The organism is Pseudomonas alkylphenolica (assembly GCF_000746525.1).
GTDB lineage: Bacteria > Pseudomonadota > Gammaproteobacteria > Pseudomonadales > Pseudomonadaceae > Aquipseudomonas > Aquipseudomonas alkylphenolica.
The window spans coordinates 4189040-4301199 of the sequence record NZ_CP009048.1 but is presented as its reverse complement, the minus strand read 5'-3'; the positions used below and the strand labels follow the sequence as shown (position 1 = coordinate 4301199).

General features: G+C 61.2%; 104 protein-coding genes and 4 pseudogenes (2 of these 108 running past the window's edge). 61 read left to right on the top strand and 47 right to left on the bottom strand.

Features of this window, described 5'->3' with window-relative positions:
- The 5 genes from PSAKL28_RS19700 to PSAKL28_RS19680 form a co-directional block, all read right to left on the bottom strand.
- Nucleotides 1–587 carry the 5' portion of an SDR family oxidoreductase gene (locus PSAKL28_RS19700; RefSeq protein ID WP_038616883.1) on the bottom strand. It extends 178 nt beyond the left edge of the window, so the window shows 587 of its 765 coding nt (coding positions 1–587); the start codon lies at nucleotides 585–587; the stop codon falls past the left edge of the window.
- Nucleotides 587–1363, bottom strand: coding sequence for an ABC transporter permease (locus PSAKL28_RS19695; protein WP_038613646.1), 777 nt, complete (start codon nucleotides 1361–1363; stop codon nucleotides 587–589). Before PSAKL28_RS19695 ends, PSAKL28_RS19700 begins: the two co-directional genes overlap by 1 nt.
- Before the next feature lie 29 nt (nucleotides 1364–1392).
- Nucleotides 1393–2391 (bottom strand): ABC transporter substrate-binding protein, encoded by a 999-nt coding sequence (locus PSAKL28_RS19690; protein ID WP_038613644.1) that lies wholly within the window; start codon nucleotides 2389–2391, stop codon nucleotides 1393–1395.
- A 39-nt stretch (nucleotides 2392–2430) separates the two neighbouring features.
- Nucleotides 2431–3267 (bottom strand): ABC transporter ATP-binding protein, encoded by an 837-nt coding sequence (locus PSAKL28_RS19685; RefSeq protein WP_051939648.1) that lies wholly within the window; start codon nucleotides 3265–3267, stop codon nucleotides 2431–2433.
- Nucleotides 3268–3715: 448 nt separating this feature from the next.
- Entirely contained in the window at nucleotides 3716–4600 is an 885-nt protein-coding gene (locus tag PSAKL28_RS19680; RefSeq protein WP_038613640.1) for a DMT family transporter, read from the bottom strand.
- A 186-nt stretch (nucleotides 4601–4786) separates the two neighbouring features.
- Between PSAKL28_RS19680 and aceK the strand changes: the two genes are divergently transcribed.
- A complete protein-coding gene (gene aceK, locus PSAKL28_RS19675) occupies nucleotides 4787–6508 on the top strand; it encodes a bifunctional isocitrate dehydrogenase kinase/phosphatase (RefSeq protein ID WP_038613639.1) in 1722 nt (573 codons plus the stop codon).
- Between the two features lie 106 nt (nucleotides 6509–6614).
- Here the strand turns inward: aceK and PSAKL28_RS19670 are convergent, their stop codons facing one another.
- A complete protein-coding gene (locus tag PSAKL28_RS19670) occupies nucleotides 6615–7484 on the bottom strand; it encodes a DUF6279 family lipoprotein (protein WP_038613637.1) in 870 nt (289 codons plus the stop codon).
- A gap of 110 nt (nucleotides 7485–7594) precedes the next feature.
- Here PSAKL28_RS19670 and PSAKL28_RS19665 point away from each other — a divergent pair, with 110 nt between their 5' ends.
- The gene (locus tag PSAKL28_RS19665) at nucleotides 7595–8431 is read left to right on the top strand and encodes a CvfB family protein (RefSeq protein ID WP_038613636.1); all 837 of its coding nucleotides are present in this window, start codon (nucleotides 7595–7597) and stop codon (nucleotides 8429–8431) included.
- Here the strand turns inward: PSAKL28_RS19665 and PSAKL28_RS19660 are convergent, their stop codons facing one another.
- Nucleotides 8432–8815, bottom strand: a complete 384-nt coding sequence (locus PSAKL28_RS19660; protein WP_038613634.1) for a hypothetical protein — start codon at nucleotides 8813–8815, stop codon at nucleotides 8432–8434.
- Between the two features lie 178 nt (nucleotides 8816–8993).
- On the opposite strand from PSAKL28_RS19660, the gene PSAKL28_RS19655 reads away from it, so the two are divergent.
- The 3 genes from PSAKL28_RS19655 to def all read left to right on the top strand — a co-directional run bounded on the left by PSAKL28_RS19655 (nucleotide 8994) and on the right by def (nucleotide 10844).
- Nucleotides 8994–9173: a CsbD family protein gene (locus PSAKL28_RS19655; protein ID WP_038613633.1), complete on the top strand. Its 180-nt coding sequence runs from the start codon at nucleotides 8994–8996 to the stop codon at nucleotides 9171–9173.
- Nucleotides 9174–9328: 155 nt separating this feature from the next.
- The gene (locus PSAKL28_RS19650; RefSeq protein WP_038613632.1) at nucleotides 9329–10315 is read left to right on the top strand and encodes a YihY/virulence factor BrkB family protein; all 987 of its coding nucleotides are present in this window, start codon (nucleotides 9329–9331) and stop codon (nucleotides 10313–10315) included.
- On the top strand, nucleotides 10305–10844 hold the full coding sequence (gene def, locus PSAKL28_RS19645; protein WP_038613630.1) for a peptide deformylase: 540 nt from the start codon (nucleotides 10305–10307) through the stop codon (nucleotides 10842–10844). Before PSAKL28_RS19650 ends, def begins: the two co-directional genes overlap by 11 nt.
- Here the strand turns inward: def and PSAKL28_RS19640 are convergent.
- A complete protein-coding gene (locus PSAKL28_RS19640) occupies nucleotides 10796–11248 on the bottom strand; it encodes a GNAT family N-acetyltransferase (RefSeq protein WP_038613629.1) in 453 nt (150 codons plus the stop codon). The two genes, def and PSAKL28_RS19640, sit on opposite strands and share 49 nt — an antisense overlap.
- A gap of 285 nt (nucleotides 11249–11533) precedes the next feature.
- Between PSAKL28_RS19640 and PSAKL28_RS19635 the strand changes: the two genes are divergently transcribed.
- The gene (locus tag PSAKL28_RS19635; protein WP_038613628.1) at nucleotides 11534–11791 is read left to right on the top strand and encodes a DUF2790 domain-containing protein; all 258 of its coding nucleotides are present in this window, start codon (nucleotides 11534–11536) and stop codon (nucleotides 11789–11791) included.
- A 7-nt stretch (nucleotides 11792–11798) separates the two neighbouring features.
- Here the strand turns inward: PSAKL28_RS19635 and ada are convergent, their stop codons facing one another.
- From ada to PSAKL28_RS19620, 3 genes are all read right to left on the bottom strand, one after another.
- Nucleotides 11799–12860 (bottom strand): bifunctional DNA-binding transcriptional regulator/O6-methylguanine-DNA methyltransferase Ada, encoded by a 1062-nt coding sequence (gene ada / locus PSAKL28_RS19630; protein ID WP_038613626.1) that lies wholly within the window; start codon nucleotides 12858–12860, stop codon nucleotides 11799–11801.
- Between the two features lie 76 nt (nucleotides 12861–12936).
- Nucleotides 12937–13560, bottom strand: coding sequence for a DNA-3-methyladenine glycosylase family protein (locus PSAKL28_RS19625; protein ID WP_038613625.1), 624 nt, complete (start codon nucleotides 13558–13560; stop codon nucleotides 12937–12939).
- A complete protein-coding gene (locus tag PSAKL28_RS19620; protein WP_038613623.1) occupies nucleotides 13557–14903 on the bottom strand; it encodes an aminotransferase-like domain-containing protein in 1347 nt (448 codons plus the stop codon). The genes PSAKL28_RS19625 and PSAKL28_RS19620 overlap by 4 nt, the downstream gene beginning before the upstream one ends.
- An 87-nt stretch (nucleotides 14904–14990) precedes the next feature.
- Between PSAKL28_RS19620 and PSAKL28_RS19615 the strand changes: the two genes are divergently transcribed.
- From PSAKL28_RS19615 to PSAKL28_RS19580, 8 genes are all read left to right on the top strand, one after another.
- Nucleotides 14991–15944 (top strand): threonine dehydratase, encoded by a 954-nt coding sequence (locus PSAKL28_RS19615; RefSeq protein ID WP_038613622.1) that lies wholly within the window; start codon nucleotides 14991–14993, stop codon nucleotides 15942–15944.
- Between the two features lie 85 nt (nucleotides 15945–16029).
- Nucleotides 16030–16362, top strand: coding sequence for a type II toxin-antitoxin system HicB family antitoxin (locus tag PSAKL28_RS19610; protein ID WP_038613621.1), 333 nt, complete (start codon nucleotides 16030–16032; stop codon nucleotides 16360–16362).
- A gap of 97 nt (nucleotides 16363–16459) precedes the next feature.
- Nucleotides 16460–17116: a LysE family translocator gene (locus PSAKL28_RS19605; RefSeq protein WP_038613619.1), complete on the top strand. Its 657-nt coding sequence runs from the start codon at nucleotides 16460–16462 to the stop codon at nucleotides 17114–17116.
- Between the two features lie 215 nt (nucleotides 17117–17331).
- On the top strand, nucleotides 17332–17823 hold the full coding sequence (locus PSAKL28_RS19600; protein WP_038613618.1) for a GyrI-like domain-containing protein: 492 nt from the start codon (nucleotides 17332–17334) through the stop codon (nucleotides 17821–17823).
- Between the two features lie 100 nt (nucleotides 17824–17923).
- Nucleotides 17924–18358 (top strand): YybH family protein, encoded by a 435-nt coding sequence (locus PSAKL28_RS19595; protein WP_038613616.1) that lies wholly within the window; start codon nucleotides 17924–17926, stop codon nucleotides 18356–18358.
- Nucleotides 18359–18415: 57 nt separating this feature from the next.
- A complete protein-coding gene (locus tag PSAKL28_RS19590; protein WP_038613614.1) occupies nucleotides 18416–18760 on the top strand; it encodes a YciI family protein in 345 nt (114 codons plus the stop codon).
- Nucleotides 18761–18779: 19 nt separating this feature from the next.
- Nucleotides 18780–19265, top strand: coding sequence for an SRPBCC family protein (locus PSAKL28_RS19585; protein ID WP_038613612.1), 486 nt, complete (start codon nucleotides 18780–18782; stop codon nucleotides 19263–19265).
- A complete protein-coding gene (locus PSAKL28_RS19580; RefSeq protein ID WP_038613611.1) occupies nucleotides 19265–20500 on the top strand; it encodes an RNA polymerase sigma factor in 1236 nt (411 codons plus the stop codon). Before PSAKL28_RS19585 ends, PSAKL28_RS19580 begins: the two co-directional genes overlap by 1 nt.
- A 3-nt stretch (nucleotides 20501–20503) precedes the next feature.
- Here the strand turns inward: PSAKL28_RS19580 and PSAKL28_RS19575 are convergent, their stop codons facing one another.
- Nucleotides 20504–20974, bottom strand: a complete 471-nt coding sequence (locus PSAKL28_RS19575) for a MaoC family dehydratase (protein ID WP_010223082.1) — start codon at nucleotides 20972–20974, stop codon at nucleotides 20504–20506.
- Between the two features lie 35 nt (nucleotides 20975–21009).
- The gene (locus PSAKL28_RS19570; protein WP_038613609.1) at nucleotides 21010–21954 is read right to left on the bottom strand and encodes an alpha/beta hydrolase; all 945 of its coding nucleotides are present in this window, start codon (nucleotides 21952–21954) and stop codon (nucleotides 21010–21012) included.
- A 209-nt stretch (nucleotides 21955–22163) separates the two neighbouring features.
- Between PSAKL28_RS19570 and fadD2 the strand changes: the two genes are divergently transcribed.
- Nucleotides 22164–23852 carry a long-chain-fatty-acid--CoA ligase FadD2 gene (fadD2, locus tag PSAKL28_RS19565; RefSeq protein ID WP_038613606.1) on the top strand — a complete coding sequence of 563 codons (1689 nt, stop codon included), beginning with the start codon at nucleotides 22164–22166 and terminating at the stop codon, nucleotides 23850–23852.
- 325 nt (nucleotides 23853–24177) lie between these two features.
- Nucleotides 24178–25875, top strand: coding sequence for a long-chain-fatty-acid--CoA ligase FadD1 (gene fadD1 / locus PSAKL28_RS19560; protein WP_038613604.1), 1698 nt, complete (start codon nucleotides 24178–24180; stop codon nucleotides 25873–25875).
- 99 nt (nucleotides 25876–25974) lie between these two features.
- Here the strand turns inward: fadD1 and PSAKL28_RS19555 are convergent, their stop codons facing one another.
- The 3 genes from PSAKL28_RS19555 to PSAKL28_RS27910 form a co-directional block, all read right to left on the bottom strand.
- The gene (locus PSAKL28_RS19555; RefSeq protein ID WP_038613602.1) at nucleotides 25975–27282 is read right to left on the bottom strand and encodes an NAD(P)/FAD-dependent oxidoreductase; all 1308 of its coding nucleotides are present in this window, start codon (nucleotides 27280–27282) and stop codon (nucleotides 25975–25977) included.
- A 30-nt stretch (nucleotides 27283–27312) separates the two neighbouring features.
- Nucleotides 27313–28677: a glutamine synthetase family protein gene (locus PSAKL28_RS19550; protein ID WP_038613601.1), complete on the bottom strand. Its 1365-nt coding sequence runs from the start codon at nucleotides 28675–28677 to the stop codon at nucleotides 27313–27315.
- A 90-nt stretch (nucleotides 28678–28767) separates the two neighbouring features.
- Nucleotides 28768–28932 (bottom strand): hypothetical protein, encoded by a 165-nt coding sequence (locus PSAKL28_RS27910; protein WP_167335126.1) that lies wholly within the window; start codon nucleotides 28930–28932, stop codon nucleotides 28768–28770.
- Between the two features lie 186 nt (nucleotides 28933–29118).
- On the opposite strand from PSAKL28_RS27910, the gene hrpA reads away from it, so the two are divergent.
- The 6 genes from hrpA to PSAKL28_RS19520 all read left to right on the top strand — a co-directional run bounded on the left by hrpA (nucleotide 29119) and on the right by PSAKL28_RS19520 (nucleotide 38127).
- Nucleotides 29119–33024 (top strand): ATP-dependent RNA helicase HrpA, encoded by a 3906-nt coding sequence (gene hrpA / locus PSAKL28_RS19545; protein ID WP_038613600.1) that lies wholly within the window; start codon nucleotides 29119–29121, stop codon nucleotides 33022–33024.
- 202 nt (nucleotides 33025–33226) lie between these two features.
- Nucleotides 33227–34348 (top strand): beta-ketoacyl-ACP synthase III, encoded by a 1122-nt coding sequence (locus PSAKL28_RS19540; protein ID WP_038613598.1) that lies wholly within the window; start codon nucleotides 33227–33229, stop codon nucleotides 34346–34348.
- A gap of 150 nt (nucleotides 34349–34498) precedes the next feature.
- Nucleotides 34499–35107: an RNA polymerase sigma factor gene (locus PSAKL28_RS19535; protein WP_038613597.1), complete on the top strand. Its 609-nt coding sequence runs from the start codon at nucleotides 34499–34501 to the stop codon at nucleotides 35105–35107.
- Nucleotides 35101–35340: an anti-sigma factor family protein gene (locus PSAKL28_RS19530; RefSeq protein WP_038613595.1), complete on the top strand. Its 240-nt coding sequence runs from the start codon at nucleotides 35101–35103 to the stop codon at nucleotides 35338–35340. Before PSAKL28_RS19535 ends, PSAKL28_RS19530 begins: the two co-directional genes overlap by 7 nt.
- 198 nt (nucleotides 35341–35538) lie before the next feature.
- A complete protein-coding gene (locus PSAKL28_RS19525) occupies nucleotides 35539–36852 on the top strand; it encodes an OprO/OprP family phosphate-selective porin (protein ID WP_038613593.1) in 1314 nt (437 codons plus the stop codon).
- Between the two features lie 150 nt (nucleotides 36853–37002).
- Complete coding sequence (locus PSAKL28_RS19520) at nucleotides 37003–38127, top strand: GNAT family N-acetyltransferase (RefSeq protein ID WP_038613591.1); 1125 nt, start codon at nucleotides 37003–37005, stop codon at nucleotides 38125–38127.
- 74 nt (nucleotides 38128–38201) lie between these two features.
- On the opposite strand, the gene PSAKL28_RS19515 is transcribed toward PSAKL28_RS19520, so the two are convergent.
- From PSAKL28_RS19515 to PSAKL28_RS19500, 4 genes are all read right to left on the bottom strand, one after another.
- Nucleotides 38202–40034 (bottom strand): ABC transporter ATP-binding protein, encoded by a 1833-nt coding sequence (locus PSAKL28_RS19515; protein ID WP_038613589.1) that lies wholly within the window; start codon nucleotides 40032–40034, stop codon nucleotides 38202–38204.
- 64 nt (nucleotides 40035–40098) lie between these two features.
- Entirely contained in the window at nucleotides 40099–40656 is a 558-nt protein-coding gene (locus PSAKL28_RS19510) for a peptidylprolyl isomerase (protein WP_038613587.1), read from the bottom strand.
- Nucleotides 40650–41462 (bottom strand): alpha/beta fold hydrolase, encoded by an 813-nt coding sequence (locus PSAKL28_RS19505; RefSeq protein WP_038613585.1) that lies wholly within the window; start codon nucleotides 41460–41462, stop codon nucleotides 40650–40652. Before PSAKL28_RS19505 ends, PSAKL28_RS19510 begins: the two co-directional genes overlap by 7 nt.
- Before the next feature lie 14 nt (nucleotides 41463–41476).
- On the bottom strand, nucleotides 41477–42400 hold the full coding sequence (locus PSAKL28_RS19500; protein ID WP_038613582.1) for a PA3225 family LysR-type transcriptional regulator: 924 nt from the start codon (nucleotides 42398–42400) through the stop codon (nucleotides 41477–41479).
- A gap of 49 nt (nucleotides 42401–42449) precedes the next feature.
- Here PSAKL28_RS19500 and PSAKL28_RS19495 point away from each other — a divergent pair, with 49 nt between their 5' ends.
- The 3 genes from PSAKL28_RS19495 (at nucleotide 42450) to PSAKL28_RS19485 (ending at nucleotide 44564) form a co-directional block, all read left to right on the top strand.
- On the top strand, nucleotides 42450–42764 hold the full coding sequence (locus tag PSAKL28_RS19495; protein ID WP_038613580.1) for a hypothetical protein: 315 nt from the start codon (nucleotides 42450–42452) through the stop codon (nucleotides 42762–42764).
- Between the two features lie 133 nt (nucleotides 42765–42897).
- On the top strand, nucleotides 42898–43497 hold the full coding sequence (locus tag PSAKL28_RS19490; protein ID WP_038613578.1) for an FMN-dependent NADH-azoreductase: 600 nt from the start codon (nucleotides 42898–42900) through the stop codon (nucleotides 43495–43497).
- Between the two features lie 188 nt (nucleotides 43498–43685).
- Nucleotides 43686–44564, top strand: a complete 879-nt coding sequence (locus PSAKL28_RS19485) for a carboxylate/amino acid/amine transporter (protein ID WP_038613576.1) — start codon at nucleotides 43686–43688, stop codon at nucleotides 44562–44564.
- Here the strand turns inward: PSAKL28_RS19485 and PSAKL28_RS19480 are convergent.
- Nucleotides 44505–45806 (bottom strand): mechanosensitive ion channel family protein, encoded by a 1302-nt coding sequence (locus PSAKL28_RS19480; protein ID WP_038613574.1) that lies wholly within the window; start codon nucleotides 45804–45806, stop codon nucleotides 44505–44507. The genes PSAKL28_RS19485 and PSAKL28_RS19480 overlap by 60 nt on opposite strands.
- A 141-nt stretch (nucleotides 45807–45947) precedes the next feature.
- Here PSAKL28_RS19480 and PSAKL28_RS19475 point away from each other — a divergent pair, with 141 nt between their 5' ends.
- Entirely contained in the window at nucleotides 45948–47273 is a 1326-nt protein-coding gene (locus tag PSAKL28_RS19475) for a DEAD/DEAH box helicase (protein WP_038613572.1), read from the top strand.
- A 77-nt stretch (nucleotides 47274–47350) separates the two neighbouring features.
- Here the strand turns inward: PSAKL28_RS19475 and PSAKL28_RS19470 are convergent, their stop codons facing one another.
- Entirely contained in the window at nucleotides 47351–47620 is a 270-nt protein-coding gene (locus PSAKL28_RS19470; protein WP_038613570.1) for a hypothetical protein, read from the bottom strand.
- Between the two features lie 170 nt (nucleotides 47621–47790).
- Here PSAKL28_RS19470 and PSAKL28_RS19465 point away from each other — a divergent pair, with 170 nt between their 5' ends.
- On the top strand, nucleotides 47791–48717 hold the full coding sequence (locus tag PSAKL28_RS19465; RefSeq protein ID WP_038613568.1) for a DMT family transporter: 927 nt from the start codon (nucleotides 47791–47793) through the stop codon (nucleotides 48715–48717).
- Nucleotide 48718: 1 nt separating this feature from the next.
- Here the strand turns inward: PSAKL28_RS19465 and PSAKL28_RS19460 are convergent.
- A pseudogene (locus PSAKL28_RS19460) lies at nucleotides 48719–49378 on the bottom strand (YbfB/YjiJ family MFS transporter); the annotation flags it as partial.
- On the opposite strand from PSAKL28_RS19460, the pseudogene PSAKL28_RS19455 reads away from it, so the two are divergent.
- Nucleotides 49335–49953 (top strand): annotated as a pseudogene (locus PSAKL28_RS19455) (LysR family transcriptional regulator). The pseudogenes PSAKL28_RS19460 and PSAKL28_RS19455 overlap by 44 nt on opposite strands.
- A gap of 123 nt (nucleotides 49954–50076) precedes the next feature.
- Nucleotides 50077–50202, top strand: a complete 126-nt coding sequence (locus tag PSAKL28_RS28315) for a PA1414 family protein (protein WP_256205393.1) — start codon at nucleotides 50077–50079, stop codon at nucleotides 50200–50202.
- Between the two features lie 54 nt (nucleotides 50203–50256).
- On the opposite strand, the gene PSAKL28_RS19450 is transcribed toward PSAKL28_RS28315, so the two are convergent.
- On the bottom strand, nucleotides 50257–51636 hold the full coding sequence (locus PSAKL28_RS19450; protein WP_038613566.1) for a sodium:solute symporter family protein: 1380 nt from the start codon (nucleotides 51634–51636) through the stop codon (nucleotides 50257–50259).
- 144 nt (nucleotides 51637–51780) lie between these two features.
- Nucleotides 51781–52731: an agmatinase gene (speB, locus tag PSAKL28_RS19445; RefSeq protein ID WP_038613564.1), complete on the bottom strand. Its 951-nt coding sequence runs from the start codon at nucleotides 52729–52731 to the stop codon at nucleotides 51781–51783.
- A gap of 224 nt (nucleotides 52732–52955) precedes the next feature.
- Here speB and PSAKL28_RS19440 point away from each other — a divergent pair, with 224 nt between their 5' ends.
- From PSAKL28_RS19440 to PSAKL28_RS19430, 4 genes and pseudogenes are all read left to right on the top strand, one after another.
- Nucleotides 52956–53849, top strand: coding sequence for a LysR family transcriptional regulator (locus tag PSAKL28_RS19440; RefSeq protein WP_038613562.1), 894 nt, complete (start codon nucleotides 52956–52958; stop codon nucleotides 53847–53849).
- Between the two features lie 96 nt (nucleotides 53850–53945).
- Nucleotides 53946–54296, top strand: a pseudogene (locus PSAKL28_RS28600) (PAS domain-containing protein); the annotation flags it as partial.
- Between the two features lie 225 nt (nucleotides 54297–54521).
- Nucleotides 54522–55550, top strand: coding sequence for a methyl-accepting chemotaxis protein (locus tag PSAKL28_RS19435; RefSeq protein ID WP_371262007.1), 1029 nt, complete (start codon nucleotides 54522–54524; stop codon nucleotides 55548–55550).
- A gap of 78 nt (nucleotides 55551–55628) precedes the next feature.
- Nucleotides 55629–56228: a tRNA-uridine aminocarboxypropyltransferase gene (locus PSAKL28_RS19430; protein WP_038613557.1), complete on the top strand. Its 600-nt coding sequence runs from the start codon at nucleotides 55629–55631 to the stop codon at nucleotides 56226–56228.
- A 66-nt stretch (nucleotides 56229–56294) separates the two neighbouring features.
- Here the strand turns inward: PSAKL28_RS19430 and PSAKL28_RS19425 are convergent, their stop codons facing one another.
- The 3 genes from PSAKL28_RS19425 to PSAKL28_RS19415 are packed head-to-tail and all read right to left on the bottom strand — an operon-like array spanning nucleotide 56295 to nucleotide 61221.
- On the bottom strand, nucleotides 56295–57650 hold the full coding sequence (locus tag PSAKL28_RS19425; protein ID WP_038613555.1) for an HlyD family type I secretion periplasmic adaptor subunit: 1356 nt from the start codon (nucleotides 57648–57650) through the stop codon (nucleotides 56295–56297).
- An 11-nt stretch (nucleotides 57651–57661) separates the two neighbouring features.
- Nucleotides 57662–59809 (bottom strand): type I secretion system permease/ATPase, encoded by a 2148-nt coding sequence (locus tag PSAKL28_RS19420; RefSeq protein WP_371262006.1) that lies wholly within the window; start codon nucleotides 59807–59809, stop codon nucleotides 57662–57664.
- A 38-nt stretch (nucleotides 59810–59847) separates the two neighbouring features.
- Nucleotides 59848–61221, bottom strand: a complete 1374-nt coding sequence (locus tag PSAKL28_RS19415) for a TolC family outer membrane protein (protein ID WP_038613551.1) — start codon at nucleotides 61219–61221, stop codon at nucleotides 59848–59850.
- A 517-nt stretch (nucleotides 61222–61738) separates the two neighbouring features.
- Between PSAKL28_RS19415 and PSAKL28_RS19410 the strand changes: the two genes are divergently transcribed.
- Nucleotides 61739–68104, top strand: a complete 6366-nt coding sequence (locus PSAKL28_RS19410; protein ID WP_038613549.1) for a retention module-containing protein — start codon at nucleotides 61739–61741, stop codon at nucleotides 68102–68104.
- A 108-nt stretch (nucleotides 68105–68212) separates the two neighbouring features.
- Here PSAKL28_RS19410 and PSAKL28_RS19405 read toward each other — a convergent pair whose 3' ends face one another.
- Both PSAKL28_RS19405 and PSAKL28_RS19400 read right to left on the bottom strand, forming a co-directional pair.
- Nucleotides 68213–68578 carry a YbaN family protein gene (locus PSAKL28_RS19405; protein ID WP_038613547.1) on the bottom strand — a complete coding sequence of 122 codons (366 nt, stop codon included), beginning with the start codon at nucleotides 68576–68578 and terminating at the stop codon, nucleotides 68213–68215.
- Between the two features lie 10 nt (nucleotides 68579–68588).
- A complete protein-coding gene (locus PSAKL28_RS19400; protein ID WP_038613545.1) occupies nucleotides 68589–69182 on the bottom strand; it encodes a UPF0149 family protein in 594 nt (197 codons plus the stop codon).
- A 245-nt stretch (nucleotides 69183–69427) separates the two neighbouring features.
- On the opposite strand from PSAKL28_RS19400, the gene recQ reads away from it, so the two are divergent.
- Both recQ and PSAKL28_RS19390 read left to right on the top strand, forming a co-directional pair.
- Nucleotides 69428–71563, top strand: a complete 2136-nt coding sequence (gene recQ / locus PSAKL28_RS19395) for a DNA helicase RecQ (RefSeq protein ID WP_038613542.1) — start codon at nucleotides 69428–69430, stop codon at nucleotides 71561–71563.
- A 117-nt stretch (nucleotides 71564–71680) separates the two neighbouring features.
- Nucleotides 71681–72115, top strand: a complete 435-nt coding sequence (locus PSAKL28_RS19390) for a MarR family transcriptional regulator (protein WP_038613540.1) — start codon at nucleotides 71681–71683, stop codon at nucleotides 72113–72115.
- A 6-nt stretch (nucleotides 72116–72121) separates the two neighbouring features.
- Here PSAKL28_RS19390 and PSAKL28_RS19385 read toward each other — a convergent pair whose 3' ends face one another.
- Nucleotides 72122–74311 carry a patatin-like phospholipase family protein gene (locus PSAKL28_RS19385; RefSeq protein WP_038613538.1) on the bottom strand — a complete coding sequence of 730 codons (2190 nt, stop codon included), beginning with the start codon at nucleotides 74309–74311 and terminating at the stop codon, nucleotides 72122–72124.
- Nucleotides 74312–74380: 69 nt separating this feature from the next.
- Between PSAKL28_RS19385 and PSAKL28_RS19380 the strand changes: the two genes are divergently transcribed.
- The gene (locus PSAKL28_RS19380; RefSeq protein ID WP_038613536.1) at nucleotides 74381–74665 is read left to right on the top strand and encodes an Rdx family protein; all 285 of its coding nucleotides are present in this window, start codon (nucleotides 74381–74383) and stop codon (nucleotides 74663–74665) included.
- A 6-nt stretch (nucleotides 74666–74671) separates the two neighbouring features.
- On the opposite strand, the gene PSAKL28_RS19375 is transcribed toward PSAKL28_RS19380, so the two are convergent.
- Nucleotides 74672–75556: a DMT family transporter gene (locus PSAKL28_RS19375; RefSeq protein WP_038613534.1), complete on the bottom strand. Its 885-nt coding sequence runs from the start codon at nucleotides 75554–75556 to the stop codon at nucleotides 74672–74674.
- Nucleotides 75557–75690: 134 nt separating this feature from the next.
- Complete coding sequence (locus tag PSAKL28_RS19370; RefSeq protein ID WP_038613531.1) at nucleotides 75691–76455, bottom strand: helix-turn-helix transcriptional regulator; 765 nt, start codon at nucleotides 76453–76455, stop codon at nucleotides 75691–75693.
- 136 nt (nucleotides 76456–76591) lie between these two features.
- Between PSAKL28_RS19370 and PSAKL28_RS19365 the strand changes: the two genes are divergently transcribed.
- A complete protein-coding gene (locus tag PSAKL28_RS19365; protein ID WP_038613530.1) occupies nucleotides 76592–77410 on the top strand; it encodes a UDP-2,3-diacylglucosamine diphosphatase in 819 nt (272 codons plus the stop codon).
- 1 nt (nucleotide 77411) lies between these two features.
- Here the strand turns inward: PSAKL28_RS19365 and PSAKL28_RS19360 are convergent, their stop codons facing one another.
- On the bottom strand, nucleotides 77412–78005 hold the full coding sequence (locus PSAKL28_RS19360; protein ID WP_038613528.1) for an HD domain-containing protein: 594 nt from the start codon (nucleotides 78003–78005) through the stop codon (nucleotides 77412–77414).
- Nucleotides 78006–78103: 98 nt separating this feature from the next.
- Nucleotides 78104–78415, bottom strand: coding sequence for an Mpo1-like protein (locus PSAKL28_RS19355; protein WP_038613526.1), 312 nt, complete (start codon nucleotides 78413–78415; stop codon nucleotides 78104–78106).
- A gap of 160 nt (nucleotides 78416–78575) precedes the next feature.
- Between PSAKL28_RS19355 and PSAKL28_RS19350 the strand changes: the two genes are divergently transcribed.
- A complete protein-coding gene (locus PSAKL28_RS19350) occupies nucleotides 78576–79667 on the top strand; it encodes an AraC family transcriptional regulator (protein ID WP_038613524.1) in 1092 nt (363 codons plus the stop codon).
- On the opposite strand, the gene PSAKL28_RS19345 is transcribed toward PSAKL28_RS19350, so the two are convergent.
- The gene (locus PSAKL28_RS19345; protein ID WP_038613522.1) at nucleotides 79624–81078 is read right to left on the bottom strand and encodes a TrkH family potassium uptake protein; all 1455 of its coding nucleotides are present in this window, start codon (nucleotides 81076–81078) and stop codon (nucleotides 79624–79626) included. The two genes, PSAKL28_RS19350 and PSAKL28_RS19345, sit on opposite strands and share 44 nt — an antisense overlap.
- A 100-nt stretch (nucleotides 81079–81178) precedes the next feature.
- Between PSAKL28_RS19345 and PSAKL28_RS19340 the strand changes: the two genes are divergently transcribed.
- Nucleotides 81179–81733, top strand: coding sequence for a nitroreductase family protein (locus PSAKL28_RS19340; RefSeq protein WP_038613520.1), 555 nt, complete (start codon nucleotides 81179–81181; stop codon nucleotides 81731–81733).
- An 84-nt stretch (nucleotides 81734–81817) separates the two neighbouring features.
- Here PSAKL28_RS19340 and PSAKL28_RS19335 read toward each other — a convergent pair whose 3' ends face one another.
- From PSAKL28_RS19335 to PSAKL28_RS19310, 6 genes are all read right to left on the bottom strand, one after another.
- Nucleotides 81818–83137, bottom strand: coding sequence for a sensor histidine kinase (locus tag PSAKL28_RS19335; protein ID WP_038613518.1), 1320 nt, complete (start codon nucleotides 83135–83137; stop codon nucleotides 81818–81820).
- Nucleotides 83138–83203: 66 nt separating this feature from the next.
- Nucleotides 83204–83617 (bottom strand): Spy/CpxP family protein refolding chaperone, encoded by a 414-nt coding sequence (locus PSAKL28_RS19330; protein WP_038613516.1) that lies wholly within the window; start codon nucleotides 83615–83617, stop codon nucleotides 83204–83206.
- Nucleotides 83618–83736: 119 nt separating this feature from the next.
- Entirely contained in the window at nucleotides 83737–84414 is a 678-nt protein-coding gene (locus tag PSAKL28_RS19325; protein ID WP_038613514.1) for a response regulator transcription factor, read from the bottom strand.
- A 7-nt stretch (nucleotides 84415–84421) separates the two neighbouring features.
- Complete coding sequence (locus tag PSAKL28_RS19320; RefSeq protein ID WP_038613512.1) at nucleotides 84422–84826, bottom strand: SH3 domain-containing protein; 405 nt, start codon at nucleotides 84824–84826, stop codon at nucleotides 84422–84424.
- Nucleotides 84827–84945: 119 nt separating this feature from the next.
- Nucleotides 84946–85245 carry a YciI family protein gene (locus PSAKL28_RS19315; RefSeq protein ID WP_038613510.1) on the bottom strand — a complete coding sequence of 100 codons (300 nt, stop codon included), beginning with the start codon at nucleotides 85243–85245 and terminating at the stop codon, nucleotides 84946–84948.
- 1 nt (nucleotide 85246) lies between these two features.
- On the bottom strand, nucleotides 85247–85843 hold the full coding sequence (locus PSAKL28_RS19310; protein ID WP_038613508.1) for a septation protein A: 597 nt from the start codon (nucleotides 85841–85843) through the stop codon (nucleotides 85247–85249).
- A 66-nt stretch (nucleotides 85844–85909) separates the two neighbouring features.
- Between PSAKL28_RS19310 and PSAKL28_RS19305 the strand changes: the two genes are divergently transcribed.
- The 7 genes and pseudogenes from PSAKL28_RS19305 to arfB all read left to right on the top strand — a co-directional run bounded on the left by PSAKL28_RS19305 (nucleotide 85910) and on the right by arfB (nucleotide 92953).
- The gene (locus PSAKL28_RS19305; protein ID WP_038613506.1) at nucleotides 85910–86773 is read left to right on the top strand and encodes a PHP domain-containing protein; all 864 of its coding nucleotides are present in this window, start codon (nucleotides 85910–85912) and stop codon (nucleotides 86771–86773) included.
- 13 nt (nucleotides 86774–86786) lie between these two features.
- On the top strand, nucleotides 86787–87416 hold the full coding sequence (locus tag PSAKL28_RS19300) for an L-threonylcarbamoyladenylate synthase (protein WP_038613504.1): 630 nt from the start codon (nucleotides 86787–86789) through the stop codon (nucleotides 87414–87416).
- Nucleotides 87413–88243 (top strand): segregation and condensation protein A, encoded by an 831-nt coding sequence (locus PSAKL28_RS19295; protein WP_038613502.1) that lies wholly within the window; start codon nucleotides 87413–87415, stop codon nucleotides 88241–88243. Before PSAKL28_RS19300 ends, PSAKL28_RS19295 begins: the two co-directional genes overlap by 4 nt.
- 14 nt (nucleotides 88244–88257) lie before the next feature.
- Nucleotides 88258–89016: pseudogene (scpB, locus tag PSAKL28_RS19290) on the top strand (SMC-Scp complex subunit ScpB); the annotation flags it as partial.
- Nucleotides 89017–89181: 165 nt separating this feature from the next.
- Nucleotides 89182–90285: a 23S rRNA pseudouridine(2605) synthase RluB gene (rluB, locus tag PSAKL28_RS19285; RefSeq protein WP_038613498.1), complete on the top strand. Its 1104-nt coding sequence runs from the start codon at nucleotides 89182–89184 to the stop codon at nucleotides 90283–90285.
- Nucleotides 90286–90981: 696 nt separating this feature from the next.
- Nucleotides 90982–92397, top strand: a complete 1416-nt coding sequence (locus PSAKL28_RS19280; RefSeq protein ID WP_038616879.1) for an amino acid permease — start codon at nucleotides 90982–90984, stop codon at nucleotides 92395–92397.
- A 142-nt stretch (nucleotides 92398–92539) separates the two neighbouring features.
- Complete coding sequence (gene arfB / locus PSAKL28_RS19275; RefSeq protein ID WP_038613496.1) at nucleotides 92540–92953, top strand: alternative ribosome rescue aminoacyl-tRNA hydrolase ArfB; 414 nt, start codon at nucleotides 92540–92542, stop codon at nucleotides 92951–92953.
- Nucleotides 92954–93053: 100 nt separating this feature from the next.
- Here the strand turns inward: arfB and PSAKL28_RS28310 are convergent, their stop codons facing one another.
- The 4 genes from PSAKL28_RS28310 to phhA all read right to left on the bottom strand — a co-directional run bounded on the left by PSAKL28_RS28310 (nucleotide 93054) and on the right by phhA (nucleotide 95749).
- Nucleotides 93054–93182 (bottom strand): hypothetical protein, encoded by a 129-nt coding sequence (locus PSAKL28_RS28310; protein WP_257011818.1) that lies wholly within the window; start codon nucleotides 93180–93182, stop codon nucleotides 93054–93056.
- A 186-nt stretch (nucleotides 93183–93368) separates the two neighbouring features.
- The gene (locus PSAKL28_RS19270) at nucleotides 93369–94562 is read right to left on the bottom strand and encodes an amino acid aminotransferase (RefSeq protein ID WP_038613494.1); all 1194 of its coding nucleotides are present in this window, start codon (nucleotides 94560–94562) and stop codon (nucleotides 93369–93371) included.
- Nucleotides 94562–94918 carry a 4a-hydroxytetrahydrobiopterin dehydratase gene (locus tag PSAKL28_RS19265; RefSeq protein WP_038613492.1) on the bottom strand — a complete coding sequence of 119 codons (357 nt, stop codon included), beginning with the start codon at nucleotides 94916–94918 and terminating at the stop codon, nucleotides 94562–94564. Before PSAKL28_RS19265 ends, PSAKL28_RS19270 begins: the two co-directional genes overlap by 1 nt.
- Before the next feature lie 42 nt (nucleotides 94919–94960).
- Nucleotides 94961–95749 (bottom strand): phenylalanine 4-monooxygenase, encoded by a 789-nt coding sequence (gene phhA, locus PSAKL28_RS19260; RefSeq protein WP_038613490.1) that lies wholly within the window; start codon nucleotides 95747–95749, stop codon nucleotides 94961–94963.
- Nucleotides 95750–96041: 292 nt separating this feature from the next.
- Here phhA and PSAKL28_RS19255 point away from each other — a divergent pair, with 292 nt between their 5' ends.
- Nucleotides 96042–97601: a sigma-54-dependent phenylalanine hydroxylase transcriptional regulator PhhR gene (locus PSAKL28_RS19255; protein ID WP_038613489.1), complete on the top strand. Its 1560-nt coding sequence runs from the start codon at nucleotides 96042–96044 to the stop codon at nucleotides 97599–97601.
- A 122-nt stretch (nucleotides 97602–97723) separates the two neighbouring features.
- Here the strand turns inward: PSAKL28_RS19255 and PSAKL28_RS19250 are convergent, their stop codons facing one another.
- Nucleotides 97724–97984, bottom strand: coding sequence for a DUF2790 domain-containing protein (locus PSAKL28_RS19250; protein WP_038613487.1), 261 nt, complete (start codon nucleotides 97982–97984; stop codon nucleotides 97724–97726).
- A 405-nt stretch (nucleotides 97985–98389) separates the two neighbouring features.
- On the opposite strand from PSAKL28_RS19250, the gene acs reads away from it, so the two are divergent.
- The 13 genes from acs to astE all read left to right on the top strand — a co-directional run.
- Nucleotides 98390–100351, top strand: coding sequence for an acetate--CoA ligase (gene acs / locus PSAKL28_RS19245; RefSeq protein ID WP_038613485.1), 1962 nt, complete (start codon nucleotides 98390–98392; stop codon nucleotides 100349–100351).
- Nucleotides 100352–100903: 552 nt separating this feature from the next.
- Complete coding sequence (aotJ, locus tag PSAKL28_RS19240; protein ID WP_038613483.1) at nucleotides 100904–101689, top strand: L-arginine-binding protein AotJ; 786 nt, start codon at nucleotides 100904–100906, stop codon at nucleotides 101687–101689.
- Between the two features lie 90 nt (nucleotides 101690–101779).
- A complete protein-coding gene (locus PSAKL28_RS19235) occupies nucleotides 101780–102469 on the top strand; it encodes an ABC transporter permease (RefSeq protein ID WP_038613481.1) in 690 nt (229 codons plus the stop codon).
- Nucleotides 102466–103164: an ABC transporter permease gene (locus PSAKL28_RS19230; RefSeq protein ID WP_038613479.1), complete on the top strand. Its 699-nt coding sequence runs from the start codon at nucleotides 102466–102468 to the stop codon at nucleotides 103162–103164. The genes PSAKL28_RS19235 and PSAKL28_RS19230 overlap by 4 nt, the downstream gene beginning before the upstream one ends.
- 66 nt (nucleotides 103165–103230) lie before the next feature.
- Nucleotides 103231–103995 carry an ABC transporter ATP-binding protein gene (locus PSAKL28_RS19225; RefSeq protein WP_038613477.1) on the top strand — a complete coding sequence of 255 codons (765 nt, stop codon included), beginning with the start codon at nucleotides 103231–103233 and terminating at the stop codon, nucleotides 103993–103995.
- 98 nt (nucleotides 103996–104093) lie between these two features.
- Nucleotides 104094–105074 (top strand): transcriptional regulator ArgR, encoded by a 981-nt coding sequence (gene argR / locus PSAKL28_RS19220; protein ID WP_038613475.1) that lies wholly within the window; start codon nucleotides 104094–104096, stop codon nucleotides 105072–105074.
- Between the two features lie 280 nt (nucleotides 105075–105354).
- Complete coding sequence (locus PSAKL28_RS19215) at nucleotides 105355–106575, top strand: aspartate aminotransferase family protein (RefSeq protein WP_038613473.1); 1221 nt, start codon at nucleotides 105355–105357, stop codon at nucleotides 106573–106575.
- 133 nt (nucleotides 106576–106708) lie between these two features.
- A complete protein-coding gene (aruF, locus tag PSAKL28_RS19210) occupies nucleotides 106709–107728 on the top strand; it encodes an arginine/ornithine succinyltransferase subunit alpha (RefSeq protein ID WP_038613471.1) in 1020 nt (339 codons plus the stop codon).
- A 74-nt stretch (nucleotides 107729–107802) separates the two neighbouring features.
- Nucleotides 107803–108828, top strand: a complete 1026-nt coding sequence (gene astA / locus PSAKL28_RS19205; protein WP_038613469.1) for an arginine N-succinyltransferase — start codon at nucleotides 107803–107805, stop codon at nucleotides 108826–108828.
- The gene (astD, locus tag PSAKL28_RS19200; RefSeq protein WP_167335150.1) at nucleotides 108825–110291 is read left to right on the top strand and encodes a succinylglutamate-semialdehyde dehydrogenase; all 1467 of its coding nucleotides are present in this window, start codon (nucleotides 108825–108827) and stop codon (nucleotides 110289–110291) included. The genes astA and astD overlap by 4 nt, the downstream gene beginning before the upstream one ends.
- Before the next feature lie 24 nt (nucleotides 110292–110315).
- A complete protein-coding gene (gene astB / locus PSAKL28_RS19195) occupies nucleotides 110316–111665 on the top strand; it encodes an N-succinylarginine dihydrolase (protein ID WP_038613465.1) in 1350 nt (449 codons plus the stop codon).
- Between the two features lie 14 nt (nucleotides 111666–111679).
- Nucleotides 111680–111970, top strand: a complete 291-nt coding sequence (locus PSAKL28_RS19190) for a hypothetical protein (protein ID WP_038613463.1) — start codon at nucleotides 111680–111682, stop codon at nucleotides 111968–111970.
- A gap of 10 nt (nucleotides 111971–111980) precedes the next feature.
- Nucleotides 111981–112160 carry the beginning of a succinylglutamate desuccinylase gene (astE, locus tag PSAKL28_RS19185; RefSeq protein WP_038613460.1) on the top strand. The gene runs 828 nt beyond the window's last position, so only the first 180 of its 1008 coding nucleotides appear in the window; its start codon is at nucleotides 111981–111983; its stop codon lies off the right edge, out of view.

Below are 112160 nucleotides of genomic sequence, written 5' to 3'. Positions count from 1 at the left end.
ACCAGCACCAGGCCGGGGGCGATGGCGTTGACGGTGATGTTGTCGCTGCCCAGCTCGCGGGCCAGGCTGCGGGTCATGGCGATGATCGCGCCCTTGCTGGCGACATAGGCGAGCAGGTTCGGCGCGCCCCACAGCGGGGTGTCGGAGGCCAGGTTGATCACCGCCCCCTTGCCGCTGGCACGCAGGGCCGGCAGGCAGGCACGGGTCATCAGCCAGGTGCCACGCACGTTGACCTGCATGACCTGGTCCCAGGTGTCGATGTCCAGTTGCTCGCAGGTCTTGCCGCCGGAGTTGGTGATCGAGGCGTTGTTGACCAGGCCATCCAGACCACCGAGTGCCGCGCTCGCTTCGGCGACGCAGGCGTCGATGGATTCGGGGTTGCCCAGGTCGAGGGTCACGCCGGTTACCTGCAAGCCTTGCTCGCGCAGTTCACAGGCAGCCTGTTGCACGCGCTCGGCGAGGATGTCGGCAATCACCACCCGTGCGCCGGCCTGGCCGATGGCCTGGGCGAAGGCATAGCCCAGGCCGCGGGCGCCACCGGTGACCAGCACGCGGCGGCCTTCAAGCATGGTTTTGAATGGGCTCATCATTGGGTACTCAGCATGGCTTTGGGCAGGTAGTGCAACACGCGTTTTTCCGCCCAGACCACCGCGCCGTAAGCCAGTACGCCGATCAGGGTGAGCATGACGATGGCGACGAAAACCCCGGCGGTATTGCCCTGGCCCTCAGCGTCAACGAGCAGGAAGCCCAGGCCCTGGTTGCCGCCGACCAGCTCGCCGACGGTGACGCCGATCACTGCCAGGGTCGAGGCGATGCGCAGCCCGGAGAACAGCGCGGCCATGGCCGAAGGGAACTCCACCAGGCGGAAGATCTGCCAGCGGCTGGCGTTCATGGTGCGCACCAGGTTGATCATGTCTGGATCGACGGTGCGGATCGCCGAGAGCACGTTGATCATCACCGGGAAGAACACGATGAGAATGGCGATGAGGATCTTCGGGTAGATGGTGTAGCCCAGCCACATCACGAACAGCGGTGCGAAGGCGACCTTCGGAGCGATCTGCAGGGCCAGGATGTACGGCGAGAGCATGGCCTCGGCCGATGGCGACAGCCCCAGCGAGACACCAATGGCGACCCCGAGCAGGGCGCCCAGGCCGAAGCCGACGATGATCTCGAAGGCGGTGATCAGGGTGTGCTGCAGCAGGCCGCTGGACTGCCACATCACCACGCTTTCCTGGGCCACGCGGCTCAGTTGCGGCATGACGAACTCGGGCATGCCGAGCAGGCCGGGGCCCCACTGCCAGAGCAGCAGGAACAGGATCAGCAGGGCAATACTGCCGAGCACGGAGGTGTTGAGGTTTCTCATCGGGCTAATACCTTGTTATGCATCCAGGCTTATTGCGCGGCCGTGGTGGTTTCGATGAACTGGTTGCTGTAGAGCTCGTCGAGCTTGGGTTCCTTGGCGACGATGCCTTCGCTGACGTAGAACTTGCGTACCGCGTCGAGGCGCGCCGGGTCGATCTGTCCGAGCACGGTCTGGTTGGCGTAGACATGCTCGACGTACAGGCGGAAGGTTTTCTCCAGCGCCGCTTCCTTGCCGGCATAGGCCGGTACCGCTTTGGCGAAGGTGGCGGCTGCGGCTTTCGGGTCCTGGATGATGTCGCGCATGCCTTGCAGGGTGGCCTGGACCACGCCGCCGACGATCTGCGGCTGGTGCTTGATGGCGTCGTCGGAGGCGAGAATGGCCTGGGCCATGCTTTCGAAAATCTGTGCCTGAGGAATCAGGTTGATCTTCAGCCCGGCCTCTTCGGCGTTGACCACCCAGTCCGGCACCCCGGCCATGGCCTGGGCCTTGTTGGCCGAGAACAGTTGCCAGACGCCCGATGGGCCGGCGGCCTGGATGTCGACATCGGTCTTGCTCAAGCCGGCTTTGCGCAGCGAGGCGAGCAGGGCGTAGTAGGTGGTGTCGGAATAGGACATCACGGTCAGGGTCTTGCCCTTGAGGTCCTTGATCGACTGGATGTTCTCGCCGGCATTGGTAGCGATCATGGTCACGCCACCGGCGCCGAGCACCGCCACGGCGCGCACCGGAATGCCGTTGGCGCGGACCACGATCGGGGTGTCACCGATGGCACCACCGAGCATGGCGTTGCCGGCGCCGATCTGTTTGGCGACATCCACACCACCCTTGGCGGCGATGAAGGTCAGGTCCAGGTCCCTGGCACTGTAGTAACCCTTTTCCTTGGCAATGATCCACGGCGCAAAGGCCGGCGAGTTGGGCGGCGCAGGCAGCAGGTAGGTGACCTTGGTTGGCTCTGCCTGGGCAGTGAGCGCCAGGCCAAGACCGAGGGCGATGACCGAAGTCTGCGCCAGGCGTTGCAGGGACTTGAACATGCGTACTCCTGAATCGGTTGATAGGCCGTTGGCCGTTGATCAATGCAGTTCGGTGTCTTCGCCGACTTTCAGCAGCTCCATCAGGCGCCCGGCCAGCGGGCCGATTTCCGGCAGCTTGCGGCGCTCCAGCGGGTTGTCACGAAACGGCAGGTCGACGTGGATTTCTTCGATGATGGTGCCGGGGCGGGCGCTCATGACCAGCAGGCGGTCGGACATGGCAATCGCCTCGACCAGGTCGTGGGTGATGAACAGCGCGGTTTTCTTTTCTTCGAACAGCATCCGTGCCAGATCCTGTTGCAGGATCATCTTGGTCTGCGCATCGAGGGCCGAGAACGGCTCGTCGAGGAACAGCACCTGCGGGTCGATCGCCAGGGTCCGGGCCAGGGCCGCACGCTGGCGCATGCCACCCGACAGCTGGAACGGGTAGTGGTCGGCAAAGCCTTGCAGGTGGCAGCGATTGAGCAGATCTTCGGCAATCGGCTGGCGCTTGGCGGCGGCCATGCCCTGGATTTCCAGGCCCAGTTCGACATTGCGGCGGATGCTGCGCCAGGGCATCAGCAGGTCCTTCTGCAACATGAAAGCGACCTTGCTCACCGGCCCGGTTACCGCTTCGCCGCCGACGAAGACTTCGCCTTCGCTGGGCCGGTAAAGGCCCGAGCCCATGTTGAGGATGGTGCTCTTGCCGCAGCCGGACGGACCGATGATCGATACCACTTCGCCGCGACGAATCTTGAAGTTCACCTCGCGAATGGCAAAGGGCGCCTCGGACTTGCCCTTGGCCGGGAAACATTTGCCGACGTTACGAAACTCGATTTCGGTCGGTTCCAGGTCTTCCCTGGAGTGCGGTGTATTCCATTGGGGGGTGATTGCGTACATCTCTTTCACAGCCATTGGGGAAGCTCTCTGGTCTGTTTTATAGGTGATACGCCGTTTAGTGCATGAACAATGCCAGTTGTGATTGCTCCTACGCTTAAAGGTAAAAGTTCTTATTTTTTAATGGCTTACTGGGATTTGAAGAAAACTTGGTTGTTTTATATATGAAACAAGGTTTTCTATATGGCACGAAATTGCACAACAACTGCGCGAGGCAATTGTTGCTGCAAGGAAAGAGGGCTTTTTTCGGTAACGGAAGTGAAAGACTGGTTTCATTGGTGAAACCAGAAGCAGGGTGGGTCAAGCCAATTGATGGCCTGCATCGGACTTGTGGGAGCTGGCGAAGCCGGCGATCGACCGCACAGCGGTCGCAAACTCCGGCTGCGGTTTGTTGTGGTCTGTACCGGACCCTCGCCGGCTCCGCCAGCTCCCGCAGGTCAAGTGCGGAAGCTCAGGCGCGTGCAGGCTTGAGCACCAACCACAACGCCACAGCAATCAACACCCCGCCATACAGATGCGCCATCGACAGTGGCTCATCCAGCAGCCAGGCACCCCAGAGCACACCGAAGGCCGGGATCATGAAGGTCACGGTGCTGGCCTTGACCGGGCCGATCTCGCTGAGCAGGCGAAAGTACAGAATGTAGGCAAACGCGGTACACACCAGGCCCAGGCCCAGCAGTGACAGCCACACCTCCCAGCCGCCCCAGCTCGCCAGTGGCTGGGTGATCACGCTGTAAGCAAACAACGGCAACAGCAGCAAGGTCGCCCCCATCATGCTGCCCAGGGCCGACAGCCGGCTGTCGAGGCCGCCCTGATGATCGAGCCAGCGTCGCGCAAGAAAGCCGGCAAAGCCGTAGCAGGTGGTCGCCGCCAGGCATGAAATGGCCCCTTGCAGCAGCTTGTGGTCAAACGCCACCGGGCCCGCACCGCTGAGAATGCCGACCCCGAACAATCCAAGGAAAATGCCGCTGAGCTTGGCAAGGGTCATCGGTTCACGGAAGAACAACGCACCAATCAGCACGCCCATCAGCGGCGTGGTGGCATTGAAGATTGCCGAGTAACCGGCCGGCAGCACCTGGGCCGCCACTGAGTAAAGCGTGGCCGGAATCCCCGAGTTGATCATGCCCAGCACCAGGCAGGCCTTGAGCTTGCCGTTGAAATCCCAGCGCACCCGCAGCAGGGCGAGAATCACCAGCAGGCCAAGGCAGGCGATCGACACCCGGAAGAATGCGGTGGGCAGGGTGCCGAGCACCGGCGCGATGATGCGCATGAACAGAAAGCTGGCCCCCCAGACAGCGGCAAGAATCAACAGGCGGGTAATGGCGATGGGGCTCATGGGGCTCTCCGGGTCCTTTGGGGCGGGGCGCGAGTTTACGTTACAACGCAGGGTGCGCTCTCTCCCTTTCTTGCGTTGAAATTCGCCAGTCGGTGAGATTGGCCGATACAGCCGTGTCGACAGGCTTTCCCTGCCCACGGCGACTGGCTAAGCTCAGGCTTCGACATTCCCGCAGAGGTCTGATGTATGCCCCAGCACTGGCCGGCCGCCGATATCGCCCGGATGATCCTCGATGGCTTCGACGATTACCGTGAGCATTTTCGCCAGATCACCATCGGTGCCCGCGCCCGCTTCGAGCAGGCTCAGTGGCAACAGACCCAGAGCGCCTCGGCGGCGCGGATCAACCTCTACGAGGAAAAGGTCAGCGAAGTCAGTGCCTGGTTGCATCAGGCGTTCGACGCCGAGGTGTTGCTGGAGGTGGCGCAGTGGCCGCTGGTCAAAAGCGCGTACATCGGCCTGATCGACCCGCGTCTGGACGATGAGCTGTCCGAGACCTGGTACAACTCGATCTTCTGCAGCCTGTTCAGCCATGACCTGATCAGCGATGGCTGCATGTTCATCCATACCACCCGGCCTTCGTTGCGCAGCCACGAGCGCGCGGCCCAGACGCGGACCTACCGGCCACAGGGCGGCCTGGCCAGTGTGCTGGCGCAAGTCTTCGACGATTATTGCTTCGACGTGGCCTATGGCGACCTTGCCGGTGACCTGGTCCGGCTCGAAGGGCAACTGCGTGAAAACCTGCCGGACTGGGTGTGCAAAGATCCGGCGCTGGCGGTTGAGTTGTTTACACCGGTGTTGTACCGCAACAAAGGTGCCTACCTGGTCGGGCGCCTGTATACCCAGGATGAACAGTGGCCGTTGGTGATCCCCTTGCTGCACCGCGAAGGGCACGGCATCGAGATCGACGCGCTGATCACCGATGAGGCCGAGGTGTCGATCATCTTTTCCTTCACTCGTTCCTATTTCATGGTCGATGTGCCGGTGCCTGCCGACTTTGTCAGCTTCCTCAAGCGTATCCTGCCGGGCAAGCACATCGCCGAGCTATACACCTCGATCGGCTTCTACAAGCACGGCAAGTCGGAGTTCTACCGCGCCCTGATCAATCACCTGGCCAGCACCGACGACCGCTTCATCATGGCGCCCGGTGTACGCGGCATGGTCATGAGCGTATTCACCCTGCCGGGCTTCAACACCGTGTTCAAGATCATCAAGGACCGTTTCTCGCCGTCCAAGAGCGTCGACCGGGCTACGGTGATCGAGAAGTACCGTCTGGTGAAAAGCGTCGATCGGGTCGGGCGCATGGCCGATACCCAGGAGTTTTCCGACTTCCGCTTCCCTTTGAGCAAATTTGAACCCGAGTGCCTGGCCGAGCTGCTGGAGGTGGCGCCTTCGACGGTGCAGGTGGAAGGCGACACCGTGCTGGTGCGCCACTGCTGGACCGAACGGAGGATGACTCCGCTCAACCTCTACCTGGAAAACGCCAACGACGCCCAGGTGCGTGAAGCGCTGGAAGACTACGGTCTGGCCATCAAGCAGTTAGCGGCGGCGAATATCTTTCCCGGCGACATGTTGTTGAAGAACTTCGGCGTTACCCGGCATGGTCGTGTGGTGTTTTACGACTATGACGAAATCTGTTTTCTCACCGAGGTCAATTTTCGCTACATCCCGCCACCGCGTTATCCCGAGGACGAAATGTCCGGCGAGCCGTGGTATTCGATTGGTCCGCTCGACGTGTTTCCCGAAGAGTTTCCGCCGTTCCTGTTTGCCGACAGCGGACAGCGCCGGCTGTTCAGCCAGTTGCATGGTGAGTTGTACGACGCTGACTACTGGAAGAGCCTGCAGGAAGCGATTCGGGGCGGTAAGGTTATTGATGTGTTTCCGTATAGGCGCAAGGCGCGGGAGTGCTGAAAAAGCATCGCGGGGCAAGCCCGCTCCCACCGAGTGAACTGCACGCCTTTGGGGGCCGTTCAGAGATCACCTAACCAGTGGGAGCGGGCTTGCCCCGCGATAAGATCTACCCCTTCATACACTTGAGCTCACTGAAATCTTTACGCACCTGGCTCAGCTTCTGCTGCAGGTGCTGGCGCTGCTGTTCGCTGCTCTGGGCCATGATGTCGACCAGCAGACGCCGGGCTTCTTGTTCAGCGCGCTGATTAACCTGGCGGTACTCCGGGGTCCACAGGCTTTCGCGGTTTTTCAGCAATTGTTCAAGGCGTGGCTCGAAACCGGCGCTTTGGCGTTGTTCCATGGCCTCGCTGAATTGCGCCTGCCAGTTCGCCCGGTTGGCGATCGATTGACGGTTCTGTTCACCCAGACCTTGCGACCAGGTCATGATGCGCACCTGTTGCTGCGGGCTTAACTCGCCCAGCCAGGGGGTCAAACGCTTTTCCATGCGCTCGGCACGCGCCTGGATCTGCCGGGCCAGGGGTGTTTTGACGAACTTGGCCTGGCGCTCGCGAATGTCTTCAGTAAAGGCCTGGCGCATCTCGCGCACCTGCTCATCGTCCATGGCCCTGAGCAACTGCGCCGCGGAAGGGGTGATCTGATCCGCGACCTTGGCGATGGCCTGTTTGGCTTGCTGTGTGCGGACCTGCAGTTGCTGCTCGGTGACCTGGCCGCTGGCGACCATCTGTCGGACTTCATCGATCCAGGTCAGGTACCCTGGCAGTTGCGTACGGCAATGCCAGGCCAGGTGCTGTTTCAGGCGCTGGTTGAGCCAGGTCTTTTGCTGGCGGTTCATGTTCAGGTAGTCGTTGAGCGTCCAGGGCACCAGTACATCAAGGTTGCGGTAGGCCAGGTCGATGCGACTGCAGGCCACGGCCAGCAGGGCAGGCACGAGCAGGAACAGGCAGGGGCGCAGGTACTTGCACAGGCAGGCGTACATGAGCGAATCCTTGCAGTGGCTTGCTTGTCTTTATAGATCAGCATGGCTCATTGCGGTTCCTTTTGCCGGTTGGGTGTAGAATGCCGACCTCGCAAAGAGGATTTCCGGAAATGGCTTTAGTTGGGCGTTACAACAGTTTGCAAATCGTGAAACACACGGACTTCGGCCTGTACCTGGACGGCGGCGCGGATGGCGAAATCCTCCTGCCTAACCGCTACATTCCCAAGGACACGCCCACCGAGGTCGAAGACTGGCTGAACGTCTTCGTCTACCTGGACAGCGAAGACAAGCTGATCGCAACCACCGAAAAGACCAAACTGCAGGTCGGTGAGTTCGCCAGCCTCAAGGTCAAGGAAATCAACAGCATCGGCATCTTCCTCGACTGGGGGCTGCCGAAGGACCTGTTGATGCCGTACTCCGAAGAAAAGCGCCAGATGAAAGCCGGCGAATACTGCGTGGTGCATGCCTACCTGGACAAGCGCACCCGCCGCATCACCGCTACCGCGCGCCTGGATCGCTACCTCGACAAGGTGCCGGCGACCTACAAGGTAGGCCAGGAGGTTGATCTGCTGGTGGCCGAAGAAACCCCGATGGGCTTCAAGGCAATCATCAACAACAAGCACTGGGGCCTGATTCACAAGAATGAGGTGTTCAAGTTCCTGCGTTCGGGCAAGCAGGAGAAGGGCTACATCAAGGAAATGCGCAGCGACGGCAAGATTGCCTTGAGCTTGCAGCCAATTGGCCAGGACCTGGCCAACAGCCTCAACGACAAGATCGTCGCCAAGCTCAAGGATGCCAATGGCGTGCTGCCGGTCAGCGACAAGAGCGACCCGCAGTTGATCAGCGATCTGTTCGGGGTCAGCAAGGGCAACTTCAAGAAAGCCATCGGTGCCTTGTACAAGGATGGCCGCATCGTCATCCACGCTGACCGCATCGAACTGGTCTGATCAGACCTGCTTGAAACCTGCAAAGCTCAGGCTTTCACCGCCTGGGCGCAGGTCCTGGAGCATCGAGTCGCGGTCAGCGCTCAGCGCCAGGCTGATGGTCGAGCGCCGCTTGCCGGGGTGGCGCACTTCCATCTTCTCCAGATGGGCCTTGAGGAAGTTCACCGGCACCTTCAAGTGCTGCAACTCGTCGGTCTCGGGCGTGTGCAGCAGCAGGTTGACCCAGTCGGCTGCCCCTTTGCGCAGTACCAGCTTCACCGGCACATCGAACCACCACAGGCTGCGCTTGCTGTCGAGCACGGCGAACAGGGTGTTGTCGCTGGAGAGCACCGGTTTTCCCAGCTCCAGGTTACGACGGGCGATGGCGGCGGGTTTGTCGAGTTTCATGCAGGTTCCTACGGGTGACGCTTGAAAGGTCGGCTATTGTGCTGGCAATGCGGCGAAACATAAAGCGGCGCGGCGATCGATCCCGCATACAGCAAATAATTGAAACTCCTGAATACGACCACGGGTCCACAGACTGTCAATGCTGACAGCCCCGTTTTTCCCTTTCAGGAGAACTCCCATGAGTGGCACCAAAGATAAAGTCAAAGGTTTGGCCAACGAAGCGGTTGGTAACATCAAACAAGGTATCGGCAAGGTTACCGACAACGACCGGCTACGCGCCGAAGGCAAGGCTCAGGAGATCAAAGGCGAAGCCCAGCAAGTGGCCGGCAAGGTCAAGGATGCAGTGAAAAAGCCTTGAACGATGTAAGGATAGTTAGCCAACGGCCACCAAGGGTGGCCGTTGTGCTATCTGCCGCAAACAATAGCAACTTGGCGGCGATCGTCGTTTAGACTTCAGTGCAGACCTTAGTGAGGAGCCAAGCTCATGTCCCTCGAGCGGCGAAAGGAGACGCTATGATTTTCCCCGACCTGCGCGGCTTGCCGTTGCATCGCGTGCTGGTGCGCACCGTCAAGGAGTTTCTCGATGACGAGATGTCTACCTATGCCTCGGCATTGGCCTACCAGATGCTGTTCTCGCTGTTTCCCTTCCTGTTATTCCTGATTGCGCTGATCGGCTTCCTGCACCTGCCGGACTTTTTCTCCTGGCTGCGCCTGCAGTCGGAGCTGGTGTTGCCGCCGCAGGCGCTGGAACAGGTCAATCCGGTGATCGACCAGTTGCAGCAGTCCAAGGGCGGCCTGCTTTCGGTCGGTATCGTTATCGCCTTGTGGACGGCGTCGGCGGGCGTGCGGCTGATGATGAGCGCGATGAACGCGGCCTACGATGTGGTCGAAGGCCGCCCGGTGTGGAAGCGCATTCCCTTGTCGGTGATCTATACCGTGGGCATCGCCGGCATGCTGCTGGCCACGGCCGCTTTGATGGTGCTCGGGCCGCAGGTCATGGAATGGATTGCCTCGCAGATCGGCATGCAGGAGTTCATTGTCACGGTGTGGACGATACTGCGCTGGCCGGCGATCATTATTCTGATGATGATGGCGGTGGCGTTGATCTATTACGTAATGCCGGATGTTAAACAGGAGTTTCGCTTTATTACCCCGGGCTCGGTGCTGGCCGTGGTGGTATGGATCATCGCTTCGTTGGCGTTCGGTTATTACGTAAAGACCTTCGCCGACTATAATGCGATGTATGGCAGCATTGGTGCGATCATTGTCCTGCTACTGTATTTCTATATTTCTGCTGCCGTTTTGTTATTGGGAGCGGAAATGAATGCGGTGATTGAGCATATGTCTGCCGAGGGTAAGAATCCGGGTGAGAAACAAGCCGGTGACGCCCCCCACGAACATGATAAAAAGCATGTTTCCGGGTTGGGACGCGATCATTCGCTCGATCACCCGGCCACGCCGGAAGGTGAACCCGTGAGTCGTACATCCCATGATTCGTGACATTCTGAAAATGGGCGATGAGCGCTTGCTGCGCATCGCCCCGCCGGTACCGCAACAACTGATCGGCAGTGCCGAGCTTGAGCAGTTGATTGCCGACATGTTCGAGACCATGCATCACGTCGGCGGCGTTGGCCTGGCCGCGCCGCAGATTGGGGTCGACCTGCAACTGGTGATTTTCGGATTCGAGCGCAGTGAGCGTTATCCGGATGCCGAGCCGGTGCCGCAGACCATACTGCTCAATCCGCTGATCACCCCCATAGGCACCGAAGTTGAAGATGGCTGGGAAGGGTGTCTGTCGGTACCGGGCCTGCGCGGTGTGGTCCCGCGTTTCCGGCGTATCCGCTATGAGGGTGTCGACCCGCAAGGGCAGGTGATCGACCGCTTGGCAGAGGGCTTTCATGCGCGTGTGGTGCAGCATGAATGCGATCACCTGATAGGGCGCTTGTACCCTTCGCGTATCCACGACTTCAACAAGTTCGGCTACACCGAGGTGTTGTTCCCCGGGCTGGATCCTGCCAGCGACGACTGAGGCCGGGCCATTGCCAGCAGTGGCTTGCTGCGCTGGTAACGCGCCAGGCGTTCGGCCAGCGCGGCGGGCAGGTCGGTGCAGGGGCTGAAGCCCAAGCGCTGGTAGAAGGAGGCGAGGTCGGGATGGCAGAACAGCCAGGTCGTACCCTCGCTGCTGTGCATGGCTGTCTCGATCAAGTGCCGGGCAATCTCCCGGCCCCTCCAGTTTTGCGCCACCCATAACCCGGTCAGCCAGCTGCCACCGTGTACCGGGGTCAGGCACAGCGCTGCGACGATTTCCTCCGCTCGAGCGACCCAGAGCTGCCCCTGCGCGGCTGCGCGCATGGGCGAACCCTGGGTTTTGTAGAATTTATTCAGCAATGGCCGCTCGGGGCCGGTCAGCAGGCAGTAGCGTAAGGTGGTCACGGCGTTCGTCCGGCAAGGCTCTGGCCCGGGCTTTTACACCTACAGTTGCAAGCTGTCGAGGGTGAAAACCCTGTTCTATTGTTGCAGATCCGGTAACAGTGAATGTTCGGTTCAGGGATTTAACCCTGTCGGGCAACTTGTAAACTATGTTTGTCCCCACAAAAAAGTAACAGGGGGACCGGTACTTCGTGTTATGTCCTTAGTGTCTGATGTAACAACTTCTCCGCGCCGCTATTGGCCAATGAAGTCAATCGATTAGTTTGATTGCTTTGCAGGCTTATTGTTATGAAAAGTTTACTTGTTCTTGCCCTTGTCGGTGTGTCTTCCTTTGCCCTGGCTGATGAAATTAACACTGCCAGTGCTCAGCCGGTCGTTCAACAGTATGATTATTCGACCAACCTGGATATTGCCAAGGTTATCAGTCTGTCGACTATTCCGAATGTCTGTGAAGTCGTGCCGGCGACCATGGTCTACGAAGATCATCAAGGTCAGCGTCATACCCTTGAGTACCGCGCCATGGGTAACGGTTGCACCAACGGTTGATTCCGCCTTATCGGCGCTCGCGCTCCAATAGCTGACGCTTGCGCTCAACGCCCCAACGGTAGCCCGAGAGGTTGCCGTCGCTGCGCACCACCCGGTGACAGGGGATGGCCACGGCCAGGGCGTTGGCCGCACAGGCCTGGGCCACGGCGCGCACCGCTTTGGGTGAGCCGATCCGTTGCGCGATCTCGGCATAGCTGGCCGTCGTTCCCGCCGGGATTGTCCGCAAGGCCTGCCAGACCCGCTCCTGAAAGGCCGTGCCGCGCAAGTCCAGCGGCAAGTCCAGGCCAATCCCCGGTACCTCGATCAATCCCACCACTCGGGCCACCAGGGTTTCGAAGGCGGCATCGCCACCGAGCAAGTCGGCCTTGGGAAACTTGTCCTGCAAGTCGTGCAGCAATGCCTGCGGATCATCGCCGAGGAGGATTGCGCAGATACCGCGTTCGCTTTGTGCCACCAGGATCGCACCCAATGAACATTGACCGATGGCAAAGCGGATAGCCGTGTTGGCGCCGCCATCCCGATAGGCCCCCGGGGTCATGCCCAGGCGGGCATTGCTGGACTCGTAAAAGCGGCTGTTGGAATTGAAACCGGCCTCATACAGGGCATCCGTGATGGTGCTGGCGTGCTGCAATTGATTGCGCACCTTACTTGCCCGATGGGCTGAGGCATACGCTTTGGGCGTTACCCCGGTAATGGTCTTGAACACCCGATGAAAGTGGAACGGGCTCATGTTCAATTGCTCGGCCAATTGATTGAGGCTGGGCACTGACTCGGCACTTTCAATCAATTGGCAGGCGCGGGTGACTTGCGCCCGATGCTGTTCGGCCATCAGCGTCTGGTCTGCCGCGCGCCGTTTGCTCGGGCGATAGCCGGCGGCTTCGGCTTGTGCCGGGGTATCAAAGAACTCGACATTGTCGATACGCGGCAGACGCGAGGTACTGCTGGGCCGGCAGTACACACCGGTGGTGCGTACGGCGTAGACAAATTCCCGGTCGGCTGCCGGGTCGCGGGCCAGGATCGCTTGCCAGCGTGGGTCGTTTTCGCTGATGCGGGGTGTGTCTTGGCGCATGCCGGGAATCTCTTGTTGAGTAATGATGGACTCAGGTTAAGGCGAGCATCAGCGAAGAAAACTCCGGGTCTTGCGTTCAAACTCGTGGATTCGGTACCCGCCACAGGTACCAGGCGGCAATGGTGCGGTAAGGGCTCCAGGTCTGACCGAATTCAATCATCTGGCGGCGAGTGGGCTGGGTGTCCAGGCCTTGCAGTCGACGGTAGCCCTCACGTACGCCAAAGTCATCGGCGGGCAGGATGTCCATACGCTCCAGGGTGTAGATCAGCAGCATCTCCACGGTCCAGCGGCCGACGCCACGCAAGCTCACCAGACGTTCGATCAGTTGCTCATCATCCAGTGCCAGCGCCTGTTCGTGGTCTGGCACCACACCGTCCTGACGCGCCTTGGCGATACCCTGGATGGTGGCCAGCTTGTTGCCGGAGAAGCCGCAGGCGCGCAGCTGTTCGGGCGAAGTGGCCAATACCTGCTCTGGGCTCGGAAAGGCACAGCCCGGATACAGCGCAAGGAAGCGCCCGAGGATCGCATCGCCGGCTTTCACATGCAGTTGCTGGTAGGCAATGGCTCGCACCAGCGCCTGATACGGGTCACGCTCGGGGCGCGGTTGATGCAGGCAGGGGCCGATGGCCTGAACATGTGCGGCCCATTTGGGATCAAGCGCGGCGAGAAACTGCTCGGCCTGGTTGAACAAACTACTCATGCTCTCTCCATGGCGTGGGCCACGCGCTCCAGCGCCTGCTTCAGTTGCGCACGGCTGCTGGCGGCGGACAGGCTGATACGAACCGCCGCCAGGTCGCCCTGTTTTACGGCAAATACTTCGGCCGGGACCACCTCTACCGCGTTGGCCCGACAGCGTTGCACCAGCGTTTGTGCCGGCATCGCACAGCTTACCCAGATGTGCGGCGAGGGATGCAGGCCGAAGAGCCGCTCACTGCCGAGTATCTTGCGTGCCAGGCGCCAGCGCTGTTCGACCTCTGCACGTTGCCAGGCCAGTCGCCGGTTGGCCGTACCCTCACTGATCCAGCGGCAGGCGATCTGCAGGTTCAGTGGCGATACCTGCCAATGGGTCGCCTGTGCGTGCGGGTCGATTTTAGCCAACAGCAGCGGGTCCGCGACGATCCAGCCCAGGCGCAGTCCGGCAGCAACGGTCTTCGACAGACTGCTGATCAGTATCCCCTGCTGGCCCAGCAACGGCCACAAGGGCGGCTGGTCGGCCAGCGCGCCGTAGACATCGTCTTCGATCAGCAGCAGACCGTGGCGATGCACCACCTCGGCAACGGCCTGCTGGCGTTCGCGGCCCATGCAGGCACCGGTGGGGTTTTGCAGGCTGGGCGTGAGCACCACCACCCGCGCGCCGGTCGCGCGGGCGACGCGGTCGAGGTCATCGGGAACGATCCCCTGGCGGTCCAGGGCAATGCCGTGCAGGGGCAGGCGTAGCTGGCGGCAGGCGGCCTTGATGCCGGGGGCCGTCAGGCTTTCGACCAGTACCGGATCGCCTGCCTGGCACAGCGACAGCAACAGGCTGAACAGACCTTGCTGGGCACCGCCGCATAACAGCACCTGGCTGGCGCTCACCTGCAACCCCCGGTTGGCCAGCCAGGCAGCCCCTTGTACGCGGGCCAGGAGCAGTGCGTCGGCACTCAGGTAATGCTCCAGGCTGCGCACTTCGCCGTCCTGCAGCAGGGCCTGCAGGGTGCGTTCGATGTCATGGTTGTCGGGATCGATCACTGGCACGTTGGTCGACAAATCGATCAGGCTGGGCTGCGCGGTCTTTTGTTTCAGATGAAACAGCGTGGCTTCTTTGCTGCCAGCCAGCACATAGGTGCCACGTCCGACCTCGCCGCTGACCAGATGCCGGGTGGCAGCCTCGCGGTAGGCCTGCTGGGTGGTGCTGGGGTTGAGCCCCAGCGCCCAGGCCAGACGCCGTTGCGGCGGCAGGCGTGCGCCGACCGGCAGTTCGCCACACTCGATGGCTTCGGCAATGGCATCGACTAGCGCCAGGTAACGGGGTTGCCCGGTGTCAGGCAGGGTAGGGGTCCACATTTATTGTTGGCCATGCAATATAAGCTTTTACCCATACAATGAACCGAGGCTAGGATCAGGTCAAACCCACTGCTGCCGAGGTGTTCCATGTTCGACCTGACTGCCCTGCGTGAAGCTGCCCGTCTGGTGCATGCCAGTGTGCCCGCCACTGCTCAATATGCCTGGCCACGGCTGGCCGAGCGGTTGGGTTGCGAAGTCTGGGTCAAGCATGAGAACCATGCGCCGACCGGTGCGTTCAAGGTGCGCGGCGGTTTGCTTTACGTGCAATGGCTGCTGGGGCAAAAAACGCAGGTGCGTGGTCTGGTCACCGCCACCCGTGGCAACCACGGGCAGAGCATGGCCCTGGCGGCGCGTAACGCCGGGCTGCCGATCATCATCGTGGTGCCGCAAGGTAACTCGCGGGAGAAGAACGCGGCGATGCGCGCCCAGGGCGCGGAATTGATCGAATACGGCGCGGATTTCGACCAGGCCCGTGAAGAGGCTGCACGTCAGGCGCAACTGCATGACTATGAGATGGTGCCGTCCTTCCACCCGCAACTGGTTCGCGGTGTGGCCACTTATGCCCTGGAGTTGTTCGAAGCGGTTGCAGACCTTGATTGCGTGTATGTGCCCATCGGTATGGGCTCGGGGATCTGTGGGCTGATCCAGGCCCGTAACCTGCTGGGCCTGCGTACCGAGATCGTTGGCGTGGTGTCGAGCGCCGCCGATGCCTTTGCCTTGAGCGTTGAACAAGGTCGCATCGTCACCACCGCCACGGCCAATACCTTTGCCGATGGCATGGCCTGCCGCATGCCGGTGCCGGAAGCCTTCGAGATCATCCGCCAGCACGCGGCGCGGATCGTCAGGGTCAGTGACGAGGAGGTGGCCCAGGCGATTCGCATCTACCACGAGGACACCCACAACACCGCCGAAGGTGCCGGCGCGGCGGGGCTGGCGGCGCTGGTTCAGGAGCGCGAACGCCAGCGCGGGCGCAAGGTGGCCGTGGTGCTCAGTGGCGCCAATATCGATCGGGAGCGGTATGCGCAGGTGTTGGCGGGGTGATGGAAAAATCCTGAATTGATCGCTTGGAAAAAGTGCTATCAGGATTTGATAGCATTTTTTGACCATCCAAAGAACTTTACTTCCAATGAATGCAATCAGTTACAAGGGCTATAACGCTCGAATCGAATACGACCCGCGCGATGATATTTTTGTCGGCCGTGTATTGGGGGTGCGAGACATCATCAGTTTCCACGTCAGTTCTGTCAGCCAGTTGCATGAAGCATTTCACCTGGCTTTGGACGATTACCTGGCCGATTGTGCCGAGCGAGGCGTGACGCCCGAGCGGCCTGCCTCCGGCAAAGTTATGCTGCGCATTCGGCCCGAAGTCCATGCCGCTGCAACCATTGCCGCACAGTCGGCGGGCAAGAGTCTGAACCAGTGGGCGGATGAAGTGTTCGAGCGCGCGGCTCAGGCATAACGGGCTTGCCTTCGGGCCAGGGCAATTTCTTCCAATACAGCCGCGCTGAATCCCGCTTTAATAGCGCCTGCCTTCAACGCTGTCTATGGAATGCCCTATGCCTTTTTCCAACGGATTTCTCCTCAGCCTCTCCCTGTGCCTGGATATCGGTATCGCCAATATCGCCATGATCACCCTGGCCATGCAGCGCGGGTTTCTTCAGGGTTTCTGGCTGGGCCTGGGGACGTGTGTCGGTGATCTGTTGTATGCGGTGGCGGCCCTGGCCGGCATGACCGTGTTGCTGCAGTTCGAGACCGTGCGCTGGGTGCTGTGGCTGGGCGGTTCGGTGTTGCTGGTGTGGTTCGCGGTGAAAATGCTGCTGGCGGCGTGGCGCGGCGAAGGTCATGTGCAAGCCGGTGACGTGGTGGTGGAGTCATCCTGGCGCGAGTTTTTGCGTGGGATCTTTCTGGCCATGTCTTCACCCAGTGCGATCCTCTGGTTCGCGGCGGTAGGCGGTGTGCTGATTTCGCGCTCCGGTGGCGGCAGCCTGATGGAGGCGGGCCTGTTCCTGTCAGGATTTCTTGCAGCAGGGCTGCTCTGGTGCCTGTCACTTTGCCTGATCGCCAGTCATGGCGGGCGGCTGCTCGGTGACCGGCTGCTGACCTGGTCTTATCTGCTTTCGGCAGGCATCTTCTGTTACTTCGCGGTCTATGTAATTGCCTCCGGATACCGCGAGTTCATCCTTGCCGTGCCAGCGGCCACAGCGGGTCTATAATCAGTCGGGGTACCCGTGTGCAGGTGCCATCAGGCCGGAGGATCTTCGAGATGAAAGGTCTTGATGCGAAAAAAATGGCCAAGAAAAAACCCCTGAAAACCGCAGATGAAAAACGCGCCGCCAAACGCGCCAAACGTTCGGCAGCCAGTGGTTTTCTCCCATGACAACGACCCGGAGCCCCGCAAGGGGCTCCTTGTTCATATAAGGCAAAGGATATGTCTACCCCGATTCAAGTTGCAGTCCAGCCCGTGCGCTTCGAGCAGGGCGATGGCTTCACCATCGCCGGTATCGGTGGTCGCTTCTCGCAGTCCAGCATCAGTCAGATTCCTCAACTGTGGCAGCGCTTCGAACCGCACATCGGCAAGGTCCCGGGGCAAGTCGGCGAGCATACCTACGGCGTTTGCTGCAACGCCGACGGCAACGGCAATTTTGACTACATCGCTGGTGTGCAGGTGGCGGGGGTAGAGCTGCTGCCAGCCGGCTTCCAGCATGTCGAACTCAAGCCCCAGCGCTATGCCGTGTTCGAGCACCACGGCAGTGTCGATAACCTCAAGGCTACGTTCCAGGCCATCTGGCACGACTGGTTACCGCAATCGGGCGAACAGGTTGCCCAGGCACCGGAGTTCGAACGCTATGGCAAGGATTTCGATCCTTTTGCCAGCCACAGTGTGATGGAAATCTGGCTGCCGCTGGACCGCAAAAAATAATCCGCTGCGGCTGTCGAATCCCGGCGTCCTCATTCGACCATCTGTGAACGCGCCGATTCGCTCGGCGCCTGACCGTTGTCGAATCGCAGAGGGCACGACCATGAGCAGCGTCGCCGAAAACGAAGTCCGTCAACTTATCGAACGCTGGATTCCAGCCGTTCGCGCCCGGGATATTCCGGCCATCACCGCCCCTTACGCCGATGACATCGTCGCCTTCGATGCCGTCAAGGCATTGCAATTCAAAGGTAAAGCGGCCTACCAGGCGCACTGGCAAGCCTGCATGGAGCACTGCCCCGGCGACATGATCTTCGAGATGGAGCAGTTGCAGATTCATGCCACGCCAGAGCTGGCGCTGGCCCACTGGCTCAATCGCTGTGGCCCGGCCAGCGACGAGGGCGGCGAAGATAAAAGCTGCTACATGCGCGTAACCGCGGGCTACAAGCGAATCGACGGGCAATGGAAAGTGATTCATGAACACTGGTCGGCGCCATTCGACATGGAAACCGGTGCCGCCCTGTTCTCGCTCAAGCCTTGAGCTGAGAGCGTCGAGGATTATGCCGAATTGCACTTTGCATCCGCTGTGGAGATGACGATGAAATACCTTTGCCTGGTCTATTGTGAAGAGAGTCTGTTGCACAGCTTGCCCGACAGCCCAGCGGATGCCGAGTGCATGGCCTATGCCGAGTCGATCCAGGGCAGCGGCCGGATGCTCGCCGCCGAGGCACTCAAGCCGGTGCAGACCGCCACCACCGTGCGTGTTCGCGGTGGCCACATGAGCCTGACTGATGGGCCTTTCGCCGAGACCAAGGAACAACTGGCCGGCTTCTATCTGGTTGATGCCCGCGACCTGAATGAAGCGCTGAACATTGCCAAGGGAATACCTGCCGCCAGGGTCGGCAGCATCGAGGTGAGGCCGATCCGCGAGCTCCAACCCTGAGACGCAGGAGAACAATAATATGAGCCTCTACCCCCCTGGCAATGCGCAGTACGAACTGTCCTTGACCCGCGTGATCGATGCACCGCGCAGCAAGGTGTTCCGGGCCTGGACCGAACCCGATCTGCTTGCGCAATGGTGGGGCCCCAACGGCATGACCACGCCCTTGTGCGAAATGCAGTTGTGGGTGGGAGGGTTGTTTCGCACGGTAATGCAGGCCCCGGATGGTACCGAATACCCGAACCAGGGGGTGTTCCTGGACATCGTCCCCCCTGAACGGATTGTCTTCACCGATGCCTTCGGGCCGGGCTGGGTTCCGTCGAACAAGGCGTTCATGGCCGTGGTGGTGACCTTTGAGGAGCATCAGGGCAAGACCAAGTACACCGCACGCGCGTTGCACTGGAATGCCGCCGATTGCCTGGCACATGAAGAAATGGGCTTTCATCGCGGCTGGGGTGAAAGCCTGGATCGCCTGGTCGCACTGGTGACCACCCAGATGCCGGGCTGATGACGACGCTGGTTCAGGTGCGGGCTGAAGTCGAGTCGGTCTACAGGCGCGAGTCGCGCCGGATTCTGGCGACCCTGATTCGCTTGCTGGGTGATTTCGACCTGGCCGAAGAGGCCATGCACGAAGCGTTTTTCGTTGCGGTTGAGCGTTGGCAGCGCGATGGCATTCCTGCCAACCCACGGGCCTGGCTGGTGTCCGCCGGACGCTTCAAAGCCATTGACGGGTTGCGGCGAAGAGCCCGTTTCGACCGCTCGCAGACGCAGTTGATGATGGCGCTGGAGGCGCGGCAGGAGGATGAGGTGACAGACCAGGAGCTGGAAGATGATCGCCTGCGCCTGATTTTCACGTGCTGTCATCCGGCGCTGGCTGCCGATGCTCAGGTACCGCTGACCCTGCGCGAAGTCTGTGACCTGACCACTGAGGAAATCGCCCGGGCTTTTTTGCAAAGCCCGGCGACCATTGCCCAGCGAATCGTGCGGGCCAAGGCCAAGATCCGCGATGCGCGGATTCCCTATCAGGTCCCGTCACTGGCGGAGCTGCCCGAGCGTCTGGACAGCGTCCTGCGGGTCATTTATCTGGTGTTCAACGAGGGCTATTCGGCGTCATCGGGTGACAACCTGATGCGCAATGACCTCAGTGATGAAGCGATCCGCCTGGGGCGACTGTTGCAGCAGTTGCTGCCTGACCCAGAAGCGCTCGGCCTGCTGGCGTTGATGCTGTTGCAGGCGTCGCGACAGGCGGCTCGCAGCGATGAGAATGGCGATTTGATCCTGCTGGATCAGCAGGACCGCAGCTTATGGAATCGCGCATTGATTGCCGAAGGTAGCCAGTTGGTGCAGCAGGCACTGCGCAGCCAGCAGCTCGGGGTGTACAGCTTGCAGGCAGCGATTGCTGCAGTGCATGCCGAAGCGGCCAGTGCCGAGCAGACGGACTGGGAAGAAATCGTCGGTTTGTACGATGTGCTGCTGCGCGGATGGCCTTCGCCAGTGGTCGAGCTCAATCGCGCTGCGGCCCTGGCGCGTCGTGACGGACCGCAGGCAGGCCTGCTGGCGGTGGAGGCGATTCTGGCGCGGGGGCAGTTGCAGGATTATCACCTGGCCCACAGCGCCCGCGCCGAACTGTGTCGGCAACTGGGGCGCCTGGATCAGGCCCGTGATGCCTACCACACCGCTCTGGGCCTGACCTCGCAAGGTGCCGAGCGGCGCTTTATCAAGCGCCGCCTGAGCGAGTTGTGAACTTCAGCCGATGGTGATCGGCGGCGGGCTCACCAGGTCGACAGTCTGCTGTTTGCGCGGGGCGAGGATTTCAGCCTCGCCATCGACCACCAGCTCATCATTCTGGTTGAACACGCGGGTGGCGATGCGCACCTTGAATTTCGGCAGCTTCTCGAGGATTTCCAGGCGCACGGTCAGGGTGTCGCCGAACTTCACCGGCTTCTGGAAGCTCATGGTCTGACCCAGGTAGATGGTGCCCGGGCCAGGCAGCTCGCAGGCCACCGCGGCGCTGATCAGGGCACCGCTGAACATACCGTGGGCGATACGCTCCTTGAACATGCTCTTGGCGGCGAACTCGGCATCCAGGTGCACGGGGTTGTGGTCACCGGACATGGCAGCGAACAGCTGGATGTCACGTTCTTCGACGGTCTTGCTGAAACTGGCGGTCTGGCCGACTTCAAGGGCTTCGTAAGGCGTGTTGGTGACCTGGGTCATCGATTCGGTTCCTGCTAGGGGCACGGGGGCGGCCGTCATTCGCTGCGGGCAGGGCGGCCAATGGCCAGGGCCTGTTCCAGCCAGTCGATGATCGCGGCCGTGACCTCGTCACGGTTGGTTTCATTGAGCAGTTCATGTCGCGCTTTGGGGTATAGCTGCAACTGCACATGCTGGTTGCCGGCCAGGCGCAAAGCACCGGCCAGATCTTTGAGACGCTTGCCGGCACTGACCGGATCACATTCACCGCCCATCACCAGGATCGGCAGGTTCGGATCGATCTGTTTGAGGTTGGCCGGCTGGCTGATCTGTTCAAGCCCCATCAGCAGGTCGATCCATAAACGATTGGTGCAGCGGAAGCCGCACAACGGGTCGGTCACATAGCGGTCGACTTCGGCGTTGTCGCGGCTGAGCCAGTCGAAGGCCGTGCGTGTGGGTTTGAAGGCCTTGTTGAAGGAGCCAAAGGACAACCAGTCGATCAACGCACTGTGGCCCAGAGGACCCTGACGCCAGGCTTCGATACGGGCAATCACGCACGCCGTGCGGTACAGCGCCGGGGGCTGGAAGTTCGAGCCGCTGAGGATGGCGCCTTGCAGACTGGCGCCATGGTGTATCAGGTACGCCTGGGCAATGTAGCTGCCCATGCTGTGGCCGAAGAGAAACACCGGGGTACCGGGAAACTGCTGGCCGATGTGCTGGCTGAGCATGCCCAGGTCGTTGACCACCGCGCTCCAGCCATCGTGGCGGGCGAACAGGCCCAGGGTGCCGAGCTCGGCGGTACGGCCATGGCCGCGCTGGTCATGGGCAATCAGTGCATAGCCCGCCGCACTCAGGGCCTGGCCCAGGCGTTGATAGCGGCCGGCATGTTCGGCCATGCCATGGGCCAGCAGCACGACTGCCTTGATCGGCGTACTGGGCAGCCATTGGTAGACATAAAGGCTGCAGTGATCGCTGGCCGCTAGCCAGAACGCATCGTGGTGCATGGCGAGTCCTTGTGCGCACAGGTGAGTAACTCAGCTCAGTGTATAACCCAAGCGTGCAATCGAAGGGCAGCGACAAACAAGATTCACAATGTAAATGACAGCGCTTGGCATATTTGCCACCTGCGGCATACCTGCTAACGTCGGCACAGCACCTTCTTCGCCAAGCAGGCAAGGGGACCGGAACGGCTCAGGTATGAGGACAAGAATAAATGCAGGCTGATTTCTGGAATGACAAGCGCCCGGCAGGCGTTCCTTCGAACATTGACATGAATGCTTACAAGTCTGTGATCGAAGTGTTCGAACGCTCGTGCAAGAAGTTTGCTGACCGCCCGGCGTTCAGCAATCTCGGGGTGACGATGACCTACGCTGAGCTGGATCGTTACTCTGCGGCCTTTGCCGCCTATCTGCAGCAACACACCGATCTGGTGCCGGGCGACCGTATCGCGGTGCAGATGCCCAATGTGCTGCAGTACCCGATCGCAGTGTTTGGCGCCTTGCGTGCCGGGCTGATCGTGGTCAACACCAACCCGCTGTATACCGCTCGCGAGATGCGTCATCAATTCAAGGATTCCGGGGCCCGGGCGCTGGTCTACCTGAACATGTTCGGCAAACTGGTGCAGGAGGTACTGCCCGATACCGGCATCGACTTCCTTATCGAAGCGAAGATGGGCGACATGCTGCCGGCGGCCAAGGGCTGGCTGGTCAATACCATTGTCGCCAAGGTCAAGAAGATGGTCCCGGACTTCCATCTGCCCCAGGCTGTGCCCTTCAAGAGCGCGTTGAGTCAGGGACGTGGCGCAGTGCCCAAGCAGGTCTCGCTGAGCCTCGATGATATCGCTGTGCTGCAGTACACCGGTGGCACCACCGGCCTGGCCAAGGGCGCAATGCTGACTCACGGCAACCTGGTGGCCAACATGCTCCAGGTGCTGGCGTGCTTCTCCCAGCACGGCCCTGATGGCCAGCGGCTGATCAAAGAGGGCCAGGAGGTGATGATCGCACCGCTGCCGCTCTACCATATCTATGCCTTTACCGCGAATTGCATGTGCATGATGGTGACCGGCAACCACAACGTGCTGATCACCAATCCGCGAGACATTCCAGGCTTTATCAAAGAGCTGAAAAAATGGAAGTTCTCCGGGCTTCTCGGCCTGAACACCTTGTTCGTGGCGTTGATGAATCACCCGGAATTCAAGAACCTGGATTTCTCCGCGCTGAAAGTCACCAACTCCGGTGGCACCGCGCTGGTGACGGCCACCGCCGAGCGCTGGGAAAGCCTGACGGGCTGCCGCATCGTCGAAGGCTATGGCCTGACGGAAACCTCGCCGGTGGCCAGCACCAATCCGTACGGCAAGCTGGCGCGACTGGGTACAGTGGGCATTCCAGTGCCGGGTACGGCATTCAAGGTCATTGACGATGCAGGCAACGAACAGCCGATGGGCGAGCGGGGCGAGTTGTGCATCAAGGGCCCGCAAGTGATGAAAGGCTACTGGCAGCACCCTGAGGCTACGGCCGAGGCGCTTGATAGCGAGGGCTGGTTCAAGACCGGTGATATCGCGGTGATCGATCCTGATGGTTTTACCCGGATTGTCGATCGCAAGAAGGACATGATCATCGTTTCCGGTTTCAACGTGTACCCGAACGAGATCGAAGAGGTGGTCATGGGCCACCCGCAAGTGGCCAACTGCGCGGTGATCGGCATTCCAGACGAGCGCTCCGGCGAAGCTGTGAAGCTGTTTGTGGTGCCGCGTGAAGGCGGGGTGAGTCTTGAAGAGCTGAAGGCTTACTGCAAAGCCAACTTCACCGGCTACAAAGTGCCCAAGCACATCGTGCTGCGCGATTCGTTACCGATGACGGCGGTAGGCAAGATCCTGCGCCGGGAGCTGCGCGATATCGCCTGACGTCCAGGGTGGGCGCGGGCTTCTGTGGGAGCGGGCTTGCCCCGCGATGCGGTGTGTCAGGTACATCGCATCGCGTGGCAAGCCCGCTCCCACTTTATATGCATAAACTGGTTGTTTAGGTTTTTTACTCTAAAAATGACCATTGCATAATCAAGAGTCATTTTTGTGACTGTTTGGGCTGCTTTAGCTCTAGGCGACCCTTTGCAAAGCTGCTACTCTCGGCCCGCTTCTGATGATCTGGTTTGCAATAAACCGTAATCTTATATCAATAATAATCGCATCGACTGCGGTGAAGAATTCGCTGGTGCTGGAGGAGTGGGCTTCCATGATCGAAAATTTTTGGAAGGATAAGTACCCAGCCGGGGTTGCGGCGCAAATCAACCCCGATGAGTACCCGAATATCCAGGCAGTATTGAAACAGTCCTGCCAACGCTTTGCTGACAAACCAGCCTTTAGCAACCTGGGCAAAACACTGACCTACGGCCAGCTGTACGAGTTGTCGGGGGCCTTCGCCGCCTACCTGCAGCAGCATACTGACCTGCAGCCCGGCGATCGTATCGCCGTGCAACTGCCCAACGTGCTGCAATATCCGGTTGCCGTATTCGGCGCTATGCGTGCCGGCCTGATCGTGGTGAACACCAACCCGCTGTATACCGCACGGGAGCTGGAGCACCAATTCAATGACTCCGGTGCCAAAGCGCTGGTGTGTCTGGCCAACATGGCGCACCTGGCCGAAAAGGTCGTGCCCAAGACCCAGATCAAACACGTTATTGTCACCGAAGTGGCCGATATGCTGCCACCGGTAAAGCGCCTGTTGATCAACAGCGTGATCAAGTACGTGAAAAAAATGGTCCCGGCCTACCACTTGCCCAAGGCGCTGAAGTTCAATGATGTATTGAGCAAAGGCGCCGGCCAGCCGGTGAAAGAAGCGAGCCCCGACAGCAATGATGTGGCCGTGTTGCAGTACACCGGTGGCACCACCGGGGTGGCCAAGGGCGCGATGCTTACCCACCGTAACCTGGTGGCCAATATGCTGCAGTGCCGGGCGCTGATGGGCTCCAACCTCAATGAAGGTTGCGAGATCCTGATCACCCCGTTGCCGCTGTACCACATCTATGCCTTCACCTTTCATTGCATGGCAATGATGCTGATCGGCAACCACAACATCCTGATCAGCAACCCGCGCGACTTGCCGGCGATGGTCAAGGAGTTGTCGAAGTGGAAGTTCAGCGGCTTTGTCGGGCTGAACACCTTGTTCGTTGCCCTGTGCAACAACGAAAACTTCCGCAAGCTGGATTTCTCGAATCTGAAAATCACCCTGTCGGGCGGCATGGCCCTGCAGATGAGTGTCGCCGAGCGCTGGAAAGCAGTGACTGGTTGCGCCATCTGCGAAGGTTACGGCATGACCGAAACCAGCCCGGTGGCGGCGGTCAACCCGGCCGAGCAGAACCAGATCGGTACCATCGGTATTCCGGTGCCTTCGACCCTGTGCAAGATCATCAATGATGAGGGTGTCGAACTGCCGCTGGGTGAAGTCGGTGAACTGTGCGTCAAGGGCCCGCAAGTGATGAAGGGCTACTGGCAGCGCCTGGATGCGACCACCGAGATCCTCGACAGCGAAGGTTGGTTGAAGACCGGTGACATCGCCCTGATCCAGCCTGACGGCTACATGCGGATTGTCGATCGCAAGAAAGACATGATTCTGGTGTCCGGATTCAACGTATACCCCAACGAGCTTGAAGACGTGCTGGCTGCGCTGCCGGGCGTGTTGCAGTGTGCAGCCATCGGCGTGCCGGACGAGAAGTCCGGTGAAGTGATCAAGCTGTTCATCGTTGCACGGCCTGGCGTGACCCTGACCAAAGATCAGGTGATGGAGCACATGCGTGCCAATGTCACCGGCTACAAGGTGCCGCGTTTCATCGAGTTCCGTGATGCGCTGCCGACCACCAACGTCGGCAAGATCCTGCGTCGTGAGCTGCGTGATGAAGAGCTGAAAAAGCTGGGTCTGAAGAAGATCGCTTGAGTCAGTAATCGCGGGGCAAGTCGAGTCGTCGCACCGCCGCTCCCACCAGGGTTATTGAGTCCCCGGTGGGAGCGGGCTTGCCCCGCGATGCATTTAGCCTCAGCGCAACTTCTCAAGCATCTGGTAATACCACATCCCCGCCGCCAGCAACGGATTGCCCAGCACATCGCCCATCGGCACCTTGATGTGTTTGCAGCCTGCAAAGGTATCGAATTTCTCCAGCGTCCCGGTCAGCGCCTCGGCCATGATTTCGCCCATGATGTGGCTGGTGGCGATACCGTGCCCGGAGTAGCCCTGGCAGTACCAGACATTGTCGGAAAGCTTGCCCAGCTGCGGAATGCGGTTGACCACGATCCCCATGGCACAACTCCACTGGAACTCGATCGGCACGCCCTTGAGTGCCGGGAAGGTGCGCTCGATGCACGGGCGCAACTCACCAGCGATATCCCGCGAGTCACGGCCTGAATAGTTGGCGCCACCGCCGAACAGCAGGCGACCGTCTGCCGTCAGGCGGTAGTAGTCGAGGACAAAGCGGCAGTCATACACCGCCAGGTCCTGAGGGTTGATCTGTGCGGCCAGTTCGCCCAGCGGCGCGGTGGTGACGATGCCACCCATGGCCGGGAAGATCTTGCCCTTGAGCTGGCGCTTTTCCAGTTTGTGGTAGACGTCGCCTGCCAGCAGGATCTGCTTGGCTTCGACTCGCCCTTGCGCGGTGACCACCGCCGGCTGCTCGCCATGGACGATGTCCAGCACCTCGGAATTCTCGAAGATCAGCGCGCCCAGGCTATGCGCTGCACGGGCTTCGCCCAGGCACAGGTTGAGCGGGTGCAGGTGCAGGTTGCGCAGGTTCTTCAGCGCGCCCAGGTACAACGGGCTTTGCAGGTGTTCGGCCATGGCGTTGCGATCGAGTAACTGCACCTGGTCGCCCATGCCGCGGCGCTGTGCTTCGGCTGCGAAAGACTGCAGCTCATGCATGTGCGAGGCCTTCATCGCCGCATGCAGGTGACCGCGCTTGAGGTCGCAGTTGATGCCATAGCGTGCGACCCGCTGTTCGATGATCTGATGCCCGCGCCAGCGCAGGTGCCAGATGAAGTCGTCGACGTCTTCGCCAAGCTTTTCGCGCATCTGCTTGCGCATTGCCTCGTCACCCGAAAGGCTGCCAGTCACCTGGCCGCCGTTGCGACCGCTGGCGCCCCAGCCGATGCGGTTGGTCTCGACAATGGCGACTTTCAGGCCGCGTTCGGCCAGCTCGACGGCGCTGGCCACGCCGGTAAAACCGCCACCGATGATTGCCACGTCGACCTTGACCGTGCCTTTGAGCGTCGGGTACTGGGTGCTGTCGTTGAGGCTGGCGGTGTAGTAGGAAGCACTGCGTTGAGCGGTGCCGGTGTTCACGGCTGCGTTCATAAAAAATCCTTGGCGCAAAAATAAAGTGGATCAGGCCTGGGTCAGGTACCAGCGCCAGTCCTGTTCGCCGACTTCGGCCATGAACTGTCGGTACTCGGCACGTTTGACCGCCAGGTAGACACCGAGAAAGGCTTCGCCGAATGCCTCACGAGCCCAGTCCGAGGCCTCCAGGGCCTTGAGCGAAGTGAGCCAGTCGGTGGGCAGCAGTTCCTTGGCCTGGGCATAGCCGTTGCCTTCGACCGGAGCACCCGGGTCGAGCTGCTGGCGGATGCCCTGGTGCAGGCTGGCGAGGATCGCGGCGGCGGCCAGGTAGGGGTTGGCGTCGGCGCCACAGATGCGATGTTCGATGTGCCGGCTGTTGGCCGGGCCGCCGGGTACGCGCAGGCTCACGGTGCGGTTGTCGACACCCCAGGTCGGCGCCAGCGGTGCATAGCTGTTGGCCTGGAAGCGGCGGTAGGAGTTGGCGTTGGGGCAGAACAGCAGCAACGAGTCGAGCAGGTGCTTGAGCATGCCGGCCACTGATTGACGCAGCAGCGGTGTGCCGGCCTTGTCTTCGCTGGCGAACAGGTTGTTGCCGTGGGCATCAGCCAGGCTTACATGCATGTGCATGCCGGTGCCGGCCAGGTGATCGAAAGGTTTGGCCATGAAGCAGGCCTGCATGCCGTGCTTGTGTGCCACGCCTTTGACCAGACGCTTGTAGCGCACGGCCTGGTCCATGGCCAGCAGTGCATCGCCATGTTCCAGGGTGATTTCGACCTGGCCCGGGGCGTATTCGGAAATCGCCGTGCGTGCCGGGATGCCCTGGGCTTTGCAAGCACTATAAAGATCAGCGAGGAACGGCTCGATCTGCTCCAGCTCGCGCAGGCCATAGACCTGGGTGCCACGCGGACGTCCGCCATCGCTGTCCAGCGCCGCTTGCGGGCGACCCTGGTGGTCGCGCTTCTGGTCGAGCAGGTAGAACTCCAGCTCGCAGGCCATGACCGGATGGTAACCTTCGGCCTTCAGCGCATCGATGACCTTGACCAGCAGGTGGCGCGGGTCGGCGATGGTGGCTGGCAGGCCTTCGCTGGGGTGCATGCTGACCTGCACTGCGGCGGTCGGAATCTGCCGCCAAGGCAAGCGCACCAGGCTGTTTTCCAGCGGATAGGCGCGGCAGTCGATATCACCGACGTCCCACACCAGTCCTGAGTTTTCCACATCGTCGCCATTGAGGGTCAGGCCGAGAATGGTGCTGGGCAGGGGGCGACCGCTTTCATACACCGCCAGCAGTTCTTCGCGGTGCAACAGCTTGCCGCGGGGCACGCCGTTGGCATCGAGGATGAACAGCTCGATCATCTCGATATCAGGGTTGTCAGCCAGGAATGTTCGGGCCTGTTCGATGGGGGCAAATTGCATGCGGTTCTCGCTCGCGCCGTCAGGCGCACAGGACTGTCTTCGCCAGCAGGCGACAGTCATGGACAGGTAGGCCAAGGCTGGCCGATATATTCAGTCTAGGGCGAGAACAACATCTGGTGGGCGGGCATGGCGGCAATGCCACAACGCCCAGAAGGCGAGGATGATGTGAACCAGCGGGTTTTCCCCGGAGCGAGCCCGCACCTTCGGGAACGAAGGGCGCAACAGCGGGTGGGGCAAGCTCAGGGGCGAAGTCATGCGCTGATACTCCCATGCCCTTGAAGGTTCATTAAATCAGCCTTTGTATACCTTCAGGTTGTCCATCACTAAACAATCATCCGGCTACCCGCAACCGTGCCGAGCGGGGGCAAATCTGCGACAATCGCAGCCCTTCCTATGCCGATCATGAAAAAGCAGGCTCACCTGCACGACTAAAAAGCCCCCATGACTGACCACGCTATCGATCAACTGCTGAAAAACCTCGACCACGCCATGATTGCCGAGCGCCATCGCTTGCGCCGGCAACTGCATGAATTGCGCAAGCGCCCGGACGAGGCGAAGCTGGCCCAGTGGGTCGACAAGGTCCAGGCGTCCTGTGCCCAGGTCACTGCGCGCAAGGCCAGCGTGCCGAGCATTCGTTACGACGACAGCCTGCCGATCGCCGCCAAGCGTGACGAAATCAAAAAAGTCCTCGCCGCGCATCAGGTGCTGATCATTGCCGGGGAAACCGGCTCGGGTAAAACCACCCAGTTGCCGAAAATCTGCCTGGAGCTGGGGCGTGGCCAGCATGGTCTGATTGCTCACACCCAGCCGCGGCGGATCGCGGCGCGCAGTGTTGCCACCCGGGTGGCCGAAGAACTGGGCACGCCACTGGGGGCACTGGTCGGTTATCAGGTGCGTTTTGAAGACCAGAGCGACGCCAATACCCTGGTCAAGCTGATGACCGACGGTATTCTCCTGGCCGAAACCCAGCACGACCGTTTTCTCGAGCGCTACGACACCATCATCGTCGACGAAGCTCACGAGCGCAGCCTGAACATCGACTTCCTGCTCGGTTATCTGAAAACCCTGTTGCCGCGGCGTCCGGACCTCAAGGTGATCATCACCTCGGCGACGATTGATCTGGAGCGTTTCTCCAAGCACTTCAACGACGCGCCAATCATCGAAGTCTCTGGCCGCACCTATCCGGTAGAAACCTGGTACCGGCCATTGACCAGCGAGCAGGACGAGGAGGGCAACCGCGTCGAGGACGACCTCACGGTTGATCAGGCGATTCTCGCCACCCTCGACGAGATTGCCGCCCATGAGCGCAGCCAGGGCAAAGGCCCGGGCGACGTGCTGGTGTTCCTGCCTGGCGAGCGCGAGATTCGGGACGCTGCGGAAATGCTGCGCAAGGCGCAGCTGCGCCACACCGAGATCCTGCCGTTGTATGCACGGCTGTCGCCCGCCGAGCAGCAGAAGATTTTCCAGTCCCACCCCGGTCGGCGAGTGGTGCTGGCGACCAACGTCGCCGAAACCTCGTTGACGGTGCCGGGTATCCGCTATGTGATCGACAGCGGCACCGCGCGGATCAGCCGTTACAGCTACCGAGCCAAGGTTCAGCGTTTGCCGATCGAGGCGGTGTCACAGGCCAGTGCCAACCAGCGTAAAGGCCGCTGTGGCCGGGTCGAACCGGGCATCTGCGTGCGGCTGTACAGCGAAGAAGACTTCAATGCACGGCCAGCGTTTACCGATCCCGAGATCCTGCGTACCAACCTGGCGGCGGTAATCCTGCAGATGCTGCACCTGCGCCTGGGTGAGATCGACGCCTTCCCGTTTATCGAGCCACCGGATGGCAAGGCCATCAGCGACGGCTTCAACCTGTTGCAGGAGCTCTCGGCGGTCAACCGCGAGAACCAGCTCACCCCGCTTGGGCGTCAGCTGGCGCGCCTGCCGGTCGACCCGCGGCTGGGGCGCATGCTGCTCGAAGGTGCCAAGCAGGGCAGTCTCAGTGAACTGCTGATCGTTGCCAGCGCCTTGTCGGTGCAAGACCCGCGCGAGCGTCCGCCGGAGCGTCAGCAAGCTGCTGACCAGGCGCATGCACAGTGGAAAGATGCCGACTCGGACTTTGCCGCGCTGGTCAGTCTGTGGCGTGGTTTCGAAGAACAGCGCCAGGCGCTGACCGCCAGCCCGCTGCGCAACTGGTGCCGGAAGAACTTCCTCAACTACCTGCGCCTGCGTGAATGGCGTGATGCCCATCGGCAGTTGAGCCTGATCTGCCGTGACCTGCAGCTGAGCATCAACAAAGAGCCGGCCGATTACCCGAAACTGCACAAGGCGATTCTTTCCGGCCTGCTTAGCCAGATCGGCCAGAAGACCGAAGACGGCGACTACCTGGGCGCCCGTCAGCGGCGTTTCTGGGTGCATCCGTCTTCGGGACTGGGCAAAAAGCGTCCACAGTGGATCATGACCGCCGAGCTGGTCGAAACCACCAAGCTGTATGCGCGCATGGTGGCCAAGATCGAACCGGACTGGATCGAGCCACTGGCCACTCACCTGATCAAGAAGAACCATTTCGAGCCGCACTGGGAGAAGAAGCGCGGCCAGGTGGTGGCTTATGAGCAGGTTACCCTGTACGGCCTGATCGTGGTCGGCCGCCGCCCGGTGCACTTCGGGCCGATCGATCCGGTGATGTCCCGCGAGCTGTTCATCCGCGAAGCGCTGGTGGGCGGCGAGATCCAGTCGAAGGCCAAGTGCCTGAGCGCCAACCGGCGTCTGCTTGAGCAGCTCGACGAGCTGGAGGCCAAGGCCCGGCGCCGGGATATTCTCGCCGATGACGAGACCCTGTACGGCTTCTATGAAGCACGTTTGCCAGCCGAGATCCATCAGACCGCGACCTTCGACAGCTGGTACCGGGTCAACAGCCAGAAAGACCCGCAACTGCTGATCATGCGCGAAGAAGATGTGTTGGCGCGCGAAGCCAGCGAAGTCACGGCGGCGCAGTATCCCGACACCTTGCGCCTGGGCGATCTGAGCCTGGCCTTGAGTTATCACTTCGAACCCAACCATCCGCGCGACGGTGTCACCGTGCGGGTGCCGGCGCCATTGCTGCCAAGCTTGCCGGGTGAGCGCCTGGAGTGGCTGGTGCCAGGTTTGCTCGAAGCCAAATGCATTGCCTTGGTGCGCAACTTGCCCAAGGCCTTGCGCAAGAACTTTGTGCCGGTGCCGGACTTCGTCAAAGCGGCGTTGCAGCGCATGACCTTCGCCGAAGGCTCGTTGCCGCAGGCCCTGGGGCGGGAATTGTTGCGCATGACCGGCGCACGGGTCAGCGATGAAGCCTGGGCCGAAGCGGCCGGGCAGGTCGACAACCACCTGAAGATGAACCTGGAAGTGGTCGATGGTCAGGGTAAGTTTCTTGGTGAAGGCCGCGACCTGACCGAGCTGACCGCACGCTTTGTCGCCGCCAGCCAGGCCGCACTGGCTGTGCCGCAAACCGAGAAAAGCCAGCAGCCAGTACAGGCCAAGGCCTTTGCCCAGGTTGCCGAGACCGCCCAGCAGAAGATCGCCGGGCTATCGATGACCGTGTACCCGGCCTTGGTGGAAGAAAACGGTACGGTCAAGGAAGGGCGTTTCTCGACCCAGGCCGAGGCCGAGTTCCAGCACCGCCGCGCCTTGCAGCGTCTGCTCCTGCAACAGCTGGCCGAACCGGCCAAGTTCCTGCGCGGCAAGCTCCCGGGGCTGACTGAACTGGGTTTGCTGTACCGCGAGCTGGGGCGTATCGATGCCTTGGTCGAGGATATCCTCCTGGCCAGCCTCGATAGCTGCATTCTCGACGGAGAAGAGCATCTGCCTCGCGATGGTGCCGGCCTGGCTTCCCTGGCAGAGCGCAAGCGCGGCAGCTGGACCGAGCATGCCGAACGCCTGGCCCGCCTGACCCTGGAGATCCTCAAGCTCTGGCACGGTCTGCAAAAACGCTTCAAGGGCAAGATCGACCTGGCTCAGGCCGTGGCGCTCAATGACATCAAACAGCAGCTCGGCAATCTGGTCTATCCGGGCTTTGTCCGCGAAACCCCGGGGCTGTGGCTCAAGGAGCTGCCGCGCTACCTCAAGGCCATCGAATTGCGCCTGGAGAAGCTCGGCTCCCAGGTGCAGAAGGACCGGGTCTGGAGCGGTGAGCTGGGCAATCTGTGGACCCAGTACAAGACCCGCGCTGACAAACATGCCCAGGAGGGCAAGCGTGACGAACAACTGACCCTGTACCGCTGGTGGCTGGAAGAATACCGGGTGTCGCTGTTCGCTCAGCAGCTCGGCACCAAGGTGCCGGTTTCGGACAAACGACTCAGCAAGCAATGGAGTCAGGTAGAAGCCTAAACGGCTGCAGTTGTGGCACACTTGGCCGATATTCGCCGCTGCCGCGCCCATCCTGCCGGCAGCAGCGCTTACCGAATGAAGTGCCCGGCAGCGCTCGCGCTGACGGGGTTATTGCGTGTAAAAGTTGGTACGTTCGTGCCAGCTGACCGAATCGAACAGGCCGTTGCCCGATCGGCATCGGCCCCTGAACAGAGGAACGACCGTGCATAACGTCGTCATCAGCGGCACCGGCCTGTATACCCCGGCCAACAGCATTTCCAACGAAGAGCTGGTGGAGTCTTTCAACGCCTATGTGCAGCAGTTCAACGCTGACAATGCCGAGGCCATCGAGCGTGGCGAAGTGCAGGCCCTGGCCGAATCCAGCGCCGCCTTCATCGAAAAGGCCTCGGGGATCAAGAGCCGCTTTGTCATGGACAAGGACGGTATCCTCGATCCACAACGCATGAAGCCACGCTTGCCGGAGCGCACCAACGACGAACCGTCGATTCTCTGCCAGATGGCCGTGGCGGCTGCCGAACAGGCCCTGCAACGCGCAGGCCGTACCGCTGCCGATGTCGATGCGGTGATCGTCGCCTGCTCCAACCTGCAGCGACCGTACCCGGCGATTGCCATCGAAGTGCAACAGGCCCTGGGTATCAACGGCTTTGGCTTCGACATGAACGTCGCCTGCTCTTCGGCCACCTTCGGCATCCAGACGGCCTGCAACAGCGTGCAACTGGGTCAGGCCCGCGCGATTCTGGTGATCAGCCCGGAAATCTGCACCGGCCACCTGAACTTCCGTGACCGCGACAGCCACTTCATCTTCGGTGACGCCGCCACCGCAGTACTGGTCGAGCGTGCCGACCTGGCCACCTCGGCGCATCAGTTCGACATCGTCAGCACCAAGCTGCTGACCCAGTTCTCCAACAATATCCGCAACAACTTCGGCTTCCTCAACCGAGCGGCCGAGGAGGGCATCGGCGCCCCGGACAAGCTCTTTGTCCAGGAAGGCCGCAAGGTGTTCCGTGAGGTCTGCCCGATGGTGGCCGAGCTGATCGCCCAGCACCTGGCTGAAAACAACATCAGTGTCAGTGACGTCAAGCGCTTCTGGCTGCACCAGGCCAACCTGAGCATGAACCACCTGATCGTCAAGAAGCTGCTCGGTCGCGATGCCCTGGAAGAAGAGGCACCGGTGATTCTCGACAGCTACGCCAACACCAGCTCGGCGGGCTCGGTGATCGCCTTGCACAAACATCAGGACGATCTGGCAAAAGGCGCTCTGGGCGTACTGAGCTCCTTCGGTGCCGGCTACTCCATCGGTAGCGTGATTCTGCGCAAGCGCTGAAGCCTGCGAACCGTCTGACAACAGTAAGACGGTTCTGCCTTGAAACAAAAGGATGCGCCCCACAGCGGGCGTCCCTTTTGTTGCTGGCTGGATTTGTAACAAAACCGTCTAATCGAACTCTACCGACACAACGACGGATGGATGGCGATAATGGGCGAAGAACAAGGCCGCTTGCTCGAACGGTTGCTCGCAGGCGAGCAGCCGGCTTTCAAGGAACTGGTAGACACCTATCAGGGCGCCATGCGCGCAGTGGCTTATGCCATTGTTGGCAGCCGCAATGCCGACGAGGTGGTGCAGGATGCCTGGCTGGCGGTGGTACGCAACCTGGCAGGGTTCCAGCAGCGTTCCAGTCTCAAGACCTGGCTGCTGACCATCACGGCCAACACGGCAAAAAACCGCTACAAACAGAACCGCCGGGAAGTACTGCTCGACGACCTGCCTGCGCCACATGGCACCGTCGGCGATGAGCGATTCGCCGGCGATGGCCATTGGCTGTTAGCGCCTTCGGCCTGGCATGAAGACTCGCCCGAAGCCTTGCTCAGCCAGGATGAGTTGCGCGAGTGCCTTGAACATACTTTGCTCAGCCTGTCCGAGCTGCAGAGCAGCGTTCTGGTGCTGCGCGAACGCCAGGGACTGGAGCTGGAGCAAATCTGTAATCTTCTCGATATTTCGCTCTCCAATGTCCGCGTGCTGCTGCACCGGGCACGGCTGAAGGTCTTCGCGACCCTGGAACATTTCGAGGAAACCGGCCAATGCTGACCTGCAAGGAACTTGTCGCCCGCTCAAGCGATTACCTGGATGGAGAACTTCCCCTGGGTGAAAAACTGCTGGCTCGCCAGCACCTGTTGTTTTGCAAAAGCTGTCGACGGTTCATCAAGCAGATGCGTTTGACCCAGGCGACGATCAAGGCGCTGCCGGAGGCGCCGGTAGACGACATTGACGAAATCGTCCAGCGCATGACAGACGCCCAGCGAACTCAAGACAAACCCTGAAAATCGCGCCGGAAGGCCCTGCAACGGGGCTTTCTGGCTTATTCTTATTCGAAGTAAAAAGTTCCCCTGTAACAAAACATTTATATAAAAGCCACTGATCTGACATAACCCCCCGCCAAGATTCCTCCCCAGCACAAGTGGCTCAAGCCGCGTGTTTTTCCAACATTATCAAGACCATAAAGTAGGGGAGCTTCTTCGATGATCCGTAAGCACTTCGCAGGTTTCGCAGCCAGCGCCTTGGCCATGGCCGTTACCGCCCAGGCTTTTGCGGGTACCGTGACCACCGACGGCGCCGATATCGTAGTCAAGACCAAGGGTGGCCTCGAGGTCGCTACCACCGACAAGGAATTCAGCTTCAAACTGGGCGGTCGTGTTCAGGCTGACTACAGCCGTTTTGACGGTTTCTACACCAAGAACGGCAACACTGCCGACGCCGGTTACTTCCGTCGTGCTTACCTGGAACTGGGCGGGGTGATGTACACCGACTGGGCCTACCAGATTGCTTACGACTTCTCGCACAACTCCGGCGGTGACAACCGTTCCGAAGATGGCTACTTCGACGAAGCCTCCCTGGCTTACAACGGCTTCAAACCGGTGTCGATCAAGGTGGGCCGTTTCGACCCTGAGTTCGGTCTGGAGAAAGCCACCAGTTCCAAGTGGGTAACGGCTCAGGAACGTACCGCAGCTTACGATCTGGTCGACTGGACCAACTCGCACAACGGCGGCATGGGTCTGCAGGCATCCGGTAACGCCGGCGACTCGCTGTATGGTTCGGTGGGTGTGTTTGCCAAAGACGCGACCAACCAGGACAAAGACGGCGACAGCACCAAGCAGTTCAACCTGCGCGGCGTCTTCGCACCTATGCACGAGGCGGGTAATGTCCTGCACTTTGGTATCAACTACGCCCAGCGCGACCTCTCCGACACTGCATTCGATGGCCGTATCCGCAGCCGTCTGGGCATGCGTGGCGTGAGCACCGACGGTGGCCAGGATGCCGGTAACAATGGCAACCGCCTGGTTCTCGGTGGCGCCAACAACACCCCGGCCGGTGCCTACGACACCGACAAGGCCTGGAACCTGGAAGCGGCCTGGGCCATGGGCCCGTTTTCGGTGCAGGGTGAGTACATCAAGCGTGACACGCAAGCTGACGATGATGCGTTCTCCGACATCAAGTCCGAAGGTTACTACGGTCAACTGGCCTACACCCTTACTGGTGAAGCGCGCGGTTACAAGCTGGGCAAATTCGACAGCATCAAACCGCAGAACAAGCAGATCGGTGCCTGGGAACTCTTCTACCGCTACGACCACCTGAGCACTGACGATGACAATGGCGCATTTGCCGATATTGGCGATGTGGAAGCCAAAGTGCACAACGTCGGTGTGAACTGGTACGCCAACGAGTCGATCAAGCTCAGCGGTGTGTACGTCAAAACCAAGGTCGACAATGCCGAGAACGCTGCCGGCGACGACAGCGGCGACGGTTTCGTAATGCGCGCGCAGTACGTGTTCTAAGCAACACCGCTCCTCGGGTGGGAGCGAGCTTGCCTCGCGATGCGATTTGACTGACAGCATGCGATCGCGGGGCAAGCCCGCTCCCACCGAACTGCATTGCCCCGCTTTGCGGGGCTTTTTTTCGTCTGCGCGACGAGGCAGACTGCGCCAATGCCTAACCTTATCCTGTCACACCTTGCCGAACTCACCCCTGCTGCCTGGGATGCCCTGGTGCCAGCAGAGCAACCGTTTTTGCGTCACGCGTTTCTGAGCAGCCTGGAAGATAGCGGCAGTGCCAGTAAACGCACTGGCTGGACGCCTGCGCATCGCGCACTGACGGATGCTGACGGACAGCTTCAGGCTGCCCTGCCGGCCTATGTGAAAACCCACTCCTTTGGTGAATACGTCTTCGATCATGGTTGGGCCGACGCTTGCGAGCGTGCGGGGATTGCCTACTACCCGAAGCTGCTCTGTGCGGTGCCGTTTTCCCCGGTCTGTGGCCCACGGCTATTGGGTCAGCCCGAAGCTGCTGCGCAATTGATGGATCGGCTTACCGAGGACTTGGCGGAGCAGGGCTTGTCGGGGGCGCATGTCAATTTCACCGATGAGTTTGCTGACGAACTAATGCGCGGTCGCGAAGGCTGGATGGAGCGCCTGGGGTGCCAGTTTCACTGGCGCAATCAGGGTTATCGGGACTTTCAGGACTTTCTCGACAACCTCAGCTCACGCAAGCGCAAGCAGATGCGCAAAGAACGTGAGCAGGTGGCGGGGCAGGGCATCGAGTTTCGCTGGTACCGTGGTGATGAACTGAGCGAGGCGCAATGGGATTTCGTTTTTGCCTGCTACGCCAACACTTATGCAGTACGTCGTCGGGCGCCGTATCTGACCCGCTCGTTCTTCAGCCTGCTGGCCGAGCGCATGCCGACGGCGATCCGCGTGGTGATGGCGCGCCAGGCCGGGCGTGATGTGGCCATGGCCTTCAGCCTGGTAGGCGGTGACAGTCTGTATGGCCGCTACTGGGGATGCCTGGATGAGTTCGACCGGCTGCATTTCGAGACCTGCTTTTATCAAGGCATGGACTTTGCCATTGCCGAGGGGCTGCAGCGCTTTGATGCCGGTGCGCAAGGGGAGCACAAATTGATTCGTGGCTTTGAGCCGGTGATTACCCGCTCCTGGCATTACCTGCTGCATCCGGGACTGCGCCGGGCCGTGGTGGAGTTTTTGCAGCAGGAACGGGCAGGGGTGCTGGCCTATGCCGAAGAGGCACGCACGGCATTGCCCTATCGGCAATGCTGATGGTGGGAGCGGGCTTGCCCCGCGATGCGATGTAACCGGTAAACCGCAATCGCGGGACAAGCCCGCTCCCACCATCAGTCGATGCCGACAAACCCACCGGTCTGGTGATGCCACAAGCGCGCATACAATCCCTGCTGCGCGAGCAGCTCGGCATGGCTGCCCATCTCGGCAATCCGGCCTTTTTCCAGCACCACCAGGCGGTCCATGCGGGCAATGGTCGACAGCCGGTGGGCGATGGCGATTACGGTCTTGCCTTGCATCAGGGTCTCGAGGCTTTCCTGAATCGCTGCTTCCACTTCCGAGTCCAGCGCGGAAGTGGCCTCGTCCATGATCAGGATCGGCGCGTTCTTGAGCAGTACCCGGGCAATGGCGATGCGCTGGCGCTGGCCACCGGAGAGCTTGACCCCGCGTTCACCGACATGGGCATCGAAGCCGGTGCGGCCCTGGGCATCGGACAGCAGCGGGATGAACTCATCGGCGCGGGCCTGACGGACCGCTTCCCAGACCGCTTCGTCACTGGCGTCGGGACGCCCGTACAGCAGGTTTTCGCGGATCGAACGGTGCAGCAGCGAGGTGTCCTGGGTGATCATGCCGATCTGCGCGCGCAGGCTGGCCTGGGTGACCAGGGCAATGTCCTGGCCATCGATCAGGATGCGTCCGCTTTCCAGGTCATACAAACGCAGCAGCAGGTTGACCAGGGTTGATTTACCCGCGCCGGAGGGGCCGATCAGGCCGATTTTCTCGCCAGGACGAATGTCCAGGTTCAGGCCATCGATAATCCGGGCGCCTTTGCCGTAGTGAAAACAGACATTTTCGAACTTCACCGCACCGCGATCGACTTTAAGCGCCGGGGCTTTCGGTGGGTCGGTGACGGTGACCGGCTGAGCGATGGTCTGCAGGCCATCCTGAACCATGCCGATGTTCTCGAAGATGCCGTTGACCACCCACATGATCCAGCCGGACATGTTGACGATACGTATCACCAGGCCGGTGGCCAGGGCGATGGCACCGACGCTGATCAGCGACTGGGTCCACAGCCACAGGGCCAGGCCCGTGGTGGTCACGATCAGCAGGCCGTTGAGGCTGGTGATGACCACGTCCATGCTGGTGACCACGCGGGCGGCCAGTTGGGTTTTTTCAGTCTGTTCGCTGATCGCTTCGCGTGCGTATTGCTGCTCGAAGTCGGTGTGGGCGAAGAGTTTCAGGGTGGTGATGTTGGTGTAGCCATCGACGATGCGGCCCATGAGTTTGGAGCGAGCGTCGGAAGAAATCACCGCACGGGCTTTGACCCGCGGCACAAAGTAGTAGAGCGCGCCGATGTAACAGAGGATCCAGCTGATCAGCGGCAGCATCAAGCGCCAGTCTGCCTCGGCAAACAGCACCAGTGAGCTGATTGCATAGATCAGTACGTGCCACAGGGCGTCCACCGCCTGCACGGCCGAGTCGCGCAGCGAGTTGCCGGTTTGCATGATGCGCTGGGCAATGCGTCCGGCAAAGTCGCTCTGGAAGAAATTCAGGCTCTGCTTGAGCACATAGGTGTGGTTTTGCCAGCGGATCATGCTGGTCATGCCGGGGCTGATCGTCTGGTGCACCAGCAGGTCGTGCAGGCCGACGAACACCGGGCGCAGCAGCAGCGCTACCACCAGCATCCAGATCAGCTCAGCGGCGTGTTCGCTGAAAAAGTTGATGTTGGGAGTGCCCTGGGCCAGATCGATGATCCGGCTCAGGTAACTGAACAGTGCCACTTCGATCAGCGCGCCGATCAGGCCGACCACCAGCAGCGCAGCAAAGCTGGGCCAGACCTGGCGCAAGTAGTACAGATAAAACGGCAGTACCGTACTTGGCGGCGAGGCGCTGGGGGCTTCACGAAAGATATCGATCAGCTTTTCGAACCGGCGAAACAGCATGAAAGAGGTAACTCCTGTTCAGTCAGACCCTCAGGCCTTGGCTCACGTCCCTGTGAAGCCCGGGTCAGTCGATGCGTTTGGCCGACTTGATGAACACCGGGTCAGCCGGCACATCGCGCATGCCTTTCTTGACCGTGGTCGGCGAGTTGACGATCTGATCGACGACGTCCATACCTTTGACCACCTTGGCGAATACCGCGTAACCGGCGTCACGACCCGGGTCGAGGAAGGCGTTGTCGGCTACGTTGATGAAGAATTGGCTGGTGGCCGAGTTGGGGTTGGAAGTGCGCGCCATCGACAGCGTGCCACGGGTGTTGTGCAGGCCGTTGCTGGCTTCGTTGCGGATCGGATCATTGGTCGGCTTTTGCACCATCTGCTCGGTAAAACCGCCGCCCTGGGCCATGAAGCCCGGGATCACCCGGTGGAAAATGGTGTTGTTGTAGAAGCCGCTGTCCACGTACTCGAGGAAGTTCTTGCTGCTGATCGGTGCCTTGACCGGGTCCAGTTCCACTTCGATCTGGCCGAAGCTGGTGTCGAGCAATACGTGCGGCGCTTTGTCGGCAGCCATCAGGCTGGTGGCGAAGACGACCGAGCAGGTGGCGAGCAGGAGTTTTTTCAGCATGGGCTCAATGTTCCTTGAGAGGTGGTGGACGCCGCCAGAAACTGCAGCAGCGTCTGATTGAAAATGTGCGGTTGATCCAGGGGTGTAGCGTGCCGGGAATTTTCGATGACCGCCAGTCGCGCCTGGGGAATCAGGGCCACATAGCGCTCTTTCAGGGCTACCGGGGTGTAATCCTGATCGGCACTGATGACCAGCGTAGGACAGCGGATCTGCCCCAGGCGTTCGCTGACGCCCCAACCGACAATGGCATCGAAGCTGGCAAGGTAAGCGCGCTTGTCGTTTTTCGCCCAGCGTTCGGCCATCTTGCGGCGCAGGTCGGCCTGTTGCGGTTCAGGGAACAGCCGCGCAGCCAGGCCCTTGCCGATGGCCTCCAGGCTCAGCGCGCGGGCCAGGGCCCAGCGCTTGGCCCACCAGATCCAGTCCTGGCGGGTGCGGCGCTTGACCTCCGGGGCGCTGTTGACGATGCACAGGCTGCGCAGCCACTGCGGGTGATCGACCGCGAACTGAAAGCCGACCATGCCGCCCATCGACAGGCCGACCAGGTGTACCGGGCCGGTCTGCAGCTGTTCGAGCAAGGCCAGCAGATCGGCGCTGAAACTCTGGATGCTGTAGCGCTCGCGGGGTTTGTCGGAGCGACCGTGGCCACGGATGTCCATCAGGATCACCCGGTAGTGACGGGCAAGTGCCGGCACTTGCATCTCCCAGTCCTGACAGCTGGAGCCCAGGCCATGGAGCAATACCAGCGGATCGCCCTGGCCGTATTCCTCGTAGTGCAGTGAACAACCTTCATGTTCGAAATAGGCCATGGGCATGATTCCTGTCAGGCTTGGGCGGGAGCGGCGAAGGGCACGTCCAGCGGCGCGGTATCGAAGTTGCGCAGCAATTCGATGAGGATCTGTGTGGCCGGGCCCAAGGGTTTGTCCTTGTTGGAGTAAAGGTAGAACAGTGGATGGCGACTGCCACCCTGATCCAGCGGCAGGGGCTTGAGCACGCCTTCGCGCAATTCCCGTTCGATCAGGTGGCGCGGCAGCCAGGCGAAACCCAGGCCGCTGCTGACGAAGGTCGACGCGGTGGCCAGGCTACCGACGGTCCAGCGCTGTTCGGCGCCGAGCCAGCCGACATCGCGCGGTTGCGCACGGCCCGAGTCGCGGATCACCACTTGCAGCTGGCTTTCCAGATCCTGGAAATTCAGCTCGCGACCCAGTCGATGCAGGCTGTGATCGGGATGGGCCACGGCGACGAACTCCACCGAACTGAGTTCGGTGCCCAGGTAGCCGGAGATGTTGAAGCCGCTGATGGCCAGGTCGGCGATGCCTTCATGCAGCACCTCTTCGACCCCGGACAGCACTTCTTCACGCAGGCGCACGCGGCAACCGCGACTTTGCGGCATGAAGGCGCTCAAGGCGCGAACCAGACGGGCATTGGGGTAGGCGGCATCGACCACCAGGCGCACTTCGGCCTCCCAACCCTGTTCCATGTGGTGGGCCAGGTCTTCCAGCTGGCTGGCCTGCTTGACCAGTTGCCGGGAGCGGCGCAGCAGCACGTTGCCGGCTTCGGTCAGCACTGCCTTGCGGCCATCGATGCGCAGCAGTGGTACCCCCAGCTGGTCCTGCATGCGCGCCACGGTGTAGCTCACCGAGGATTGCGAACGGTGCAGCGCTTCGGCCGCCTGGGCAAAACCACCGTGATCGACCACTGCCTGCAGGGTCCGCCACTGATCCAGGGTAACGCGCGGCGCTTTCATCTTCGGCTCCTGTTGTCCTAAGCTGGCGCTCTTTCATGGAGAGCGTCGTATGAAGAAATGTTGTGCTGTACTGCTGGCCCTGCTTCCGCTCACAGCCTTGGCTTATCCCATCGATGTGGAAAAGACCCTCGACGGCGTCAAGCTCGACTACACCACCTACGACACTGACCGCGATATCGGTTCGATCACCCTGAACAACTACGGCGAAGTGCCGGCCCAGTGCAAAGTGCTGTTTCGCAACGGCCCGGAAGCGCCCAGGGTGCGCCGGGTACAAGTGCCAGCCAGGCAGAGCAAGGACGTCACGGCCAAATTCAACCGCGAGATCATCAAGCTGCGCATCAGCCTGGACTGCAAGCCGCAATGAATGAGGCTAACGCACCGGCACTATAAAACAAATAAACTGATAGATAGCACCCAGATTTTACGCTTTTTAATCGATCGGTCACTGTTTAATCTTACCTCCATCGACTTACCACATTCGCCGATGGAGGCAACCCATGTCCCGTGTACTCGTAATCGAAAGCAGCGCCCGCCAGCAGGGTTCGATCTCCCGGCAACTGACCAGTGACTTCGTCAGCCAGTGGCAAGCCGCCCATCCTGGCGACCAGGTCACCCTGCGCGACCTGGCTGTCAACCCGGTGCCGCACCTGGATGCCAACCTGCTCGGTGGCTGGATGAAGCCCGAAGAGCAGCGCAACAGCGACGAGCTGCAGGCGCTGGCCCGCTCCAACGAACTGACCGACGAAGTGCTGGCCGCCGATGTACTGGTGCTGGCTGCGCCGATGTACAACTTCACCATCCCTAGCACCTTGAAGGCCTGGCTGGACCACGTACTGCGTGCCGGTATCACCTTCAAATACACCGAAACCGGCCCGCAGGGGCTGCTGACCGGCAAGAAGGCCTACATCCTCACGGCCCGCGGCGGCATCCATGCTGGCGCCTCGAGCGACCATCAGGAACCGTACCTGCGCCAGGTGATGGCCTTCATCGGTATCCACGATGTGACCTTCATTCACGCCGAAGGCCTGAACATGGGCGGTGACTTCCATGAGAAAGGCTTGAACCAGGCCAAGGCCCAGCTGGCCGCGGTGGCCTGATTGCACTGAATTTTCCCGCCTGACACCTGTTGCTCCTTTGGGTGTACCTGCCCGGTCATTGCCTTGTGCATGACCGGGCTTTTTTGTCTGTTGCAATCGCGGGGCAAGCCCGCTCCCACCGGTGGGAGCGGGCTTGCCCCGCGATCGGTGAACCGCTAAGGTCGCCGCCTCCACAGCAAGGGGCAACCATGGGCTATTTATTGATCGTCGCACTGATCCAGGCGTTTTCCTTCAGCCTGATCGGCGAGTACCTGGCAGGTCATGTCGACAGCTATTTCGCCGTGCTGGCGCGGGTAGTGCTGGCCGGGCTGGTGTTCTTGCCGCTGACCCGCTGGCGTCAGGTCGAGCCGCGTTTCATGCGCTCGATGCTGCTGATCGGCGCCCTGCAATACGGCATTACCTATGTGTGTCTGTACCTGAGCTTCAGGGTGCTGACCGTGCCGGAAGTGCTGTTGTTCACCATCCTCACGCCCCTGCATGTGACCCTGATCGAAGATGCCCTGAACCGGCGCTTCAATCCCTGGGCGCTGGTGGCGGCCCTGGTGGCGGTGGCGGGCGCGGCAGTGATCCGCTTCGATAGCATCAGCCCGGACTTCTTCATCGGCTTCCTGCTGCTGCAACTGGCCAACTTCACCTATGCCGCCGGCCAGGTGCTGTACCGTCACCTGATCGCGCGCAATCCCAGCGACCTGCCGCATTACCGGCGCTTTGGCTATTTCTACCTGGGTGCCTTGCTGGTGGTATTGCCGGCGTTCCTGGCGTTCGGCAACAGCCAGCACCTGCCCAGCACCGATGTGCAGTGGCTGGTGCTGCTGTTTCTCGGGCTGTGCCCGACGGCGCTGGGGTTGTACTGGTGGAACAAGGGCGCATGCCTGGTTTCCGGCGCGACCTTGGCGGTGATGAACAACCTGCACGTACCGGTGGGGCTGCTGCTCAACTTGCTGATCTGGAATCAGCACGAGCCCCTGGGCAGGTTGTTCATCGGCGGGGCGGTGATTCTGGCTTCGCTATGGCTCGGTCGTCTCGGCAGTCAGCGTCCGTTGCTGGTGGGGCAGGCCCGCCGGTAGCAGACCGGCGCGCAGGTCATTGCCGCTGGGCTGCTGATACAGGCTCAGGCCGAACTCCGGCATCACCGCCAGCAGGTAGTCGAAGATATCGCCCTGAATACGCTCGTAGTCGGCCCACGCGGTGGTGCGGGTGAAGCAGTAGATCTCCAGCGGCACGCCCTGGGCGGTGGTCTGCATCTGGCGGACCATGCAGGTCATGTTCGGCTGGATTTCCGGGTGGCTCTTCAGGTAGGCCAGGGCATAGGCGCGGAAGGTGCCGATGTTGGTCATGCGCCGACGGTTGGCGGAAAGCTCGGCGACATTGCCCTGGGCTTCGTTCCAGGCCTTGAGCTCGCTGCGCTTGCGGGCGATGTAGTCGGTCAGCAGGCGCACTTCACCCAGGCGCTGTTCCTCATCGTTGCGCAGGAAGCGCACTCCGCCGGCATCGATGAACAGGCTGCGCTTGATCCGCCGCCCGCCCGACTGCTGCATGCCGCGCCAGTTTTTGAAGGACTCGGACATCAGCCTCCAGGTAGGAATGGAGACGATGGTCTTGTCGAAGTTCTGCACCTTGACCGTGTGCAGGGTGATGTCCACCACATCGCCGTCGGCACCGACCTGGGGCATCTCGATCCAGTCGCCGACCCGCAACATGTCGTTGCTGGTCAGCTGCACGCTGGCCACGAATGACAGCAGGGTGTCCTTGTACACCAACAGGATTACCGCCGACATCGCACCCAGGCCCGACAGCAGCAACAGCGGCGAACGGTCGATCAGCGTGGCGACAATGATGATCGCGCCAAAGACGTAGAGCACCATCTTCGCCAGTTGCACATAACCCTTGATCGAGCGTGTGCGGGCGTGTTCGGTACGCGCGTAGATGTCCAGCAGGGCATCGAGCAGGGCACTGATGGCCAGCATCAGGAACAGAATGGTGAAGGCCAGCGCGACGTTGCCGAGGAAATGCTGGCTGGGGGTATTGAGCTCCGGCACCAGTTTCAGGCCGAACTGCACCACCAGCGATGGTGTCATCTGCGCCAGGCGGTGGAACACCTTGTTTTGCAGCAGATCATTGACCCAGTGCAGTGCCGGCTGTCGGCCCAGCAGCTTGACGGCGTGAAGTATCAGAAAGCGTGCCACCCGGCCCAGCACCAGGGCGATGACCAGCAGCACACCCAGGCCGAGGCCCGCGTGTATCACGGGATGTTGATCAAGAGTGCCCCAAAGATCGAGGGCGTTTTGCCAGAACTGTTCAATAGCCATGCGGTAGTTGACGTGTCCGAAGTGAAATTGAGGGGTTATTAGAGCCCGGAACGGTGCATCAATGCCAAAAGAAATTCGGCGTAGGCGCTGGAAAACGTTACCCTATACGGCTGAATTTCTGCACATGCCCGAGGTACACCCGTGTTTTCCCAATTCGCCCTGCACGAACGCCTGCTCAAAGCCGTTGCTGCACTGAACTTCGAAGAGCCGACTCCGGTGCAGGCGGCCGCCATTCCCCTGGCTTTGCAGGGGCGTGACCTGCGGGTGACGGCGAAAACCGGTAGCGGCAAGACCGCAGCCTTCGTACTGCCGGTGCTCAACCGTCTGGTCGACCTCAAGCAAAAGCGTGTCGAGATCCGCGCCCTGGTACTGCTGCCAACCCGTGAGCTGGCCCAGCAGACCCTCAAGGAAATCGAGCGTTTTGCCCAGTTCACCTTCATCAAGGCCGGCATGATCACCGGCGGTGAAGACTTCAAGGAACAGGCCGCCATGCTGCGCAAGGTGCCGGATATCCTCGTCGGTACCCCGGGCCGTATGCTCGAGCAGCTTAACGCCGGCAACCTCAAGCTTGAGCATGTGCAGGTCGTCGTTCTCGACGAAGCCGACCGCATGCTCGACATGGGCTTCTCCGAAGACGTCGAGCGTCTGTGCGGCGAGTGCCCGAACCGCGAACAGACCCTGCTGTTCTCCGCCACCACCGGCGGTGCCGGTCTGCGCGACATGATCGGCAAAGTGCTCAAAGACCCTGAGCACCTGATGCTCAACACCGTCAGCCAGCTCAACGACGGTACCCGTCAGCAGATCATCACCGCCGACCACAACCAGCATAAAGAGCAGATCGTCCAGTGGCTGCTGGCCAACGAGACGTATCAGAAGGCGATCATCTTCACCAACACCCGGGTCATGGCCGACCGCATCTACGGTCACTTGGTGGCCAAGGACGTCAAAGCTTTCGTCCTGCATGGCGACAAGGACCAGAAAGACCGCAAGCTGGCCATCGAGCGCCTGAAGCAGGGCGGTGCCAAGGTGCTGGTGGCGACCGACGTCGCGGCCCGTGGCCTGGACGTTGACGGCCTGGACCTGGTGATCAACTTCGACATGCCGCGCAGCGGCGACGAGTACGTGCACCGTATCGGTCGTACCGGTCGTGCCGGTAACGAAGGCCTGGCGGTTTCGTTGATCTGCCATGGCGACTGGAACCTGATGTCGAGCATCGAGCGCTACCTGAAGCAGAGCTTCGAGCGCCGGGTCATCAAGGAAGTCAAAGGCACCTACAGCGGGCCGAAGAAGGTCAAGGCCTCGGGCAAGGCTGCTGGCGTGAAGAAGAAAAAGACTGACAAGAAAGGCGACAAGAAGGTCGTGGCCAAGCGCAAGCCGACCGCCAAGCCGAAGCCTAATGCACCGCTGGCCAGCGCCGACGGTCTGGCGCCGCTCAAGCGTCGCAAGCCGGCACCGGCTGCAGAGTAACGCCATTTATCGCGGGGCAAGCCCGCTCCCACAGGGCTGAATGTCTACCTGTGGGAGCGGGCTTGCCCCGCGAAAGCTCACACGTTCTTCTCCGCCGACTTCAATTCCTGCAACCGCTTGTCGATCAGCTGGCACTTGTCCGGCAGGTCCTTGCTGGCACTCTCAAGTTTCATACCTTTCAACTCGTCATTGATCTCCTTGGCCTTCTGCGGATTCTGCTCCGTCAGTCGCGTTACCTCCTTGGCCAGCTCCTCGCGTTTTTCCGTGGCTTCTTCAAGCGTGCACGCCCAACTCGGCAAGGCCAACAGCAAGCTGGCGGCGGCAGTGATGTTCAACAGGCTTTTCATGGGCAGAGCTCCCTTGGCTTGGTCTTGCGGTTGAGCCGCAAGCGGCGCGCAAAGTTCAGTCGAACAGCAACACAAGGCTGGCAATCAACGCCTGCAGCCGCTGATAATCGGCGCTGGATCCACAGCTGCCGAGACTCTGCCATGCCGTTAGCCGATAGCGGGTGCCCGCAATGAGCGCCACCCGTCGCAACACCGATGCCTTTGCCCTGCAAGTAATGCTGGTGCTGTGCCTGATCTGGGGCATTCAGCAGGTAATGATCAAGCTGGCCGCGCCAGACATTGCGCCAGTGATGCAACAGGCCCTGCGTTCGGGCATGGCGGCGGTACTGGTCGGCCTGCTGATCTGTTTTCGCGGCGGCTGGGACCAGGTGGCGCACACCTGGCGCGGCGGGCTGCTGGCCGGTGCGCTGTTCGGGGTGGAGTTTTTGTTCATTGCCGAAGGCCTGAAGCTGACCTCGGCGGCGCACATGTCGGTGTTCCTCTACACCGCGCCGGTGTTCACTGCTCTTGGCCTGCACTGGCTGCTGCCGAGCGAGCGTCTACGGCCCCTGCAGTGGTTGGGCATCGTCCTGGCCTTCGCCGGTATTGCCTATGCCTTTGCCGGTGGCGTGTCGCTGTCTGAGATGGACGGGCGCATGCTGTTGGGCGATGCCTTCGGCGTGCTGGCAGGTCTGGCCTGGGGCGCGACCACCGTGGTGGTGCGCGCTTCCCGGCTGTCGGAGGCACCTGCGACCCTGACCTTGTTCTATCAACTGGCGGTCGGTTTTGTCGGTTTGTTGCTGATTGCCGCCGTCAGTGGCCAGGTCACCCAGGTGCAATTCACGCCTCTGTCTATTGGCAGCCTGTTGTTCCAGGGGCTGATCGTGTCGTTCTTCAGCTACCTGACCTGGTTCTGGCTGCTGCGTCGTTACCTGGCGTCGAACCTGGCGGTGTTTTCCTTCATCACCCCACTGTTCGGGGTGACCTTTGGTGTGCTGCTGCTGGGCGAACCATTGAGCCTGAACTTCGTGCTCGGGGCCATCATGGTCCTGCTCGGCGTCACGCTGGTCAGTGCTGAGCAGTGGGTGCGCCGACGGTTGCGCAGCCTGCTCGGCTAGGCTACGGCCGCCAGAGCAGTGCACCGCCCAGCAGCAGACCGCAGCCGGCGATGACCAGTGCCGGTTGCAGGCTGGCGGCGAACTGATTGCTCAGCGCGGCCAGCAGCGGCCCGCTGAGCTGGCCAAGGGCGAAACAGGCGGTCAGCAAGCCTGCGTTGCGCTGATAGGCATTGGATGACAGTTCGCGCAGGCGCTGCATCATCAGTTGCATGCAGGCCAGGAACGGCGTGCCGCACAACAACACCCCCAGGGCCAGCCCCGGGCCATTGCCCAGCAGGCAGGCGAACACCCCGGCAGCCTGCAACCAAAGCGTCGTCATCAACCAGCGCGAGGTGCTGCCCCAGTGTGGACGGCGATAGCTGGCCATCTGTGACATGAACGTGGCCGGGATGATGTAGCCGATGCCGTACAGGGCGTAGATCAAGCCCAAGCGTGCGATCCCTTGGGTTGGTCCTTGCATCGTCGAAGGTCCACTGGCAGGCGCTGAGGCTTGTGGGCGGGGCAGAAAGGGCAGCACTGCCAGCAGCATCACCAGCGCGCCAGCGGCATAGATCAGCCACAGTGGAGCCGAGCCCAGGCCGTACAGGTTGGAGAACAGCGCCAGCAGGCCGGTGAGCATGATGCCGACGCCTGGCCCGGCGAACACCCGGGCCGCCGAGCGCTTGCACCGGGTACCGTCGAACCTGTCGATACGCCTGCGTCAGCTGGAAGAGCAGTTGGGCGTCGAGTTGTTTCGCCGCGGTGCAGGGCGGGCAACCGGCGGGGGACTTTGCCCTTGGCACCATGTACAGCACTGCCGCCATTCACCTGCCGGCACTGCTGGCGCGCTATCACAAGGCCTATCCTGCGCTGAACCTGCAGGTGCACAGCGCCCGGGATGTAGCCGGGCGGGCGGTGTTTACCTTCCGCCAAGGGTGTTCCTACCGCATGCGCCTGGAGGCCTGGTATGCCCATGACCATGCGGCCATGGGCCGGGTCATGGAAATCGAGTCGTACCCGAGCATGCTTGCTTGTGTGATTGCCGGGGCGGGGGTGGCGTTGATGGCGCAGTCGATGCACGACAGCTTGCCTGGGCGTGAACGGGTAGCGGTGCATCGCTTGCAAGCACCCTTCGATCTGGCCACGACCTGGTTGATGTGGCGCAAAGGCATGCGCGGCGCGAATTTGAGTGCCTGGATCGATTTGCAACAAGGGGAAACAGTTACTCAGGCGGCCGAGGTGGCGGTCAGGGCTTGATTAAGATCAAACTCGACCCAACTTGTAGTCCTAGAGCATGCGCAATCTAAGACATAGGGCTATGATCTGTATGAAGCATCGCAGGATTGAAACGCCGTGCAGGCTGACCCGTGAGGGGGAGTTATGAGAAATAATCTGTTCAACTGGCTTCATGACCTGGCTGCGGCTCTGGGCTTGATTCCACCGCCGTTGCAGCCGGTGCCGATCCCTACCGACGAGGAGCAGCGCAAGCGCCAGCCGCGTCGCTAGGCGCCTGGCAGGGCCGCCGCATCAGGGTGATGCGACGGCCACCGTTGGCCTGGATCAGGCCAGGTTTACCGCACCCACCGGACGGCGGGACATCAAACTCACTACCACAAAGCTCACCAGCGCGATCGCCAGGCTGTAGTAGATCGGCGTGTTGGCATCCATCCCATCCTTGATCATAAACGCCAGGGCAGTGACAAAGCCCAAGGTCATGCTGGTGATTGCACCGGCAGTGGTTGCGCGTTTCCAGAAGATCGCACCGATCAGTGGCACCAGCATACCGCCGACCAACAGGTTGTAGGCCAGGGTCAGGGCACTGATCACGTCTTCGACCACCAGCGCGATACCCAGCACGGCAATGCCGGTGAGCAGGGTGAACAGGCGGTTGATGGCCAGGCTCGATTGCTTGCCACCGCGCAGCTTGGGCAGCAGGTCTTCGGTCAGTACGGTCGAGGCTGCCAGCAGGCCAGCACTGGCCGTGGACATCATCGCCGCCAGCGCTGCTGCAATCACCAAGCCGCGGATGCCGTCAGGCAGGGCGGATTTGACGATCGCGGCAAAGGCGTTGTTGGCGTTGGCCAGGTCCGGCAGCAGCACATGGGCCGCCATGCCGATCACCGCACACACCAGACCGTAGATCACGCAATAGACACCGGCAACGGTACCGGCGCGCTTGGCGACCTTCTCGTCACGGGCAGTGAACACACGCTGCCAGATGTCCTGACCGATCAGGATGCCGAAGAAGTAGATCAGGAAGTAGGTGATGATGGTGTCCCAGCCGATGGTGGTCAGGCTGAAGCTGGCACTTGGCAGCTTGGCGACCAGTTCATCCCAACCGCCCACGCGGTACAGGCAGATCGGCAGCAGGACAAACATCAGGCCAACGGTCTTGATCACGAACTGAACGATGTCGGTCAGGGTCAGCGACCACATGCCGCCGATGGTGGAATACACCACAACCACACCGCCGCCGAGCAGAATCGCGGCCCAGAAATGCATATCGAACAGCACTTGCAGCACGGTGCCGATAGCCAGGGTCGAGGTCACGGCGATCATCAGTGCGTAGGCAAGCATGATCACAGCACTGGCCTGACGGGCCATGGGGTTGTAGCGCTGTTCCAACACCTGGGTCACGGTGAAGATCTTCAGGCGCAGCAGCGGTTTGGCCAGGAACAGGTTCAGGGCAATGATGCCCAGGCCCAGGGCCGCACACAGCCAGAAGCCTGAGATACCGTGGACGTAACCGAGTTTCACGGTACCGACCGTCGAGGCGCCGCCCAGTACGGTGGCGGCCATGGTGCCCATGTACAGGCTAGGGCCGAGGTTACGTCCCGCTACCAGGTAATCTTCATGGGTTTTTGCTTTGCGCATGCCATACCAGCCAAGCCCGAGCATGCCGGCCGCATAGATCAAGACAACGAATAAGTCTAAGGCCATGGGTGTCTCCGATTATCTTTATTATGGTGAGATCGATCCTGGCGCCAGGCAAGCCCGGCACCGGTCATTCGTCTACTTCACCGGCCGCTGGTGCGATCCGGCGATCATGGCTCCTGCCTCGTTGTAGCTCCTGGTGCCTGTCGGTCAGCGGCGAGCAACGCCCGGCAAGACACAGAGCATTTCGTAGAGCAGGTTGGCGCCGAGCAACGAGGTGTTGCCGGTGGTGTCGTAAGGTGGCGAGACTTCCACCAGATCGCAGCCGATCAGGTCAAGGCCCTGGCAACCACGGATGATTTCCATGGCCTGGATGGTGGTCAGGCCACCAATTTCCGGGGTGCCGGTGCCTGGGGCCCAGGCCGGGTCGATGCCGTCGATGTCGAAGCTCAGGTACACCGGGCCACCGCCGACTTTCTCACGGACTTCAGCCATCAGTGGTGCCAGGGATTTGTGCCAGCATTCTTCGGCCTGGACCACGCGGAAGCCCTGTTTGCGGCTCCAGTTGAAGTCTTCGGCGGTATAGCCCTGGGCGCGCAGACCGATCTGCACCACGCGGTCGCAATCGAGCAGGCCTTCTTCCACGGCGCGACGGAAGGTGGTGCCGTGGGCGATCTTCTCGCCGAACATGTGATCGTTGACGTCAGCGTGGGCATCGATGTGCACCAGGCCTACCTTGCCGTGCTTCTTGTGGATCGCCCGCAGGATCGGCAGGGTGATGGTGTGGTCGCCACCCATGGTCATGGGGATGACATTGTGCTCGAGGATTTCGTCGTAGGCTTCTTCGATGATGCGCACAGCTTCAAGCAGGTTGAAGGTGTTGATCGCCACGTCACCGATATCGGCTACCGACATCGAATCGAAGGGAGCAGCGCCAGTGGCCATGTTGTAAGGACGGATCATCACCGACTCGGCGCGGATCTGCCGTGGGCCGAAACGGGTGCCGGAGCGCAGCGAAGTACCGATGTCCAGGGGAATGCCGATGAAGGCAGCATCAAGGCCTTCGGCGCTTTGCAGGTGAGGGAGACGGAGCATGGTGGCGATGCCGCCGAAGCGCGGCATTTCGTTGCCGCCCAGTGGTTGGTGCAGAATCTTGTCCACGGTCGGGCCTCATCGATTCGATTGTTTTAGTTGTTGGAACCTGTCTTGCGGGTCGGCTAGTAACCCTGAAGTGCTGGCAAGCAGGTGCATTGCGGCAGAGTCTGCAAAAGGTAGTGGGCAAAAAGAATCGCTACAGGCAAATACTTAGTTCAGGTTTTTCTAAACTATCGGCGGGATTCTGGTTAGACTTTTGCCAATCACTGCCTTTTGGGACCCCGTAAGCCATGGCTTCTGCACTGCCTGACCTGAAACTTCTGCGCATCTTCGTCAGCGTCGTACGCCATCAGGGCTTCGCCAATGCCCAGCGCGAACTCAACCTTTCGACCTCGGCTATCAGCACCTACATGAGCCAGCTGGAAGCGGCGCTGGGGATCGTCCTGTGTCACCGCGGGCGAGGGGGCTTCAGCCTGACCAGCAAAGGCGAACTGTTCCATCAGGAGACCCTGCGCCTGCTGGCCGAAATGGACGGCTTCGAGCAATACGCCGCAGCGCTCAAGGGCGAGTTGCGCGGTACGTTGAACCTGGGGGTGATCGACTCGACCGTCGGTGATCGCGCTTTGCCGCTGGCCGAAGCGATCGGGGCCTACAGCCAGGAACACCCGGCGGTGCATTTGCACCTGTCGGTGTCCAGCCCCTACGAGTTGCAGTTGGGCGTACAGGACAACCGCCTGGACCTGGCCATCGGTGCGTTTTCGACGCGTATGAGCGGACTGGTCTATCAACCGCTGTACCGTGAGCAGCACTGGCTGTACTGCAGTAACCGCCACCCGCTGTTTCACGAGCGGCGCATTCCTGAACAGGTCATCACCCAGCAGCGTATGGTCGGGCGCGGCTACTGGAGTCAGGCGGAACTGGCCCGTCACGGTTTCAAACACAGTGCGGCGACGGTGGAAAGTATGGAGGCACAACTGATTCTGGTGCTGTCCGGCGCCTATATCGGTTACCTGCCGGAGCACTATGCCCAGGCCTGGGCCGACAAGGGCGATTTGCGCGTACTGTCACCCGCAACCTTCGGCTATCAGGCGCCGTTTTCCATGATCATCCGTCGCGGCCGCAGCCGCGAACCCTTGATTCAGACCTTCCGCGATTTGCTCAAGGCGCAGCTCACCCCGGCCTGACCGAAATGACCTCTGAAAAACTCAAATGGAACCGGAGATTTCCTCGGTAAACGGGCTACTTTCCGGTAAATGCTCTGCTAAACCTGTACTGCGTTGATGTCATTTCCCCATCATCCTTCGGCAGGTATCGCACAGATGCGTATGAATTTGCCCGTCACTGAGCACGAAAGAACCTTCCCCAGCGAACAACGACTGATTTCCACCACCGATCTCAATAGTCGGATCACCTACTGCAACGACGCCTTTGTTGCCATCAGTGGCTTCACATACGAAGAGTTGATCGATCAGACGCACAACCTGGTACGCCATCCGGATATGCCGCCTGCGGTGTTCGCTCATATGTGGGAAACCATCAAGCAAGGCAAACCGTGGATGGGCGTGGTCAAGAACCGCGCCAAAAACGGGGACTTCTACTGGGTCAGCGCCTATGTAACGGCGATCTACGAGAACGGTCGGATCAGCGGTTATGAGTCGGTGCGCTCAGTGCCGAGCCGCGAGCAGATCCGCCGTGCCACGGCGCTGTATGCGCGCTTGCGCCAGGGGCGGGCAGCGGTGCCCTGGGCTGCGCGCGTCGGGGAAGTGCTCGAGTATGGCTGGCCATTGGTTGGCGCCGGTTTGCTGTCGGCGGCAGGTTACCTGTGGCTGCCACAATACGCAGCGCTTGGCGTGCTGATGAGCAGCCTGCTCAGCGCCTGGTACCTGATCGAATCGCGGCAGAACCGCGTACTCAAGCGCACCCTGGCCGAGCATCCGAAAGCGTTCACCAGCCCGCTTGTAGCCCTGACCTACAGCGACAACAAAGGCCTGCAAGGGCAACTGGACCTGGCCATCCTCAGTGAGGAAGCGCGGCTGCAGACCGCGCTGACCCGCTTGGTCGACGCCGGTGTCGGGGTCAAGGCGCGGGCCGCGCAATCCTCGGACCTGTCTGGTGCCCAGGCGCAGATGCTCGACCGCCAGCGCAGCGAAACCGATCAGTCGGCCACGGCCATCGCGCAGATGGCTGCGACCATCCAGGAAGTCACCCACAACGTACAGAATACCGCCTCGGCCGCCGCCGATGCCGATCAGCTGGCCCAGCAGGGCAGTGACCTGGCGCAGCAAAGCCTGCGGGCCATGGGCAGCATGAGTGACGCGGTCAATGACATTGGTCAGGCGGTCAACGCCCTGGCCGAGCAGACTCAGTCGATTGGCAGCGTGGTGGATGTGATCACTTCAATCGCCGAGCAGACCAATCTGCTTGCCCTGAACGCAGCGATTGAAGCGGCGCGGGCCGGTGAACAAGGGCGCGGATTTGCGGTGGTGGCTGACGAAGTCCGTTCGTTGGCCCAGCGCACCCGCACCTCCACCGAGGAAATCCACCAGATCATTGCGTCGTTGCGTGATGGTGCACAGCGGGCGGTGTCCACGGCGAGCAAGGGCGAGCAGATCTCCAGAGACAGCGTGCAACGTGTCGAAGCGGTGCAGTCGGCACTGGTGGGGATAACCCAGGCGGTCAGCCGTATTACCGGCATGAGTCAGCAGATGGCCGCGGCCTCTGAACAGCAGAGTCATGTCGCTGAAGATATCAATCAGCAAATCACCCGCATCGCCCAACTCTGTGATCACAGTGCCGGACAGGCCAAGCAGGGCGCCGAGATCAGTCAGGACCTGGAGCGCATGGCCGAGTACCTGTACAGCCTGGCCGAGCGTTTCAACCGCTGACACCTTTTATCTCTCCCACAGGGAAGTGGGCTTTTTCCGGGACTGCTGTGGCACACTTTGCCCGTCCAGGAGAACCCGATGTCCAGAATCCAGTGCGAGCGCTGCCTGCGCCCACAAGCCCATTGCCTTTGCCCGTTGATCCCGTCCCTAGATAGCCGCACCCGTGTGCTGGTGTTGCAGCATCCGAGTGAAGTACGTCATGCCCTCAATACCGCGAAACTGGCGGCATTGGGTTTGCGTAACAGTGAATTGCGCGTAGGTGAGGCGTTCGAGGATCTGGCCGCGCTGATCGAGGTGCCGGGGTATCGCAGTGCGTTGCTGTTTCCCGGCGATCAGGCTCAGCCTCTGGCTGCTTATGCCGACGATCAGGATCAACGCCCATGGCTGCTGGTGGTGCCCGATGGCACCTGGCGCAAGGCGAGCAAGCTGCTGCACATGAATCCGTTGCTGGCAGCCTTGCCGCGGGTGACGCTGGCCCAGGTCCTGCCTTCGCGCTACCGTTTGCGCAAAGCACCGGCTGATGGGGCGCTGTCGACCCTGGAGGCGGTGGTGCAGGCGCTGAATGTGCTGGAGGCGCCGGTCTGTTTCGATGCGTTGCTTAAACCGTTCGAGGCGTTGATCGAAGGGCAGATCGAGGCGATGGGGCGCGAGACGTACGAGCGTAATCATTTGCGTTGATTATCGCGGGGCAAGCCCGCTCCCACAGAGAGCCCCTCCGGTGGGAGCGGGCTTGCCCCGCGATGCTCAACGTTCACGCATGGCTTCAGTGCGCGCCTTGAGCACCGGTTTGAGCAAATAATCCAGCACACTCTTATGCCCGGTGATGATATCCACCGTGGCGGTCATCCCGGGAATGATCAGCAAAGGTTTGTTATCGCCACCCAGGTGGTTTTTGTCGGTGCGAACCTGAATCAGGTAGAACGAATTACCTTTGTCATCGGTGACGGTGTCGGCGCTGATCAGTTCCAGCTTGGCCTTCAGGCCGCCATAGATGGTGTAGTCGTAGGCGCTGAACTTGACCATTGCCGGCTGCCCCGGGTGCAGGAAGGCAACGTCCTGCGGGCGCACCCTGGCTTCGATCAGCAGATTGTCTTCCAGCGGCACGATCTCCAGCAGATCGCTGCCCGGCTGGACCACGCCTCCGATGGTGTTGACCTTGAGCAGCTTGATGATGCCATGCACCGGCGAAACCACCGTGGTGCGCGTGACCCGGTCATCGATGGCGATGCTTGATGCAGTGATTTTCGACAGGTCGGTGCGTTTCTCGTTGAGCTCCTTGGCCGCTTCCGAACGGAAACCGGCTTCCGATTCTTCGATCTTGCTCTTGATCTCCGCCACCGCCGCCTCGGCGCGGGGAATGGCCAGGGTGGTGGCGTTCAGCGAACCACGGGCTTCCACGGTGCTGCGCTTGAGGCGCAGGATCTCCACGGGGGAAATCGCCCCGGTGCCCACCAGCGGCGTCGACATGTTCAGTTCTTGCTGCAGCAGGGCCAGCGCCGAGCGGTACTGCTCGGCCTTGGAGCGGAACTCGGCCAGCTCCTGGGTCTTCTGCCGTAGCTGCTCGCTGAGGGTCTGCTTTTCGCTGGTCAGGCGGCGTTGCCGGGACTGGTACAACGACAGCTCGTCCTCGGCCACCTGCGGCGCTTTGCTGCGTACTTCTTCAGAGACTTCGAAGGGGCGCCCCTCAGCCTCGGCCGACAGGCGTTCGACCTGGGCGGTGAGGGCATAGCGATCCGCTTCGCTCTCGCCCTTGTTGGACAGAAAGCGCGTGTCGTCCAGGCGCAGCAAGGTATCGCCCTTGTTGACCATCTGCCCTTCGCGAACAAAGATTTCGGTGACGATGCCGCCTTCCAGGTTCTGGATCACTTGCACCTTGCTCGACGGGATCGCCTTGCCTTCGCCCATGGTGACTTCATCCAGCACCGCGAACCAGGCCCAGGTCAGGGCCACCAGCAACAAGGCGGCCGCCAGCCATACGGTGATGCGCGACAGGCGCGGCGAGTCTTGCAAAGTTGCGCCGGCCACGTCCGGCATGTAGTCGCGTTCGGCGGTTTTGCCGAAGCTCTGGAAGTAACTGCGCAAGCCTTGGCTGATGGACATGACGAGATCCCCTAGATGGCCGAACCAACCCGGCCTTTGCGCAGTGCATCGATAACCGCTTCCTTCGGCCCGTCGGCTACCACCTTGCCGTTGTCCAGCACCAGCAGGCGGTCGACCAGACTGAGCATCGAAGTACGGTGGGTGACCAGTAGCAGGGTCTTGCCCTGGACCCAGCCATGCAAGCGTTGGCGAAGCTGGTCTTCGCTGGCGTTGTCCATGTGGCTGGTGGGTTCGTCGAGGATCATGATCGGCGGCTCCAGCAGCATCGCCCGGGCCAGCAGCACAGACTGGCGCTGGCCACCGGACAGCAACTGACCGCGCTCACCGACCGGGCGATCGAAACCTTGCGGATGCTGGCGCGCCAGTTCACTGACGCCAGTCAGTTCGGCGACTTCCAGCATGCGTGCATCACTCACATAGCGCGCGCCGAGGGTGAGGTTGTCGCGCAGACTGCCGGCCAGCAGCGGCAGGTCATGGGCGACATAGCCGATCTGGTTGCGCAGGTCGGCGATATCGAGTTGGCGCAGGTCGAGGTTGTCGAGCAGGATTTGTCCTTCGTCCGGCGCATAAAACCCCATCAATAAGCGGGCCAGGGTGCTTTTGCCCGAACCGCTGCGGCCGATGATGCCGATGCGCTCGCCGGGTTTGACGCTGAAATTCACGGCATTGAGCGCGGCGGCGTTCTGCCCGGTATAGCGAAAGCTGACATGGCTGACCTCAAGGGCGCCGTGCAGCTGGGTGCGCTCCAGCGGTTGCTGCCCTGCCTGACGCTCTTGCGGCAGGGCCATCAACGCGTCGGTACTGCGCATGGTCAGCTGCGCCTGCTGATAACGGGTAATCAACCCGGCGATCTGGCCCAGCGGGGCCAGTACCCGGCTGCCGAGCATGTAGCTGGCGACCAGGGCACCGACACTGAGGTTACCGGCAATGATGCTGTAGACCCCGGCAACAATGGTCGCCATGCCGCAGAATTGCTGGATGAACAACGTACCGTTGGTGGCCAGCGCCGACAGATTTCGGGCATGGGCGTCGAGGCGGGTCAGGGCGCCGTGGGTGCTTTCCCATTGGTACTGGCGCTCACTCTCGGCGCTGCAGGCTTTAAGGGTTTCCAGGCCGCCGAGGGTTTCGATCAGCAGGGCCTGGCGCACCGCCCCCAGGGCCAGGCTCTTTTGCACGGTGTCGCGCAGACGTACCTGAATCAGCAGGGCGAAGATAATGGTGACGGGAAAGGCAACCAGCGGAATCACCACCAGCCAGCCGCCGAGCAGGCCGATCACCAGGAGCATCAGCACCACGAAGGGCAGGTCGATGATGCTGGTCAGGGTCACGGCGGTGAGAAATTCGCGCAGGCCCTGGAAGTCATGGATGCTTTGTGCAAAACCACCGATGGTGGCCGGGCGGGCCTTCATCGACATGCCGGTAATGCGCTCGAACAATGTTGCCGAGAGAATCAGGTCAGTCTTTTTCCCGGCCTGATCCAGCAGGTGGGCGCGCACCACTCGCAGAATCAGTTCGAACAGGGTGCCGATCAACAGGCCGACCACCAGTACCCAGAGGGTCGAGATGGCCTGGTTGGGTACGACCCGGTCGTAGGTCTGCATAACGAACAACGGCACCATCAGGCCGAGCAGGTTGATCAACAAACTGGCCAGCAGTGCATCGCTGTAAAGCCAGCGTGACAGTTTCAGGGTGTCGCGAAACCAGGCATTGACCCGCGGCATCAACGGCGCGCGCAGGTCTTCGAGCTCATGCCGGGGACGGGCGAACAGCGCTTCGCCGCTATAGGCCTCGGCCAGTTCCTCGCGGCTGACCCATTGTTCGCCACCTTCCGCCTCGCTGGGCAGGATCAACGCCTTGCCATCATCGCCCCAGCGCCGCAGCACGGCGCAGCGGCCCTGTTTGAGCAGCAATAGCACTGGCAGGTTGAGCGCCGAAATAGCGTCCAGTTCCCGGCGCAGCACGCGCGCCTGCAAACCGGCGCGGGCGGCGGCGCGTGGCAGCAGGTCGAGGCTCAAACGCTGCTGGGCCAAGGGCAGGCCGGCACTCAGGCCGGCACGGCTGAGCGTGCAACCGTGCAGCTTGCAGAGAATCAGCAAACCATCGAGTAACGGGTCATCGAAACTCAGGCGCGGATCCGCCGCCGAGCTCGCAGGTTGCATGCTGGTCACAATGGCCTACTCCTGCAGCAGATTGCGGCTTAGCGCATGTCGGGCAGACGTGCTTCGCTCTTCACTTCACTCTGGGCAATCGCCTCAGGCGGCAGCGAGATGCGTTGCTTGTTCAGCAGTTCACCCATGTTGGCCAACACCCGGTACATCGAGAACTCCTCGATATAGCGCACCTCGGTGTAGCGACGGTTGGCGTTGTACAGCTCGTTTTCACTGTCGAGCAAGTCGAGCAGGGTCCGTTGGCCGAGGCCGAACTGATCCTGGTAAGCCGCGCGCACCCGGGTAGTGGTGTCAGCGTACTCGCGGGCGGTCGGGGTTTGCTTACGGGCATTGGTCATGGCGTTCCAGGACAGTGCCAGGTCCTCGTTGAGGGTGCGCAAGGCATTGTTGCGGATGTCCATGGCCTGGTTGATCTTGTGCGCATCCGACTGCAGGCGGGCCTTGTCGCTGCCGCCGCGGAACAGGTTGTAGCTGAGCTCGACACCGGCTTGCCAGTCGTTGTTGTCGTGACCGACCTGGCCTGCGGTGTTGTTGTTGGCACCGGTGGCCAACACCGCATCCAGGCGTGGATAGAACGGAGATTTGGCCACTTCGTATTGCTGCTCGGCGGCTTGTACATCAGCCTGGGCCGACTTCAGGTAGGGGTTGTGCTCAAGCATGTCCTGACGTGCGTCGAGCAGGCTGGCAGGCATCTCGCCCTTGATGGTGACCGGTGTTTCCAGCTCGTCGGGGACGCGGCCGATGACGCTGTAGAAATTGGCTTCGGCATCAGCCAGGTCGACTTCGGCGGTGTACAGGTTGTTTTCCGCCAGGGCGCGACGGGCGGTGGACTGGTCAAGGTCGGCGGTGCTGCCTACACCCCGTTCGCTACGCAAACCGATCTGATCGTTGACGCGCAGGTGAGCCTGCAGGTTGTTCTTGGCCAGGGTCACCAGCTCCCGGCGCTTGAGCACCTCCAGGTACACCTCGACAGCGCGCAGGCTGATGCTTTGGGCGGTTGCCTGGGTGTAGTAGGCGCGGGAGTTGACCACCGCTTCGGTACGGCCGACTTCGTTCGAGGTGTTGAAACCGTCGAACAGCATCTGCCGCAAGCGCAGGTCGGACTGAGTGTAGTTCAGGGTTTCCTTGTTGTGATTGGATGTGCCGTCGGGATTGGTGAAGCGAGTGTTGGTGTTATCCGACTTCTGCCGACCGTAGCCGGCAACCAGGTCGACGCGGGGATACCAGCCGCCTTTGGCAACCTTGACGTCTTCGTCTGCGGATAAGCGATTGTTACGGCTGGCGTTGATTTCCGGATGTTGGTCCACGGCGCTTTGCACAGCTTCCGTAAGCGACATCGCCTGAGCATTGGCACATGCCATGGCCAATAGAATTGCGCCGGTGATGGGGGTCAAAACGCGCATGGGGTACTTCTCCCTGATCTCAAATTTTGGTGTTGCTGTCGTCATATTTTTGACGAACTTTTAAGGTCAAACCGTTTCAGGCTTGTAACAACAGAGCTAAGAACATTTATAAGGCGAGCTAAGAAGAATTTTTCATAAGGGTTATGCGAAAAAAAACTTATGCGGTCTAAGGAATCCACGACATTGTTCATATCAGGCGACCCGTTGATACGGCGCTAGAGTCCATTTTTCGGGCGCCAGAGAAAGTTCAGTTTTTTTTGCGGCAAAGGGCACGGATGTAGCGAAGGGGATGGAGGAAGATCAGTTGTTGGCGACAATTTTTTGGCAGCTGCCAAATCGCCAGCTCGTCTTCCACGTTCACAAAGCGTCTGGCAGGCGAAGGTGTTGATTCCATTGAAATCGACCTTCGCCTTCAGCGCTTTCCAGGTGTTGGTCCAGGGCAGGCACCGTGGACCGACTACGCGAGATTCAGGGTGCTCTTCTGCGAAAAACCGTTCCGCAGCGGAGGAGAGCGCTCATGGCCAAGTTAATCGGTATTGTCAGCAAAGTAGTCGGTGAGGTCTTCGCCGTCGCCAATGACGGGACACGTCGGGTGCTGGCCGAAGGTGACCGGCTGTTTGCCGGCGAGCAGTTGCAGACGGGGGCAGCCGGTGCGGTGGCTGTGCATCTGCAAAATGGTGCCGAATTGACCTTGGGCCGTGACAGCAGTCTGGCGATGTCCCCGCAGTTGCTGGTTAACCAGGCGCCTCAAGTCGATGCGCCGCAGGCGCCGGCGCCCAGTCAGGCGCAACTCACCGATGTGGAAAAACTCCAGCAAGCCATCGCCTCGGGCGCCGACCCGAGCCAGGATGCCGATCCGACGGCGGCCGGTCCTGGGAGTGGGGGCTCGTCGGGTGCGCTCGGCGGTGGTCATTCCTTTGTCATGCTCAACGAAGTGGGCGGTCGGGTTGACCCGATCATCGGATTCCCGACAGCGGGTTTCAACGGCTTTGTCGAAGTGCCAGAGCTGGATGTCGGCGATCTCAATAACAACAGTGACGCGCTGCTGCCATCGCCACTGCCACCGGTGGTCAACAACCCGGTCACTATCGAAGGTTTGCAGGTTGACGGGGGCGAGCTGAACCTCAACGAAGCCAACCTGGCCCAGGGTTCGGCCAGTGACCCCGCGGCCTTGACCAAAACCGGCAGTTTCACAGTGGTGGCGCCGGATGGTGTGTTCAACCTGAATGTCGGTGGCATCAACGTCGTCACGGCTGGCGCTGTGACCGGTGTGGGTCAATCCATCACTACCGGCTTGGGCAACGTATTGACCATCACCGGTTACGATGCTGCTACCGGTGTGGTCAGTTACAGCTACACCTTGGGCATCACCGAGGCACATCCGGACGGCGCTGGAGCCAATGGACAGGGCGAGAGTATCAGCGTCGCAGTCAGCGACACCGATGGTGATGTGGCCAGTGGTTCGCTGGATGTCAACGTAATCGATGATATGCCGCATGCGGTAGCGGACAGCAATGCGGTGACGGCCACCGAGAGCCAACTGACCCTGACCGGCAATGTGCTGACCAACGATGTGCAAGGCGCCGACCGCATCGCCAGCGGCCCGATCACCCCACAAACCATCACCGGTACCTACGGCACCCTGGTGCTGGCCGCCGATGGTTCCTACACCTACACGCTGAACGCCAACGACCCGGACTTTATCAACCTGAAAGGCGGCGGCACGGGTGTCGAAAACTTCACTTACACCCTCAAGGATGCCGATGGCGACAGCAGCACGGCGACGCTGAAGATCGATGTCAGCAACCTCAACGACCCGGTAACCCTCAACGGCCTGAATATCGAAGGCGGCGAACTGACCGTCTACGAGAAAAACCTCAGCGACGGCAGCAACCCGAACGGCTCGGCCCTGACCCAGGGCGGCAGCTTCACCGTGAGTGCCCCGGATGGCCTGCAAACCCTGACTGTCGGCGGTATCACCGTGGTCGCTGGCGGCAATGCGGTCGGCTTCCCGCAGTCGGCTACCACGCCGCAAGGCAACACCCTGACCATCACGGGCTACGACGCCAGCACCGGGGTGGTGACTTACACCTACACGCTGCTCGACAACGAAGCGCACAGCAGCGGTAACGGCACCAGCTTGAGCGAAAGCTTCACGGTGGTGGCCACTGATAGCGATGGCAGCAGCGCCAACGGTTCGATCGATGTGAACATCGTCGACGACGCGCCGAATGCGAACGACGACATCAACACCACTACCGCCACGGAAACGCAGCTGACCCTGACCGGCAACGTCTTGAGCAACGATGTGCAAGGCGCCGACCGCATCGCCAGCGGCCCGATCACCCCGCAAACCATCACCGGCACCTACGGCACCCTGGTGCTGGCCGCCGATGGTTCCTACACCTACACGCTGCACGCCAACGACCCGGACTTCGTCAATCTGAAAGGCGGTGGCACGGGTGTCGAAAACTTCACCTACACCCTCAAGGACGCTGACGGCGACAGCAGCACGGCGAACTTGAAGATCGATGTCAGTAACCTCAACGATCCGGTAGAGATCCACGGCCTGGACCTGTGCGGCGGCGAGCTGACCTTCTACGAGAAAAACCTTAGCGACGGCAGCAGCCCGGACCAGTGGGCACTGACCAAGGGCGGTACCTTTACCGTGGTCGCCCCGGACGGCCTGCAGACCCTGACTATCGGTGGCCTCACCCTGGTCAGTGGCGGGGTGGTCAGTGCATTGCCGCTGACCGGCACCACGCCGCTGGGCAACTCGATGACCATCCACAGCTACGACCCGAGCACTGGGGTAATCGTCGGCACGTTCACCTTGGTGGACAATGAAAGCCACACCAGCGGCAATACTCTGGTCGAGCAAATCGAGGTGGTTGCGACCGATACCGACGGCAGTACTGGCAGTGCCACCATCGATATCAATATCGTCGACGATGCGCCCAAGGCGTACGACGACAGCAACACCACTACCGCCACGGAAGCTCAACTGACCCTGACCGGCAACGTCTTGAGCAACGATGTGCAAGGCGCCGACCGCATCGCCAGCGGCCCGATCACCCCGCAAACCATCACCGGCACCTACGGCACCCTGGTGCTGGCCGCCGATGGTTCCTACACCTACACGCTGCACGCCAACGACCCGGACTTCGTCAATCTGAAAGGCGGTGGCACGGGTGTCGAAAACTTCACCTACACCCTCAAGGATGCCGACGGTGACAGCAGCACGGCGAACTTGAAGATCGATGTCAGCAACCTCAATGACCCGGTAGAGATCCATGGTCTGGACCTGTGCGGCGGCGAGCTGACCTTCTACGAGAAAAACCTTAGCGACGGCAGCAGCCCGGACCAGTGGGCACTGACCAAGGGCGGTACCTTTACCGTGGTCGCCCCGGACGGTCTGCAGACCCTGACTATCGGTGGCCTCACCCTGGTCAGTGGCGGGGTGGTCAGTGCATTGCCGCTGACCGGCACCACGCCGCTGGGCAACTCGATGACCATCCACAGCTACGACCCGAGCACCGGGGTAATCGTCGGCACGTTCACCTTGCTGGACAATGAAAGCCACACGAGCGGCAACACCCTGGTCGAGCAAATCGAGGTGGTTGCGACCGATACCGACGGCAGTACTGGCAGTGCCACCATCGATATCAATATCGTCGACGACGCGCCCGAGGCGTACGACGACAGCAACATCACTACCGCCACGGAAACGCAGCTGACCCTGACTGGCAACGTGTTGACCAATGATGTACAGGGCGCCGACCGCATCGCCAGCGGCCCGATCACCCCGCAAACCATCGCCGGCACTTACGGCACCCTGGTGCTCGCCGCCGATGGTTCCTACACCTACACCCTGAACGCCCAGGACCCGGACTTCGTCAATCTGAAAGGCGGTGGCACGGGTGTCGAAAACTTCACCTACACCCTCAAGGATGCCGACGGCGACAGCAGCACTGCGACGTTGAAGATCGATGTCAGCAGCGTGGACCATCCGGTGGTCATCGATGGTCTGAGCGTCAACGGTGGCGAACGGACCGTCTACGAAAAAAATCTCAGCGACGGCAGCAGCCCGGATTCGCCAGCGTTAACCCACACGGGCAGCTTCACCGTGACTGCCCTGGATGGTCTGCAAACCCTGACGGTTGGGGGCATTACCGTGGTCAGCGGCGGCAATGTTGCCGGCTTCCCGCAAACGGGTACGACGCCCTTGGGCAATTCGTTGACCATCACCGGGTACAACGCCAGTACCGGCGTGGTCAGTTACACCTACACCTTGCTGGACAGCGAAAACCATGCGAATGCCAATGGCATCAACAACCTCAACGAGCCCATCACTGTCACGGCAACCGATAAAGACGGCAGCACAGCCCAGGCAACCCTGGATGTAAACATCGTTGACGATGTAGCCGCGGTGGTGGGGGCCGAGCGTTCGGTGACGCCGGGGCAGGTCGATTCCAACTTGCTGCTGATCGTCGACGTATCCGGCAGCATGAACGATCAATCCGGTGTCGAGGGCAAGACCCGTCTGCAACTGGCCAAGGATGCCATCAGCGCTTTGCTGGACAAGTATGACGAAATGGGCGACGTCAAAGTCCAGATCGTCACCTTCAGTTCCTCAGCATCTGAACAATCCGAAGTCTGGGTATCGGTCGCCCAGGCCAAGCAGATCGTTGCCGGGCTGTCGGCGGGTGGTGGCACCAACTACGATAATGCGGTGGCCGAGGCGAAGTCGGCCTTCGCCAACGCTGGCAGTTTGACCGGTGCGCAGAACATCGGCTACTTCTTCTCCGACGGCAACCCGTCCTCGTCCTCACAAGGCATCGATACCGACGACGAGACTGCCTGGAAGTCCTTCCTCGACAGCAACGGGATCAAGTCCTACGCCATTGGCCTGGGTGACGGCGTCAACGCCAGCAATCTCAACCCGCTGGCGTATGACGGCAGCACGCATACCAATACCAACGCTGTGGTGGTTACCGACCTGAATGCGTTGAATCAGGTGTTGTCCGGTACGGTGCAAGGTGCGCCGATTACCGGCAGCCTGATGAGTGGCGGCACGTTCGGCGCCGATGGCGGTTTTATCAAAGCATTGCTGGTCGATGGTACGACTTACACCTATGACCCCAAAGGCCAGGGCAGCTACAGCGCCAGCGGTGTCGATCGCGGTTCCTTTGACACCGCAACCAATACCTTCAACATCAAAACCATCAAGGGCGGTACCTTGCTGGTTGACATGGATAGCGGCGAGTTCACCTACACGCCACCGAAAGACACCGGCACCACCGTAACTGAAAACATCGGCTTCACCGCCAGTGACAATGATGGCGACCTGAGCAGCGCCAACCTGGTGGTTAACGTCTACTCCAACGCCGCGCCGGTGGCTGGCGCTGACCATATCATCACCAACATTCTCTCCAGCACCATCACTGTGCCGGCTGAAGCACTGCTGGCCAACGACAGCGATGCCAACAACGATTTGCTCAGCGCATCGCCGATTAGCTTCACGACCAATTGGGCGGCCAAGGGGGCGGGGTTCACGGTCGGTAGTGGCACGCCTACGGTCACTTTCTCGGGAACGAGCAGTAACCTGGCCAACCAGTTGAAGGACTTGCCGCGCAGTTCGTTCCGCACCGCGTCGAACACCACCACGGCAGCGCTGCTGGTCAATGGTTATCTGGGCGCGCTCTCCAGTGGTGCCAATGCCGAGGACGTTCTGACCGTCACCCTGAAGAAAGGCGAGTCTCTCAAGCTCGATCACGACCGGCCGGCCGGCAACATCCTGATGGAGTGGAAGGATGAGAATGGCATTTACCAGACCGTTGCCGATGGCAGTAGCTTTACCGCCAGCCATGACGGGGTGTACAGCATCCATGTGGTCAACCTGCTCAATCTTGCCGGGGGCAACCCCGACGGACTGGAAAGATATGCCTTGACCATGACCGTCGACTACGCCAATGCCCAGTACGAGACCTACAACGGCACCTATACGGTCAGTGATGGGCATGGCGGTACCGGCACTGGCAATGTCGATATCACTTACCAGCAAGGCAGTGTCCTGACAGGGACCGATGGTCATGACACCTTGCTCGGCGGGGCGGGCGGCGACACCCTCAATGCCGGTGCCGGCAATGATGTGCTGATCGGTGGCGACGGTAACGACATCCTCAACGCCGGTGACGGCAATGACTTGCTGATCGGAGGCAGCGGCAATGACCAGCTCGACGGTGGCGCCGGTATCGATACCGCCAGTTACGCCGGTGCCAGTAGCGGCGTGACCGTAAGCCTGGCGAACCTTGCCGCACAAAATACCGGCGGGGCGGGGACCGATACCTTGAGTGGAATCGAGAACCTGATCGGTTCGGACTACAACGACAGCTTGACCGGCGATGGCAATGTCAACCTGCTTAGAGGAGGCCTGGGCAACGATGCGTTGAACGGGGGAGGCGGTAACGATGTGCTGATCGGCGGGCCGGGGAACAACACCCTCACGGGCGGTGACGGTAACGATATCTTCCTCTGGCAACAAGGTAATAGCGGGCGTGATGTCGTCACTGACTTCACCCCGGGCACAGATCGGCTCGACCTGTCGCAGTTGCTCCAGGGAGAGAACGCAACTTCGGCGTCACTGGATGATTATCTGCACTTCAAGGTCACCGGCAGTGGCGCCGGGGTGGTGTCGACCATCGAGGTGAGTGCGGTGGCGGGGGCTGCGCCGACCCAGATCATTGACCTGGCGGGGGTCAACCTGGCTCAGCACTATGGGGTGACGGCGGGAGCGGGCGGTGTGATTGCCGCCGGGCAGGATACCGCGACCATCATCAACGGGATGCTCAATGACCATTCGTTGAAGGTGGATACGGTGTAACCGTGGGGGCACGGTGGGAGCGGGCTTGCCCCGCGATTGCGGTTTTTCAGTCAGATCGCATCGCGGGGCAAGCCCGCTCCCACAGGCAGCTCACCAGCCTTACCAGAATCAGGACGGTCGACGCAGGGTCTTCTGCCGCAGGATGTAAATGCTGACCAGTACCGCACTGGTCAGCATGAACCCGCGCGCCCAGATCAACGGCACCAGGTAGCAGGACAGGCCAATGCTCAGCCACATCAAGGCAATCGCATAGACCTTGCCTTTGAGCGGGATGCCTTCACCACTGAGGTAGTCACGAATCCACGGCCCAAGCCGCGGGTGATTGACCAGCCAATGGTGAAAGCGCGGAGAGCTGCGGGCAAAACAGGCCGCTGCCAGAAGCAGAAAAGGAGTGGTCGGCAACACCGGCAGGAAGATGCCGATCACTCCCAGCGCGACGCTGAGCCAGCCGGTGGCCAGCAGCAGGTAGCGCATTGACGCCGACTCAGTGGTGGCGTGGCTTGAGCAATGCAGGTGCAGGTTTTTCGTCAGGCGCGTGCTGCAGCAGGTACAGCGCGGTCAGCGCCTCTGGAATCTGCACGATCATGTCGTCCATCAGGTTGGCGTCGCTGGCGATGTCGGCGAATTCAGGCTGTTCGTCGAACAGGCCGGAACCGACCATGATCGGCAGCAGCATCTCGCTGACTTCTTCCTCGGCGGTTTCGAACCAGGCTTCTTCGCGCATGAACACGCCTTCCATGAAGCCGATGCACCAGCCGCGCAGGTCGGAATCGTCCGGCTCATCGCCCAGGTCCAGGTCGCATGGCAGTTCGAATTCCTCGTCGCTGGCCAACTGACGGGCGATGTGCGCCTTGAGCTGGATCAGCGTGGCTTCGATCTCTTCACGCTGGGCGGCATCTTTGTAATGCGGCTCTTCGGCGAACAGGGCGTCGATCCATTCGCGCTCGGGAACCACCTCGGTACCAATCGACAATGCAGTCAGGTAGCCGTGGGCGGCAACGTAGTCCAGCGCTTCTTCGTGCAGCTCGTCGGCGTCGAGGAAGGCTTGCAGGCGGTTCAATTGCTCGGCGAAGGACATTACAGGGCTACCTTGGGAATAAACGATGATCGAATTCTAGCATCTTGCGGCGCTTGCGAGGCAAAGATGACGCCTATCGCAGAGCGCCCTGTGCGAGGCAACGCTCGGGTATAATGCCCGGCTTTTGTACCTGGCCATGCTGGAACGGCAGGTCAGGTAAAAGCCGCTTACGCATTTTCAGGTGTGGCGGGGAAGGTTTTCATCCAGCCTGTGGCCAGGATGGTTCTGCGATTTATGGAGTTTTTATGCTCGAACAGGCTCAGCGCGTCCTCAAGGACATCTTCGGCTACGACAGCTTTCGGGGGCGCCAGGGGGCGATCATCGAATGTGTGGCCAAGGGTGGCGATGCGCTGGTACTGATGCCCACAGGGGGCGGCAAGTCCCTGTGCTTTCAGGTACCGGCGCTGTTGCGCCCGGGCCTGGCAGTGGTGGTGTCACCGCTGATCGCGCTGATGGAAGACCAGGTGGCAACCCTCGATGAACTGGGTGTGGCCGCCGCCTCGCTGAACTCGACCCTGAGCGCTGAGCAGCAGCGAGAGCTTGCCGGGCGCATTCGCCGTGGCGAAGTGAAGATGCTCTACCTGGCACCGGAACGTCTGGTGCAGCCGCGCATGCTGGATTTCCTGCGTACCCTGGATATCGCCTTGTTCGCGATCGACGAAGCCCACTGTGTCTCGCAATGGGGTCACGACTTCCGTCCCGAGTACCTGCAACTGGGGCAACTGGCCGAGCTGTTCCCGCAGGTGCCACGTATTGCCCTGACCGCCACCGCGGACATGCGTACCCGCGAAGAAATCGTCACGCGCCTGCACCTGCAGAATGCCGAGCGTTTCCTGTCGAGCTTCGACCGGCCGAACATCTTCTACCGTATCGTGCCCAAGGAGCAGCCGCGCAAGCAGTTGCTGGCGTTCCTCAGTGAGCGTCGCGGCAACGCCGGTATTGTCTATTGCCTGTCACGCAAGAAGGTCGACGATGTTGCGGCCTACCTGTGCGACCAGGGCTTCCCGGCGCTGCCGTATCACGCCGGTCTGCCTGCCGAGACCCGCGCGTCCAACCAGCGCCGCTTCCTCAATGAGGAAGGCCTGATCATGGTCGCCACCATCGCCTTCGGCATGGGCATCGACAAACCCAACGTGCGCTTCGTTGCCCACCTGGACCTGCCCAAGTCGCTGGAAGCCTACTATCAGGAAACCGGCCGCGCCGGCCGCGATGGCCTGCCAGCCGATGCCTGGATGGCCTACGGGCTGCAGGACATGGTGATGCTCAAGCAGATGCTGCAGAACTCCGAGGGTGATGAGCGCCACAAGCGCATCGAGCAGCACAAGCTCGACGCCATGCTCGCGCTCTGTGAAGAAACCCGCTGCCGCCGGCAGATCCTGCTCAACTACTTCGATGAAGAACTGCCGCAGCCTTGCGGGCATTGCGACAACTGCATCGATGGGGTGCAAACCTGGGACGCCACGGAACCTGCGCGTCAGGCCCTGTCGGCGGTGTACCGCACCGGCCAGCGCTACGGTGTCGGCCACCTGGTGGATGTATTGCTGGGGCGCGACAACGAGAAAATCCGCAACTTCGGCCATGAAAAACTGGCCGTGTACGGCGTCGGTAAGGCCCGCTCTGAAGGAGAGTGGCGCTCGTTGTTCCGCCAGCTGGTCGCCCGCGGTCTGGCCGATATCGACCTGGAAGGTTACGGCGGCCTGCGCCTGTCCGACAGCTGCCGACCTTTGTTGCGCGGAGAAGTGAGCCTGGAGTTGCGCCGCGACCTCAAGCCGCAGACCAGCAGCAAAAGCAGCGGCAGCGGCGGCAGCCCGGCCAGTCAGCTGGTGCGTGGCGAGGAGCGCGAACAATGGGAAGCGCTGCGTGCGCTGCGGCGTAAGCTGGCCGAGGAGCATGGCGTGCCGCCTTACGTTATCTTCCCCGATTCGACCTTGCTGGAGATGCTGCGCAGCCAGCCGGGCAGCCTCAGCGAAATGGCCCAGGTCAGTGGCGTCGGTGCGCGCAAGCTGGAGCGCTACGGCGCGGCGTTCCTCGACGTACTGGGCGGTGCCGCCGAGGCGCCACCGCAGGTTGCCGACCTGCGCCACGAGCTCACCAGCCTGGCCCGTGCCGGCATGACCCCGGCGCAAATCGCCGGGCAGTTGAACTGCAGTGAAAAGAACGTCTACAGCATGCTCGCCGAGGCCATTGGCCGTCAGCAGCTGTCGCTGGAGCAGGCTCTGGACTTGCCGGAAGACCTGCTCGCCGAAGTGCAGGATGCTTTCCTTGATGGCGAGGGCGAATTACCCCCGGTATCGGCGATTGCCGAGCAGTTCGGTGCCCGTGTACCGGAGGGGGTTCTATACTGCGTTCGAGCGGCGTTAGCCGCTGAATTCGAGATGTAGACGGTGTTTTGTCATCTTTTATAACGATTGTCAGACAGATTGAACCGCGAGGAGCCTTGCCTGTTGCGCGGGAGCATGGTTAGCTGACTAATAATTAGTTCTGATGATGAGTTTTCTATGCCGTTGACCGATCACCACCGCTTCGGAATGCAGCTGGCCCAGATGTCGCGGGGCTGGCGTGCCGAACTGGACCGCCGCCTGGCCGGCCTCAATCTGTCCCAGGCCCGCTGGCTGGTGTTGCTGCACCTGGCCCGATTCGACGAGGCGCCGACCCAGCGCGAACTGGCCCAGAGTGTGGGTGTCGAGGGGCCAACCCTGGCGCGTTTGCTCGACAGCCTCGAGTCCCAGGGGCTGGTGCGGCGTCAGGCCGTAGTGGAAGATCGGCGGGCAAAAAAGATCCTCCTCTGCCCTCCGGCCAAACCATTGATCGAGCAGATCGAAACCATTGCCAATGCCTTGCGCGTCGAACTCTTCACCGGTGTCGACGAAGAGGAATTGCGCGTGTGCATGAAGGTCCACGCGCGCATCCTGGCCAACCTGGAAAAGTCCTGACCCACCTCAGAAGGTGTGACCCAGGTTCAGGTACAACGCCTTCTGATTTTCACTGTTGGCCCCGTAACTGAAGTTCAGCGGGCCCAGCGGTGTCTCGAAACCGACGAAAACACTGGCGGCATTGATGTAGCCGCTGTCGAATTCGTTGTCATTGTTCCAGGCCCGTCCGCGCTCCAGCGAGCCACCCACGTACAGCGGGAAGTCCAGCGGCAGGTAGGCGCGTGGTGTCAGCCGGCGGTAGTAAACCATGCGCATCAGGCTCATGTTCTGCCCGGACACAGAGTCCTGGCGAAAGCCTGAAAGCTGGCGGGCGCCACCGAGCACAAAGCTTGAGGTCACCACCTCGGCGTCATCCAGGGTCCGGCCATACTGGGTGCCCAACACCCAGGTATTGGCGCCGCTGCTCAGGGCTTTGTCCAGTTTGAAGTTCCACTGCCGGTAACGCTGGTCGGAGCCCAGGTCCGGTTCGAACTGGCGCAGGGTCAGGCTGATGTCTTCCCCGCTGTGCGGGAAGTAGACGTTGTCCAGGGTGTCGAACGAATACTTCAGCTCATAGAAACCTTCGTTGAAACTGAAGTGCGGCAGATCCTGATCGCCAATACGCACTTCGGCATTGCCCCAGGCCTGGCCGACCCCGAAGCGTACTTCGCCGCTGTTGCCGATCTGGCGCCCTAGGTTCAGGCCGAAGCCGTAACGTTCCAGGCGGTATTCGGCAATCGGGTCGTCGTCCAGCGTGGACTCGATGTTCTGCGAACCGAGGTCCAGATAAGGCGCGACGAAGTAGCGTGAGCCGGCATCCAGCGGTTGATAGAACTCGCTGTACAGCTCTTGCTGATCGCCGATCTGTGCTCGGGTCAACCACTCGCCGCCCAGCTCGTTGATACCGTTGACCCGATAGCTGGCGCCAATGTTGAAGGCGCTGTCGCCGCGCAAGTCATCCGACAGGTTCAGGCCCAGGCGCAGGTAGTCGGTGCCACCGCGGCGACCGCGCGCGTTGATCACCAGGGTGTTCTCGCTGCCCTTGTGCACCACCCGGTATTGAACCCGGTCGAAGTAGTCCAGGCCGTACAGGGTACCCATGTCGGTCTGCAGGCGCCCCAGCTCCAGGGGTTCGCCGATCGGCTGGCGAATGTAGAAGCGGATCACGTCGTCACTGACCTTCGAGTCGTTCTCGATCCTGATGGCAGTAATGACCGGCGTGCGCTGGCTCGGCGAGCGCGCGACATTCAGTTCGGCATCGCTGCCGTCGGGGCGTTTGAGTGCAGCCAGGCGCGGGTCCAGGGCTCGGGCGGCGCGGTAGCCGGCATCGATCATTTCCTCGGCACGGCCAAAATCGGTGACGCCGAAACTGGCCAGCGGTGGCTGGATCAGGATGTCGTCGCGGTGCAGTTGGGCCAGTTGTTCCTCGGAGTTGCGTCGGGTCATCAGGGTGATCGACTGGTTGAGTACATCGACCACGGTTGCCAGCTGCTTGCGATCACGCAGCGGTGAGCCGATGTCGACCACAATCGCTACATCCACACCCATCTCGCGGGCGACATCGAGGGGAATGTTGTCGACCATGCCGCCATCGACCAGCAGCCGGCCATCCAGATCGACCGGGGCGAATACGGCGGGAATCGACATGCTGGCGCGAATCACCTGGGGCAGGTGACCGCGGCGGAACACGACTTTCTCGCCACTGGCGATGTCGGTGGCCACCGCGCGGAACGGGATCGGCAGCTTGTCGAAGTCACGGGTATCGCTGGTGTGGGCCAACAGGCTTTCCAGCAACAGGGCCAGGTTCTGCCCCTGGATCACCCCCAGCGGCAAGCCGAGGCTGCCGTCGTCGCGGAAACTGAGCTTCTGCTTGACCAGGAAGTCGCGGTCATCCTGCTTGCGCCGGAACGGCACGTCCTTGCGCGGTGGCGCATCGGAGAGTGCCTGTTGCCAGTCGATGCCGAGGGCGAGTTTTTCCAGTTCGTCGACCTTGTAGCCGGAGGCATACAGGCCACCGATCACCGCACCCATGCTGGTGCCGGCAATGGCATCGATCTTGATGCCTTGCTCTTCCAGGGCTTTGAGTACACCGATATGGGCCAGGCCACGGGCGGCACCGCCAGACAGCACCAGGCCGATTTTCGGTCGTGGTGGCTCGGCGGCCAGGAGAGGGAAGGAAACGACGATCAGCAACAGACTCAACAGCAAACGGTGCATCTTGGCTCTCGGAGCTAAGGCTAAAGACCGCTAGTATAAGCGCCCCCGCCTGTCAGGAGTCTGTCACCCATGAATGCCCATAAAGCCGAAATTGTCATTACCTATTGCACCCAGTGCCAGTGGCTGCTGCGTGCCGCCTGGCTGGCCCAGGAACTGCTCAGTACATTCAGTGACGACCTCGCCCGGGTGGCCCTTGAGCCCGCCACAGGCGGGACCTTCCGCATCACTTGCGACGGTGTGCAGATCTGGGAGCGCAAGGCCGACGGCGGCTTCCCTGAAGCCAAGGTGCTCAAGCAGCGCGTACGCGACCAGATCGATCCGCAGCGCGACCTGGGTCACAGCGACCGTTCGTGATCGGCCTCAGCCTTCGGCGGTAGCCGCCTTGCTGACCTGATTGCTGGCGGCCAGGCGGCTGGAGATGACGATGGCGAGGATGATCAGCGCGCCACCGAAGAGCATGCGCGGGGTCGGCGCTTCGGCGAAGATCAACCAGGCCAGGGCAATGCCGTAGACCGGCTCCAGAGCGAACACCACCGCCGCAGTGCGCGCTTTGATCACTGCCAGGCTGGCGACGAAAAGGCTGTGGGCAACGCCGGTGCAGAACACGCCGAGCAAGCCGATCCACAGCCAGTCCATTGCCGCGACTTCGGTCAGCGCCGGCGCAGCGGCCGGCAACAGGCACACAGCGACCACCGCGTTCTGGCACAGCGCCGCCTGCACGGCCGGAATGCGGGCGCTGGACGCTCGGTTGGTCAAGGACAACAACGAAAACAGCAAGCCTGACAGCAAGGACCAGAGCAGGCCACCGGTGGCCTGGCTGGCCAGGTCGAAGTCGGGGGTGACCAACACCAGGCCGATGCTTACCAGCAGCACCAAGATGATTTCGTTGCTGCGAACCCGCTCGCGAAACAGCAGGCCTTCAAGGATTACGGTGAAGGCCGGAAAGCTGGCAAAGCCCAAGGTGGCAATCGCCACGCCGGCGACTTTGACGGCAATGAAAAAGCTCACCCAGTGCCCGGCCAGCAACACGCCGCCCAACAGCAGACGCCGCCAGTCCTGAGCTTGCAGCGGTTGCCAGGCTTTTTGTGCAAAACGGGCGAAGAGGCCGAGCGCCAGTACGGCGAAGACCGCGCGGCCGAAAACGATGATCGACGGCGCCGCCTGGGCCAGTTTGCCGAAGACGCCAGTCAGGCCGAAGAACAGTGCGCCGATATGCAAGGCGCCGAGGGCGGTGCGATGGTTCATGGTGATCCCTTGAGACAATGATATCGCGGGGCAAGCCCGCTCCCACAGGTCGATGTAAGGCCGGTGGGAGCGGGCTTGCCCCGCGATAAAAGTGTAAGAGGACAATGCCCTCGGTGTCTGTCGCGTTCCTCGCGTCAGTTGTCGCCAGACTCGCGGCGCAGTGCCCGAGGTGCACGGCCAAAGGTTTTGAACATGGCGGCGGAGAAGGCGCTCTGCGAGCTGTAGCCGACCCGGTTGGCGATTTCGCCGATGGCCAGGTCCGTCTCGGCCAGCAACGTGCGTGCTTTGAGCAGTCGGCGTTGACGGATGTAGTCCATGGGCGTCATCGACGCTTCGGCGATGAAGCGCGCATGCAAGCGTGCACTGGAAAGCCCGGCCAGACGGGCCAGGTCGGCAACCTGCAACGGGTAAGCGGCGTTTTGCTCGATGTAGGCGTCGAAGCTGGCAAAGGGCAGTTGCTTCTGTACGGTGACCGGGTCTGGTGCGTTGCTCAGGCTGGCCAGCAGCAACACTGCGCCCTGTTGGGCTATCAGCGGGTTGTTCACCGGGCCGGCCGCCAGCCAGTCGACCAGTTGCTGCTGGTGGTTGTTCAGCATCAGCGACCCGCAGTGCTCCAGCAGCCGCAGGCTGGCTGCGGCCTGTTCGCCCAGGCTGCGTTCGAGCCAGGCGTCACCCGGTACATCAAAGACCAGGCAATGGCTGCCAGTGACACTGCCGCAGGTATGGTGGGCACCACCCGGTACCACGATCAAACCCTGACGCTCGATCCGCGCGCCGCGACCGTCAAGTTCGAAGTCCAGTTGACCGCGCAAGCCGAACACCAGTTGCGAATGCTCATGGCTGTGGGCGATCAGGTCGTGTGTGTAGTGACGCAGGGAGAGAATCGAGCCGCTGCTCATTGCCGTGTCCTCCAGGCAGTGGCCGCAGTGTACAGGGTCAGGCAAGGTGCTGGGGTGTCATCAGATCGACGTGTTTTCGTAACGTTCGTTTCATTGCCCGCTGGCACGCTCGGCAAAACTGACCCGGAGCCAGCCCATGAGCCATGCCGAGCTAGTCAAACCCTCGCGTAAGCAACGTGTGCGCACCTTATGGATTTCAGACGTGCACCTGGGAACGCGCGATTGCCAGGCCGAGCACTTGTCGCAGTTCCTCAAGGGCTATCAGGCCGATCAGATCTACCTGGTCGGCGACATCATCGATGGCTGGAAGCTGCGCAGCGGCATGTACTGGCCGCAGGCGCACAGCAACGTTATCCGTCGCTTGCTGACCATGAGCAAGCGCGGCACCGAGGTGATCTACGTCACCGGCAATCACGACGAATTCCTGCGGCGTTACTCCAAGCTGGTGCTGGGCAATATCCGCCTGGTCGATCAGGCCGAGCATCTGACCGCCGATGGCCGGCGCCTGCTGGTGATTCACGGCGACCAGTTCGATGTGATCACCCGTTACCACCGCTGGCTGGCTTTTCTCGGCGATTCAGCCTACGAATTCACCCTGACCCTCAACCGCTGGCTCAACCATTGGCGCGCCCGTTATGGCTATGGCTACTGGTCGTTGTCGGCGTACCTCAAGCACAAGGTCAAGACTGCAGTCAGCTTCATCAGTGATTTCGAAGAGGCGATTGCCCATGAGTGTGTTAAGCGTGGCTTTCATGGCGTGGTCTGCGGGCACATTCACCATGCCGAAATCCGCAAGGTCGGCGAAGTCGACTATTTGAACTGTGGTGACTGGGTCGAATCATGCACGGCGCTGATCGAGCATTGGGACGGCAGCATCGAGTTGTACCGTCTGGCCGACGCCCAGGCGCGCGAAGCGCAGCGTCTGGCCGATGTGCAATGGCTCGAGCCGCGTTGACTCAGGCGTCCGCGCTCAACGATTGCAGTGCGGCCTTGTAGATCGACTGGCGCGGCTGGGCGAACAAGCGCTTGAGCATGGGCTCGAAAAAGCTCAGCGGCAGGCTGTCGTAGCCGGGGTCGAAGGCAGCGGCATCGTAGCGGGCACAGAATTCGATGGTCTGCTGATACTGCGGATGCGCCTGGAATTGCTCGCGCAGGTGCCGGTCCATGCCCAGGTGATGGAAGAAATAGTAGCCCTGGAACACACCATGCTTTTCCACCATCCACAGGTTTTCCGGGCTGACGAAAGGCTTGAGGATGGCGGCAGCGATATCGGCGTGGTTGTAGCTGCCCAGGGTGTCGCCGATATCGTGAAGTAGAGCGCAGATCACGTATTCCTCGTCACGTCCGTCGCGCCAGGCGCGGGTGGCGGTTTGCAGCGAATGGCTGAGGCGATCGATGGGGAAACCGCCGAAATCACCGTCGAGCAGGCGCAGGTGAGCAAGGATCCGTTCGGCAAGCTGGCTGGCGTAGGCCCGAAAATCACTGGCGATGATCGCCCAGTCCTGCTGGGTGCCATCCTGCATGTGGGTGAAGCGGGCCTGCTGGTTCATCGGCGTTCCGGGTGTAGGGGCTGTGCAACCCACTCTACCGTTACCGTCTGTCGGGGCAGTGGCCGCTGAGGACGCGTTTCTGGCCTTGCAGGCCGAAATCAGAACGTTATTTTGCCGCGCAACATGTCGCGGTACATGGCGAAATCACCAATGAGGCTGTAGAGCGGGTGTTTGAAGGTGGCGGGGCGGTTTTTCTCGTAAAAGAAATGGCCGACCCAGGCAAATCCGTAGCCGGCAAACGGCAGCGCCAACAATACCGCCCACTTGCCACTGCCCAGGGTGTAAGCCAGCAGGGCGATGACCAGGGTGGTACCGACGAAGTGCAGGCGCCGGCACGTCGGGTTGCTGTGCTCTTGCAGGTAATACGGGTAGAACTCGGAAAAACTGCGAAATGGCTGATCTCTGTTCACGGCCCAGCTCCTGAAGCGCTCGATACTGATGAAGATAGACGGCGTGGAGCCTGAACTGAGTCTAGAGTGAGTTAAATTGTCAGACAGTGACAATAAGCGCCAATTGAGTATCCTTTGAGTTCGCCGCAGGAGCGGTCAGTTCGAACATAAGAAGCCAGCCATGAGCGAGAGAACCACGTCAGCAAGCTGGGCATCAGGGATCGTCAAGGCACTCGAGCTGGAAGGGCTGGATTGCCGTGCCATGTTCAAACAACTCGGCCTGGATTTCGCCGCGCTGGACGACCCCGACGCACGCTTTACCCAAGACTCCATGACCCGTCTGTGGCAATTGGCAGTCGATCTTTCCGGCAACCAGGCCATTGGCCTGAACATGGCCCGGGTGGTCCGTCCGGCGTCATTCCACGTGGTCGGTTACGCCTTGATGTCGAGCCGCACCCTGGCCGAAGGGTTCGAGCGCCTGGTGCGCTACCAGCGCATCATTGCCGAAAGCTCCGATCTGAGTTTCCGTCTGGAGCCGGACGGTTACGCGTTGATCCTCACCGTTCATGGCGACCATCTGCCGCCCACCCGGCACAGCGCCGAAGCCTCGCTGGCGTGTGCATTGTCGTTGTGCAGCTGGCTCAGCGGGCGGGTGATACAACCACGGCGGGTATTGATCCAGGGGCCACAGCCAATGGATGTGACGCCCTATAAAACCGCCTTTCATGCGCCGTTGGTGTTTGGCGCTGCCTACGATACGCTGGTGTTCGAACGTGCCGACATGGAAGCGCCGCTGCCGACCGCCAACGAAGCCATGGCCACCTTGCATGACCGCTTTGCCGGTGAATACCTGGCGCGTTTTTCCGAAAGCCGGGTGACTCACCGTGCCCGCCAGGTGCTGTGCCGGGTGTTGCCGCAGGGCGAGCCCAAGCGCGAGACGGTGGCTCAGGCCCTGCATCTTTCCCAGCGCACCTTGCAGCGACGTCTGCAGGAAGAGGGCATCAGTTTTCAGACCCTGCTCGACGATACCCGCCGGGAGCTTGCCGAGCAGTACCTGGCGCAGCCCAGCATGACCCTGCTGGAAACTGCGTATTTGCTGGGGTTTGCCGATCCGAGCAACTTCTTCCGGGCGTTTCGCCGCTGGTTCGATGCCACCCCCGGCGAGTACCGGACACGGATGGGCGCCAGTGCAGTGGCCCCGCCGTGTGCAGAGGGCGACGAAGCCTCGGTCAGTGACGCCAGAACGCCGGCATACACAGCACCAGCACCGTAATGATCTCCAGGCGTCCGAGCAGCATGCCGGCCGCCAGGATCCACTTCGCCGCATCCGGCAGGGTGGCGAAGTTACCGGCCGGGCCAATGGTTTCACCCAGGCCCGGGCCGACGCCAGAGACCGTGCTGGCGGCGCCGGTCAACGCGGTCATCCAGTCCACACCCAGCAACGACAGCAGCAAGGCGATGATGCAGATGGTGATGGCGAAGAAGAACGAGAAGGTCAGAATCGAGCGGACAATCTCTTCATCCAGACGGTGGCCGTTGTACTTCTGCTTGATCACCGCACGCGGATGGATCAGCTGATTGAGGTTGGCCTTGAGCAGGATGTAGGCAACCTGGAAGCGAAAAATCTTGATCCCGCCCGCCGTCGAACCGGAACAGCCGCCGACGAAGCCCAGGTAGAAGAACAGCATCAGCGAGAAGTTGCCCCACAGGCTGTAGTCGCCCAGGGCAAAGCCGGTGGTGGTCACTACCGAGGTGACGTTCAGTGCCACGTGGCGCAAGGCATCCAGCCAGTGCAGGTCGGTGGTGGCCCAGTACCAGGTGCCGAGCACCAGCCAGGTGGCCAGTAGCATGGCCAGCAGGCCCTGGACCTGCTGGTCCTTGATCAGTGCCTTGCGGTTGCCGCGCAGGGTGGCCACGTAGAGGGCGAAGGGCATACTGCCGAGGATCATCACCACCACCGCCACCCAGTGCACCGCGGGCTGGTCCCATTTGGCCAGGGACTGGTCTGAGGTGGAGAAACCACCGGTGGAGATTGCCGACATGGCATGGTTGATCGCGTCGAACACGTTCATGCCAGCCAGCCAGAACGCCACGCCGCCCAGGGCAGTAAAGCCGACGTACACCGCAACGATCGATTTGGCGACCATGTGCGAACGCGGCATGACTTTTTCGGAGCGGTCCGAGGATTCAGTCTGGAACAGGCGCATACCACCGATGCGCAGCAGCGGCAGAATCGCCACGGCCATGGCGATAAAACCAATGCCGCCGAGCCAGTGCAGCAGCGAGCGCCACATCAGGATACCTGGCGACATGTTGTCCAGGCCGCTGAGCACCGTGGCGCCGGTCGCAGTGATGCCGGACATGCTTTCGAAGAAGGCGTCGGTGTAGCTGATGTGCTGGGTCAGCAGAAACGGCAAGGCCGCGAAGATGCACACCACCAGCCAGCTGCTGACCGTCAGCAGGTACATGTCCCGCGGGCGCAGGTGCACATGTTCCGGGCGCCCCTGGATAACCAGGGCCAGGCCGGCGACAAAGGTGATCATGCTGGCCCAGAGAAACGACGGCAGGTCGCCGGTGCGGTCGAAGATCACCAGGGTGGCCATCGGCACGACCATGCTGATCGCCAGGGTGATCAGGAAGATGCCGATGATGAAACCAATGATCCTTAAGGTCGGCAACGCCATGTGATCTGCTCTGACTCGTAAACGAAGGGCGCCATTCTACCTATGGACCTTTTTAAGTAAACGCTAGAATAGCTGCACATTTCTCTTTAGGGGGTAGCCGATGGAGGCTCTCGACGCATTGCTCAACCGTGTTTCCGTACCACGCCTGGTGGAACCCGCGCCCAATGCCGCACAGCGCGAGGCTCTGTTTCAGGCCGCGTTGCGGGCGCCGGACCATGCCCAGTTGCGGCCGTGGCGCTTCCTGACGGTTGAAGGGGCGGGGCGTGAAAAGCTGGGCGCGCTGCTGGCCGAAGCGGTGAAAATTGAAGGTGACGCCAGTGAGGCGGCTCTGGACAAGGCCCGGGCCATGCCATTGCGTGCGCCGTTGCTGGTAGTGGTGATTGCGCGTTTGCAGGATCACTTCAAAGTGCCTGCCTCGGAACAGCGTCTGGCGGCCGGTTGTGCCGCGCATGGCATTTTGCTTGCGGCTCATGCTCAGGGCATCGGTGCGGTCTGGCGTACCGGGGACCTGGCTTACAGCAAGCATGTGGCCAAGGGGTTGGGGTTGGCGGATAACGAAGAGATCATCGCCTTCTTGTACCTGGGGACGCCGCTGAACGAGCCGCGTACGGCGCCGGTGCTGGCCACGGCTGACTTTGTGACAGCCTGGGGGTAACTGGCCTTATCGCGGGGCAAGCCCGCTCCCACCGGGCGATGCAGAGCCGGTGGGAGCGGGCTTGCCCCGCGATGCGATTCCAGGTCAGGTACTCATCAACTCCAGCCTGGCAACAAACCCGCCCTGCGGGTGATTCTCCAGCGTCAGACTCCCACCATGGCGCTCCGCCGCCTTGCGCGCAATGGCCAGCCCCAGGCCATGGCCTGCCGCGCTCTGTCCAGGTGCACGGAAAAACGGCTTGCCCAATTGCGTCAGGTGTTCTTCAGCCACCCCCGGCCCATGGTCGCGCACGCTAAGCACGATGCGCTCGTTGTCCCGCACCGCAGTGATTTCGATCGGTTGCCCGGGTGGATTGAAGCGCAGGGCATTGCGCAGCAGGTTGTCCAGCGCTCGCTCGATAAGGGTTGGCCAGCCTTGCAGGCTCAGTCCGCTTTCGTGATGCAGCAGAATTTGCTGCTCCGGCGCGCTGTGCTGGGCATCCTTGTGCACCGACTGCAGGACTGCATCGAGGTCCACCGGCTCTGCACGCGCCTGTTCGGCATCGACCCGTGCCAACACCAGGATTTCACTGATCAACGCCTCCAGGCGGTCACATTCGCGGGTCAGGCGCGGCCACAGCGCCTGGCGCTGTTCCGGCTCGGCGCGTTCTGCCAGGGCCAGGGCGATGCGCAAGCGGGCCAGCGGCGAACGCAGTTCATGGGAGACATCGCGCAACAGCTGGCGCTGGCTGCCGATCAGACTCTGCAGGCGCGAGCCCATACGGTTGAAGTCATTGGCCAGTACCCCGAACTCGTCGCGGCGGTTGGCCAGGCGCGCCAGGCTGTTCTGTTGATAGGTGGTCTGCCCAAGGTCATGCACCGCACCACGCAGGCGGCTCAGTGGCCGGGTGATGGAGAGCGTCACGAACAGGCTGAACAAGGTCAGTACCACCAGGGCAATGCCTAGCGCACTCAACGGCCAAAGCAGGCTGTCGCGGTGCCATGCATCCAGCTCCGGGTGCGGAATACGGTAGATCAGCAGGTAGGTATCACCACTCTCGGGGCTGGTGTACTCCTCGGTCAGGCGCCGCCAGGGCAGGCGTCGGTCGTCGTTGTGCCGGCGCGCCTCGAAGGCTGCCGCACGACGCGGGAAGGTGCCCGGAACCACGGCTTCGCCGCTGTCGTTGAGTACCTGTACGTCAATGTTGTAGTGGCGTTTGCGTCTTTCCAGAAAGTGCTGTGCCGAATCCGGCCCTTGCTGTTCGTAGCGCTGGGTCCATTTCTGCGCCAGGGTATTGAGGCCCGGGTGACGGCTGAGGATCCAGGCATCCTGATTCAACATGTGCCCGAGCAGGATCGACAGGCCTGCGACCAGGGCAATGGCCAGCCAGAAGCTGGCCAGGATGCGCCAGAACAATGAACGCAAGGGAGGCTCCTTCAACGACAAAAAGCCCGGCCTGCACAAGGGCAGGCCGGGTGGGTGGCTGACAGCTTACTGAGCCTTGGTGGCTTTTTCAGCTTTCCAGGCTTTGAACTCGTCCCATTCGGCGCGGCGTTGCTCCTGCTCTTTCGTCAGCTCATCGAATTTCTTCTGCTGATCAGGCTTGAGCAGGGCGCGGATCTCGGCCTGGGTCTTGTCCTTCTTGGCTTTGAGCTCGTCCTTCAGGGCTTTCTGATCGGCTTCCGGGAGTTTTTCCAGGTAGCGTTGGGTGATTTCCTGACGGCTCTTCATCTGCTCGCCCATCAGTTTGCCGATCTGCTGACGCTGTTCGCGGCTCAGGTCCAGCTGGGCGAAAGGCGCTCCACCGCGGTGGTGATCGCCGTGGTGCGGGCCGCCTTCTGGCATGGCCATGGCGACGGTCGGTAGTGCGGCAGCGAACATCAGGGCGATAAGGGTCTTGCGCATGGTGTCTCTCCTTTCTGAGGTCGGTGATTACCGGATGAGCCCAGTTTAGGGAGATCAAGGTCAGCGGCGGTCAGGCAAGGGTAAAGCTTAGGTAAAGATCGCCGGGCGCCGTGCTGACATTACAGGCTGTAGTAGTAGCCGCGGCTGCGCAGGGCAACGATGCGCGGGCGGCCGTCAGGGTGCGGGCCGATTTTTTTGCGCAGGTTGCTGACGTGCATGTCCAGGCTGCGGTCATACAGAGTTAGCTTGCGGCCCAGGGCGATCTGCGCCAGCTCCTGTTTGTCCAGCGGTTCGCCCGGCTGCTTGAGCAGGGCTTCGAGAATGCGGCTTTCGGAGAGAGTCAGGGTCAGTTCATGTTCGTCGATACTGACCACGCCGCGGGCCGGACTGAAGCACAAATCACCTATTTCGATCTGGCTGGGCGTGGCGTTGGGGTGGCTACGTCGCAGCACTGCACGCAGGCGGGCGGTGAGCTCGCGCGGGTCGCAGGGTTTGGCCAGGTAATCGTCGGCGCCCAGCTCAAGACCAAGAATGCGGTCCAGCGGCTCGCCGCGGGCCGAGAGCATCAGCACCGGCAGTTCGGCATGCTCGCTGCGCAGTTGCTTGAGCAGCTCCAGGCCGCTGCCATCGGGCAGCATCACGTCCAGTACCACTGCCGCCGGGGCCTGCTCGGCCAGGGCCTTGCGCGCGCTCTGGCCGTCGTGGCAGGCACGAACCACGAAACCTTCCTGGGTCAGCCAGCTGCCGAGCAGCTCGCAGAGTTCCTGGTCATCATCAATCAGTAACAGCTCGCTCATGACTCACTCAATTCAACCATTGCCGACGCTTTCTGTGTCCGCCGCTGGCAAAGATACCGCAGAGTGCCGCCAAGAGGGCAACTGCACCACCAATCACAAACCATTGTTGCTGGTCGGTGATCAGCCGTTCCGGGGCATTGGCCTGAAGTTCCTTGAGCGTCAGCTTGAGGCGCTGGTTCTCTTGGCGCAGGCGGGTGAGCTGGGCGCTTTCGCGTTCGCTGTCGGCGTTGTGCAGTTGCTGGGTCAGCGCTTCGCGCAGGCGCTCGCTTTCCTGCAGACGCTGCTGCAACTCGGTGATCTGGCTGCCGGCACTGAGCGACAGCGGGGTGCTGGAGGCGCTGGATTCTTCGGCCTGGGCGAGCGGGGTCAGCAACAACAGGCACAGCAGCAGGGACAACGGACCTTGACGCATGGGGACTCCTGATTCTTGTCGATTCAGCAGGTTGTCGGCTGGCAGACGAGAATAATGAGCAGTAGCGTCAGTAAAAGGCGGGAGTGCGGTGCGCACAGTGGCGCACCGCGTGCAGCGGCTTACGGCAGGACTTGCTTGAACGGCTTGACGATGACGTTGGCATACACGCCAGCGGCAATGTACGGGTCGGCATCGGCCCAGGTTTGCGCCGCGGCCAGGGAGTCGAACTCGGCGACGATCAGGCTGCCAGTGAAGCCGGCGGCGCCTGGGTCGTTGCTGTCGATGGCCGGATGCGGGCCGGCCAGCACCACGCGACCTTGTTCCTTGAGTTGCTGCAGGCGTTCGATATGCGCCGGGCGGGCGGCCAGGCGTTTTTCCAGGGACTCGGCAACGTCGGTAGCGATGATGGCGTAGAGCATGTCAATCCTCAGACTTGGGAGTGGTGGGGTCGCTGTCGTGCAGGTGGCGGGACAGGTAGACACCCTGGCCCACCAGGAACAGTACGGTCATGCCCAGGCTGCCGAACACCTTGAAGTCGACCCAGATGTTCTGGAAGGTGAAGGCGACGAACAGGTTGGCAGCGCCGCAGAACAGGAAAAAGGCGATCCAGGCGACGTTCAGACGGGTCCAGACACCCTCCGGCAGGCTGATGGCATGGCCCATGATGCGTTTGATCAGCACCCGGTCACCGATGAAGTGGCTACCGGTGAATGCCAGGGCAAACAGCCAGTTGACCACCGGCGCTTTCCATTTGAGGAAGGTTTCGCTGTGGAAGGCCAAGGTCAGGCCGCCGAACACCAGGCAGGCGAGCAGAGTCAGCCATTGGCCTTTTTCCAGCTTGCGTTGGTGAATGAACAGTGCGCCGTAGACCACCACCGAGCTGATGATCAGCATCGCTGTGGCGCTGAAGATACCTCCGACTTCGAAGCTGTGACCGGCAAATTCGACGGCACGAGGATCGAGCTTGAAGACGATGAAGAACAGGAGCAGCGGGATGAAATCGATGAATTGTTTCACAGTGGCAGCCAGAAGCAGGATGTGACGGCATAATAACAAACATCAATGACAGCGAAAGCGCCACCTATGAATGTTGATCTGCACTGCCACAGTACGGCCTCCGATGGCGCCCTGTCGCCGACGGCACTGGTCGCCCGGGCCCATGAGCACGGCGTGCGGATGCTCTCGCTGACTGACCACGACACCCTTGAAGGGCAACTTGAGGCCCGCGCCGCTGCACAGGCGCTGGACATGCAGTGGGTCAGCGGGATCGAGTTGTCGTGCACCTGGGGCGGCGCGACCATCCATGTATTGGGCTACAACTTTGCCCTGGACGCTGCGCCTTTGCTCGACGCCGTCGAATCGTTGCACCGCGGGCGCTGGTTGCGCTCCGAAGAAATCGACCGGCGGTTGGCAGCCAAAGGCATGCCGGGCGCGTTGGAGGGCGCACGGGCCATCCAGCAGGAGCTGGGCGACAGCGGCAACGCCCCGGCACGTCCGCACTTTGCCGAGTTCCTGGTGCGTGCAGGCCACGTCAAAGACCGCGCCGAGGCCTTTCGCAAGTGGTTGGGCGCCGGCAAGCTGGGTGACGTCAAGCTGCACTGGCCAACCCTCGACGAGACCGTGGAAACCCTGCGCAAATCCAATGCCTGGGTCAGCCTGGCGCACCCGATGCACTATGAATTAACACGCAGCAAGCGCCGCCGGCTGATTGCCGACTATATTCAAGCAGGCGGCCAGGCGCTGGAAGTGGTCAACGGCATGATGCCGGCCGAACAGGTGGGCACCATGTCCATCCTGGCCCGTGAATTCGGCCTGCTGGCCAGTGCCGGCAGTGACTTCCATGGCCCTGGCACCTGGGGTGAGATCGGTGCTTACCGGCCATTGCCAGAGGACCTGCCACCTTTGTGGCGTCGATTCAAACATGAACAGCCAAACGCGGCCGTCTGAACAGGAAGAGAATGTGAGTCAGTTTTTCCAGATTCATGCGGAAAACCCGCAACCGCGCCTGATCAAGCAGGCGGTCGAAATCATTCGCAAGGGGGGCGTGGTTGTCTATCCCACCGATTCCTCCTACGCGCTGGGTTGTCAGATTGGTGACAAAAACGCCGTGGAGCGGGTCCGTCGCCTGCGACAACTGGACAAGAACCACAACTTCACGCTGATTTGCTGCGACCTGTCGCAAATGGGCCTGTTCGCCAAGATCGATACGGGGATCTTCCGGCTGCTCAAGGCGCACATTCCTGGCCCCTACACCTTCATTCTCAACGGCACCCGCGAAGTGCCGCGGCTGCTGCTGCACGAAAAACGCCGCACGATTGGCTTGCGTGTGCCGCAGAACCCGATTTTGCTCGCATTGCTCGAAGAGCTTGGCGAGCCGCTGATGAGCGTCAGCTTGATCCTGCCGGGCGATGAAGAGCCCATGACTGACCCTTATGAGATTCGCGAACGCCTGGAGAAGCAGGTAGACCTGATCATCGACGGCGGCTACGGCGACCTCAAGGCGTCCACCGTGGTTGACTTGAGTGGCGATGAACCTGAGGTGATCCGCGTCGGTTGCGGTGATCCGGCACCGTTTCTGGTTGAAGCGTGAGCCAGGCATCCAGCACCGGGCCGAACAGCGATCCGCAAGCAGGCGCCCAGCAGGAACTGCCACTGGTGCTGGTCTATGGCGAGGCCATGACCGAAATGCCGGTGGACCTGTACATTCCACCGGACGCCCTGGAAGTGTTCCTCGAAGCCTTCGAGGGGCCGCTGGACCTGTTGCTCTACCTGATCCGCAAGCAGAACGTCGACATCCTCGATATTCCCGTGGCCGAGATCACCCGTCAGTACATGGGGTATGTCGAGTTGATGAAGACCGTGCGCCTGGAGCTGGCGGCCGAGTATCTGGTGATGGCGGCGATGCTGGCGGAGATCAAGTCGCGCATGCTCTTGCCGCGATCGGCCGAGATCGAGGAAGAGGAGGGTGATCCGCGTGCCGAACTGATTCGCCGCCTGCAGGAGTATGAGCGCTTCAAGGCCGCGGCCGAGGGCATTGATGGCCTCAGCCGGGTCGGCCGCGAGATCATCGTGCCGCGCCTCGATGCACCCCAGGCCAAGGCGCGCAAACTGTTGCCGGAAGTCAGCCTGGAAGAGCTGCTGATGTCGATGGCCGAGGTGCTGCGCCGCGGCGATCTGTTCGAAAGTCATCAGATCAGCCGTGAGGCATTATCGACCCGCGAGCGCATGAGTGAAGTGCTCGAACGCCTCAAGGGCGGTGGCTTTGTGCCGTTCGTCGAGCTGTTTACTGCCGAGGAAGGCAAACTGGGCGTGGTGGTGACCTTCATGGCAATTCTTGAACTGGTGAAGGAATCCTTGATCGAACTGGTGCAAAATGAGCCCTTCGCGCCGATCCACGTCCGCGCCCGGGCTGAGTGACAACGAGCAACGCCATGAACCTGAATGATCCGCGCGACCTGGCGCCCCTGCTTGAAGCCTTTTTGCTGGCCTCGGGAAAACCGCAATCGCTGGAGCGGCTGTTCGAGCTGTTCGAAGAAGCCGAGCGCCCCGAACCTGCCGTGTTCAAGAAAGCCCTGGAAGTGTTGCGCAAGTCCTGCAACGGCCGCGCTTTCGAACTCAAGGAGGTGGCGTCGGGCTATCGCCTGCAAATTCGTGAAGACTACGCCCCCTGGGTAGGCCGTTTGTGGGAAGAGCGACCGCAGCGTTACTCCCGCGCGCTGCTGGAGACCATGGCCCTGATCGCCTACCGTCAGCCCATCACCCGCGGCGAAATCGAAGACGTGCGAGGTGTGGCAGTCAACACCAATATCGTCAAGACCCTGCTCGAACGTGAATGGATCCGCATCGTTGGCTACCGTGAGGTGCCGGGCAAGCCGGCGATGTTCGCCACCACCAAGGCCTTCCTCGATCATTTCAACCTGAAGAACCTCGATGATCTGCCGGCCCTGGCCGATCTGCGCGAAATGGAACCGGAGCCGGTGCTGGAACTGGATGATGCTCCGGTGCCGGCCCATCTGCAGGCCCTCGCCGATGAAAGCGCTGAGCCGCAGGAGCCCAAGGAAGAAACCAGCTTCCGTAGCCTGTTGGTCGAGCTCGACTCCATGGAGGAGGGCCTCAAGACTGACTTTGACGACTTGCTGGAGGAAGAACCTGCGGCTGAAGACGCCGAGGCTCTTGATCCGGAGCCCGAAACGCCAAGGCAGTGAGCTTTGGCCTTCGGGCAGAAATAACCGTCGACCTGGAGAATTTCAACTAGTCTCAGGTGCGCTCGGCGCGTGATCAGCGTATGATTCGCGACCTTTTTGGCGCTTGTTCGCCCAATCAGCTTTCAATACTTACACCGGGAGGTGCCCAGCATGAGTGACAAAGACCTGCAAGAAACCCAGCCATTGCCGCCATCAGGCGAGAAACTGCAAAAAGTTCTCGCACGTATCGGCGTGGGTTCGCGTCGTGACGTCGAGGCCTGGATCAGCCAGGGCCGGATCAAGGTCAACGGCGTGGATGCCACCCTGGGTCAGCGCGTCGATCTGCATGATGCGATTTCCGTCGATGGCCGCCTGATCAAGCGCGAAGAGTCCGCCGAGACCGTGCGCCGGGTGATCATGTACAACAAACCCGATGGCGAGATCTGCACTCGCGACGACCCGGAAGGCCGTCCGACCGTGTTCGACCGCCTGCCACGGCCGAAAGAAGGCCGCTGGATCAACATCGGTCGCCTGGACATCAACACCACCGGCCTGCTGATGTTCACCACTGACGGTGAGCTGGCCAACCGTCTGATGCATCCTTCCTACGAAATGGACCGTGAGTACGCGGTGCGTGTGCGTGGTGAAGTCGACGAAGACATGATTGCCCGCCTCAAGGCCGGTGTCGTGCTCGAAGATGGCCCTGCGCGTTTCACCGATATCCAGGAAGCGCCTGGTGGCGAAGGCTTCAACCACTGGTACCACTGTGTGGTGATGGAAGGCCGTAACCGTGAAGTGCGTCGCCTGTGGGAATCCCAGGGCCTGGTGGTCAGCCGCCTGAAGCGCGTGCGTTTTGGTCCGGTGTTCCTCAACTCCGACCTGCCGATGGGCCGCTGGCGCGAAATGAGCCAGCAGGAAGTCGACATCCTCGCGGCTGAAGTTGGTCTGACCCCGGTGTCGATGCCAGTCCTGAACCACAAGTCCAAGGACAAACTGGAGCGTCTGCAGCGCAAGTCCACCCGTCCGCTGGGTCGTGGTGAGCGCGTGCGTACCCTGCGTCCGGCTCAGGAAGGTGCAGCTGCAGCCGAGCGTCCGGCCCGTCAACCGCGTGGTGCTGAAGCCGAACGTCCGGCTCGCCAGCCTCGTGGCGAAGCACCGCGCAAGGACACCGGCCGTGGCCGCAGCACCGTGGCGGAACGTCCGAGCGAGATGAACAAGCGTGGCAAGCCGGCCCCCAAGCGTCCAGGCAGCACCCGCAACAAGCCTCGCCCGTAACCTGTGGGAGCGGGCTTGCCCCGCGATGCGATGTAACTGATAAATCGCAATCGCGGGGTAAACCCGCTCCCACCGTGTGAAAAAAGCCAACCTTCGGGTTGGCTTTTTTTTGTCTGTAAAAACCGTGTGTTACAGACGTCTCTGTAAGCACTGGAAAGTTTTTAAACCGCCACGTAAATAAATCGTTACAAAGCCGCCCGCCCCGCAAGGTGGTTTCCGGGATCTGCCGCCGCTGTAAACAGAACTTGCCGCAAAGCCCGGCCCAGTGCGATTTACGTACACGTCAAGTGCTTGCCCGCAACCCTCGGGAACGGTGAGATGGGTGCCATTGCCGTGTGCAAAGCCGGGCCGGAGAGCCGGGCATTCAATAAGAACAAATGGAGGCGCCATGTACGCCGATTACCCTCCCAGGCTTCATTCTTTCCTCAGGAACGGTGCGTTTTGTCATCAGACAATCACGCAACGTGTTGACCCCTGCGCGTCTGCAGGGGTATACAATGCGCCGCGTTTTACCTGTGACCCCAATGCGTACCGCGCACTCTTGCTGACACCCGGCTGATTTACCCACGGCGTTTGCCCTGGATGGGCAGCAGTTGGCCAAGATCCTCAAGGTAACCACCTTGTTAATTCCGCTGCGCCACGAGCGCGGTGGGTCCGATTCCGTCACAGATAAAAACAATGCAGGTGACTTCGTTCATGAGTGGACAAAACACGCATTCAGGCGAGCTGAAACGCGGCCTGAAAAATCGCCATATCCAGTTGATCGCCCTGGGCGGTGCAATTGGTACCGGGTTGTTTCTCGGATCGGCCGGGGTGATGAAGTCGGCGGGCCCGTCGATGATTCTCGGCTATGCGATCTGTGGCTTCATCGCCTTCATGATCATGCGCCAGCTTGGCGAGATGATCGTCGAAGAGCCGGTGGCAGGTTCCTTCAGTCACTTTGCCCACAAATACTGGGGCGGTTTCGCTGGCTTCCTGTCCGGTTGGAACTGCTGGGTGCTGTACATCCTGGTCGGTATGTCGGAGCTGACCGCCGTCGGCAAGTACGTACACTACTGGTGGCCGGAGATCCCGACCTGGGCCTCGGCTGCAGCCTTCTTCATCCTGATCAACGCGATCAACCTGGCCAACGTCAAAGTGTTCGGCGAGGCCGAGTTCTGGTTCGCGATCATCAAGGTCCTGGCTATCGTCGGCATGATTGCCCTGGGCAGCTACATGCTGGTCAGCGGTAGCGGCGGTCCGCAGGCTTCGGTGAGCAACCTGTGGGAGCATGGCGGTTTCTTCCCTAACGGGGTGAGCGGCCTGGTCATGGCTCTGGCGATCATCATGTTCTCCTTCGGCGGTCTGGAAATGCTCGGTTTCACCGCAGCAGAAGCCGACAAGCCGAAAACCGTGATCCCGAAAGCGATCAACCAGGTGATCTACCGTATCCTGATTTTCTACATCGGTGCCCTGGTGGTGCTGCTGTCGCTGACTCCGTGGGACAGCCTGGTAGCCAGCCTCGATGCCTCCGGTGGCACCTATGGCGCCAGCCCGTTCGTGCAGGTGTTCTCGCTGCTGGGTAGCGATGTTGCTGCGCACATCCTCAACTTCGTGGTCTTGACTGCGGCGCTGTCGGTGTACAACAGCGGCACCTACTGCAACGCCCGCATGCTCTACGGCATGGCTGAGCAGGGCGATGCCCCGGCCGGCCTGGCGAAGATCGACAAACGCGGTGTGCCGGTACGTTCGATCCTGGCGTCGGCGGCCGTGACCCTGGTGGCCGTGCTGCTCAACTACTTCATCCCGCAGCATGCGCTTGAGCTGCTGATGTCGCTGGTAGTGGCGGCCCTGGTGATCAACTGGGCGATGATCAGCTACTCGCACCTGAAGTTCCGCCAGCACATGGACAAGACTGGCCAGAAGCCGCTGTTCAAGGCGCTGTGGTACCCCTACGGCAACTACGTCGTCCTGGCCTTTGTGGTGCTGATTCTGGGTATCATGCTGCAGATTCCAGGCATCCAGATATCGGTGTACGCGATTCCGGTGTGGCTGGTGGTGATGTTTGCCTGCTACGGCCTGAAGAACAATCGCCAGGCCCGTATGTCCGAGGCAAATCCTGCTGCCAAGTAAGACCTGAGTAATGTACAAGCCCGGTGGGAGCGGGCTTGCCCGCGATAGTGGTTTTCTACTCAATCACATCGCGAGGCAAGCTCGCTCCCACTGGGCTTTTTGTTTTTGCGGTATCCTCATGGCCTTATCAGGCCTGTGACCCATGTTGATCATTTCCAATTCCGTGCACATCCCCGACCAGGAAATCGAGCTGACGGCTATCCGCGCCCAGGGGGCAGGTGGGCAGAACGTCAACAAGGTCTCCAGTGCCATGCACCTGCGTTTCGATACTCAGGCCTCATCCTTGCCGCCGTTCTACAAAGAGCGCTTGCTGGCGTTGCGCGACAGTCGCATTACCCGTGACGGGGTGATCATCATCAAGGCTCAGCAATACCGCACTCAGGAGCAGAACCGCACAGATGCCCTGGAGCGCTTGCGTGAGTTGATCCTGGCGGCGGTCAAGGTGGAGAAGGCGCGACGTCCGACCCGCCCGACATTGGGTTCGAAAACCCGGCGGCTGGACACCAAGAGCAAGCGTGGAACGATCAAGGCCGGACGCGGCAAGGTCGATTACTGAGGCGTGGAGAGTGTTGGCGGGGAATTCTTGACGGTGTGAAAACGCGTTGACGGGGTAGTCCCTGCATCAGCCGTTTTCACACAGTCTGACGGTTGCGCGGTTATTCCTGGTCGGCGCTGGAAGTTTCGTCGCCGTCGTGGTCAGCCTGGGCTGGTTCGGCGCTGTGAGTGGCAGGTGTCTGCTCTTCTGGGGTCAGGCTTGGGAAGGGAAGATTCGGGATTTCATGCATCTCGTCGTTCCTCGCAAGTGTGTGGAAAGGCTGCGCAAGGCGCGCATGGCTTGTAAAAAGCTCGTGCAGGATACAGGAGTCTGAATGACAGTATGAGTTTTCCTGCTTAATGGCTATCGCGGGGCAAGCCTGCTCCCACAGGATTTGTATGATCTCTGTGGGAGCGGGCTTGCCCCGCGATGCTTTTCAGCGACAGACGTCAGCGATCGCTGCCGCCAGGGCGTCAAGGCGTGCCGCATCAGCACCCGCGATGTTCGCCCGGCCAGTGCCGACCATGTACACGCTATGCCGCTCACGCAGTTGCTTGACCTGCTCCGGCGACAAGCCGGTGTAGGAGAACATCCCGCGTTGCGCGGCGATGTGGGCAAAGCGTTCGCTCAGGCCGTGAGGTGCCAGTGCCTCGACCAGCCCGACCCGCAGTTGGGCAATGCGCTGGCGCATGGCCTCGACTTCTTCGACCCACAGCTGCTTGAGCGCGGCATCGCCGAGAATCTGTGCGACTACCGCAGCGCCATGATCCGGCGGCGTTGACCACAGGTTGCGCGCCAGCAGGGCCAGTTGACTGCGAACATCCAGCAGCTTCTCGGCATCATCGCTGCACACCAGCAGGGCGCCGGTGCGGTCACGGTAGAGGCCGAAGTTTTTCGAGCAGGAGCTGGTGATCAGCAGTTCGGGCAGCTCAGCGGCAAACAGCCGTACCGCCCAGGCATCTTCTTCCAGGCCATCGCCAAAGCCTTGGTAGGCGAAGTCAATCAGCGGCAGCAACTCGCGGCGGCGGACCACTTCCAGTACTGCGCGCCAGTCGTCCTGGGACAGGTCGAAGCCGGTCGGGTTGTGGCAGCAGGCGTGCAATAGCACCACGTCGCCTTTGGGCGCCGCTTCCAGCGCGGTTAGCATCCCGCTGACGTTGAGGCGGTTATCCGCACCGACGTAAGGGTAGTGGCTGACCTTGAGGCCGGCACCGGCGAAGATGGTTTCGTGGATCGGCCAGGTCGGATCGCTCAGCCAGATGCCGCGGCCCGGCAGGCAGTGTTCGATGAACTCCGCGGCAAGGCGCAGGGCGCCGGTGCCGCCCGGTGTCTGGGTGGCGCCTGCGCGTTTGCTGGCCAGCAGGGGCGAGCCGCTACCCAGCACCAGTTCACTGATCAGACGACCGAAGTCAGCGTCGCCATGGCCGCCGACGTAGCTCTTGCTCGACTGTTGGTCGAGCAGGCGCTGTTCAGCGAGTTTGACCGCCGCTGGAATCGGCGTCAGGCCCTGGGCGTCCTTGAAGACGCCCACGCCCAGGTCAAACTTGTCTGGGTTGCTGTCGTTGGCGTAGGCCTCCATCAGCCCCAGAATCGGATCACCGGGTACGCGCCCGATCGCGCTGAAGTGCATTACTTGCGGCCTTCGGCGGTTTTGGCGACCTCGTCGGTACGCGCGGCCATGATGAAGTCGTTACGGTGCAGGCCTTTGATCGAGTGGCTCCACCAGGTCACGGTGACTTTGCCCCATTCGGTCAGCAGGCCAGGGTGATGGCCTTCAGCTTCGGAGATCTCGCCGACGGCGTTGGTGAAGGCCAGGGCGTGTTTGAAATTCTTGAACAGGAAGACTTTTTCCAGCTGCATGATGCCGTCACGGACTTCGATGTTCCAATCCGGGATCTGCTTGATCAGTACCGGCAGTTCTTCATCGCTGACCTGTGGAGCATCGGCACGGCAGGCTTCGCAGTGAGCTTGGTTCAAGGCGTTCATAAGGTTTTCCGCAAGTGGTTTGTTATTGGTTTGCAAGGTGGCTCAGGCAGCAACCTTAGGTGGAAATTTCGGTGCGTGCAGGCCCATCTTCATCGCTGTGTGAACCATGCCCATGATGTCTTCGTGGGCCAGGTCGAACAGGCGCTTGAGGTTCGGCAAGGCAAAGTACAGCGGTTGCAGGATGTCGATGCGATACGGCGTGCGCATGGCTTCCAGCGGGTCGAAGGCCTGGTGCTCGGGCTCGTCGGACAGGCTGTAGACGGTCTCTTTCGGTGAAGAAAGGATGCCGCCGCCATAGATCTTGCGACCCTGCGGGGTATCGACCAGGCCAAACTCGATGGTCATCCAGTACAGGCGGGCCAGGTAGACGCGCTCTTCCTTGGTGGCCTGAAGGCCGAGTTTGCCGTAGGTGTGGGTGAATTCAGCGAACCAGGGGTTGGTCAGCAGCGGGCAATGGCCGAAGATCTCGTGGAAAATATCCGGTTCTTGCAGGTAGTCGAGCTCTTCTTCGGTACGAATGAAGGTCGCCACTGGAAAGCGCTTGCTGGCCAGCAGCTCGAAAAAGGTCTGGAAAGGAATCAGCGCAGGCACGCGGGCGACTTGCCAGCCGGTGGTGGCGCCGAGCACCTTGTTGATCTCGCCCAACTGCGGGATGCGGTCGTGCGGCAGGCCCAGTTGTTCGATGCCGTCCAGGTATTCCTGGCACGCGCGGCCCTCGATCACTTTCAGTTGGCGGGTAATCAGGGTGTTCCACACCGCGTGTTCCTGTTGCGGGTAGTCGATAAACCCTTGCGCATCGGGCTCGCGAGCCACGTATTGCGTCTGTTTCATACTGCTCTCCTGCTGAGGGCCGTTCTTGTTATGTGTTCAAGCCGTTGCTTAAGAGATAACCCGCTGCGCCGCACTTTGCATCGGTTCGCCAGCGTCTGGGACTGGCTAAGTGGCGGATTTTCTGTAACGATTACTTTACGGATTTGGCAGGAGGCCGAAAAATCGAGGGGTGTTGAGCCTCCGTAATCGGCGTTTTGTCACGTAATCTTTACAAGAATTCTTTCGGGTTGGTAGAAAGTTCCCGGTTCGCTGGCTGTCAGGGTTCGTTCCAGGCCTATTAGTAGGACACTTCATGCGTATCAAAGTGCATTGCCAGAACCGCATCGGCATTCTGCGCGACATCCTCAACCTGCTGGTGGAATACGGCATCAACGTCGCCCGCGGCGAAGTCGGCGGTGAGCATGGCAATGCCATCTACTTGCACTGTCCCAACCTGATCAACCTGCAGTTCCAGGCCTTGCGGCCCAAGTTCGAGTCGATTGCCGGGGTGTTCGGGGTCAAGCGTGTGGGCTTGATGCCGAGCGAGCGGCGGCATATGGAGCTCAATGCCTTGCTGGGGGCGCTGGATTTCCCGGTGCTGTCGATCGACATGGGCGGTTCCATCGTCGCTGCGAACCGGGCGGCGGCGCAGTTGCTCGGGGTGCGGGTGGATGAGGTGCCGGGTATCCCCTTGTCGCGTTATGCCGAAGACTTTGACTTGCCGGAGCTGGTACGCGCCAACAAATCGCGGATCAACGGCCTGCGGGTCAAGGTCAAGGGTGACGTGTTCCTGGCCGACATCGCACCGCTGCAATCCGAGCATGACGACAGCGAGGCCCTGGCAGGGGCGGTGTTGACCCTGCACCGTGCCGATCGCATCGGTGAGCGTATCTACAACGTGCGCAAGCAGGAGTTGCGCGGCTTTGACAGCATTTTCCAGAGCTCGCGGGTAATGGCTGCGGTGGTGCGCGAGGCTCGGCGTATGGCGCCGCTGGACGCGCCACTGTTGATTGAAGGGGAGACCGGCACCGGCAAGGAACTGCTGGCGCGTGCCTGTCACCTGGCCAGCCCGCGCGGGCAAGCGCCGTTGATGGCGCTCAATTGCGCCGGCCTGCCGGAGTCCATGGCCGAGACTGAATTGTTCGGCTATGGGCCGGGTGCATTCGAAGGTGCGCGGGCTGAAGGCAAACTGGGGCTGCTGGAGCTGACCGCAGGCGGCACGCTGTTTCTCGATGGCGTGGGTGAAATGAGCCCGCGCTTGCAGGTCAAATTATTGCGCTTTCTGCAGGATGGCTGCTTCCGTCGGGTCGGCAGTGACGAGGAGGTGTATCTGGATGTGCGGGTTATCTGCGCGACTCAGGTCGACCTCTCGGAACTTTGCGCGCGCGGCGAGTTCCGTCAGGACCTTTACCATCGCCTCAACGTGCTTTCGCTGCATATCCCGCCGCTGCGCGAGTGCCTGGATGGCCTGCCGCCGCTGGTCGAGCACTTTCTCGATCAGGCCAGTCGCCAGATCGGTTGCCCGTTGCCGCGCCTGGCCTCGGCGGCCATGGAGCGCCTGAGCCAGTACCACTGGCCGGGTAACGTACGTCAATTGGAGAACGTATTGTTTCAGGCGGTATCGCTGTGTGATGGCGGGGTGGTTAAAAGCGAGCATATTCGCTTGCCGGACTATGGTGCGCGGCAACCGCTGGGTGAGTTTTCCCTAGAGGGTGACCTGGGCGAGATTGTCGGACGCTTTGAAAAAGCGGTGCTGGAACAATTGATGAGTGAATATCCGAGCAGCCGGGCGTTGGGTAAGCGCCTCGGTGTTTCACATACCACGATAGCCAACAAGTTGCGCGAACATGGTGTTGGCAAGTCGGCAGAGTAAATAAGCTGTAATGACAGAAATGTCAGCGTGGATTAGTTGTAGCGCAACGATTCAATATCGATTGTTTGAACCGCGCGCCTCGGTCAGCGGCGATCGAGGCGCGGCGAGCGGTAATCTTGAGATTATCCGTTGGAGCAACCGTTACCCATCACACGGTACTCGAGAATATGCCGCTGGCCCTGCGAGTCCTCATAGGTCATGCGCGCCGGGACCACTTCGCAGACGTTCGGGACTTCGCTCATGGAAATGACTTTGGCGATGTCCAGGTGCTGCGAGTAACTGTACTGTTCAACCGGAATCTGCTCGGCGCCGCCGTTTGCAACTTCGTCGGCCACCGCCACGCTGCAAAGACTGCCAAGTGCCAATACCAGTAAAGCTTTCATTTTCATTTTACCTGTCTAAGGTCGTAAGGGGGCACGCAGCGCTTGTGGCGCCGCGTGTACAACTAACGTTCAACTATCACAGTTATCTCGGGATTAACGGCCTTCGTGGGGGCTGTAACAAGAAGTTAATCGCGATGCCGTTGCTGGCGGGGCGAATTTTAGGGGCGGGCGCTTGCGTTAAACAGATGATGTTTTGATAAACACTGTTGGTGAAAACTGTAACAATCGCTTGCTTGACATCTTCGGATTTTATTTTTTCTGCGCACATGCCCGGCCTTGAGCCTGCGGTCAATTGCATGGGTGCAAAAGAGCAGGGCGTTACTACCAACGTCGAATGGCCTAGCGGGTCTGGTACAGTTACAACGAGGTCATACAAAAACAACTATTACACCGAGGTAGATAAAGATGAGTGCGGCTCCCCTGTATCCCGTTCGTCCCGAGGTTGCGGCCACCACCCTGACTGATGAGGCGACCTACAAGGCCATGTACCAGCAGTCGGTGATCAACCCGGACGGCTTCTGGCGTGAGCAGGCGCAGCGCCTGGACTGGATCAAGCCCTTCACCAAGGTCAAGCAGACCTCCTTCGACGACCACCATGTCGATATCAAATGGTTTGCCGACGGCACTCTGAACGTCTCCTACAACTGCCTGGACCGCCACCTTGCCGAGCGCGGTGATCAGGTCGCAATCATCTGGGAAGGCGACGATCCTTCCGAACACCGCAACATTACCTACCGCGAACTGCACGAGCAGGTGTGCAAATTTGCCAACGCCCTGCGCGGCCAGGACGTGCACCGTGGTGACGTGGTGACCATCTACATGCCGATGATTCCCGAGGCCGTAGTGGCGATGCTGGCTTGCGCCCGTATCGGCGCGATCCACTCGGTGGTCTTCGGTGGCTTCTCTCCCGAGGCGCTGGCCGGACGCATCATCGACTGCAAGTCGAAAGTGGTGATCACCGCCGACGAAGGTCTGCGTGGCGGTCGTCGCACGCCGCTCAAGGCCAACGTTGACCTGGCCCTGACCAACCCGGAAACCGCCAGCGTGCAGAAGATCATCGTGTGCAAGCGCACCGGTGGCGACATTGCCTGGCACCAGCATCGTGACATCTGGTACGAAGACCTGATGAAGGTCGCTTCCAGCCACTGCGCACCGAAAGAGATGGGTGCCGAAGAAGCGCTGTTCATCCTCTATACCTCCGGCTCCACCGGTAAGCCCAAAGGTGTGCTGCACACCACCGGCGGCTACATGGTCTACGCCGCGCTGACCCATGAGCGGGTGTTCGACTACCGTCCGGGTGAGGTCTACTGGTGCACCGCCGACGTCGGCTGGGTGACCGGTCACAGCTATATCGTCTACGGCCCGCTGGCCAATGGCGCGACCACGGTGCTGTTTGAAGGTGTGCCGAACTATCCGGACATCACCCGTGTGTCGAAGATCATCGACAAGCACAAGGTCAATATCCTCTACACTGCCCCGACCGCCATCCGTGCAATGATGGCTGAAGGTCAGGCTGCGGTTGAGGGTGCCGATGGCTCGAGCCTGCGCTTGCTCGGTTCGGTGGGTGAGCCGATCAACCCGGAAGCCTGGAACTGGTACTACCAGACCGTTGGCAAAGAGCGTTGCCCGATCGTCGACACCTGGTGGCAGACCGAAACCGGTGGCGTGCTGATCAGCCCGCTGCCAGGTGCTACCGCGCTGAAGCCGGGTTCGGCAACCCGTCCATTCTTCGGTGTGGTGCCGGCGCTGGTGGACAATCTGGGCAACCTGATCGATGGCGCTGCCGAAGGCAACCTGGTGATCCTCGATTCCTGGCCGGGCCAGTCGCGTTCGCTGTACGGCGATCACGATCGTTTCGTCGATACTTACTTCAAGACCTTCCGTGGCATGTACTTCACCGGTGACGGCGCCCGTCGCGATGAAGACGGTTACTACTGGATCACTGGTCGCGTTGACGATGTGCTCAACGTTTCCGGGCACCGTATGGGTACCGCCGAGATCGAAAGCGCCATGGTTGCCCACCCGAAAGTCGCCGAGGCAGCAGTGGTCGGCGTGCCGCACGACATCAAGGGGCAGGGTATCTATGTCTACGTCACCCTCAACGGTGGCGAAGAGCCGAACGAGGCGCTGCGTCTGGAGCTGAAAAACTGGGTGCGCAAAGAGATCGGTCCGATTGCCTCACCGGATGTCATCCAGTGGGCACCGGGTCTGCCCAAGACCCGTTCGGGCAAGATCATGCGCCGCATCCTGCGCAAGATTGCCACTGCCGAGTACGACGCCCTGGGCGATATCTCGACCCTGGCCGATCCGAGCGTGGTTCAGCATCTGATCGATACGCATAAGGACATGAGCAGGGCGTCAGCCTAAAAGCATCGCGGGGCAAGCCCGCTCCCACCGGATTTTGAGAGCCCGGTGGGAGCGGGCTTGCCCCGCGATTAGGTCTCACAACAACAAGCCCCGCCTGGCTCTGCCAGCGGGGCTTTGTGTTTTCTGTTACTCCGACAATCATCGGTAACCATTCTGTCACCACAATTGCTCGCCAGCGGGGCAAAGCGAAACGTTTTCGCCCGCTAACAGGACGTTTCCTGGGCTGATTTCAACCCGCTGAAACGCTACGCTTGCCGGATTAGAAGGCTTTGCCAATAATAGGCCCGCTTATTGCTTCATTGATTGGTTATTTGTCTTTTGCTTTTGCATATTCCGTGAAAGCTGTCAATATCTCCGGCCCCGCGTTCCTGCGCTTCTATAACTAGTTGTCGCATTGAGGAAATATCGGCTTCGGAGCTGTCGTTAAAATGCCGATCACTCGCTCGTGGCGTTCGACCTTCGTCGACCCCGCGCAGCTCGCGTTGTACCCATTCGCATATCGGGCAGTCACTACGTTCTGCCTTGAATTGCCCTTTACCGATGGAGTTCCAGATGAAGAAACTCGCACTGCTTGGCGCCCTGGCGCTGTCCGTGTTTTCCCTGGCATCGCTGGCTGATGAGAAACCGCTGAAAATCGGTATCGAGGCCGCCTACCCACCGTTCGCCTCGAAGGCGCCAGACGGCAGCATCGTCGGCTTCGACTACGACATCGGCAACGCCCTGTGCGAAGAGATGAAGGTCAAGTGCACCTGGGTCGAGCAAGAATTCGACGGCCTGATCCCGGCACTGAAAGTGCGCAAGATCGACGCCATCCTCTCGTCCATGTCGATCACCGAAGATCGCAAGAAGTCCGTGGACTTCACTGGCAAGTACTACCTGACACCGGCGCGCCTGGTGATGAAGGAAGGTACCACCGTCAGCGACAACCTGGCTGAGCTCAAGGGCAAGAAAATCGGTGTGCAGCGTGGTTCGATCCACGACCGTTTCGCCAAGGAAGTCCTGGCTCCGCAAGGCGCCACCATCGTTCCTTACGGCACCCAGAACGAAATCTACCTGGACGTCGCTGCCGGTCGCCTGGATGGCACCGTGGCCGATGCTACGCTGCTTGAAGATGGCTTCCTCAAGACTGACGCCGGCAAGGGCTACGCCTTCGTCGGTCCGTCCTTCACTGACGTGAAGTACTTCGGTGACGGTGTCGGCATTGCCGTGCGCAAGGGCGACAAAGCCAACCTGGATCGCATCAACGCTGCCATCGCCGCTATCCGCGCCAATGGCAAGTACAAGCAAATCCAGGACAAGTACTTCAACTTCGACATCTACGGCCCTGAAGCCAAGTAAATCGTCGACGTTTCACCTGTGTAATGGTGCAAGCAGCAGAGGCTCTGAGGTTTGCACCATTTTTTCATCCCTAAGGTCGAGGACCTCATCATGTTGAAAGGCTACGGGGCAGTTATCCTCGACGGCGTGTGGCTTACGCTGCAGCTTGCCTTGTCGTCCATGGCCCTGGCCATTGTACTCGGCCTTATCGGTGTGGCCCTGCGCCTGTCGCCAGTGCGCTGGCTGGCGTGGCTGGGCGACCTGTATTCCACGGTGATCCGCGGGATCCCCGACCTGGTTTTGATCCTGCTGATTTTCTACGGTGGTCAGGACCTGCTCAACCGCGTAGCACCGCTGCTCGGCTATGACGATTACATCGACCTCAATCCGCTGATGGCGGGTATCGGTACCCTGGGCTTCATTTTCGGTGCCTACCTTTCGGAAACCTTCCGTGGTGCCTTCATGGCGATTCCCAAGGGCCAGGCCGAGGCTGGCATGGCTTACGGCATGAGCAGCCTGCAGGTGTTCTTTCGGGTCATGGTGCCGCAGATGATTCGCCTGGCGATTCCAGGCTTCACCAACAACTGGCTGGTCCTGACCAAGGCCACGGCGCTGATTTCGGTGGTCGGTCTGCAGGACATGATGTTCAAGGCCAAGCAGGCGGCAGATGCCACCCGCGAACCTTTCACCTTCTTCCTGGCGGTCGCGGCCCTGTATCTGGTGATCACCAGTGTCTCGCTGCTGGCCCTGCGTTACCTCGAGAAGCGCTACTCGGTTGGCGTAAAGGCGGCTGAACTATGATTTTCGACTACAACGTCATCTGGGAAGCGCTGCCGCTGTACCTGGGCGGTTTGCTGACCACCCTCAAGCTGTTGGCGCTGTCGCTGTTGTTCGGTTTGCTGGCGGCGATTCCGCTGGGGTTGATGCGGGTGTCCAAGCAGCCGCTGGTGAACATGACCGCCTGGCTCTACACCTACGTAATCCGCGGCACGCCGATGCTGGTGCAGCTGTTCCTGATCTACTACGGTCTGGCTCAGTTCGAAGCCGTGCGTGAAAGCTTCCTCTGGCCATGGCTGTCGAGTGCGACCTTCTGTGCCTGCCTGGCCTTCGCCATCAATACCAGTGCCTACACGGCAGAGATCATTGCCGGTAGCCTCAAGGCCACGCCCCATGGCGAGATCGAAGCAGCCAAGGCCATGGGTATGTCGCGGGTCAAGATGTACCGCCGCATCCTGCTGCCATCGGCCCTGCGCCGGGCGCTGCCGCAGTACAGTAACGAAGTGATCATGATGTTGCAGACCACCAGTCTGGCGTCGATCGTTACCCTGATCGACATCACCGGTGCGGCGCGCACGGTCAACGCCCAGTATTACCTGCCGTTCGAGGCCTACATCACCGCCGGCGTGTTCTACCTGTGCCTGACCTTCATTCTGGTGCGCCTGTTCAAGCTGGCTGAGCGCCGCTGGCTCGGCTACCTGGCGCCGCGCAAGCACTGAGGCCTGCGCCAACTTTTTCGCCCTGAGCGTTAGCTCAAGACTGACTGCTTTGTGAGAATCGACAGCATGTACAAACTCGAAATCCAAGATCTGCATAAACGCTACGGCAGTCACGAAGTGCTCAAGGGCGTGTCCCTGGCGGCCAAGGCAGGCGACGTGATCAGCATCATCGGCTCCAGCGGTTCGGGAAAAAGTACCTTCCTGCGCTGCATCAACCTGCTTGAGCAACCGCATGCGGGCAGGATTCTGCTCAACAATGAAGAGCTCAAGCTGGTGGCCAACAAGGACGGCGCGCTCAAGGCTGCCGATCCCAAGCAACTGCAGCGCATGCGCTCGCGGCTGTCGATGGTGTTCCAGCACTTTAACCTGTGGTCGCACATGACCGCGCTGGAAAACATCATCGAAGCGCCGGTTCACGTGTTGGGCATGTCGAAGAAGGACGCCCTGGAAAAAGCCGAGCATTACCTGGCCAAGGTGGGTGTTGCTCATCGTAAAGACGCCTACCCTGGGCATATGTCCGGTGGTGAGCAGCAGCGTGTGGCGATTGCCCGTGCGCTGGCCATGGAGCCGGAAGTCATGCTGTTCGACGAACCGACCTCGGCGCTCGACCCCGAGCTGGTCGGTGATGTGCTCAAGGTCATGCAGGCGCTGGCCCAGGAAGGCCGGACCATGGTGGTGGTGACCCACGAGATGGGCTTTGCCCGCGAGGTGTCGAACCAGTTGGTGTTCCTGCATAAAGGCCTGGTGGAAGAGAGCGGCAACCCACGCGAAGTGCTGGTCAATCCGCAATCCGAGCGTCTGCAGCAATTCCTTTCGGGCAGCCTCAAGTAAGATTGCTGATCCGCACCAAAATGGGTCATGCTGCGAGCTCGTCGCAGCATGTCCAGGCTCTATCTTCTTGACCCCTCTCAGGTTTCGGACCGCATCCCATGACCACCCAGCGCATCGGTTTTCTCATCTGGCCCAGCACCAAAGCCCTGACCCTGGCGCTGGCCGAAGAGGTTTTGCGGGTTGCCCAGCGCGTCCATCCAGAGGTGGTCTACGAGTTGGCGTTCCTGCAGGCCGAGCCTGCGGCCGAAGGCGCCTGGCGCTTGCCGGGCGAACCGTGGGCAGGGCGCCTGGAAGGTCTCCAGAAGCTGTTTTTGCTGGCTGACGAGCCGCCTCAGGCGGTGGCATCCGGGCTGGCCAGTGCGCTCAAGCAGTTGGCCCGGGCCGGTTGTGTCGTCGGTGGTTTGTCGGCGGGCGTTTACCCGTTGGCGCAGCTGGGTTTGCTCGACGGCTATCGTGCGGCAGTGCACTGGCGTTGGCAGGATGATTTTGCCGAGCGTTTCCCCAAGGTTATCGCCACCAGCCACCTGTTCGACTGGGACCGTGATCGCCTGACCGCGTGTGGCGGGATGTCGGTGATCGACCTGTTGCTGGCGGTGCTGGCCCGCGATCATGGCGCCGAGCTTGCCGGTGCGGTGTCGGAAGAATTGGTGGTCGAGCGGATTCGCGAGGGCGGTGAGCGCCAGCGCATTCCGTTGCAGAACCGCCTGGGTTCGAGTCATCCGAAGCTGACCCAGGCCGTGCTGTTGATGGAGGCCAACATCGAAGAGCCGTTGACCACCGATGAGATCGCTCAGCATGTGTGCGTTTCGCGGCGTCAGCTGGAGCGAATCTTCAAGCAATACCTCAATCGCGTGCCGAGCCAGTACTACCTTGAGCTGCGCCTGAACAAGGCGCGGCAGATGCTGATGCAGACCAGCAAGTCGATCATCCAGATCGGCCTGTCTTGCGGCTTCTCTTCGGGGCCGCACTTCTCCAGCGCTTATCGCAATTTCTTCGGTGCAACGCCGCGGGAAGATCGCAACCAGCGACGAAGCAGCAGCCCTTTTGAGTTGTCTTCGGTGCCTGCCGAGCGCGGTTGATTCGAGGTTTTTGATTTTATCGCGGGTCAAGCCCGCTCCCACAGATGTCATGACTGTGGGAGCGGGCTTGACCCGCGATCAGAATCTCCCACCCATCCCCGCACACCGTTTAAACTGCGCCTTTGCGACCCTATTTGTCGCATTGCCGTAAGCCTTGGTAAAACAGGGTTTGGCGCTATAAGAAGTTGTCGCTTGGCGGCAAGGTCGGGCGCCGATCTGTCCTTACAATCCCCCCATCGCTCGCCAGTTTCAGGCAGGCGTTCCTCTTCAGGAGACTCCGATGTCCGTTGAGCAAGCTCCGGTGCAACGCGCCGATTTCGACCAGGTAATGGTTCCCAATTACGCACCGGCGGCCTTTATCCCCGTTCGTGGTGCGGGCTCCCGAGTCTGGGATCAGTCGGGCCGCGAGCTGATCGACTTCGCGGGCGGGATTGCCGTAAACGTGTTGGGCCATGCACATCCGGCGCTTGTTGGCGCGCTGACCGAGCAAGCCAACAAGCTGTGGCACGTGTCCAACGTGTTCACCAACGAACCCGCGCTGCGTCTGGCCCACAAGCTGGTCGACGCGACCTTCGCTGAGCGCGCGTTCTTCTGTAACTCCGGTGCCGAAGCCAACGAAGCCGCCTTCAAGCTGGCCCGTCGTGTCGCCCATGACCGTTTCGGCCCGGAAAAGCACGAAATCATCGCTACCGTTAACAGCTTTCACGGCCGCACCCTGTTCACCGTGAGTGTCGGCGGTCAGCCGAAGTACTCCGACGGTTTCGGCCCGAAAATCACCGGCATCAGCCATGTGCCGTACAACGACCTGGAAGCACTCAAGGCGCAGATCTCCGACAAGACCTGCGCCGTGGTCATCGAGCCGATCCAGGGCGAGAGCGGTGTGGTCCCGGCAGACGTTGCTTACCTGCAAGGCGCCCGCGAGTTGTGCGACAAGCACAACGCGCTGCTGATCTTTGACGAAGTGCAGACCGGCGTTGGCCGTACCGGTGAGTTGTTCGCCTACATGCACTACGGCGTCACCCCGGACATCCTCTCCAGCGCCAAGAGCCTGGGCGGCGGCTTCCCGATCGGCGCCATGCTGACCACCGAAGCCCTGGCCAAGCACCTGACCGTCGGCACCCACGGCACCACCTACGGCGGCAACCCGCTGGCGTGCGCCGTGGCCAATGCCGTGCTGGACGTGGTCAACACCCCTGAGGTGCTGGCGGGCGTCAAGGCCAAGCACCAGAAGTTCAAGGCCCGCCTGGAGCAGATCGGCGAGAAGTACGGCCTGTTCACCCAGGTGCGTGGCATTGGTCTGCTGATCGGTTGCGTGCTGACCGACGCCTGGAAAGGCAAGGCCAAGGACGTGTTCAACGCCGCCGAGAAAGAAGGCCTGATGGTGCTTCAGGCTGGTCCCGATGTGGTGCGTTTCGCCCCGAGCCTGGTGGTCGAGGATGCCGATATCGACGAAGGCCTGGACCGTTTCGAACGTGCTGCGGCAAAACTGATCCAGGCCTGATAAGCGCCTGCGGTGCTTTCGCCGGCCCTTCGGGGCCGGTGAATCCGAATTCCAGAGCCAGTGCCCAGCGGGCGCTTGCTGATTTTTCCTGTGCCGGCGATGGCTGGCCTGTTTTCCCGAAAGGAGTGACACCATGCTGGTGATGCGCCCCGCGCAAATGGCTGATCTGGGCGAAGTACAGCGTCTGGCAGCGGACAGCCCCATTGGTGTCACGTCCTTGCCGGATGATGCCGAGCGTCTGAGCGACAAAATTGCCGCCTCGGAGACGTCCTTCGCTGCCGAAGTCAGTTTCAACGGCGAAGAGAGCTATTTCTTCGTCCTTGAAGACAGCGGCACCGGCAAGCTGGTCGGCTGCTCGGCAATCGTCGCCTCGGCGGGTTATTCCGAACCGTTCTACAGCTTCCGTAACGAGACCTTTGTGCATGCTTCGCGCGAGCTGAAGATCCACAACAAGATCCATGTGCTTTCGCAGTGCCATGACCTGACCGGCAACAGTCTGCTGACCAGCTTCTACGTCCTGCCAGAACTGGTCGGCACCGGCTGGTCGGAGCTCAATTCCCGTGGTCGTCTGCTGTTCATGGCCGCTCACCCCGAGCGTTTCGCCGACTCGGTGGTGACCGAGATCGTCGGCTACAGCGACGAGAACGGTGATTCGCCGTTCTGGGATGCCATCGGGCGTAATTTCTTCGACCTCAACTACGCCGAGGCCGAGCGCCTGTGTGGCCTCAAGAGCCGGACCTTCCTGGCCGAGCTGATGCCGCATTACCCGATCTACGTGCCGCTGCTGCCGGATGCCGCGCAAGAGGCCATGGGCCAGGTGCATCCGCGTGCGCAGATCACCTTCGACATCCTGATGCGCGAAGGCTTCGAGACCGATCACTACATCGATATTTTTGACGGTGGTCCGACCTTGCATGCGCGGGTCTCGAGCATCCGTTCGATTGCCCAGAGCCGTGTAGTGCCGGTCAAGCTCGATAGCACCGTGGTCAAGGGTGGGCGTCCGTACCTGGTGTGCAATGGCCAGTTGCAGGATTACCGCGCCGTGCTCCTGGAGCTGGACTGGGTGCCTGGCAAACCGGTCACCCTGAGTCTTGAAGCCGCCGAAGCCCTGGGCGTCGGTGAAGGCGCCAGTGTGCGCCTGGTCGCGGTTTGATTCCTGCGGTTCGATAACCGAGCCCCCAGGTCGAGTTTCGCGGCAGGCCAAAGGCCGCCGCCCGAGGAGATAGCATGATCGTTCGTCCCGTACGCAGCAGCGATTTACCGGCGCTGATCGAGTTGGCGCGCAGCACCGGCACCGGCCTGACCACCTTGCCGGCCAACGAGGAGCGCCTGGCGCACCGGGTCAGCTGGGCCGAGAAAACTTTCCGTGGCGAAGCGGAGCGTGGCGACGCTGACTACCTGTTCGTGCTGGAAAACGACGAAGGCGTGGTGGTCGGGATTTCCGCCATCGCTGGCGCCGTCGGCTTACGTGAGCCCTGGTACAACTACCGGGTCGGCCTGACGGTCAGCGCCTCGCAAGAGCTGAACATCTACCGCGAGATCCCCACGCTGTTCCTTGCCAACGACCTGACCGGCAATTCCGAGCTGTGTTCGTTGTTCCTGCGCAGCGACCATCGCAGCGGCCTCAACGGCCGTCTGCTGGCCAAGGCGCGCCTGCTGTTCATCGCCGAGTTTGCCGAACTGTTCGGCAACAAGATCATTGCCGAGATGCGTGGCATGTCTGATGAACAGGGGCGTTCACCGTTCTGGGAGAGCCTGGGCCGACATTTCTTCAAAATGGAGTTCAGCCAGGCCGACTACCTGACCGGTGTCGGCAACAAGGCGTTCATCGCCGAGCTGATGCCCAAGTTTCCGCTGTACACCTGCTTCCTCTCCGAGGATGCGCGCAACGTGATCGGTCGCGTCCACACCGACACCGAGCCTGCCCTGGCGATGCTCAAGAGCGAAGGTTTCAGCTACCAGGGTTACGTCGATATTTTCGACGCCGGTCCGGCAGTGGAGTGCGAAACCAGCAAGATCCGTGCGGTGCACGACAGCCAGGCATTGGTGCTGGCCGTCGGTACCCCTGGCGACGACGCCACGCCATTCATCATTCACAACCGTAAGCGCGAAGAGTGCCGCATCACTGCAGCACCGGCGCGCCTGGCGGCCGGTACCCTGGTGGTCGATCCGTTGACCGCAAAACGCCTGCGCCTGAGTGCCGGTGACCAGGTGCGTGCCGTGCCGCTGTCTGCTGCCCGGGAGGCCAAATAATGACGACTCACTTTATCGCCGGCAGCTGGCAGGCAGGGCAGGGCGAAGCGCTGCAATCGCTGGATCCGGTCAGCCAAAAGGTTATCTGGCAAGGCCAGGGTGCCAGTGCCGAGCAGGTCGACAGCGCCGTCAAGGCGGCGCGCCAGGCCTTTGCCGGCTGGGCGCTGCAGTCGCTGGAGGCTCGCATCAGTGTGCTCGAAGCCTTTGCTGCAGCACTCAAGGCTAACGCTGACGAGCTGGCCCGTTGCATCGGTGAAGAAACCGGCAAGCCGCTGTGGGAGTCCGCTACCGAAGTGACCAGCATGGTCAACAAGGTCGCCATTTCGGTGCAGAGCTACCGCGAGCGCACCGGTGAGAAGAGCGGCCCGCTGGCCGATGCCACCGCTGTGCTGCGCCACAAGCCGCACGGTGTGGTAGCGGTGTTCGGCCCCTACAACTTCCCTGGCCATCTGCCTAACGGTCATATCGTTCCGGCGCTGCTGGCGGGTAATACCGTGGTGTTCAAACCCAGCGAGCTGACGCCCAAGGTCGCCGAACTGACGGTCAAGTGCTGGATCGAAGCTGGCTTGCCAGCGGGCGTCTTGAACCTGGTGCAGGGCGCGCGTGAAACTGGTGTAGCCCTCGCCGCCAACCCGGGCATCGATGGCCTGTTCTTCACCGGTTCCAGCCGTACCGGCAACTTGCTGCACCAGCAGTTCGCCGGCCGTCCGGACAAGATCCTGGCCCTGGAAATGGGCGGCAACAACCCGCTGGTGGTCGATGAGGTCAAGGACCTGGATGCGGCGGTCTACACCATCATCCAGTCGGCGTTCATCTCTGCCGGCCAGCGCTGCACCTGCGCGCGTCGTCTGCTGGTACCGCAAGGCGCGTGGGGCGATTCACTGCTCAAGCGTTTGGTCGAGGTGTGCAAGACCATCTCCGTCGGCGCCTTCGATCAGCAACCGGCACCGTTCATGGGCTCGGTCATCTCGCTGGCGGCAGCCAAGGCATTGCTCGATGCCCAGGCGCAATTGCTGAGCAACGGTGGCGTGTCGCTGCTGGGCATGACCCAGCCGCAAGCCTCTGCTGCCTTGCTGACCCCGGGTATCGTCGATGTAACCGCTGTAGCCGGGCGCCCGGACGAAGAGTTCTTCGGCCCACTGCTGCAGGTCATTCGCTACAGCGATTTCGACGCGGCGATTGCCGAAGCCAACAACACCCAGTACGGCCTTGCCGCCGGTTTGCTGTCCGACTCCCATGCCCGTTATCAGTACTTCTGGCTGCAAAGCCGTGCGGGCATCGTCAACTGGAACAAGCAACTGACCGGTGCTGCCAGCAGTGCGCCGTTCGGTGGTGTGGGTGCCAGCGGCAACCATCGCGCCAGTGCCTACTATGCAGCCGACTATTGCGCTTACCCGGTAGCCTCGCTGGAGACCGCCAGCCTGACCCTGCCTGCCACGCTGACGCCAGGCGTCTCCCTATAACAAAAGGTCCACGGAGCCTTGCCGATGAAATCGTTTGAAGTGAACTTTGATGGTCTGGTGGGACCGACGCATAACTACGGCGGGCTGTCCTACGGCAACGTTGCCTCGCAGAGCAACAGCCAGCAGGCGTCCAACCCGCGCGAAGCCGCGCGCCAGGGCCTGGCGAAGATGAAAGCGCTGATGGAGATGGGTTTCCAGCAGGGCGTACTGGCGCCGCAGGAGCGTCCGGACGTTGGCGCGCTGCGCCGACTGGGCTTTTCCGGCACTGATGCCGAGGTGATCCAGCGCGCCGCCAAAGAAGCGATGCCATTGCTGGTCGCCAGCTGCTCGGCGTCGAGCATGTGGGTGGCCAACGCCGCCACGGTCAGCCCGAGTGCCGACACCGCCGACGGCCGCGTGCATTTCACCGCCGCCAACCTCAACTGCAAGTATCACCGCAGCATCGAGCACCCGACCACCAGCCGTGTGCTCGGGGCGATGTTCGCCGACAGCAAGTACTTTGCCCACCATGCCGCGTTGCCGGCGGTGGCGCAGTTCGGTGATGAAGGTGCCGCCAACCACACGCGCTTCTGCCGCAGCTACGGCGAGGCCGGCGTGGAGTTCTTCGTCTATGGCCGCAGCGCCTTCGACACCCGCTACCCGGCCCCGCAGAAGTACCCGGCGCGCCAGACCCTCGAGGCTTCCGAGGCGGTCGCCCGTCTGCATGGGCTGAGCGAGGAGGGTGTAGTGTTTGCCCAGCAGAACCCGGCGGTGATCGACCAGGGTGTGTTCCACAACGATGTGATCGCGGTGGGTAATGGCGAGGTGCTGTTCTACCACGAAGACGCCTTCCTCGAGACCGAGGCGATGCTTGGCCAACTGCAAGCTAAACTGGCTAAACGGGGTGGCAACTTCAAGGCGATCTGCGTGCCGCGCTCGGCTGTCACGGTAGAGGATGCGGTGCGTTCGTACCTGTTCAACAGCCAGCTGCTGTCCCGTGCCGACGGTTCGATGCTGCTGATCGTCCCGGAAGAGTGCCGCAACAACGAGCGGGTCTGGGCCTACCTGTCGGCGTTGACCGGCCAGGGCGGTCCGGTTGCCGAGGTCAAGGTTTTCGACCTCAAGCAGAGCATGCAGAACGGCGGTGGCCCGGCGTGCCTGCGTTTGCGCGTGGCACTCAATGAAACTGAACTGGCAGCAGTCAATCCAGGGGTTATCATGACGGCGCCGCTGTACGACACCCTGACCCAGTGGGTCGACAAGCACTACCGCGACCGCCTGAGCGAAGCCGACCTGGCGGACCCGCAACTGTTGCTGGAGTGCCGTACGGCACTGGATGAGCTGACCCAGATCCTCAAACTGGGTTCGGTCTATCCGTTCCAACTCCAACCTTGAGAGAGAATTCGACTATGTCCGACACCCTGCAGCTGATCCTTGAAGATGACGATGGTACCCAGCTGGAAACTTCCTGCACCCGCTTTGCGGTGGTCTGGCAAGGCAAGGAGGTATGGATTCAGCAGGATGGCCGTGGTCAGCTGCTGATCGGTGTCGACGTCGAAGAAGACGACGAAGAGTACGCCAATCTGTTGCTGCGCCCGCTGGCCACCAACCTGGTCAGCCTGCAACTGGAAATGGAACCGGCTGACGCCGGCGGCGATGATGATCACGTACATGGTCCTGATTGCGGCCACCATCACTAAGGAATAGCCCATGCTCGCCCTCGGCAAACTGCTCGAACTGACCCTTGCCGGTCGTGAACCGGCAGAGAAGACCCAGCTGACTGTCGACGGCGTGCGCATGCGCTGGCTTGGCGAGGGGGCGCTTGAAGTGCGTCCTCCTGAAGCGCGTGACAACGGCATGGATCTGCTGCTTTCTGCAGGTATCCACGGT

Excerpts from the sequence above, each read along its gene's own strand:
- PSAKL28_RS19695 (WP_038613646.1), bottom strand. The coding sequence starts at position 1,363 with ATGAGAAACCTCAACACCTCCGTGCTCGGCAGTATTGCCCTGCTGATC.
- PSAKL28_RS19690 (WP_038613644.1), bottom strand. The coding sequence starts at position 2,391 with ATGTTCAAGTCCCTGCAACGCCTGGCGCAGACTTCGGTCATCGCCCTC.
- PSAKL28_RS19685 (WP_051939648.1), bottom strand. The coding sequence starts at position 3,267 with ATGTACGCAATCACCCCCCAATGGAATACACCGCACTCCAGGGAAGAC.
- PSAKL28_RS19680 (WP_038613640.1), bottom strand. The coding sequence starts at position 4,600 with ATGAGCCCCATCGCCATTACCCGCCTGTTGATTCTTGCCGCTGTCTGG.
- aceK (WP_038613639.1), top strand. The coding sequence starts at position 4,787 with ATGCCCCAGCACTGGCCGGCCGCCGATATCGCCCGGATGATCCTCGAT.
- PSAKL28_RS19670 (WP_038613637.1), bottom strand. The coding sequence starts at position 7,484 with ATGTACGCCTGCCTGTGCAAGTACCTGCGCCCCTGCCTGTTCCTGCTC.
- PSAKL28_RS19665 (WP_038613636.1), top strand. The coding sequence starts at position 7,595 with ATGGCTTTAGTTGGGCGTTACAACAGTTTGCAAATCGTGAAACACACG.
- PSAKL28_RS19660 (WP_038613634.1), bottom strand. The coding sequence starts at position 8,815 with ATGAAACTCGACAAACCCGCCGCCATCGCCCGTCGTAACCTGGAGCTG.
- PSAKL28_RS19655 (WP_038613633.1), top strand. The coding sequence starts at position 8,994 with ATGAGTGGCACCAAAGATAAAGTCAAAGGTTTGGCCAACGAAGCGGTT.
- PSAKL28_RS19650 (WP_038613632.1), top strand. The coding sequence starts at position 9,329 with ATGATTTTCCCCGACCTGCGCGGCTTGCCGTTGCATCGCGTGCTGGTG.
- def (WP_038613630.1), top strand. The coding sequence starts at position 10,305 with ATGATTCGTGACATTCTGAAAATGGGCGATGAGCGCTTGCTGCGCATC.
- PSAKL28_RS19635 (WP_038613628.1), top strand. The coding sequence starts at position 11,534 with ATGAAAAGTTTACTTGTTCTTGCCCTTGTCGGTGTGTCTTCCTTTGCC.
- ada (WP_038613626.1), bottom strand. The coding sequence starts at position 12,860 with ATGCGCCAAGACACACCCCGCATCAGCGAAAACGACCCACGCTGGCAA.
- PSAKL28_RS19625 (WP_038613625.1), bottom strand. The coding sequence starts at position 13,560 with ATGAGTAGTTTGTTCAACCAGGCCGAGCAGTTTCTCGCCGCGCTTGAT.
- PSAKL28_RS19620 (WP_038613623.1), bottom strand. The coding sequence starts at position 14,903 with ATGTGGACCCCTACCCTGCCTGACACCGGGCAACCCCGTTACCTGGCG.
- PSAKL28_RS19615 (WP_038613622.1), top strand. The coding sequence starts at position 14,991 with ATGTTCGACCTGACTGCCCTGCGTGAAGCTGCCCGTCTGGTGCATGCC.
- PSAKL28_RS19610 (WP_038613621.1), top strand. The coding sequence starts at position 16,030 with ATGAATGCAATCAGTTACAAGGGCTATAACGCTCGAATCGAATACGAC.
- PSAKL28_RS19605 (WP_038613619.1), top strand. The coding sequence starts at position 16,460 with ATGCCTTTTTCCAACGGATTTCTCCTCAGCCTCTCCCTGTGCCTGGAT.
- PSAKL28_RS19600 (WP_038613618.1), top strand. The coding sequence starts at position 17,332 with ATGTCTACCCCGATTCAAGTTGCAGTCCAGCCCGTGCGCTTCGAGCAG.
- PSAKL28_RS19595 (WP_038613616.1), top strand. The coding sequence starts at position 17,924 with ATGAGCAGCGTCGCCGAAAACGAAGTCCGTCAACTTATCGAACGCTGG.
- PSAKL28_RS19590 (WP_038613614.1), top strand. The coding sequence starts at position 18,416 with ATGAAATACCTTTGCCTGGTCTATTGTGAAGAGAGTCTGTTGCACAGC.
- PSAKL28_RS19585 (WP_038613612.1), top strand. The coding sequence starts at position 18,780 with ATGAGCCTCTACCCCCCTGGCAATGCGCAGTACGAACTGTCCTTGACC.
- PSAKL28_RS19580 (WP_038613611.1), top strand. The coding sequence starts at position 19,265 with ATGACGACGCTGGTTCAGGTGCGGGCTGAAGTCGAGTCGGTCTACAGG.
- PSAKL28_RS19575 (WP_010223082.1), bottom strand. The coding sequence starts at position 20,974 with ATGACCCAGGTCACCAACACGCCTTACGAAGCCCTTGAAGTCGGCCAG.
- PSAKL28_RS19570 (WP_038613609.1), bottom strand. The coding sequence starts at position 21,954 with ATGCACCACGATGCGTTCTGGCTAGCGGCCAGCGATCACTGCAGCCTT.
- fadD2 (WP_038613606.1), top strand. The coding sequence starts at position 22,164 with ATGCAGGCTGATTTCTGGAATGACAAGCGCCCGGCAGGCGTTCCTTCG.
- fadD1 (WP_038613604.1), top strand. The coding sequence starts at position 24,178 with ATGATCGAAAATTTTTGGAAGGATAAGTACCCAGCCGGGGTTGCGGCG.
- PSAKL28_RS19555 (WP_038613602.1), bottom strand. The coding sequence starts at position 27,282 with ATGAACGCAGCCGTGAACACCGGCACCGCTCAACGCAGTGCTTCCTAC.
- PSAKL28_RS19550 (WP_038613601.1), bottom strand. The coding sequence starts at position 28,677 with ATGCAATTTGCCCCCATCGAACAGGCCCGAACATTCCTGGCTGACAAC.
- PSAKL28_RS27910 (WP_167335126.1), bottom strand. The coding sequence starts at position 28,932 with ATGACTTCGCCCCTGAGCTTGCCCCACCCGCTGTTGCGCCCTTCGTTC.
- hrpA (WP_038613600.1), top strand. The coding sequence starts at position 29,119 with ATGACTGACCACGCTATCGATCAACTGCTGAAAAACCTCGACCACGCC.
- PSAKL28_RS19535 (WP_038613597.1), top strand. The coding sequence starts at position 34,499 with ATGGGCGAAGAACAAGGCCGCTTGCTCGAACGGTTGCTCGCAGGCGAG.
- PSAKL28_RS19530 (WP_038613595.1), top strand. The coding sequence starts at position 35,101 with ATGCTGACCTGCAAGGAACTTGTCGCCCGCTCAAGCGATTACCTGGAT.
- PSAKL28_RS19525 (WP_038613593.1), top strand. The coding sequence starts at position 35,539 with ATGATCCGTAAGCACTTCGCAGGTTTCGCAGCCAGCGCCTTGGCCATG.
- PSAKL28_RS19520 (WP_038613591.1), top strand. The coding sequence starts at position 37,003 with ATGCCTAACCTTATCCTGTCACACCTTGCCGAACTCACCCCTGCTGCC.
- PSAKL28_RS19515 (WP_038613589.1), bottom strand. The coding sequence starts at position 40,034 with ATGCTGTTTCGCCGGTTCGAAAAGCTGATCGATATCTTTCGTGAAGCC.
- PSAKL28_RS19510 (WP_038613587.1), bottom strand. The coding sequence starts at position 40,656 with ATGCTGAAAAAACTCCTGCTCGCCACCTGCTCGGTCGTCTTCGCCACC.
- PSAKL28_RS19505 (WP_038613585.1), bottom strand. The coding sequence starts at position 41,462 with ATGGCCTATTTCGAACATGAAGGTTGTTCACTGCACTACGAGGAATAC.
- PSAKL28_RS19500 (WP_038613582.1), bottom strand. The coding sequence starts at position 42,400 with ATGAAAGCGCCGCGCGTTACCCTGGATCAGTGGCGGACCCTGCAGGCA.
- PSAKL28_RS19495 (WP_038613580.1), top strand. The coding sequence starts at position 42,450 with ATGAAGAAATGTTGTGCTGTACTGCTGGCCCTGCTTCCGCTCACAGCC.
- PSAKL28_RS19490 (WP_038613578.1), top strand. The coding sequence starts at position 42,898 with ATGTCCCGTGTACTCGTAATCGAAAGCAGCGCCCGCCAGCAGGGTTCG.
- PSAKL28_RS19485 (WP_038613576.1), top strand. The coding sequence starts at position 43,686 with ATGGGCTATTTATTGATCGTCGCACTGATCCAGGCGTTTTCCTTCAGC.
- PSAKL28_RS19480 (WP_038613574.1), bottom strand. The coding sequence starts at position 45,806 with ATGGCTATTGAACAGTTCTGGCAAAACGCCCTCGATCTTTGGGGCACT.
- PSAKL28_RS19470 (WP_038613570.1), bottom strand. The coding sequence starts at position 47,620 with ATGAAAAGCCTGTTGAACATCACTGCCGCCGCCAGCTTGCTGTTGGCC.
- PSAKL28_RS19465 (WP_038613568.1), top strand. The coding sequence starts at position 47,791 with ATGAGCGCCACCCGTCGCAACACCGATGCCTTTGCCCTGCAAGTAATG.
- PSAKL28_RS28315 (WP_256205393.1), top strand. The coding sequence starts at position 50,077 with ATGAGAAATAATCTGTTCAACTGGCTTCATGACCTGGCTGCGGCTCTG.
- PSAKL28_RS19450 (WP_038613566.1), bottom strand. The coding sequence starts at position 51,636 with ATGGCCTTAGACTTATTCGTTGTCTTGATCTATGCGGCCGGCATGCTC.
- PSAKL28_RS19440 (WP_038613562.1), top strand. The coding sequence starts at position 52,956 with ATGGCTTCTGCACTGCCTGACCTGAAACTTCTGCGCATCTTCGTCAGC.
- PSAKL28_RS19435 (WP_371262007.1), top strand. The coding sequence starts at position 54,522 with ATGAGCAGCCTGCTCAGCGCCTGGTACCTGATCGAATCGCGGCAGAAC.
- PSAKL28_RS19430 (WP_038613557.1), top strand. The coding sequence starts at position 55,629 with ATGTCCAGAATCCAGTGCGAGCGCTGCCTGCGCCCACAAGCCCATTGC.
- PSAKL28_RS19425 (WP_038613555.1), bottom strand. The coding sequence starts at position 57,650 with ATGTCCATCAGCCAAGGCTTGCGCAGTTACTTCCAGAGCTTCGGCAAA.
- PSAKL28_RS19420 (WP_371262006.1), bottom strand. The coding sequence starts at position 59,809 with ATGCAACCTGCGAGCTCGGCGGCGGATCCGCGCCTGAGTTTCGATGAC.
- PSAKL28_RS19415 (WP_038613551.1), bottom strand. The coding sequence starts at position 61,221 with ATGCGCGTTTTGACCCCCATCACCGGCGCAATTCTATTGGCCATGGCA.
- PSAKL28_RS19410 (WP_038613549.1), top strand. The coding sequence starts at position 61,739 with ATGGCCAAGTTAATCGGTATTGTCAGCAAAGTAGTCGGTGAGGTCTTC.
- PSAKL28_RS19405 (WP_038613547.1), bottom strand. The coding sequence starts at position 68,578 with ATGCGCTACCTGCTGCTGGCCACCGGCTGGCTCAGCGTCGCGCTGGGA.
- PSAKL28_RS19400 (WP_038613545.1), bottom strand. The coding sequence starts at position 69,182 with ATGTCCTTCGCCGAGCAATTGAACCGCCTGCAAGCCTTCCTCGACGCC.
- recQ (WP_038613542.1), top strand. The coding sequence starts at position 69,428 with ATGCTCGAACAGGCTCAGCGCGTCCTCAAGGACATCTTCGGCTACGAC.
- PSAKL28_RS19390 (WP_038613540.1), top strand. The coding sequence starts at position 71,681 with ATGCCGTTGACCGATCACCACCGCTTCGGAATGCAGCTGGCCCAGATG.
- PSAKL28_RS19385 (WP_038613538.1), bottom strand. The coding sequence starts at position 74,311 with ATGCACCGTTTGCTGTTGAGTCTGTTGCTGATCGTCGTTTCCTTCCCT.
- PSAKL28_RS19380 (WP_038613536.1), top strand. The coding sequence starts at position 74,381 with ATGAATGCCCATAAAGCCGAAATTGTCATTACCTATTGCACCCAGTGC.
- PSAKL28_RS19375 (WP_038613534.1), bottom strand. The coding sequence starts at position 75,556 with ATGAACCATCGCACCGCCCTCGGCGCCTTGCATATCGGCGCACTGTTC.
- PSAKL28_RS19370 (WP_038613531.1), bottom strand. The coding sequence starts at position 76,455 with ATGAGCAGCGGCTCGATTCTCTCCCTGCGTCACTACACACACGACCTG.
- PSAKL28_RS19365 (WP_038613530.1), top strand. The coding sequence starts at position 76,592 with ATGAGCCATGCCGAGCTAGTCAAACCCTCGCGTAAGCAACGTGTGCGC.
- PSAKL28_RS19360 (WP_038613528.1), bottom strand. The coding sequence starts at position 78,005 with ATGAACCAGCAGGCCCGCTTCACCCACATGCAGGATGGCACCCAGCAG.
- PSAKL28_RS19350 (WP_038613524.1), top strand. The coding sequence starts at position 78,576 with ATGAGCGAGAGAACCACGTCAGCAAGCTGGGCATCAGGGATCGTCAAG.
- PSAKL28_RS19345 (WP_038613522.1), bottom strand. The coding sequence starts at position 81,078 with ATGGCGTTGCCGACCTTAAGGATCATTGGTTTCATCATCGGCATCTTC.
- PSAKL28_RS19340 (WP_038613520.1), top strand. The coding sequence starts at position 81,179 with ATGGAGGCTCTCGACGCATTGCTCAACCGTGTTTCCGTACCACGCCTG.
- PSAKL28_RS19330 (WP_038613516.1), bottom strand. The coding sequence starts at position 83,617 with ATGCGCAAGACCCTTATCGCCCTGATGTTCGCTGCCGCACTACCGACC.
- PSAKL28_RS19325 (WP_038613514.1), bottom strand. The coding sequence starts at position 84,414 with ATGAGCGAGCTGTTACTGATTGATGATGACCAGGAACTCTGCGAGCTG.
- PSAKL28_RS19320 (WP_038613512.1), bottom strand. The coding sequence starts at position 84,826 with ATGCGTCAAGGTCCGTTGTCCCTGCTGCTGTGCCTGTTGTTGCTGACC.
- PSAKL28_RS19315 (WP_038613510.1), bottom strand. The coding sequence starts at position 85,245 with ATGCTCTACGCCATCATCGCTACCGACGTTGCCGAGTCCCTGGAAAAA.
- PSAKL28_RS19305 (WP_038613506.1), top strand. The coding sequence starts at position 85,910 with ATGAATGTTGATCTGCACTGCCACAGTACGGCCTCCGATGGCGCCCTG.
- rluB (WP_038613498.1), top strand. The coding sequence starts at position 89,182 with ATGAGTGACAAAGACCTGCAAGAAACCCAGCCATTGCCGCCATCAGGC.
- PSAKL28_RS19280 (WP_038616879.1), top strand. The coding sequence starts at position 90,982 with ATGAGTGGACAAAACACGCATTCAGGCGAGCTGAAACGCGGCCTGAAA.
- arfB (WP_038613496.1), top strand. The coding sequence starts at position 92,540 with ATGTTGATCATTTCCAATTCCGTGCACATCCCCGACCAGGAAATCGAG.
- PSAKL28_RS28310 (WP_257011818.1), bottom strand. The coding sequence starts at position 93,182 with ATGCATGAAATCCCGAATCTTCCCTTCCCAAGCCTGACCCCAGAAGAG.
- PSAKL28_RS19270 (WP_038613494.1), bottom strand. The coding sequence starts at position 94,562 with ATGCACTTCAGCGCGATCGGGCGCGTACCCGGTGATCCGATTCTGGGG.
- PSAKL28_RS19265 (WP_038613492.1), bottom strand. The coding sequence starts at position 94,918 with ATGAACGCCTTGAACCAAGCTCACTGCGAAGCCTGCCGTGCCGATGCT.
- phhA (WP_038613490.1), bottom strand. The coding sequence starts at position 95,749 with ATGAAACAGACGCAATACGTGGCTCGCGAGCCCGATGCGCAAGGGTTT.
- PSAKL28_RS19255 (WP_038613489.1), top strand. The coding sequence starts at position 96,042 with ATGCGTATCAAAGTGCATTGCCAGAACCGCATCGGCATTCTGCGCGAC.
- PSAKL28_RS19250 (WP_038613487.1), bottom strand. The coding sequence starts at position 97,984 with ATGAAAGCTTTACTGGTATTGGCACTTGGCAGTCTTTGCAGCGTGGCG.
- acs (WP_038613485.1), top strand. The coding sequence starts at position 98,390 with ATGAGTGCGGCTCCCCTGTATCCCGTTCGTCCCGAGGTTGCGGCCACC.
- aotJ (WP_038613483.1), top strand. The coding sequence starts at position 100,904 with ATGAAGAAACTCGCACTGCTTGGCGCCCTGGCGCTGTCCGTGTTTTCC.
- PSAKL28_RS19235 (WP_038613481.1), top strand. The coding sequence starts at position 101,780 with ATGTTGAAAGGCTACGGGGCAGTTATCCTCGACGGCGTGTGGCTTACG.
- PSAKL28_RS19230 (WP_038613479.1), top strand. The coding sequence starts at position 102,466 with ATGATTTTCGACTACAACGTCATCTGGGAAGCGCTGCCGCTGTACCTG.
- PSAKL28_RS19225 (WP_038613477.1), top strand. The coding sequence starts at position 103,231 with ATGTACAAACTCGAAATCCAAGATCTGCATAAACGCTACGGCAGTCAC.
- argR (WP_038613475.1), top strand. The coding sequence starts at position 104,094 with ATGACCACCCAGCGCATCGGTTTTCTCATCTGGCCCAGCACCAAAGCC.
- PSAKL28_RS19215 (WP_038613473.1), top strand. The coding sequence starts at position 105,355 with ATGTCCGTTGAGCAAGCTCCGGTGCAACGCGCCGATTTCGACCAGGTA.
- aruF (WP_038613471.1), top strand. The coding sequence starts at position 106,709 with ATGCTGGTGATGCGCCCCGCGCAAATGGCTGATCTGGGCGAAGTACAG.
- astA (WP_038613469.1), top strand. The coding sequence starts at position 107,803 with ATGATCGTTCGTCCCGTACGCAGCAGCGATTTACCGGCGCTGATCGAG.
- astB (WP_038613465.1), top strand. The coding sequence starts at position 110,316 with ATGAAATCGTTTGAAGTGAACTTTGATGGTCTGGTGGGACCGACGCAT.
- PSAKL28_RS19190 (WP_038613463.1), top strand. The coding sequence starts at position 111,680 with ATGTCCGACACCCTGCAGCTGATCCTTGAAGATGACGATGGTACCCAG.